The organism is uncultured Xanthomarina sp. (assembly GCF_963971605.1).
Taxonomy (GTDB): domain Bacteria; phylum Bacteroidota; class Bacteroidia; order Flavobacteriales; family Flavobacteriaceae; genus Xanthomarina; species Xanthomarina gelatinilytica.
Window position 1 is genome coordinate 1 of record NZ_CAXATZ010000010.1, and the last position, 84,219, is coordinate 84,219.

An 84,219-nucleotide genomic window follows, 5' to 3' on the forward strand; every position below is an offset into this window, starting at 1 on the left:
CTGGCTTTGAGTTGTGCTTTAATACACAAACCCAAAGTATTGTTTCTGGATGAACCTACAACTGGTGTGGATCCCGTTTCCAGAAAAGAATTTTGGGACATGTTAAAACGCTTGCAGCAAAAAAACATTACCATATTGGTGTCTACACCATACATGGATGAAGCTGCCTTGTGCGATAGAATAGCTTTGATTCAAGATGGACAGATATTACAAATCGACACACCAGAGGCTATTGTAAAACAATATCCTAAAACCATTTATAATGTAAGTGCCAACAACATGTATCAATTAATTAACAGTTTAAAGGCCTATCAATATCAACATAGTGTGTATCCTTTTGGAGAATTTGTGCATTACACAGATGTACGAAATGATTTTAAAATCAACGATTTAAAAATGTATTTGGAAGCTGAAAAACTTTTAAATATTAAAATAGTAAAAACCCAGGCTACCATAGAAGACAGTTTTATGGAATTGGCAAAATAACCAAACAGAACCTGCAAGCTTTCAAAAACCTAGTAGGGTTACAACAATGAAAAAAACCAACGTCATACAAGCAGAAGACTTAACCAAAATGTTTGGCGATTTTAAAGCTGTAAACGGCATTACTTTCGAAGTTAAAAAAGGAGAGATTTTTGGTTTCCTTGGTGCCAATGGTGCCGGAAAAACCACTGCCATGAAAATGCTTATTGGTATTTCCATTCCAACTTCTGGAAAAGCACACGTAGCCGGTTTTGATGTGTTTACACAAGCTGAAGACATTAAAAAGAACATTGGTTACATGAGTCAGAAATTTGCGTTATACGACGATTTAACGGTTAAAGAAAACATTAGCTTTTTTGGTGGCATTTATGGGTTAACAAAAGCTAGAATTAAAGAAAAAACCAAGGAACTTATTGAAGATTTGGGTTTGCAAGAGGTATCCAATCAATTGGTTGGATCCTTACCTTTGGGTTGGAAACAAAAAATATCCTTTTCCGTGGCTTTGTTGCACGAACCTAAAATTGTGTTTTTAGATGAGCCAACAGGTGGCGTGGATCCCATTACCAGAAGACAGTTTTGGGAAATGATCTACAAAGCAGCCCATGATGGCACAACCATTTTTGTTACCACACATTATATGGATGAAGCCGAGTATTGCGATAGGGTTTCCATTATGGTAAATGGAAAAATAGAAGCTTTAAATACCCCAAAAAAATTAAAAGAACAATTTCAGGTTGATAATATGAACGATGTGTTTCTAAAATTAGCTAGAGGATGAAACGTTTTGTAGGCTTCATAAAAAAAGAATTTTACCATATTTTTAGGGATACACGCTCGTTGTTTATCCTATTTGGCATGCCCATCGTTCAAATTTTACTGTTTGGTTTTGCCATCACCAACGAAATCAACAATGTGGACATAGCCATTCTAGATCATTCCAAAGATGCTACAACCAAAGAAATCATTAATAAAATTTCGGCTTCAAAATATTTTAGCATCAAGCAAATATTGGAACGTGAAACAGATATAGAAGCTGTTTTTAAAAAGGGAAAAGTAAAAGCTGTATTGAACTTTGAAACAGATTTTGGCAAGAACCTTATCAAAGACCATCAGGCAACGGTTCAAATCATTACAGATGCCACAGACCCAAATACAGCCAATACCATTAGCAATTATATAAATTCCATTTTACAGAATTATCAACAGGAGCAAAATAAGGCCATCCATATTGATTATGTGATTGTGCCAGAACCACGAATGGTTTACAATCCAGAATTAAAAAGCGTGTATATGTTTGTACCTGGAGTTATGACCATTATTTTAATGTTGGTTTCAGCCATGATGACCTCTATTTCAATCACCAGGGAAAAAGAACTTGGAACCATGGAAATTTTATTGGTATCTCCCATAAAACCTTTTCAGGTAATTATTGGCAAGGTATTCCCATATATTTTTCTGTCTGTAATAAATGCTGTAGTTATAGTTTTATTAAGCATCTTCATCTTTAAAATGCCAGTACAAGGGAGTTTGTTTTTATTGGCGCTGGAAAGTGTGCTCTTTATTATTTCGGCATTGGCTTTGGGGATTTTAATCTCAACCATATCTGCAACGCAGCAAACAGCAATGATGATTTCGTTAATGGGACTCATGCTTCCTGTTATCTTATTATCTGGTTTCATTTTTCCAATATCCAGTATGCCATTGCCACTTCAGGTTTTAAGCAACATTATTCCGGCCAAATGGTTTATCATCATATTAAAAGGAATTATGTTAAAAGGTGTTGGATTGGAATTTATATGGAAGGAAACCTTGATTTTACTTGGAATGACCATCCTGTTTATAGGATTGAGCGTAAAGAAATATAAAATTAGGTTGGAGTAATTATAGACTAGAGAACTTTATCCTGCACAGGTTTTTTAAAATCTTGTAGGTTTCAGGAATTAAAAAAGAAGTTTCCACTTTGTGGAAAATATATGAAAACAATAAGATACATTATACAGAAGGAGTTTAAGCAAATCTTTAGAAATAAAGGCATGTTACCTATTATTTTTGTGTTACCACTACTCCAACTCATCATATTGTCCAATGCAGCAACCTTTGAAGTTAAAAACATCAAATTTGCCTATATAGACAATGACCATAGCGCGTCTTCCAGGGCTTTGATAGATAAATTTGAAGCATCCACCTATTTTGATGTACTTACTGTATTTCCATCAGAAACTCAAGCAAGTTCTGCTATGCTGAAAGGAGAGGTGGATGTTTTCCTGGAAATCCCATCACATTTTGAACGCGATTTACAAAAAAACAAAACAGCAAGTTTAGGGGTTACCCTCAATGCCATTGATGGAGCTGCAGCTGGTGTTGAAAACGTATATGTTACACAAATCGTACAGAGTTACAACAAACAAATTAAAACAGATTTAATGCAGGTTTCAGATGCTCAAATCCAACCTGTAACCATTACCAGCATTCCACTGTTTTGGTATAATGAAACCCTTAACTACAAAACGTTTATGGTTCCCGGAATTTTAGTGTTACTGGTTACCATGATTACTTTGTTCCTTTCTGGAATGAATATCGTAAGAGAGAAAGAAATTGGCACTTTAGAGCAGATAAATGTTACTCCTATCAAGAAAAGTCAGTTTATCGTAGGAAAACTTTTTCCATTTTGGGTAATTGGAATGGGATTGTTGACCATAGGTTTAATTATTGCAAAACTTATTTTTAATGTTCCCATGATTGGGGATTTGTTGCTCATGTATTTTTATACTTCCATTTATATTTTAGTGATACTTGGTATGGGCTTGTTTATCTCCAATTTTACAGATACACAACAACAAGCCATGTTCATTGCTTGGTTCTTTACGGTTATTTTTATTTTAATGAGTGGTTTGTTCACACCTATTGAAAGCATGCCAGGATGGGCACAAACCCTAACGGAATTCAATCCTATCAAGTATTTTGTTGAAGTGATGCGTATGGTTATGCTAAAAGGTTCTGGGTTTGTGGACATACTTCCCCAACTTGTTAAAACCCTTGTTTATGCAATTATAATGAATGGCCTGGCTGTTTGGAGCTATAAAAAAACCACTTAAACTTACTATCATGAAACGCCAAAAAAACTATAAACTTGCAACAGACGAATCCTTGTTTGTAAGAGGGCCTTTATCGCGATTCAAAGAACTGACCTTTGCTTTTAAGGTGTTTTTCAATTTTATAAATGCTTTTAGAAAAATGCACTTTATTGGGCCTTGTGTTACCGTTTTTGGTTCTGCACGATTTACCAAAGAATCTGAACATTATAAACATGCTGAAAAAATTGGGGCAGAATTGTCCAAACTGGGATTTACTGTGATGACAGGTGGTGGTCCTGGCATTATGGAAGCTGCAAATAAAGGTGCTTTTGAAGCTGGCGGTTATTCGGTTGGTTGCAATATCATTTTACCCTTTGAGCAAAAACCAAATCCGTATCTTCATAAATGGATAAATATTCCTTACTTCTTTATACGTAAAGTTATATTGGTAAAGTATTCTTATGCTTTTGTAATCATGCCTGGGGGAATTGGTACATTAGATGAGCTTTTTGAGGCGTTAACCCTAATCCAAACCAAAGTTATTCAAAATTTCCCTGTGGTTATTTTCGATTCAGAATTTCACAAGGAATTATGTGAACACATTGAATTAATGGCAAAAAATGAGAGCATCAGCCCTGAAGATATGGAGTTGTTGTTTGTTACGGATTCTGTTACTGAAGTGATAACACATATTGAATCTCACGCCATTAAAAAATTTGGGTTGATCAACCAAAAGGACAGACCAAAATGGTGGTTGGGAGAACGTAAAACAAAAACATAACTTTTATGAAAAAAAACATGAATACAGTTTCTATGCTAAGCGCCATCATATTGCTCATATTTGCTTTACTTACATTGTTCATGAGCAGTTCGGTTATTTTCGATTGGTTTAATATAAGAGCCAAAGAAGGCAATTATGTGCTTTTTATTGTTTGGATCAATTTTATTTGTAGCTTTTTATATCTCTTGGCTGTTTACGGATTTGTTAAAAGTAAAACATGGACCTTTTATGTGTTGCTATCAGCTTTGGTCCTTTTAATACTTGGGTTTGTGGTTTTACTGTTTCACATTAAAAATGGAGGCATTTATGAAACAAAAACCATAACTGCAATGCTATTTAGAATGATGTTCACCCTTGCCTTTTCATTAATAGCTTTTTGTATATTCATTAAAACGCCATGGAGAAAGCAATTACCATAAGCTTGGTTTTATTGATAACACCACATGCTATTACTAAACCGAAGAGGTTTTCATCACTGGATCCCTATGATTAATCTTGTGATATCATGACAGAGATTTTAAGATTTTAAAAACAGTACCTTATGGAAAGACAAATTTTTATTCAAAAAAGCAATGGTGAAACAGAGCTGTTTAAATTTGAAAAATTACGCCAATCGCTGCTCTCTTCTGGAGCAAACAAAGACACCGTTGATACCATAGTGGCGAAAATACAAAAGGAGGTCTATGATGGCATGTCGTCCAACAGCATCTATAAAAAAGCCTTTGCATTATTAAAAAAATACAATAAAATATCTGCTTCCCGATACAGTTTAAAGCGTGCCATTTTCGATTTGGGACCTACAGGTTACCCTTTTGAGAGGCTGGTAGGAGCTTTGCTAAAGGAAAAAGGCTTTCAAACCCAAGTGAGCGTGATTTTAAATGGGGAATGTGTTACCCATGAGATAGATGTTTTGGCAGAAAAAGAGGGCTTTGTGTATGCCATAGAATGTAAATTTCATTCAGATCCCAAAGGCAGCAGTAACGTAAAAGTACCTTTGTACATAAATTCCAGGTTTCTGGACATACAAAAGCAATGGAACAGCAATCCAAATAACAAGACCCACTTAAAACAAGGTTGGTTGGTTACCAACACCAGGTTTACCGAAGATGCCATAAACTATGGCAGGTGCATTGGGTTGACTTTGTTAAGTTGGGACTATCCTAAAAACAATGGCTTAAAAGCGAATATAGATAGCTTGGCACTTTACCCTGTAACAGCTTTAACAACCTTGACCAAGAAGGAAAAGCATCTGTTAATGGACGAAAACATAATTTTAGTAAAAGAATTAAAACACGGAAAAAAAACCATGCAAAAAATTGGGATTTCAGAGCTTAGAATGCAACGTGTTTTAAAAGAAGTTGAAAAGCTATGCCATTTATAATTAAAAAATCCCATCAAAAAATAAATTGATGGGATTTATACATGCAAATTGTAATTCTGTTTATTCCACTAGTTTCACTCGAACGGCATTCATGCCTTTCATGCCCTTTTCAAGCTCAAAAGAAACTTTATCGTTTTCTTGTATATCATCTATCAAACCACTGACGTGACAGAAGTATTTTTCTTGATTTTCTGAATCCAAAATAAACCCAAATCCCTTAGAGTTATCAAAAAACGAAACTTTACCTTGTCTTACAGGATCAAAAGCTTCAACTTCGCTGTCGTCGCGCTTTGGGATGGACACCTCAATACTTTCGGCATCTACTTTTACTTTCATGGATGGGTCTGGAGGAGTATCGGTTAAGTTCCCATTGTAATCCACATAAGCAAACTGGATACCTTCGTTCCTTCCTTCTTCTTTTTCAAGTTTACGGGCTTCCATTTTTTTACGCTTATCTTCACGTTTTTTTAAACGCTTTTTTTCTTTTTCACTTTTATTAAATGTTTGTTGTGATTTTGCCATTCGTTGTTTTAAAAATTAATTGATAATGTATTGCATAAGAAGAAGTTAAAATACTAAACGAATGTTTCGATAAGAACCATGTAAATTATTAAAGAACCTAAAGATATGATATGTAATACCTGTGTTATGCTATTAGGTATATCTTCTCTAACTCCTACAAAGATAAGGCTTTCATTTTAATTTATTTAAAGAATGGCCTGTCTTTTTTGGAAGCCTCAAAATATTCTCTCTGTTCATAGTAAAGCTACGCTGTGGTATAGAAACATTTTATTGTAGCTTTCCTGTAAATTTAAGCGCCAGATTTAATTAAGCAGAAGTTTTTTGGTCTCTGATGTACTTTCAGTCATTATTTTAACCAAATACAACCCAGAGCTTAATTTATTTAATGGTACGTAATTGGTACCAAAACTTAATTTTTGGCTATGAATCAATTGTCCTTTAATGGAGTATAACTCGAAAGTGGCGTTTTTGGTTTTAATGGAAACAGTAACTTGTTCTGTGGCTGGATTTGGAAACATTTGAAAAGTAAATTCATTTGCTTCATAAACCGATAATGCTTCACAATCCGATTCGTTCTCCACAAATGCACTTACATCGTCTATGATCCAATTATCGAGAAAGCTTGCTTCGGCATCATCCACATAAATACAACTTAAATTGTTGTTTTGTGACATTACAAATTCTGAAATATGGCTATTATTGCCATTTCTAAAATCGACCATGGATAAGTTATTGCCTTCACATTTTATCCATCGTAAATAGGAATTGTTTGAAATGTCCAAGGAAACTAAATTATTGAATCTGGCATAAAACAACAATAATCCTGGAGCATTGGAGAGGTCTATTTCACTGATATTGTTATCACTAATAAACAATCTTTTTAAATCGGTATTGGTAACAATATCCAAGTTGGTAAGATTGTTGTTTCTACAGTCCAAATAGCTAAGTTCTGTATTTGGTGCAATAGGTAAGTTGTTTAAATTGTTGTTACTGCAAGACAGTGTTTTTAAATTAAAATTTTGTGATACATCCAGTTCATCCAATGCATTAAAATCCACATGTAAATATTTTAATTGTGAATTGTTTAAAAGATCCAAAGTTTCTAATTGATTTGCATAACATCCTAAAAACTCCAAACTTGAATTGCCTGACACATCCAAAGCAGTTAAATTGTTTAAGCTAACCGATAATTCTTCCAAACTAAAATTAGCAGAAACATCTATGGCAGTTAATTGGTTTGCACTTATTTGTACTTTATGTAATTTGGTATTCTGACTTAAATCTATGGAATTGATATTATTGTCATTGGCATTGAGTTCTTCCAAGTGGCTATTTTGGGAAATATTCAAGCTACTTAAAAGGTTGTAAGAACAATTTAATTTTTTCAAACTTGTAAACGCTTCAATACCTGATAAATCCTGAATATACTGATTGCTTACGTTTAGATAGTAAACACCTACTGCATCGCTATTCAAGATAGTTCCATTTAGGCCATTGGTATCTATGTTCAGGTTAATCAAGGCCTGTTCAAAATTCGTATCTGGAACAGCTGTTGTAGCTTGGGCAAAGCTATTAACCTGACCAAAAAATAAAAGTAAGATAAAAGATGGTATAACCTGTTTGTATATGCCTTTAATGGTAGGTTGCATATTTTAGTGTTTAGTTTTTAATATTGGTTGCTTACATAATTATGATATAAAGGTATTACAATAATAAAATGAGCAGTCATTTTATCGTTATGATTTAAATTTTTCCGATAACTTACTGTTTTTTACTTCTATAAGTATTTTTTTAAGCTAAAATCCCATTCGTTAAAAACATTTTAAAAATGCTGTAATTTATCTTTGGTATTGTATTTTTGCCAATTAAAATAATAAGCATATGTTTTCTTTATTAAACATTTTTAGACTAGTGGCGCTTTTAGAAGGGATTTCCTATATATTATTGTTGTTTATAGCAGTGCCAATTAAATATTTTGGCAACGATCCACAATATGTAAAAATGCTGGGCATGCCACATGGACTATTGTTTGTGGCCTATATTATTTTGGCCATTGTTTTAGGTTCAAAATTAAAATGGAAATCTAAATCTTTGTTGTTTGTTTTGGCAGCATCCATAATACCTTTTGGAACTTTTTATATAGATAAAGTTTATTTAAAACAAGTATCCTAATGAACGAATTGCAATGTTTTTTTTACGATTATTTTGTTTCGCTTCAGGTTTCTGAAACAGCAGCAAAGTATCTAAACATGCTATGTTTGGTACTTATTTTGGCTGTTGTTATTTACATTACAGATTATATTGCACGCAGGATATTGGTAAATGCGTTCACTAAATTCTCAGCTAAATCCAAAACCAATTTCGACGACTTATTGGTGAACCATAAAGCACCAAGGAACATTGCTCATATAGTTCCCTTAATTATTACCATTAAGATTTTTCCTGTTGTATTTTACGATTTTCCACATTTTGAAAGCTATATAGTAACCATTTTAAAGGTTTATGGAGTATTCTTAACCATTTGGATCATTAAAAGTCTTTTAAAAACCTTTGAATCCTATTTTAAAACCTTACCACGATTAAAGGATAAACCCATAGACAGTTACATACAGGTAGCCATGTTGTTTGTATGGATTATAGGTATTGCTTCCTGTCTTGCCATTTTAATAGATCTGTCCTTTATCAAGTTTTTTACAACTCTTGGTGCTGCATCTGCTGTTTTATTGTTAATCTTTAAAGACACCATTCTGGGTTTTGTAGCCAGTATTCAGCTATCCATAAACGATTCGGTTAGAATTGGGGATTGGATTACCATGGAAAAGTTTGGTGCAGATGGAGATGTTATTGAAATTAACCTGTCTACCATTCAGGTTCAAAATTTCGATATGACCATTACACACATTCCTACCTATGCTATTTTAACAGATTCCTTTAAAAACTGGAGAGGCATGCAATCTTCTGGAGGAAGACGTATTAAACGTGCGTTGGTTTTAAAAGCGAAAAGTGTACACTATTTAAAGGATGAACAAATAGAAGCGCTTAAAAAAATAGAGTTGATTTCTGATTATTTAACCCAGAGACAAAAAGACATTACAAGTTATAATGACACTCACAATGTAGATAAATCCACCTTGATAAACGGGAGAAACATGACCAATTTAGGAGTGTTTAGAAAGTATTTGTTAAGTTACATTCAAAATCATTCAGCCATTAACAAAGACATGTCCATCATGGTTAGGCAATTGGAGCCTACACCTCATGGGTTGCCTTTGGAAATTTATGCTTTTAGTAGCGATAAACGTTGGGAAAACTACGAGTACATCATGTCTGATATTTTTGATCATGCCATTTCTGCTGTGCCGTATTTTGAATTGGAGCTATTTGAATACCCAACCGATTTCCCAAAGTTCACTACGTAGTTTTTTTCAACCTGTCTTTAACATATTCCAACCTCTTTTTTCCATGAGGTGTTGGTTTGCCTTCTTCATCTAGATTTACCATCACAATATTATCTACTGTTAAAATGGTTTCTCGGGTCATTTTGTTTCGTGCCTCACAATTTAATGTAATGGATGTTTTTCCAAATTTCACAACGCTCATTCCCAATTCAACAATATCCCCTTGTTTTGCAGAGCTATTGAAGTTAATTTCAGAAATATACTTTGTCACAATTTTAGAATTTTCCAATTGAATGTTTGTGTATAAAGCAGCTTCTTCGTCTATCCAAGCCAACAAACGGCCACCAAACAAAGTGCCGTTTGGGTTTAAATCTTCGGGTTTTACCCATTTTCTTGTATGGAATCTCATATTAAATCTGTTTTTTAGGGTCTTTCAAAGATACCTAATAATAGCATGATAACTGCAAAAAGGACATTATTTACTTCTATGTGCATATGCTTTTTCTCTATTTGTTAATAACCCTGTTAATATTGAAAATGGGTTCCATGAAATTTCCATGTCAATATTTATAAATTTAAGAAAACTTATAAAATGAACAGATCTACAGACCTATTAGAGTGTCGTCCTCAAATCTCTTCAGCTTTGTTTTCAAATTCCATGAGCGATGACGAGCGTTTTCAAAACGCTACTTTAAGACCCATAATAAAACTTCAAGGAGATTTATTTGTTGAAGTTTTTAAAAATTATGTCAACAAGCATAAAAATGTATTTTTTGGTTTATCGGTTGAAAAGCAAATAGATTACATAGAAAATGCCATCCAAAAAGACATGAAATTCCGAAACTCCTTAAAAGGGATGGTTATTGGGCAGTTTACGGTTGAGGAATATCGGTTTTACATTACCAATTCTTCAGCTTTAAACAAACGTATGATGCATTTGGTTAAAGAAAAATTAATTAGCAATATTCAAGTTTTTCATCCTATCTTTGTATAAGATATGAAGGTAAAAGAACAATTATTACAAGCTTGTTACAGCTATGTAAACAAGCGTATTGCTAGTTATAAAGACGAAATAGAAACCATAAAGGAATCTATTGAGAGCAATGACAAAGCAAATGATGAAGGTGACGATTCTGGCAACGGAAAACTGTTTAATGATTTAGAGTTGAATTTGCAGTATTTAAACGATGCCAAAAAAATGCTGGACACCTTAAATGTAATCAACCCAAAAACAATGAATACCAATGTGGTTTTAGGAAGTTTGGTAAAATCCACCTCCAATCATTTTTTTATTGCCATAAGTATGGGCAAAATTGAACTTGATGATGCAGACTACTTTAGTATTTCTCTAGGTTCTCCCATTGGGCAACTGCTTAAAAACAAAGTTGTGGGAGATGTTATTGTTTTTAACAACAATACGTTTACCATTACAGATATTAAATAAGCAATTCGCCATTTAAGTTGGTTGTAAGCACGTCACTCATATAATCAAAATAAGGTCTTACCGCTTTAAAGGATGTATTGACCTCTTCAAGGAACGTTGAAGAAAGCACTTCTTGGTCTGTGAACTTTTTAGTGAAAATATATTGTTTTTTACGAATCAAATCTATTGCAGGATGGTCTTTATCAAAATTCCTTGGAGCTGTTTTCAATTCATCTCCCACAAGATCTCCCCAAACATTTTTAAACGATTTATTTGAAATTATCTGTCTTATTTCCGTATCGTCCATCTCAAATTCCTTCCTAATCCTAAGCAAGTCCGCTTTATTGGGTTCCCAAAAACCAGTAGCAATAAACGATTGATTGTTGGGAGCCAAATGCAAATAGTAACCACCTCTCAATTCTGGTTTTCTTCTGTGGAACGAACCTCCAAAATGAGTTTTGTAAGGTTGTTTGTTTTTAGAAAAGCGCACATCTCTATAAATTCTAAATAATTTAAGTTTATCTATGTCGTCGTGGGTTCTCAAGGCATCCAACACCAAGTTATAAAAGGCTTTGGTTTGCTTTTCAACTTGTTTGAATTCCTGTTTATGTGCATGAAACCAATCGCGATTGTTGTTTTTCTCGAGTTTGATTAAAAAACTGAACAAGTCTTCAAAAATAATGGGCTTCATGCTTTGATGTATTTTAAGTTAAAGGTACAAAAAAGTCCTGCTATATTGCAGGACTTTTCTTTAGTGTTTTAAAAAGTATTATCTGGTCATTTTAAATACTTTCTTAACAATGGTATTGCTATCAGCATCGTAATACTCAACTATAAAATTGTTGTTGGCATCAAAATACCCAATACCATTATAGTCTTTAGAGCTGAACACATAGTTATTGGCTCTGCTGGTACTCATTCCATGACCATATTTCATTCCTGCATCTGCTCCTACTTCCGATACGATAAATCCGTTATCAATTCTTTTAAAGATATAGTTATCGTCGTTATAGGTGTAATAAACAGACTTGGTTTTGGAATCGTAAAAGGGATCCATGTCGTTGTCCACCTCAATGGTTTGTGTCACTTTTGAAGGAGAATTCACAACATCTTGATTTACTTTGTGTTTATCACTTTCAGCCAATTTAATTTGTTGTTCTTCCCGTGTTGTAACTTTTACTTTTTTCTCTACCACTTCCCTTCCATCATCTACTGTAACGGTTTTGGTTGTGGTTTCTTCAGATACATTTGTAGGCTTTTCCTGTGCAAAAAACACAGTAGGCACTAGAAATGCAGCTATATATATTAAATGTTTCATTTTCTTAAGGTTTTAAAGGTTACTAAATCTTTACTGGACTTGGGTTTAGTTGCCATCTACTGCATCTTCAACTTCGTCTGCAGCGTCTTCAATGCCGTCGCCAACATCTTCTGCAGCTTCTTCAACATCATCTCCTACTTCGTCCATTGTTTCTTCAATTTGTTCGTCTGCTTTTTTTTCGTCTCTACAACTGGTAAACACGGTTGCAAATGAAAATAAAAGGGCAAATATCAATAAGATTCTTTTCATGTTTATAAATTTTATGGTTATACTTAAAAACTTGATTATCAAATTTCTATATACAAATATGATATAAAATATGCATTTGAATTAGCTTTAAAGAAAAACATCTTAACTCAAATAACACATTTTAAGTTTTTTGAAGTGGTTTAAGAGGCTTCCATAACATTTTCCTTAAGGGTATCTGTGGATTCCTTACTCCAAGCATCCAACATCCAACTGGATTTTTCAAGTTCGCGAATGTAAGCTCCAATCAAATCTATGGTACCTTCATCGGTTACTGCATCTGCTTTTTCTATAACCAAATTCATTTGTTTTAAAAGTGTTTTATGATCGTTTATAATATCCAAAACCATTTCTTTATCAGTTTGTAGAGCAGAGGCTTCTTTAATGGAGGAAACTTTAAGATAATCGCTATACTTGCTCATAGGATGGTATCTTAAGGTAAGAATGCGTTCTGCAATTTCATCAATCTTCACTCTTGCATCTGTATAAAGTTCTTCAAACTTATTGTGTAAATCGAAGAAATTTTTACCCAAAATATTCCAATGATTACTTCTTAATTTTTGATAGTATAAATGGTAATCTGCCAGTAGGTTGTTTAGTTCCATTACTACTGGTAATAATTTTTCGTCTTGCATGTTTAAATAGCTCATGTGTTATATTTTTTTGGTTCACTATATAAACTATGGATTAGAAGCACATTACCAAGTTGTTTAACAAGGTTTAACGGATTTAAGTTTTAATTAACTTAAATTATGTTAAAGAAATTTTGAAGTGTTAAAATTATTAGGGATTCCAGAGGTGCGATGTAGCTTATTGAAATTCGATGTCGTTTAAAATCAAACCGGAAGCTGGAGCAATATAATCCATAACTTCGGTGCTTTCTGGTTTTAAAGTTGCTTTTATATATTCTAAAGAAATATCGCCTCTACCAAGTTTTATTAAAGCTCCCATCATGAGCCTAATTTGATTTCTCATAAAACCTTGTCCCCTAACACGCAACATGTAAGATGTTTCCGGAAAGAAATTGGCAGTAAACAAGGTATTTTCAACAATTTCGCAAGTAAGGATCTCTCTATCGTATATACCATTATTGGTTGCTTTATAACAATAGGTTTTGAAATTATGACAACCCTCGAACAATTTGGCACCTTGTTTCATAAGTTCAACATCCAACTCTTCCAGAATGGTTGTCATGATTGGGGCACAAAATGGATGGTATTTTCCTCCATGGGCAAACACATATAGATATTCTTTAATTTTGGCATGATTGATAATATTAAAATTTTCATCTACTTCCCGTACCGAAAGAGCCCGAATATCTTGTGGTAAATTATGGTTAAACAAAGCCAAAAAACCTTTCAAATCTTCTAAGGGTTCAAAAACAAACAGCTCAAAAGCAGCTTCCTGCGCCGAAACCATGGCGTCTGTTCTTCCAGATCCCAAAGTTTTAAAACGTTTGCCCTCAAAAATAAAATTTAAGGTCCTGTCTATCATTAAATGAACCGTTTTAATTTTTGGCTGTTTTTGCCAACCATGAAAACGGTACCCTAAATATTGAACTTTTATTAAGTAATAATATTTTTTATTGAACACGGCTTTGCTTGATTTGATTGTCGAAAATAATCCATTTTAAACAACTGCCAAATTTTTTATACCTTGTAATTCTATTAACCACTAATTCAAACCAATTTATGACAGACATTTCAACAAACAAACCACCATTATGGTTTTGGATAGTAAGTATTGTTGCTTTAATCTGGAACCTTATGGGTGTTATGGCTTACCTAGGACAAGCCTACATGACAGATGCTGACCTGGCAGCCTTACCAGAAACCGAACAAGCGCTATATGCCAATGTGCCTGCATGGGTTACTGCTGCTTTTGCCATTGCTGTATTTGGAGGTGCATTGGCATCCATCACCTTGCTACTGAGAAAAAAAATAGCTAAAACCCTTTTTATTATTTCTTTAATTGGAATCGTGGTACAAATGAGCTATAACTTATTTATGAGCGACGTTATGGAAGTATATGGTCCTGGAGGTATGATCATGCCAATAATGGTACTTATTATTGGAGTGTACCTAATTATGTTTTCCAACAAAAGTATTACCAGAAACTGGATTTCCTAATGCAACATGAAATTTTCACAAAGGCATTGGATCATTCTAATGCCTTTGTTTCAATTTGTTTATCACATCTTGTAATTGAAATCCCTTGGCCTGCAATAAAATTAGATAATGAAACAGTAAATCGGCACTTTCGTTTAAAAACAAATTATCATTGATATCTTTAGCTTCTATCACGACTTCTATTGCCTCCTCTCCTACTTTTTGGGCTATTTTATTGATACCTTTATCAAATAAGGAAGCTACATAAGAATCCTCAGGCTTCCCATTTTCTTTTCTGTGTTTGATTATATCTTCAAGTTGAGAAATAAACCCGAAGGACTCTGTGTTTTTTTCTTGCCAACAGGTATCTGTTCCCTTATGACAGGTAGGTCCAGAGGGGTTCACCTTTACAAGTAAAGCATCATTGTCACAATCCAACAGCATGCTCACTAAGTTCAAATAATTTCCACTTTCTTCCCCTTTGGTCCATAAACGCTGTTTGCTCCTGCTATAAAAGGTCACTTTTCCCAACTTATTGGTTTTGTTTATAGCCTCTTGATTCATAAATCCCAACATCAACACCTTGTTGGTGGAAGCATCTTGAACAATGGCTGGGACCAAGCCATCTTTATATTTATCAAAATCAATTTTCATGTCTATATTCTGTAAAGCTGAAATATGTTGTCTCCCAATAAGACTGAATATCTTAAAGGGCACTAAAGTCTTACTTCAATATTGTTTTTTTTCAATTCTTTTTTTAAATCTAAAATATCTATTTCACCAAAATGAAATACACTGGCAGCCAAAGCTGCATCTGCTTTTCCTTTTTGAAAGGCATCAATAAAATGTTGAGGGTTTCCTGCTCCACCAGATGCTATGATGGGAATATTCAATTCTTCGGAAAGTTTTTTTAAAGCGTTATTGGCAAAGCCTTTTTTGGTTCCATCGTTGTTCATGGAGGTGAACAAGATTTCACCTGCACCTCTATTTTCTGCTTCTTTTGCCCAATGGAACAAATTCCATTTGGTAGGAATACGTCCTCCAGCAAGATGAACCATCCATTGTCCATCAATTAGTTTTGCATCTATTGCAACTACAATACATTGACTGCCAAATTTAGCAGCTAATTCGTTGATTAAATCTGGACGCTTTATTACCGAGGAGTTCAATGATACTTTATCGGCTCCACATTTTAATAGCTTAGCCACATCATCAATGGAAGTAATGCCTCCACCAACAGTAAAAGGAATATTAATTTGTTCGGCTACTTGTAATACCAGTTCAAAAATGGTTTTTCTGCCTTCCACTGTTGCAGAAATATCAAGAAACACAAGTTCATCGGCACCATTTTCTGCATACAATTTCGCTAAGGCCACTGGGTCTCCAGCATCTTTTAAATCAATAAAATTGACACCTTTAACTGTTCGTCCATTTTTAATATCCAAACACGGAATAATTCTTTTTGTAAGCATTTTAAACGTGGGTTTCTAAATCTTTAAGTCTGATTTTTCCTTCGTAGAGGGCTTTCCCGATGATAACTGCTTCACAACCAATATCTTCCAATAAATTAATGTCTTCTATACAGGAAACTCCTCCAGAAGCTATTAGTTTTATGGCTTGACCGTTACTATTGGAACAGGAATTAATAATGTTTTTATATAAATCTATAGAAGGTCCTTCCAACATGCCATCTTTGGATATATCTGTACAAATAACATATTGGATGCTTTTTTTCTGATAGTTTTTAATAAAAGGAATTACTTCCAAAGTACTTTCTTCTTGCCAACCACTGATGGCTATTTTTTCATTTTTACAATCTGCCCCAAGAATAATTTTTGTGCCTCCATATTTTTCCAGCCAACCCTCGAAAGTTTTGGAATCGTTAACAGCAATACTTCCTCCTGTAATCTGTTTTGCTCCAGAATTAAAGGCTATATGTAAATCTTCATTGGCTCTAATACCTCCTCCAAAATCTATTTTTAAGTTGGTTTTGGATGCAATTTGCTCCAAAACCTTATAATTGACGATATGTTGAGCTTTAGCTCCATCCAAATCCACTAAGTGCAAGTATTCTATGCCTGCAGCTTCAAACTGTTTGGCCACTTCCAAAGGGTTTTCGTTATATATTTTTTTGGTGTCGTAATCCCCTTTTGTGAGTCTTACGCACTTTCCATCTATAATATCAATTGCTGGTATGATTCTCATATTATAATTCAATAAAATTCTTTAATATTTTTTCTCCTGCGAGACTGCTTTTTTCTGGGTGGAATTGGACACCATAAAAATTGTTTTTTTGCAATGCTGAAGCATAAACCAAACTGTATTGCGTTAAAGCAATGGCATCTTTGCAATTTTCAGCATAATAACTATGTACAAGATACATATATTCATTTTCAGAAATACCATTAAAAAGCTTAGATTTTAAATTAGTTATGGTATTCCAGCCCATTTGTGGCACTTTTACTTGATTTGAAAAGCGTTTTATGGAAACATCAAAAACGCCCAACCCTTTGGTATTGCCTTCTTCGGTGTGGTTACATAATAATTGCATGCCCAAACAAATGCCTAAAACAGGTTGCTTAAGCTGAGGCAGCAACAGATCCAAACCTTTTTTCTTAAGCATATTCATGGCACTACTGGCTTCTCCAACACCTGGAAATATAATTTTGTCTGCTGTTAAAATTTCGGTTGGTTTATTGGAAAGCAATGCCTCTACACCTAACCGTTTTAACGCAAATTGTATGCTTTTAATGTTTCCTGCGCCATAATCAATTATTACGAGTTTTAAAGTTTTTTTGTTCATTTACTTTTTCTTTTGCTTGAAATTTGTTGTTACAAATTCCAAAAATTCTAAAGACATCTTCCAAAAATCAGCCTTTTGGAATTTACCATATTTTTTATAGGATATTACAAAACACCTTTTGTTGAAGGCAAAATCATTTTATTTACATCTCTTTTTACAGCCATTTTTATAGCTTTTGCAAAAGCTTTGAAAATAGCTTCTATTTTATGATGCTCGTTTGTCCCTTCTGCTTTGATGTTTAGGTTGCATTTAGCTCCATCTGTAAAAGACTTAAAAAAGTGCATAAACATTTCTGTTGGCATATGGCCTATCATTTCACGTTTAAATTGCGCTTCCCAAACCAACCAATTTCTACCTCCAAAATCTATAGCTACTTGTGCCAAACAGTCGTCCATGGGCAGACAGAAACCATATCGTTCCATCCCTAATTTATTCCCTAAAGCTTTTTCAAACAAGTTGCCCAGCGCAATAGCAGTATCTTCTATGGTATGGTGTTCATCCACTTCCAAATCTCCTGATACCTGAATGTTTAAATCCAATTGACCATGTTTTGCAATTTGGTCTAGCATGTGATCAAAAAAAGGAATCCCTGTTTGAATATTGCTTTGTCCCGTACCATCAAGGTTCAATGCCATTTTAATTTGAGTCTCCTGCGTAGTTCGCTCTAAATATCCAGTACGATCCCTTGTTTTTAAAAATGTATATATTTGTTCCCAACTATTGGTTTCCAGAGCTATATTCGCATTTAAATCTTCTTGGTTTACCGAGATTTCATTAGTTCCAAGATAAGTTTCATCGTTGATAAATATCCCTTTGCAACCTAAATTTTTAGCAAGTTCCATATCTGTCAATCGGTCTCCAATTACAAAAGAATTTGCCAAATCATATTCCGATGTAATATAGGAAGTCAACATTCCCGTATTTGGTTTTCTTGTTGACGCATTGTCTTTCGCAAAAGTTCTATCGATACATTGTTCTTTAAAGATGATGCCTTCAGCCTGAAAGGTTTTAATGATGAAATCATGGACTGGCCAAAAGGTGTTTTCTGGAAATGCCTCTGTACCCAGACCATCTTGATTGGTAACCATCACCAATTCAAAATCCAATTCCTTGGCAATTTTACTTAAATACTGAAATATATTTGGGTAAAAATCCAATTTGTCAAAAGCATCTATCTGCTCATCTTTGGTTTCTTTTATAAGGGTTCCATCCCTATCTATAAAAAGTACTTTTTTCATTGTAAGTCTTTTAAGGTGTTAATTAAATTTTGGTTTTCTTTTGGTGTGCCAACGGTCAATCGTAAACAATTTTCACATCCAAATTGAGTGCTTCTATTTCTTACAACTATGCCCTTCTCAACCAATTGTTTGTATCGCATTTGGGCATCATCCATTTTTACTAATAAAAAATTAGCCTGAGACGGATGGACCTTTGAAATGAATTGTATGGTCTTTAATGTTGAAGTTAAAAGTGCTCTCTCAGATTTAATCAGCTCTATTTCAGAAGCAATTTCAGTTAGGTTTTTCAGTCTTTTTAAAGCTGCTGATTGCGTCAAGGTATTTATGTTGTAAGGTGGTTTGATGTTATTTAATATGGACACAATATCTTTTGAAGCATAGCAAATTCCCAATCTAATTCCTGCCAAACCAAAGGCTTTGGAAAATGTTTGAGTGATTACCAGGTTGGGAAATTCCTCCAGTCTTTGCAACCAGCTTTTTTGTTCAGAAAAATCAATATAAGCTTCATCCAAAACCACGATTCCCTGAAATGCCCTTAGCAACCTTTCCATGTCCAATGGATTAAAACTGTTACCTGTTGGGTTGTTTGGAGAACACAAAAACAAGACCTTTGCATTGCTTATCTTGAGAATCTTGGATACTTGAAGGTTAAAAGAGGCTGTTAAAGGCACTTCAACAACTTCCAACGCATTTATGTTTGCCAACACTTGATACATGCCATAAGTTGGAGGTAAAGTAATGACTTTGTCTTTGTTGGGTTCACAAAAAGCTCTCAAAATCAAATCCAATGCTTCATCACTACCATTTCCCAAAAGAATGTTTTCTGGAGCCACTTGCTTAATTTTTGAAAGTTCTGCTTTTAGAAGTTCTTGTTTTGGATCTGGATAACGGTTCATACCATTGTTAAAAGGGTTTTCATTGGCATCCAAAAATACCATCTCACCATTAATTTGCTGATACTCATCCCTTGCAGAAGTATAGGGTTTTAAGGCTTTTATGTTGTCTCTAACTAAATTTAAAATATTCATGATATGTCCTTTAATCTTATGGAAACAGCATTTTTATGAGCTTGCAAGCCTTCGGCCTCAGCCATTAATTCAATGGCTGGCCCAATATTTTTCAAGCCTTGTTTTGAGATGTTCTGAAACGTGATACTTTTTGTAAAGCTATCTAAATTCACTCCTGAATACACATTACTGAATCCGTTTGTTGGTAAGGTATGGTTGGTACCAGAGGCATAATCTCCTGCACTTTCGGGTGTGTAATTACCAATAAAAACCGAGCCTGCATTAAGAATATTGTCAACAAAGTAATCATTGTTTTTTGTAGCAATAATCAAATGCTCTGGCGCATAGGCATTAATTAAATCCAATGCATCGGTCTCTTGCTGCATATATATAAATTTGGAATTGGATATGGCTTTTTCCGCAATCGCTTTTCTTGGCAAGTCCAAAAGTTGCTTGGATATTTCGTTTTGTACTCTTTTAATGAATGCTTCGGAAGAGGAAACCAAAACAACCTGACTATCCACTCCATGTTCTGCCTGACTTAACAAATCGGATGCCACATAAGCTGCCTGAGCCGATTGATCTGCCACCACAAGCAGTTCACTTGGTCCAGCAGGCATATCTATTGCAACACCATATTTTGTGGCCAACTGTTTGGCAACGGTTACAAACTGGTTGCCTGGTCCAAATATCTTAAATATTCGAGGCATGGTTTTGGTTCCAAAGGTCATGCCTGCAATAGCCTGAATGCCACCTACTTTATAGATTTTATCAATGCCACAAAGTTTTGCTGTATATAAAATTTCATTGGCAACCTTACCTTCTTTATTTGGAGGTGTGCACAGCACAATGTCCTTACATCCTGCTATTGTTGCAGGAATAGCCAACATTAAAACCGTGGAAAACAATGGAGCGGTACCTCCAGGAATGTACAAGCCTATCTTTTCTATTGGTCTTTTTTCCTGCCAACAAACCACACCTGGAGTGGTTTCAACTTCCAATTTATCGGTTTTTTGCGCTTGGTGAAATTTCTCAATATTGGATTTTGCAAGTTTGATGGCTCTTTTCAGTTCCTCTGAAACCAAATTGGAAGCCAATTCCATTTCTTCTTCAGTTACCATGTTGCATTGCTGTGAAGCACCATCAAAAAGTTCGGTGTATTTTTTTATGGCTGCATCTCCATGACGCTTAACATCATCAAAAATCTGATTGACGGTAAGCTCTATGTTTTCCATGTTTTGTGTGGGTCTTTTTAAAATTGAAGCCCAAATTTTTCTATTTGGATTTATTATTGTTTTCATATTAAATTACCATATTTTCTATAGGACAAACCAAAATACCTTCAGCTCCTTGAGCCTTTAGTTTGTCTATAATTTGCCAAAAATCATTTTTATTAATTACTGAATGTAAGGAGCTCCATCCTGCTTCTGCCAAAGGCAAAATGGTTGGACTTTTCATTCCTGGAAGGATTTCAATGATGTCTGGAATCTTATTGTTAGGTGCATTTAAAAGCACATATTTGTTTTGTCTTCCTTTTAAAACAGATTGAAACCGAAATTTTAACTTGTTTAAAATATTTTTACTTTTATTGGAAATCAATGGAGATTCTGCCAAAACAGCTTCAGACTGTAAAAGCACATCAACTTCCTTTAAATTGTTTTTAAATAAGGTGCTGCCACTGGAAACAATGTCCACAATGGCATCTGCAAGACCAATATTTGGCGCAATTTCAACAGAACCATTAATGATATGCAGATTGGCTTTAATTTGATTTTTGTTTAAAAAAGCTTGAACCGTATTGGGATATGAAGTTGCAATACGCTTGCCTTGCAAATCCTTTAAGGATTTAAACTGGATGTTTTTGGGAACGGCCCAAGACAGCCTACATGAGGAAAACCCTAATTTTTCAATAATTGGAATGTCTTGTCCCTTTTCAATCAACACATTTTCACCTATAATGGCTGCATCTACAATGCCATCCCTTAAATACTGAGGGATATCGCCATTGCGCAAATAAAACACTTCTAAGGGAAAATTTTTAGCTGAGGCTTTTAATTGGTCTCTGCCATTGTCTATGGAAATCCCAACATCTTTCAGGATTTTCATGGAGTCGTCGTGTAAACGACCCGATTTTTGAACTGCAATTTTTAATTTACTCATAATTATTCCCAACTAAATGGGCATTTGTTTAATTAGTAATCTAATTGTTTGAGTAAACCTTTTTGGGAAGACATTTTCAATGTCATGAAAAACAAAACCCGTTTGATTTACTCAAACGGGTTTTTTTAAATATCTTGATTTTATTCAATACATTTTCAGCTCGCTTGAGTGCCAGAATGAAAATGATGATGATGTAATTGAATAAATGTCATGTTTCTTTTTTTGTGAATACAAAGATTGTAAATAAAAATTTACAAATCCTAAACAAATTGAAAATTTTTATTGATTTCCAAGTATAATAGGCATTCCAGAGTCTCCTGAACCAATTACAATAACTTTACTGTTAGTAGATTCTGATAGTTTAATGGTGGCTTCAATACCTTTATCCTGTAAAATTTTATCGGTTAAAGAGGCGCTTAAAATTCTATTGGCATCTGCTTTACCTTGGGCTTCAATAATTTGTTTTTCTGCTTCTTTGGCTGCCGTAACCAATCTAAATTCGTATTCCAACGACTCTTGTTCCTGTTTTAATTTACGCTCAATGGCATCTTTTATAGTTGGAGGCAAAGTAACATCGCGAACCAAAACTTCATTTAATTGAATGTATTGATCTTCCACAATTTTTTTGGTTTCCTCAAAAATTTCTTGTTGTATGGCATCACGTTTGCTGGAATATAATTGTTCTGGTGTATAACGACCTACAACACTTCTGGCTGCTGAACGTATGGCTGGCAATAAAACACGTTCTTTATACATTTCACTTTTTTCTTGGTGCAGTTTTCCCAAATTTGCATAATCTGGTTGAAACCATACAGAAGCTTCCAGTTTAATATCCAGACCATTGGAGGACAGCACATTCATTTTTTCCAAAATCTCTTGCTGGCGCACTTCATAAACAAAAACCTTGTTCCAAGGCGCTACAATATGAAAGCCTTCTCCTAAGGGAGCTTCGTCTGTAACAACTCCTCCCCCAAATGTTTTATAGAGCACACCTGCTTCTCCAGACCCGATGGTTATGGCAGATTTAGCAAGTACAATAATTAAAACAATAGCAATAATAATAGTTGGCAAAGCCACTTTAGGTAATTTTTCCATATATCAATTAAAATTTAAATTAATCCGTTATATTTTCTAATAAACCATTCGGCCGAAAGGCTCAAAACAATCAATATCAGAAGATATTTCCAATCTATCAAAGGTACAACATTTTTATGGCTCTTTTGGATTGCTTTATATCTTTCGTCATTTAATAAGTCAGATATCAACTCATTGCTATTGGCAACAAAATAGCTCTTGCCATTGCTGTTGTTTGCAATTTGATGAAGTTTATAATGGTTTGCATTTAAGAATTGTTGCTCAATGTTGTAATCCAAGATTTTAAAAGTACCTGACTTGGATATTTTTTCGTTGGTGGCACTTACCACAAACTCGTACTCTGAAGCAGGTAAATTGCTTAAATCCACTAGATAATAGTTATTTTTTAAGATGAATGGAAACGTTTTACTTTCTTCTGATATTTTATCTGTAACTTTAATTGAAAGTGATTCTTTAGAATCAAACTCATAATTTTTATTGAAAAATTGCGCTTTAATCAATACACTGGAGTTTCCTTCATAAAAAGAGTTATAATCTAAACTGAGTCTGGTTTTTCTTTCTGTGGATGCCAGATACTGAACAAGTTTTCCAATAAAATTATCAAAATTGTTGAAAGATTTATCCATTAAATAACTTTGGGCACGCCATTGCCAGATGTTTTCACCAAACAATATGGCTTCCTTTCTTCCTTGATGTTCTAAAGTTGCCAGTAAGCTTTCTTGTGTGGTAATATTTCCAACTTTTTTAAACAAAACAGTTTGGAAAGGGACTTTAAACTGTGGTTCCCCAAAACTGGATTTTAGAGGTGGAAACGATTCAAATTCCAAATCTTCTACAATAAAGTTTGAAAACCCTGTGTTTAAAACAGCTTGATAATTTTCAGTTTGGTTTGTGATTTCAAGAGCAACATTCAAATTCAAACTGTTAAGATATCTCCAATTGGTTTTGGTTCCTGAAATTAAAAAATAATTATTGTTTGAATTCTTTAAAAAATCAAAAACCTGATTAAAGTTATTGTTTGGCTGATACAATATAACCAATTGAAATTCATTGCTTTTTAAAATATATTCTTTCGGGTTTAATATATTGACCTGGCGCTGTTCGTTGGCTTCTATGCTCTTTTTTAACGCACCTAAATCTGGATGCAAAATATCTGAAACTATGGCCACATTTGTTTTTTGGTCTATTATTTCAACAGCAAATTCCTTTTGGTTGTTTACTTTGTTTTTCTCGTTTTCAAGAGGTTCCAAAACTGCTGTATAGCTTTGTACACCCACTTGATTTGCCGGTAAGTAAAAGTTTAAGATTTTGGAATTGTTTTCCTTTGAAAAACTTACTGTTTCGGAATACATTATGGCAGCACCTTTTTGTACTATAAAATTGGTGTTCAATGCAGCTTCACCATGATATACCAAAATCACTTCCACAGGAAATTTATTTTTTAAATAGGCATACTTATTGACATTTAACTGCTGAATCTTTAAATCTGAATATACAGTTGAATCACCCAAAACGACCGAGTAAATGGGCTGTTTATATTTTTGAGCCGAAAAAACATAATCGTTACCAATGGTTTGGTTCCCATCTGTGATTAAAACTGTTGGCGAGATGCTTTGCTTATATATTTGATTGAATTCCTTGAACACCACATCCAGGTTGGATTGCTTTTGTTTAAAGTTTATAGAATCCGTTAAGCTTACTTGATCACCAAAAGCATACACTTTCACATCAAATTTTTCTTGCACTTGAGGATGGGATATTATTTTATCCAACAAATTCAAGGCATTGTCATCTTGTTTTAAATAAGTTATGGAACTGGAATTATCTACAGCTAAAACCAGGTTTGGTTTTTCAAGATATACATTTTGGCTTTCAAATTTTGGGTTGATGAGCAATACCAACAACGAAAAAACAGAAACAAACCTCAATGCAGCGAGAACCATTTGTCTGTTGGACCATTGTTTCACCTTATATTTATACTGAAAAAGCGCTACAAGTAGCGCTATGATTCCAGATAAAATAATATATATAATTGTTTCTGTTTGCATGTATATTACGTTAGCATACCACCATCCACGTGAATGGTTTGTCCTGTAATGTAAGAACTCATATCGCTAGCAAGGAACACACACACATTGGCAATATCTTCAGGGGTTCCTCCACGTTTTAATGGGATACCATCTCTCCACCCTTTTATGGTTGCTTCGTCTAATTTGGCTGTCATTTCGGTTTCTATAAATCCGGGAGCGATCACGTTGCTTCTTATGTTTCTGGAACCCAATTCCAAAGCCACAGACTTAGAGAATCCAATAATTCCAGCTTTTGAGGCTGCATAGTTGGTTTGACCAGCATTTCCTTTAACACCAACCACAGAACTCATGTTAATGATAGAGCCACTGCGTTGTTTTAACATGGTACGTTGTACAGCTTTTGTCATGTTAAACACAGATTTTAAATTGACTTCAATCACTTTATCAAAGTCTTCTTCTGTGATACGCATTAAAAGGTTATCCTTTGTAATCCCAGCATTATTAACCAAAATATCTATGGTGCCAAATTCTGCCACCACAGCATCTGCCAATTCCTGAGCTTCCTTAAAGTCCGCAGCATTGCTTTTATAGCCTTTGGCTTTAATACCAAGCGCATTCAATTCGTTTTCAAGTTCGTTGGCAGCTTCTACAGATGAACTGTATGTAAAAGCCACATTGGCACCTTGTTGAGCAAAAACTTGAGCAATCCCTTTACCTATTCCACGACTTGCTCCAGTAATTATGGCTGTTTTTCCTTCTAATAATTTCATTCTAAATAATTTTTGGCTACGAATCCGTTTGTTTTAAACAAGAAACACTAATGTTTATTTAGGTTGATTCGTTTGGTTGATTTCTATTTTCAAATATAACGATAAGAAGTTATAAGAAATAAAAAACCTCATAAAATTAAGATGAATTTATGAGGTTTTATGATGCATTATAAGGATATTATCCTAAAACTTCCTTTACTTTTTTTCCTATTTCGGCTGGAGAATCTACCACATGAATCCCACAAGCTCTCATAATTTTCTTTTTTGCTTGCGCTGTATCGTCACTTCCACCAACAATGGCACCAGCATGACCCATGGTTCTACCTGCAGGAGCAGTTTCACCGGCTATAAATCCTACAATAGGTTTTTTACTTCCACTCGCTTTGTACCAATTGGCAGCATCGGCTTCCAACTGTCCTCCAATTTCACCAATCATCACAACTGCTTCAGTTTCTGGGTCGTTAATCAATAATTCAACAGCTTCTTTGGTTGTGGTTCCAATAATAGGGTCTCCACCAATTCCAATAGCAGTTGTTATACCCAAACCTTGTTTTACCACTTGGTCTGCTGCTTCGTAGGTTAAAGTACCTGATTTAGAAACAATTCCTACTTTTCCTTTTTTGAAAACAAATCCTGGCATGATACCTACTTTGGCCTCTCCTGGAGTAATCACTCCTGGACAGTTAGGGCCAATTAACCTGCAATCTCTATTTTTAATATAGTTGGCAGCTTTTATCATATCCCCAACAGGAATTCCTTCTGTAATGGTAATAATAACTTTTATTCCAGCATCGGCAGCTTCCATGATGGCATCTGCAGCAAAAGCTGGTGGCACAAAAATAATTGTGGTATCTGCACCTGCTTGTTCTACAGCATCCTGAACTGTATTGAAAACTGGCCTGTCCAGATGGGTTTGCCCACCTTTTCCTGGAGTTACACCACCTACCACATTGGTTCCATATTCAATCATTTGTCCTGCATGAAATGTTCCTTCGCTTCCTGTGAAACCCTGTACTATTATTTTTGAATTTTTATTAACTAAAACGCTCATTATTGATTAATTTTTTATGTTTTTTAAACGTTGCAAAAGTATGTTTTTAAGTGCAATTTATAAAGTGTTTTAAACTTTAATTTCTGAAAAAGAATTGGACTGTATGGCTTTATCGTTAGTCAGCTGACTCATTTGATATCCTCTATAGAGCTTATTGTCCTTTACTTCCCAAATACTTATGTAATGTGCCAAAGGGGTTTCTTCGTCATCATTTTCAATGGTTCTGGCATAAACAGTATGTCTTGACGTTACATATGAACCTTCTTCCAAAAGATGACTGACCTCGTATCGCAAAGACACGTAACTGTTGTTGATGTTCTTAAAAAAATCCAAAATGTCTTTATACTTTAAAATCTTAAAATCTTTACTGCTGTTCCAATGCAGTTCACAATCTTTATGATAAAACTGCTCGACAAGATCTAAATTGTTTACAATATCGGACTCATAAAACTGGATTAACAACTCTTTAGGGCTCATTTATTTTATTTTTAGTTTTTCCAAAATTTCAGGTATCATTCTAATGGATGCAATTTCTTTATATTTGGACCTAAAGTCATCTGCAGGCGTTCCAAAATAGCTTTTGTTTCCTTCCAGGGATTTACTGACACCAGATTGTGCCGAAATAACTGCTTTTTTTCCAATGGTAATGCCACTGGTTATTCCTACTTGACCCCAAATGGTCACTTCGTCTTCAACAACTACACAACCAGCAATACCAACTTGAGAGGCTATCAAGCACTTTTTGCCAATAACCGTATCGTGACCCACTTGAATTTGATTGTCCAATTTAGAACCTTCACCAATAATGGTGTCGCCTGTTACCCCTTTATCTATGGTACACAAGGCTCCAATATCCACATGGTCTTTTATAATTACCCGACCACCAGATTTTAATTGGTCGAAACCTTCTGGTCTGTTTTTATAGTAAAAAGCACTGGCTCCCAAAACCGTTCCAGCATGTATGGTTACATGGTTCCCAATAACAGCATCGTTATAAATACTAACATTGGAATGAATGAGGCAATGGTCTCCAATGGTTACATTATTTCCTATAAAACAATTGGGTTGAATAATGGTGTTTTTCCCAATTTTAGCTGAAGGGGAAATGGAAGCGCTTGAGGATACAAAAGGTTTAAAATGTTGTGTTAATTTGTTGAAATCCCTAAACGGATCATCGCTAATAAGTAAGGCTTTACCTTCTGGGCAAGTGACTTCTTTATTGATTAGTACAATAGTAGCAGCAGATTCCAAGGCCTTATCGTAATACTTGGGATGATCTACAAAAACAATATCTCCAGCTTCAACCACATGTATTTCATTCATCCCCAAAACAGGGAAATTTTCGTCACCAACAAATTGACACTCGAGAAGGTCTGATATTTGCTTTAAAGTATGTGGTTTTGGGAATTTCATAAATATGTTTAAATATATATAGCAAAGTAGTTAAGGAAAGACATTGTGGTTTTTAAAAATTCCCACAACGCAAAACGAAATACTGCAATTAGTCCTTAATGCGTTCTTTATAAGTTCCTTTTTCTGTTTCAATTTTAATTTTGTCTCCTTCGTTTATAAATAAAGGGACATTTACTTCGGCTCCTGTTTCCACAGTAGCAGGTTTTGTAGCATTTGTAGCAGTATTCCCTTTAACACCAGGTTCTGTATGGGTTACTTCAAGAATAACACTAGCAGGCATTTCAACAGATAATGGCATGTTATCTTCTGTGTTGATGATAACCGTAACCACTTCGCCTTCTTTCATTAAATCCGGTCTGTCCAAAGCTGCTTCCAGCAAACGAATTTGTGTGTAATCTTCGGTATTCATGAAATGATAAAATTCCCCATCGTTATACAAGAACTGAAACTTGTGTGTTTCCACACGTACATCTTCTAGTTTATGTCCAGCCGAAAAGGTGTTTTCCAATACTTTCCCAGTTGTAACGCTTTTTAATTTGGTTCTAACAAAAGCTGGTCCTTTACCTGGTTTTACGTGTAAAAATTCTATGATTTTATAAATATCGTTATTATACCTGATGCATAATCCGTTTCTAATATCGCTTGTTGTTGCCATTTATTCTTTATCGTTTGTTGTTTGTTGTTTGTTGTTTGTTAAGATATTTTTTATTTAAGTTTTATTTGAAATCAATTAGATTTAAAATAACCTTTCATGATACCACGATGGGAATTCTTGATAAATTGCAAGATTTCATCCCTTTCTGGAGTTGCTTCCATTTCTGCCTCAATAATCTCTGAGGCTTGGGTATTGTTGTAGTTTTTTTGATATAAGATTCTATAGATGTCTTGTACTTCCCTAATTTTTTCGGTTGAAAAACCTCTTCTTCTCAAGCCAACAGAATTGATTCCTACATAAGACAGAGGTTCACGGGCTGCTTTTACAAATGGAGGGACATCTTTTCTTACCAATGAACCACCAGTAACAAAAGCATGGTTTCCAATGGAACAAAACTGATGAACAGCAGTCATACCTGCCAACACCACATAGTCTCCCACAGTAATGTGTCCTGCCAATGTACTGTTGTTAGAAAAAATACAGTTGTTACCAACAATACAATCGTGTGCAATATGGCAATAAGCCATGATAAGACAATTGTTACCAATTACGGTTTTCATTTTATCTGTGGTACCTCTATTGATAGTTACACATTCCCTTATGGTTACATTATCCCCTATAATAGTAAGCGTGTCTTCATCATTGAATTTTAAATCCTGTGGTACAGCAGAAATAACAGCTCCTGGAAAAATATTGCAATTTTTGCCAATTCGAGCCCCTTCCATGATGGTAACGTTGCTCCCAATCCATGTTCCTTCTCCAATGATAACATTGTTATGGATGGTAGTAAAAGGATCTATAACAACATTTTTTGCTATTTTGGCTCCTGGATGCACATAAGCTAGTGGTTGATTCATTTTATATTAAGTTTTATTACTTACTTTTATTTTACTTTTGAAATTTGAGCCATTAGCTCGGCTTCTGCACATAATTTCCCATTGGCGTAAGCATAGCCTTGCATGTGGCAAATACCACGACGGATTGGGGAAATTAAATCGCATTTAAAAATTAAGGTATCTCCAGGAACTACTTTTTGTTTAAATTTCACATTGTCTATTTTCATGAAGAAAGTCAAGTAATTTTCTGGGTCTGGAACAGTACTTAGCACAAGGATACCTCCTGTTTGGGCCATGGCTTCCACAATTAAAACCCCAGGCATTACAGGAGCTCCAGGGAAATGGCCAGCGAAGAACGGCTCGTTCATGGTTACGTTTTTCATTCCAATAACATGACTGTCGGACAATTCAAAAATTTTGTCAATCAACAAAAAAGGCTGTCTATGAGGCAGCATGCTCATTATTTGATTCACGTCCATTAATGGCTCTTGGTTTAAATCTATTTTTGGAACATGGTTGCGTCTTTCGTTCTTAATAAGTTTAGACATTTTTTTTGCAAACTGTGTGTTTACAAAATGTCCTGGTTTGTTTGCTATCACCTTTCCTCTTAAACGCACACCAATTAGAGCCAAATCTCCAACTACGTCCAACAATTTATGTCTTGCAGCCTCGTTGGGATAATGCAAGGTTAAATTATCCAAAATGCCATTTGGTTTAACTGCAATGGCATCTTTTTTAAAAGCTACCTTTAACTTTTCTATGGTATTTGGTGAAATCTCTTTGTCTACATAAACTATGGCGTTGTTTAAATCGCCTCCCTTTATCAAACCATGTTCCAGCAGCATTTCCAGTTCATGTAAAAAACTAAAGGTTCTGGAAGATGCGATCTCCTCTTTAAAATCTGAAATATTCTTAAGGGTGGCATTTTGTGTTCCCAAAACTTTTGTGCCAAAATCCACCATGGTGGTTACCTGATATTCGTTGGAAGGCATCACTAGAATTTCACTTCCAGATTCTTCATCTGTATAAGAAATAACATCGGTTACAACATATTCTTCCCTAAATGCATCTTGTTCTACAACGCCGGATTTTTCTAAAACTTCAACAAAATATTTTGAAGATCCATCCATTATTGGTGGTTCGGAAGCATTTAGTTCAATTATAACATTGTCCAGATCCAATCCAACCAAAGCAGCCAATACATGCTCCGATGTTTGAATGGTAACGCCATTTTTCTCCAAACAGGTACCTCTTTGGGTATTGGTGACGTAATTTGCATTTGCTTCAATAACAGGTGTCCCCTCCAAATCAATACGCTTAAATGCAAATCCTGTGTTTACAGGAGCTGGTTTAAAAGTTAAGGTCACATTTTTTCCTGTATGTAGGCCAACACCATTTAAAGACACCTCGTCCTTTATGGTTTTTTGTTTAACTTCTGTATTAATTATTCCCATCTACTTTTTTTTCTAAATCGGTTATATTTTTAACAATTTTCGGTAAGTTCTTAAAATACACATAGGATTTGTTCCAGTCCCCATAGCTAAAAGCTGGAGACCCTTGCAAGGTTTCGTTGTCCTTGATACTTCTACCTATTCCGGATTGTGCTTGAATTTTAACATTATTACCTATGGTAATATGTCCTGCAAAGCCAACCTGCCCTCCTATTTGACAATTCTCGCCAATCTTGGTGGAACCTGCTATTCCTGTTTGGGCAGCTATAACTGTATTCTTGCCAATTTCAACATTATGGGCAATTTGAATTTGGTTATCCAGTTTAACACCTCTTCGTATAATGGTAGAACCCAATGTAGCCCTATCTATTGTAGTAGCTGCTCCAATATCTACAAAATCCTCTATAATAACGTTTCCTGTTTGTGGAACCTTATTATATTCCCCTTTTTCATTTGGAACAAAACCAAAACCATCTGCACCAATGATAACCCCTGAGTTAATGACACAATTGTTGCCAATGGAAGTTTCGGAATAAATTTTTACTCCTGCAAAAACAACCGTATCGTTACCTATAACCACATTATCTCCAATGTAACAATTTGGGAAAATTTTTACGTTGTTGCCAATTTTTACATTCTCGCCTATATAAGTAAAGGCACCAACATAAATTTGAGACCCATAAGTAGCAGAGTCTGAAATAAACGAAGGATTTTCTATCCCTTGTTTGTTAAGCTTTACCATATTATAATATTCCAACAACTTAGAAAATGACTTATAGGCATCTTCAACCTTTATAAGCGTGGTTTCTAAATGGTTTTCCGGAACAAAGGTTTTATTAACTATGGTAATGGATGCTTTTGTAGAATATATATAGGATTGATATTTAGGATTAGCCAAAAAGGTTAATGACCCTTTGGTCCCTTCTTCTATTTTGGAAAGTTTAGAAACTTCAACATCTGGATTGCCTACAATGTCTCCTTCTAATATTCCTGCTATTTGTTGTGCTGTAAATTTCATTCCAGCAAAAATAGGAAAAAAGTGCTAAAGTTTTTCTTTAGGATAACAGATATAATATTTTGTGACTGTTTTTGAGAGTGCTTTTAAGTTCAATTGGTCTGAAGCCTTAATAATATCCTGTATTTTACCGTTTTTATACAATATATTAATATGTTGCTTTTTAATTTGATAAGCTTGATTTGAAATCTCACCAGTAAACACAAAATAATTCGCTTCTTCGTTACTAATACCATAAGTCTCCATGAGCTTTTGAGCATGAACTTGAAGTTTTTCCTTTTTTATTTTTTTATTTTTGAGCTTCACTTTAAGCAAATCGCGATTAATGAGCATGTCGCAAAGGTTTTTTAGAACAAAGTCCTCATGAAACTGCCATTCTTTCATGACTGCAATAATATCGTAATCGTCCAATCTGGCAAACACGTCTAGCGTTTCCCTGTTAAAATTCTCACTGGTTATTTCCTGTTTTAAAAAGAATTGCAAGGCAGCACTTGCTTTCAAATCCACTCCCAAACTGGTTAGTTCCTTAGCTCGTTTTAACACCCTAATCAACAATTGTTCTGCTGCCAAACTTGTTTTGTGCAAATACACTTGCCAGTACATAAGTCTTCTTGCTACCAGAAACTTTTCTACGCTATAAATGCCTTTTTCTTCAACTACCAATTCATTGTCCACAACATTAAGCATGGTAATTAAACGCTCACTATTAATGTTTCCTTCAGCAACACCTGTATAAAAACTATCCCGTTTTAAATAATCGGCTCGGTCCATGTCCAGTTGTCCCGAAATTAACTGGCAAAGAAACTTTCTTGGGTGTTCGCCTTTAAAAATCTGTATGGCCAGCGTTAAACTTAAGTTAAAATCTTTATTGAGCTGCTCCATAAAAAGCAGTGAAATCTCCTCATGGGAAACCCCATTTACTATGCTATGTTCCATGGCATGGGAAAAAGGACCATGACCAATATCATGTAATAAAATAGCTACATAAAGGGCCTGTTCCTCATCGGCAGAGATGTCAATCCCCTTAAATCGCAACACATTAACAGCTTTTTGCATTAAGTGCATACAACCCAAGGCATGATGAAATCTGGTATGGTGTGCCCCTGGATATACTAAATAAGACATGCCCATTTGCGAAATACGTCTTAAGCGTTGAAAGTATTTATGTTCAATTAAATCGAAAATTAACGAATTTGGAATGGTAATAAATCCGTAAATTGGGTCGTTAAATATTTTAAGTTTGTTTTGCACAATTAGGCTTAATCTTTGATATTAAAAATTTAAACAAATATACATGAACCATATAAATATTCTTTGGGTTGACGATGAAATTGATTTGCTAAAACCCCATATCCTTTTTCTTGAAAAGAAAAACTACCAAGTTACCACCTGCCAAAGTGGTACAGAAGCTCTTGAGATTTTAGACGACAAAAATTTTGACATTGTGTTTCTAGACGAAAACATGCCAGGATTAACAGGTCTGGAAACCTTAAATGAAATCAAGGAAAAACGAGATACGCTTCCTGTAGTGATGATTACCAAAAGTGAAGAGGAATATATTATGGAAGAAGCCATTGGCAACAAAATTGCCGATTACCTTATAAAACCGGTAAATCCGAATCAAATTTTACTGAGCATCAAGAAAAATTTAGATCATTCCCGATTGGTGTCAGAAAAAACCACATCCAATTACCAGCAGGAATTTAGAAAAATTGCCATGGACCTAAGCATGGTAAACACCTTTGAGGAATGGGCCAATTTATATCAAAAACTTATTTATTGGGAACTTCAACTAGAAAATATTGAAGATGCTGGTATGTTTGAAATTTTGGAATCTCAAAAAAGCGAAGCCAACACCCAATTTGGGAAATTTATAGACAAGCACTACCCAAGCTGGTTTGAACCACATACAGAAGCTCCAACCTTATCGCATACCTTATTTAAAAACAAAATTGTCCCAGAATTAAGCAAGGAACAGCCTACCCTTTTAGTAGTTATTGATAATTTAAGGTATGACCAATGGAAAGCTTTTGAGCCCATAGTGAACAATTATTATAAAAAAGTGACAGAATCCCCTTTTTATAGTATCCTGCCATCTGCAACCCAATACGCAAGGAATGCCATATTTTCCGGATTGATGCCTAGCGATATGGAAAAACTGCATCCAGATTTATGGAAGAACGACACAGACGAAGGAGGCAAAAACCTGCATGAGGACGAATTTTTAAAAGCTCAATTAAAACGCTTAGGTTTATCTCACCTAAAGACCGAATATCATAAAATTACCAATTTAAAAACCGGAAAAAAACTGGTTGACAACTTTAAATCCTTAAAAGATAACGATTTAACTGTGGTAGTTTATAATTTTGTAGACATGCTTTCCCATTCCAAAACCGAAATGGATGTGGTTAAAGAACTGGCTTCAAACGACAAGGCCTATCGTTCGTTAACACAAAGTTGGTTTAAAAACTCCCCGCTTTTGGAAATGATTCAGCAAGCCCAACAACTAGGTTTCAAGCTGATATTAACCACAGATCATGGAACCATAAACGTAAAAAACCCTTCAAAAGTAATTGGAGATAAAGACACCAGTTTAAATTTACGTTATAAAACCGGTCGTAGCTTGACTTATGAAGATAAGGACGTATTGGTTGCCAAAGACCCAAAAAGCATTCACTTGCCGTCTATAACCATGAGCAGTTCGTTTATTTTTGCAAAAGGGGATTTGTTTTTTGCTTATCCAAACAACTATAATCATTATGTAAGCTACTACAGAAACACCTATCAACATGGTGGTGTTTCTTTGGAAGAAATGATTATACCTTTTGTGGTGTTGAGCCCGAAATAAATCTGTGTAATGCAAAAAAATCCGTTGAAATACACAAATTATTAGTTTTTCTAAATTTTTATCCCTATCATTGTATGCAAAAATCAAACAATTTGAATGTTGATTATCGTATTGATGAGTTACAAACTGTTGCCAATCAACTCCTAAAAAACCTAAAAAGTAAAACCATTTTGCTTTACGGAAACATGGGAGTTGGCAAAACAACCTTAATAAAAGCGCTTGTTAAAGCCTTGGGAAGCATGGATGATGTTAGTAGCCCAACCTATTCCATAGTGAATGAATACGAATTAAAAGATGATAGCATATATCATTTTGACTTATATAGAATAAAAGATCTTGATGAAGCCTACAATTTTGGCCTGGAAGATTATTTGAATTCTACCCGCTGGCTCATTATTGAATGGCCAGAATTGATTGAAGATATAATAACCGATGATTTTGATTGTGTAACATTAACAATGAATGACAATCACACTCGAAATCTCATTTTAAAATAATTGTTTAACGAGCTAAAAAACCAAACAACCACCAAAATCTACCAAAAAAAGGTTCCGATTACGGAAAAACCGTAACGAAAAAATGAAAAAAACGTGTTTTTAACATAATTTTAACATTTAAGCCTTTTAGCGTACTAAGTTCTCATATACATTTGGAGTATTAATTAATTAAATCCCTTAAGATTATGAAAACTAAAAAGTATGTAATTGCAATTGCAATTTTCGGTGGCATGTTGTTCACAGCTCAAGCAGCTAATTTATTCCAAGCAAATGAAGACGCGCCAAAAGTTGAAAAGAAAGATATTCGAGTTCCAAAAAACGGATAAAAAAAGCTTAATCATAGGTAGTATTGTAGCTACAATTTTGGCTATTACACCATACCTATTTTATTTGTATGAAAGTGTTCCAAGCACAAAAGTTTGGAACACTTTTTTATTTACTTATGATAGCAGAGGTTATGATAACGCAAATATTGTAATGTGGTTAGTTACAGGTAAAGCAATACCTCTATTATTGTTAATTCTTTGGTTTTTTACTTGCAGACATTGGTGGTATCATGTTTTACTAGTGCCAATTGCAATGTACCTCTATCAAATGATAAGTATATTTAATGAAGATTTGTCTTATGTAGATCAGTTTCAACTGATGCATTTGTTACCAATCATGGCTGTAGTAATCCCTTCTATTTATCTTATTCGGGCGAAAATGTTTGATAAGCTCAATACAGCCAACAAATCGTTGGAAGAGTTAGAGCAAGAGTTTATGATGAAACCAAAAAACATGTGGGAGAAAATAAAGCAGTATTTTTAAATTCCTATTTAACCATTCAAAAATTTATTCGTAATTTGACTCCTTATATAATGTGTGTCAACTATGTCTAAAGCTTTATCGCCATTTACCAAGCAACAATTACTTCCTCAAGAAGAAAAACTGGAAATTTTTAGTCGTAAGGGCAATCTATTTATTGGTATTCCCAAAGAAACAGCTTATCAGGAAAAACGGGTGTGTTTAACACCAGATGCTGTTTCGGCATTGGTTAACAACGGACACAGGGTATTATTGGAATCTGGTGCAGGTATTGGCGCCCATTTTACCGACAAGGAATACAGCGAAGCTGGAGCCGAAATCACCAAAGATACTGCCAAAGTATATGCCTGTCCCATGATTTTAAAGGTGGAACCTCCTACCCTTGAGCAAATAAACCTGATCAATCCGCAAACTATACTTATCTCTGCAGTCCAATTAAAAACCCAAACAAAAAAATATTTTGAAACGTTGGCTGCAAAACGAATCACAGCCTTGGCATTCGAGTTTATTAGGGACGAAACTGGCGCTTTTCCTGCTGTACGCTCGTTAAGCGAAATTGCCGGAACAGCTTCCGTACTTATTGCTTCAGAACTATTAAGCAATGTTAACGATGGAAATGGGCTCATGTTTGGCAATGTATGTGGTGTTCCTCCTATTGAAGTGGTTATTCTAGGCGCTGGAACGGTTGGGGAATTTGCTGCCAGAAGTGCTATTGGACTTGGAGCCAATGTTAAGGTTTTTGATAATTCCATTACCAAATTAAGACGTATACAGGTAAATTTAGGCAAGACCTTATTTACATCCACCTTACAACCAAAAAATTTAAGTAAAGCTTTAAAACGTTGCGATGTGGTAATTGCTGCTGTTAGAGGCAAAAACAGGTCGCCCATTTTGGTTACGGAATCCATGGTGGCCAACATGAAAAATGGTTCGGTTGTTATAGATGTCAGCATTGATATGGGAGGTTGTTTTGAAACCAGTGAAGTAACCTCACACAAAACACCAACCTTTACCAAACATGGCGTTATTCATTATTGTGTACCAAATATTCCTGCTCGATATTCCAGAACAGCTTCAATTTCAATAAGTAACATTTTTACGCCTTATCTTTTGAAAATTGCCGAGGATGGTGGCCTGGAAAATTCTTTGCGTTTTGACAGAGGTTTAAAGAATGGATTGTATTTTTACCACGGAATTTTAACCAGCAAACCTGTTGGGGAATGGTTCGATTTAAAACATAGCGATATCAATTTGCTTATTTTTTAAATTCCCAATAACAGCAAACCATTTTAATTCCTTGAAATTTTTAAGATAACATACATGAAATTACTACATCGAGTTGGGTATTATTTAGGTGGATTTGCCCTTGGATTGATTGTGCTGGCCTTTTTTTTAAATGGCAAAAAAGTGTCTTGCGATTATGGCCCTGAAGCCAGGGTTTTAAAAAACATCAATTTAAAACAGATTCAATATTCTGAAATCATTGAGTCTGCCATTTCCAATAAAAAAATAGATTCCGTAGCCATTAGGGACATTTTAAAGCATGGTGACATAGATTTTTCCAAAAGCGACACCAGAAAGAAACCTTGTGGTATTTATGCTGTTGAAGGAAACATAAATAAAACCGAAGTTTTGTTAACGGTTGAAAACTGCGACAGTATCGCTACCATAAAAACCATTGATTGGCCATAAAAAAAGCCTGAAAAATAAATTTCAGGCTCTGCTATTAAAAATTGATTGAATTTTCCCTAATTCAAAACGATCCGTTTGGTTACCGAACCATTATTTTCTGTTTGAAAAGACAACAAATAAACGCCTTCTGGCAAATGTGACAAATTCAAACTTTTCTCGTTAGAAACCATTTCTTCTGTTCTAATGGTTCTTCCAAGCATATCGTATAATTGTATAGATTTTACAGCAATGTTTCCATTTAATTTAATGTGAACCATTCCATCTCTAGATGGGTTTGGATACACCTTAATATTGTTGGAAGCAACAGCTTCATTTTCTTCTATACCCAAGGTTGCTGGAGCTTCTACCACAAAAGATGGTGGATGAGCTTCCGTAAATTGGTTATTCCAGTTACTGGCAAACATCACTTTACTTCCATCCCTATTGGGAACAGCATGAGCTTGATGCGCATAGCCTGTATTTTCATTGGTATGATGATAAGCAAATCTTTGGATCATGTCTGAACCATCCAATTTAATTGCAAATACCTCTTTTCTTCCAACAGTTTGACAGCAGCCTTCGTTTACATATGCCCAACCTGGTCTAGAGGTGTTTCTGCAACTAATATGCCCATTCCAAACACCATAATCTGAGGTATAATGAAATAGAGGTGTTTGAACTCCATCAGAAAGTCTAATCATTTTCATATAATAGTCGTTGCCTCTTGTTACAGGGTCACCAAAAGTTACATATACATCATTTCCGTTGGCGTCAATACCTAAATCACCATGTTTGGTGTAATCGTCTAAATGTCTTCTGTTTGTAAGATCTATATTGAACACTTTCATACCTTGATCGTCTGCACTTCCATCGGCTAAATAGCAAGACACGGCATATTGTCCAGACTGACTAACAGAAAACCAACCAATGGCAGCAGTTCCAATATTTCGGGTGGCCACAACCACATCGTTTTCAACATCATATACAATTAAAGTACGGTTACTTCCATTTCTTCCAATAAGACCTACATATTTATCGTCTATGGACATGTTTCCTTTTGAACCTCCATATTCAATTACCGAGTAATCACTAAATGTACGTATGGTCTGTCTGTTGTTTGTGGTAACATCGTAACTCACAAATCTATTTCCAGAGATGCCATACATGATGTTAGGCTCGGAATAAGACCAAGTGGCTGAACTAGGGATTCCAGCCCAATATAAAAACTCATAAGTGTCTGCATCTAAAATGGCAGCTGGATAGCCTGCCAACTTAATTAAAGAACCATCAGAATTCCATGGTTCATCAAGTGAATAGTGATGTCTTACATTAAAGTCTGTTGTGCCAAAAACAGCAGCATCACTGATTCTAGTTAATTTATTACCAAATTCATTGGTGGTTTCCTGCAGATATCCTGGTTTAGGACCTGTAGGGGTTTGATAGGATTCGTATTGCACATTATTTAATTGAACCGTTTCTGGGTAGGTTTGGGCCGTTATAATGATGCTGAAAAATAAAAAATAAATAAAAAATACTCTTTGAAAACCCTCACGATGTGAGAATTTTCCAACATATAAATGTTTCATACTTAGGGGTTTTGCTATTAATCTTTTGCTAATCTATTAAAATACAGTTCATATTTAGGTCAAAAAAATTATAAATTCGATAAAATACATCATTTTTGTAAGTATAATATTACTTTAAATGTATTTTGTAGTATTTATGTTACTTTTTAACGGTTCGTCGATCGACAAACTGCATGTTAATAAACATCAGGTTTATATACGCAGGGAATCTGGTTTTGGATTATATAAAAAATTAAAAGTAATTAACAGGTTATGAACAATTTATAGAACTTCATACTTCTCCTACAAGAACCATTTTGTGCATTTTAAATTGTAAAATGGTTATTTCATCTAAATAGTTCAAGAGAAATATTTTTAGAATAAAAAATTACATATTTTTAAAGTCTCTTTAAAAGCTATTAATCTATATTTTTTGCAGCCTAACAATTTTTTAAATTGAAACAATCTATTGCTTTTGTAGTGCCCTGTTTAAATGCTGGTGGAGCCCAACGCGTGGTTAGCTCACTGGCCAACTTACTTGTTGATGAATATCAGGTGCATATAATTGCCTTATATCCTTGTGAGCCTTTTTACAGATTGGACAAGCGTATTAAAATAGCTACTTGCCAAGATACTTATCTGCTTGAGCCAACCTTGTTACAGTCGATAAAAAACAATTACCTGTTGGTTAGGAACCTTGCAAAAAACTTAAAAAAATTACAAATAGATATAGCCATAGGTTTTTTGCCTGCTACAAACGTCTATACCATCTTGGCTTGTAAAATGGCCAAAATACCAAGTATAATAAGCGAAAGGGCCAATCCGGAATTTAACCGAATCAACAAAGTCTGGCACACAATCAGAAAGCTTGTTTACCCTTATGCGCATTGCTTGGTGGTTCAAACAGAAGGCACAAAAAATTATTTTAAACACTATGTGAATTCTAAAATCCAGATAATTAAAAACCCCAACAATACAGAACTTTTGGATAAACGCGATGTCAATACTCCAAAAGAAAACATCATTCTTAATGTAGGCAGGTTAATAGACCTTAAAAACCAAGATTTGTTAATTCGTGCTTTTTCCAATATAAAAAATACTGACTGGAAAGTGGTTCTGCTTGGGGATGGCGATAATTTTGAAAGTTACAAACAGCTTATTTCCAATTTAGGGATGCAGGATCAAATACTGTTGGCTGGAAACATTAAAAACATTTCGGAATATTATAACAAAGCAAAAATATTTGCTTTTACTTCCAAACACGAAGGGTTCCCAAATGTTATTATTGAAGCCATGTCCTATGGTTTGGCATGTATTTCAACCAATTGTCCCTATGGACCATCCGAAATCATCCAACATAAAGTGAATGGAATGTTAATACCTGTTGGCGATCAACAAGCTCTGGAAGAAAATCTTTCAAGATTAATGAATGACACCAAGCTACAAGCCAAATTCAGTGAAAACGCCAAAGAATCGGTTGAGGCATACTCACCTACAGAAATAGCCTCGCAATGGCGTAAACTTATCCATAAACTCATTAGCAATAATTAAGTCTTCTTTTGAAATATAAAAAACATATCAGCTCTTTATTTCATAACCTTAGAAAAAACCCTATGGTCATGAATATTGTTGCAGTTGCAGCTGTAACCTTAATTGTGAAAGGCTTTGGTTTTTATAAAGAAGTGGTCGTTGCAAGCAATTTTGGACTCTCTGAGCTTTTGGATACATTTTTAATAGCCTCTTTGGTTCCAGGATTTATATATCAGGTGTTTTTAAGCGCATTTAAGTCGGTTTTTATTCCCAATTATATTATGGAACAAAAAACAGGCAGATCCATAGCATCTTTTCAAGCCACTAGTTTTATTGTAACCATTTCCACCACCTTCTTTTTTATGCTTCTTGCGTATTTGTTTACCAATACTTTTTTGGAACTGTTTTTTCCTAACCATACAGAAGCCTATTATCATCTAATTAAAGTTCAGTTTTTTTTCTTGCTTCCCTGTATTTTGTTTTGGGGGCTTTCCTCTTTGTTAAGTGGTTTGCTGAATATTCACGATGAGTTTAAATATTCTACTATTTACCCTGTGTTTACTTCAATTTCCATCTTGATTTTATTGCTTTTTTTTAAAGATGTCTTTCAAGAGAAAGTGCTTGCCATAGGCATGTTAATAGGTAGTATTCTTGAGTTTACATTTTTGGCCTTAATTGCCAAGTCCAAAAAAATCATTCAAATAAGCAAACCGGATTTTAAGACCGATGGCACAAAACTAATGTTCAATCAATTACCCGCAAAAGTAAGTTCTGGGTTTTTGTCTGGTTTGATCCCAATTACAGATCAATATTTTGCTGCACAATTGGTAGTGGGCTCCATTGCAGCTTTAAATTACGCCTTAAAAATACCTGCTTTTTTTACTGCCATAGCTGTTTTGGCGTTATCCAGGGTGTTATTGCCCCATTTTTCCAAATTAATAGCCAATAACAAACACGAAGCGTCTAAGCAGTTAAACAGGATGTTGAAATTTGTGTTTATTTCACTTGTGCTTGTCATTATTCCCATCATTGTTTTTTCTGAAAACATTGTATCCTTTATTTTTGAAAGAAACGAGTTTACCTCCCAAGATTCCTTATTGGTTTCAGAATTACAGATTTTCCTGCTAATAGGTGCACCATTTTATATATGCGACAATATAATTGTGCAATTTTTAACCAGCTTGAACAAAAATGCCTTTATGGCTTATGTGTCTTTTGGAAGCATGTTGTTAAATATTATTTTGGATTATATTTTTTTAAAACTATATGGCATTTATGGAATTGTACTTTGTACCACTACTCTATATATTGTAAGAAGTTTGGTGCTTTTTTCCTATGCCAACAAACAAAAGAAGTATTATTGATAGTATGAGACATTTTTTTAATAAGTATCTTGTTCCATTATGTTTAAAAATATGTGTAACCTGTTTTTTATAAGTGCATTATGAATTTGAAAGCGTTGGTACCAACATACAAACCCTTGGAAAAGGCTTCTAGCTTCGACTATAAATTTACTGTTTTCACACCAGTTTATAATCGTTCAGAAACCATTCATCGTGTGTTTGAGTCGCTTGAAAAACAAACATTCAAAGATTTTGAATTGATAATCATCAATGATGGTTCCTTGGATAATTCCCATGAAGTCATTCAAGAATTGATGGGTCCTTCCAATTTAAATATACGTTATATAAACAATGCCGTTAACCGTCATAAAATGGCTTGTCTTATGGAAGCAGTTGCCATTGCCAAAGGAGAGTTTTTTCTTCCATTGGACTCTGATGATGCTTGTGTTGAAAATGCCCTTGAAGTGTTTATTGAAAGGTACAACAGCATTCCTGAGGATAAACGACAAAAAATAAGTGGCGTAACTTGTTTGTGCGCAGATCAAGATGGACATTTGGTAGGCGAAAAATTTAAGGAAAGTCCGATGTATAGCTCTACGTTTGAAAACAGACTTAAAAACGAAAGCCTTAAGGAAAAATGGGGTTTTACCAAAACAGATATTTTAAGAAGCATTTATGTACATCCTGAGAATTTTTCCAAAGGCTGCATTCCTGAAGGTATATTATGGAATCTAATTTCAAAAGAAGGTTTTAAGATCATGTACACAAACGATGTCCTTAGAACCTACTATTTAGACACTTCCAACAGGGTCTCCATAGAAAAGCATGAAAACAATGCGTTAGGAATGGCTATTTTTTCATTATGCTTGCTAAATTGGTTTTACGAAGATTATTTTTGGAAAAACCCAAAGGTTTTTCTAAAAAGGATATTCACCCTTTTACGTTCAGCCAATTATTTAAATTATAAAAAACAGGATTACACCAAAGCGCTAAACAATTTCAGTTTAAGAATTATATTTACCATAGGTTGGCCATTTAAAAAATTAACCACTGTTATTTAAGCTGCAACTTAAATTAAAGAATGAAAATATTAAAATACATATTACTCTCCATCACCTTACTTAACTTTGTATCCTTTAGCGCGATTGCTTTTGGCTCAGGAGTTGGAAGTGTGGTGAGTGCCATGTTTTTTATTTTAATTTTGTTCTATTACTTTGTAAGCCCAAAACCAAAATTGGTTACTTCCTTCATTGTTTTGGGCCTTGCCTATCATTTAATTGCAGGTATAAATTATTCTGGTGAAATAAGGGATTTTTATCTGGATGCATTAAAATATTTCATATTTATAATTGGAATTGTGTATTTGGCAAAAGATACCACGCATACCGAATTGGGCTTATTTGCCTTTATTGGGTCCATGAGCATTTTGGTAAACGCAGTAGCTTTTTCCACTCTTTATGGTAGGTATGGAGGTTTTTATATAAACCCAAACAATGCTGGAATAATTTGTTTGATTGCCTTCTCCTTAACGTTTAACATTAAAAACACCATTTTAAAATTAGGCCTACAACTACTTATAGTCACAGCAGGAATCATGACACTATCCAGGTATTTCATTTTATTACTGGTACTTATTAATGTGATAGCAATTATATCCAACAAAAAAAACAGTGTTAGTTTGGTGGCTGGAAGTATCGCCATAGTGATAGTTTTAACCGTTTCTTCCATTTTTAATCTGAATGCCGTAAGGTTTTCTGCTTTTCAAAGTTTGTTTGGTGGTGATCAAATTGAAACAAAAACCATTACAGAAAATTCCAGAAACGAAACTTGGGCTTTATATACCGATGTTATTTTGGACAATCCAGTATTTGGTGTAGGCTACAATGCACTACACGGCAAAAAAAACAAACATATTGATGTAGGTGTGGGAGTTCACAACACTTATTTAATGGCTATTGGAGAATCAGGAATCATCCCCTTTATGTTATTCATCATTATTTATTTATCGCTTATGTTTAGAAGCTTTAAACACCTTTACACCAATCCCGAATATGCCTGTATTGCTACCATATTGGCTACATATTTATTGGTATCCCATAATTATTTTGATAATTTCTTGGTACTGTTTACCTCTATTTGGCTTTATCAAAGAGTAAAATACAGTCCAGAAAACCAAACCCTTAACACTTTAAACCCTTAAACAATATGTGTGGAATTTACGGCTCTACAATACCTTACAATAACGCTCAGATCAATGAAAAACTGGAACGCTCTAATTTTAGAGGTCCAGACAAATTGAAGTTTGATTATTTTGGGGACAAAAACCAAGTCATTTTTGGCCATAACAGGTTGGCTATTATAGATTTGGACGAACGTTCCAACCAACCTTTCACCTATCAGGGAAACATTCACCTGGTTTTTAATGGTGAAATCTATAATTTTCAAGAAATCAAAAAGGTTTTGATAACCAAGGGCTACACCTTTAATACAACCAGTGACACTGAAGTTATTTGTGCTGCTTATTTGGAATATGGGGAAGACTGTGTCAGCCATTTTAACGGCATGTTTGCCTTTGTTATTTTCGACCAGGTAAAAAACCTTTTTTTTGGAGCTAGGGACAGGTTGGGACAAAAACCTTTTTATTATTATCACAATGGGAAAGATTTTGAATTTGCCAGTCAACTATCGGTTGTACAACTTTACAATCAAAATTTAAGTGTTTCAAAAAAAGCCATCTCTTTGTACTTGGCTTGGGGAGTGATTCCTGATCCTTATTCCATATTTAATGAAATTAAAAAACTTCGCGCAGGACATTCGTTTGTATTCGATTTAAACACTCACACCTTTACAGAAAAAACCTATTGGGATATTGACTATAAAGGGGAAAAAGCATATAAAGGTACGTTTGAAGAAGCTGCTAATGAATTGGACCACACCTTGAAAGACGCTGTTAAACTTCGTTTGTTTGCCGATGTTCCTGTTGGAATTTTCCTTTCAGGTGGTGTGGATTCCTCTGTGGTGGCAGCGTTGGCAACCAAAAGCACCAACAGTAAGGTAAAAACGTTTTCGGTGAAATTTAATGAAAAAGGATTTGACGAAAGCCTTTATGCACAACAGGTGGCAGATCATTTACAAACAGACCACCATGTGATAGAATGCAATTACGAGGAAGGCAAAAGCCTGATAAAAAACTTTTGCCATTTTTATGATGAACCGTTTTCAGATTCGTCTGCCATCCCTTCCATGCTCTTGGCAAAACATACAAGAGAAAAAGTTACCGTTGCGCTTTCTGGGGATGCAGGAGACGAAAGTTTTATTGGCTACCACAGATACAACTGGATTAGAAAAGGTCAGAAAATAAATATGTTACCTTTGTTTTTCAGAAAATTTTGCGCTTCTATTTTAAACCTATCCTCTAATTATAGGCTTAAAATAATAGCCAAGGCACTAACCTATAAAAACACAGATGATGTGTATTTGGCATCTATGACCAATCTAGATTTTTCATGGATTAAAACCGATGTCGATGTTTACGATTTAGAAGAAATAAAATACCTGAAACACAAAAAGAAGAATTTATTTGAACGCATTTCGGATTTCGATTTGAAAACCTATCTCATTTGGGATATAAACACTAAAGTAGACAGAGCAACCATGGCATTTTCCTTAGAAGCCAGAGCTCCTTTACTGGATTACAGAGTGGTGGAATTTGCAAGATCCTTACCTACTTCCTTTAAATTTAAAGGGAAAAACCAAAAACGTATTTTAAAGGAAGTTCTTTATAAATATGTGCCCAAGCATATTTTTGACAGACCAAAATCTGGGTTTTCCATGCCTTTTGCCGAATGGTTTAAAACAGATTTAAAAGACTTTGTACTTACTGAGTTAAGTGATGAGAACCTTAATAAAATACCTTGTATTGAACCTGAGACTATTAGCACATACATTAAACAACACATGAATGGCAGCTGGAACCGGTTTACCATTATTTGGCAAGTATTGGTGTTAAAACAATGGTTGGACAATAATGGAAAAGGCTACGAAGTAAAATGAGATCCAAAAAAATAAATATTGTTTTTGTAATCCCTTCCCTTGCTGCAGGAGGAGCCGAACGCATATTGTCTTTTGTGGCTCAAAATGTAAACAAAGAGCTTTTTAAAACCACGCTCTTGGTTACTGGTTACCAAAAAGACACAGTATATCATTTAACAGACCTGGAGATTGTTTACCTAAACAAACCAAGGGTTTTAAAATCGTTTTTCAGTATTTTTTCGTATTTAAAAAAGAACAAACCAGATGTGGTTGTAAGCTCCATAGTGCATTTAAATGTGTTAATAGCCTTTATGTCGCCATTTTTCAGGAATACCAAATTTGTGGCTCGTGAAGCCAATGTGCTGAGTGTTTTAAACAAATACAACCCTTCCTCCTCCATATTCTTTTCAAAACGCGTGATCAATCTGGCTTACAAACTGGTGGATTGTATTATTTGCCAATCAAAAGACATGCAACAAGATATGGTAACCTATTTTCATGTTAAAAAAAGCAAAACGGTCCTCATTAACAATCCCATTACAAACAATTTCAATTTAAAAACCAGAACAAAAAGTGAGCAAGACACCATTAGGTTTATTACCATTGGGAGGCTAAGCAAAGAAAAAGGCCATTTAAGGATTGTTAAAGCTCTTTCGCAAGTTAATTTCCCTTTTAAATATACCATTATTGGCAATGGCAAAGAAAAAGAAACCATCTTTGAGAGCATAAAACAATATGGATTTATGGACAAGATTGAATATGTTACATTCACCAAGGAAGTGGATACCTATTTAGCAAAAAGCGATTTATTTTTGCAAGGTTCTTTTGTAGAAGGGTTTCCAAATGTGCTTATTGAAAGCTGTGTTGTTGGCACACCTATTTTGGCTTTTAGGGCACCAGGTGGTTTGGATGAAATTATTGAAATTGGAGAAAATGGCTATATTGCAGAAACAACCGAAGAATTTATCAAATATTTAAACAACATAAACAAGAGTTATGATTTTAATCCTGAAACCGTTAGCCAAGTAGTAAAACAGCGTTTTAGCAAGGATAAAATTATTTCTAAATACGAAAGTTTATTTCTAAATTTGGTCAACTCAAACTAAATGACAAACAAAAAAAAGATTGCTTTATTTGTTCCTGCAATAGGATTTGGTGGAGCTGAAAAAGTTGTTAGCCTGCTTACTTTCGAATTGCCAAAATATTTCGATGTCACCTTGATATTGCTTTACGATGTTAAAAAACTTCCCATCTCAAACGATGTGAAAGTTATTTTGCTCTCCAAGGAAGGTGAAACATTCAAAACCTCGCGCATCAGTCATTTTACAGACTATTTCAAATTTATTTTTCAATACACAAAAGTTTTGAAAGCCGAAAAAATTGATGTGGTTGTTTCGTTTATGCTTCGTCAAAATATCATGACAGGATTTGCAAAAATGTTCAACCCTCATTTAAAATCCATTATCAGTGAAAGGTGCTTTCCCTCTAAACGTTACAAAAACACCAAGCTGACTTCGCTTATCACCAAAACCATGATTCCTTTGTTTTATAATAGGAACGACAAACTTTTTTCAAATTCTATTTATATAAATGAAGATTTAAAAAAGCACTTTAATGTTAACATTGACACAAGTGTTATTTACAATCCAACTGTTTTAAACAAGGAAAAATTACACATAGACAACCACAATCACTTAACAGAAACCTTTAAAGTAGTTACTGTTGGACGTTTAATTCCGGTAAAAAACCAGAAACACATCCTAAAGAGTTTAAGTATTCTATCCAAAAACATTCACTTGGATATTTATGGAGATGGCGACCTGCTCGAGGAATTAAAGCAATTGACTACAGATTTAAACATGCAGAACCATGTTGATTTTAAAGGTAATGTGCTTAATGTGCATTCAGAAATTATAGATAGCCACTGTTTTGTGTTAAGCTCTTCGACCGAAGGTTTTCCAAACGTACTTCTTGAGGCCATGTCTGTTGGCTTACCAGTAATAGCAACTAACTGCATGTCTGGACCCTTGGAACTGTTAAATGAGAACGAACCTGTAACTATTGAAAAAGGAGGGTTTTACAAAGCCAAATATGGTTTATTGGTAAATGTAGATGATGTAGAAGGTTTGGCCGAAGCTATCAAATATTTTCAGGAAAACAACGAACAAAGAATGGTTTATGGTGGTTTGGGCTATTCACGTTCCAAAGATTATGGGATTGATAAAATTGGATTACAACTAAAAACACTTATTGACAGTGTTTGATAAATCATAATAATACAAGAAAACAGATACTTAAGTAAGTATCAAAAACTTGAACTGATTATAATTCTATGGCAAAAAAAATCTGTTTAGTAGGTGGCGAGGATGTACATAAAAGGATTCTTTTGTCCAGCTATTTAATGGATGCCGGTTTTCAAGTAACCATAGTTGGAACAAGTGACCATAAGTTCCCTAAATCTGTTAACTATATATCCTACAACCTAAACAGGAGCTTCTCTCCTATTGCAGATTACAAAACAATTGTATGGCTTAAACGGTTTTTTAAGGATAATGCGTTCGATTTAATTCATACGTTTGATACCAAGCCAGCATTCTTGGTGCCATTATCGCAATTAAAAACCAATACACCTATAACCAGGACAGTCACAGGCTTGGGCACCATTTTCATGTCCCAAAGCCTATTTAGCCATATTTTAAGAAAGGTTTATATCCTGCTTCACACCTTGGTAAAAAACAGAATAACCAATACCATTTTTCAAAACGAAGACGATAAGGACCTGTATTTAAAACACAACTTGATCTCAAACTCCAATTACAGTTTAATATTAAGCAGCGGCATTGAATTAAAGCAAATAACCCAAAAAGCCAAACGGAACAACAATCCCTTCACCTTTATTTGTGTTGCCAGATTGGTTTATGAAAAAGGCATTATCAATCTATTGGAAGCAGCCAGGATATGCCGTGACAAAGGCCACGATTTCAAATACTTATTGGTTGGTCCTTTAGAAGAAAATTCCAAAAAACTAAACAAAGATATCCTCCTGCAATATTCAGATATCGTAGATGTATTGGGTTCCAGAAACGATGTTTTGAATTTACTTGAATCATCTGATGCTTTTGTGTTACCTACCTTTAGAGAAGGGTTTTCCAGGGTTTTACTGGAAGCAGCTGCAGTTGGTTTACCCATAATTTCAACAAATGTTACAGGTGTGAGGGATTTTACCAGACATGGCAAAGAAGCGCTTTTGGTTGAGCCAAAAAATTCGCAAGCTTTGGCTGAAGCCATGATTAACATAGCCACAAACAAGGAATTAGCCGATAAATTAGTCGAAAATGCCTTAAAACACGTTAAAGAGTTTAGTCTTGAAAATGTATCTAAACAATATATAACTATATTTAACACAGCTATTAATCATAATTAAAATCATGAAAATTCCATTTTCACCTCCATACATTAACCAAGATGTCATTCAGGAAGTTAACAGTGCTTTAGAGTCTGGTTGGATAACCACTGGGCCTAAAGTAAAATTATTGGAAGAATTGGTTTGCGAATACACTTTGGCACCAAATACCCTTTGTGTCAATTCGGCCACTTCTGGGCTTATGCTGGCCTTAAAATGGTACGGAATTGGCTCTGGAGACGAAGTCATCATTCCTGCATATACCTATGCTGCAACTGCTTTGGCTGTGATACATGTAGGAGCAACTCCTGTAATGGTTGATGTTGAGGCCGATTTTAATATTTCGATCCATAACATGGAAAAAGCCATTACAAGCAAAACCAAAGCAGTAATTCCAGTAGATATAGCTGGTTGGCCATGTGATTACGAAGCCATTGATGCCCTTGTAAAAAACAAAAAAGATTTGTTTAAACCTTCCTCTGAAAACCAGGAAAAACTAGGCAGGATTTTAGTGATATCGGATTCTGCACACTCCATTGGAGCTACATACAACAACCAATATTTAGGAGCCATTACAGATATTACCGTATTTTCATTTCATGCTGTAAAAAACGTTACCACTGCCGAAGGTGGAGCTGTTTGCATTAATTTACCAAAACCATTTAATAACCAGGAAGAATACAACTACCTGCGTTGTTTTTCTTTAAACGGCCAGACCAAAGATGCTTTTACCAAATCGAAAGCTGGTGGCTGGAGATACGATATTATCTACCCTGGATTAAAAATAAATATGCCAGATATTTTGGCTGCCATTGGTGTTGCCCAATTGCCGGAATATTTTGAAAAAACCCTGGATAAACGCGTGGAGATCTATGAGTACTATCACAAGTTTTTTCAAGCTAAAGCATGGGCTGTCTTGCCTCCTTACAAAAGTGAAACCAAAACATCTTCCTGTCATTTGTATGCTTTGCGAATAAAAGATATATCAGAAGCAACCAGAGATGCCATTATTGAAGAGATTTCAAAAAATGGAGTGGCTGTTAATGTGCACTTTCAACCGTTACCTTTACTAACACTGTTTAAGAACATGGGCTATGATATAATTGCTTTTCCCATGGCTTTTAATAATTACAAGCGTGAGATCTCGCTGCCTATCTATCCGCAACTTACCCAAAAAGAACTTGAATATATAGTAAACACAGTAACTAAGGCTGTTGAATCTAAAATATGATAAAACGCATTTTTGATATCATTTTTTCTTTTTTGGGTTTAATTTTATTACTACCTTTATTACTCCTTATAGCATTACTAATTAAACTGGAATCCAAAGGCTCGCTTTTCTATTTACAAACAAGAGTTGGCAAGCATAATAAAGATTTCAAAATATTTAAATTTAGAACCATGTTTGTTGGCTCTGACCAAAAAGGGTTGTTAACTCTTGGAGACAGAGATCCACGAATAACCAAAACAGGTTTTTTTTTAAGAAAATATAAATTAGACGAACTTCCCCAACTAATTAATGTTTTTATTGGCAACATGAGCTTTGTTGGCCCAAGACCAGAAGTGCGCAAATACGTAAATTATTATTCTCAAGAAGATTTAATAATTTTAAGCGTGAAACCTGGAATTACAGACTACGCTTCCATAGTTTACAGAAACGAAGCAGAACTGTTAAAAGGCGTCAACAATCCAGAACAGTTTTATATTGAAACCATCATGCCGGAAAAAATAAAATGGAACAAGAAATATATTAATAGCCACAATCTGTTAACAGATTTTAAAATTATTTTTAAAACGATTCAAATTATTATTTCATGAGGGAAGTTTCTAATGGTTATTTTGTTATTTCTTTGGATTTTGAGTTGCATTGGGGCATTTTCGATAAAAGATGTGTGGCAGAATACAAAGAAAACCTGGAGAACGTTAAGTTGGTCATTCCCAAATTATTGGAGCTTGCAGAAAAACATGATATAAAACTAACTTTTGCCACTGTAGGCTTGTTATTTGCAAAAAACAAAGCAGAACTCCTAAACAACAACCCTAAATTGCTTCCTGGCTATTCCAAGCCAAGGTTTAGTCCATACAATCAATTAGACACCATAGGAAATTCAGAATTGGATGATGAATTCCATTACGCATCCAGTTTAATAGATTCAATAATAGAAACCAATAAACATGAAATTGGCACTCATACCTATTCGCATTACTACTGCTTGGAAGATGGCCAGACCATAGATCAATTTGAAGCCGATTTGATTGCAGCCATAGCTTGTGCTGCCAAAAAAGGCATTAGCATAAAAAGTATTGTGTTCCCCAGAAACCAAGTAAACAAAGCGTATTTGGAAGTTTGCTCCAAACATGGCATTACCTCCTTTAGAGGAATAGAAAAGCATAGGATTTATAATACCGAAGATAGAAATCTCAACAAAAAGCAATCCATTAGAGCGCTTCGACTCATAGATTCTTATGTAAACATTACAGGTTACAATACTTATCCCATTAATAATTTAAACACCATAAAAGGTATTACAAACATACCGTCAAGTAGTTTTTTAAGACCTTATAGCAAAAGCCTAAGCGCTTTAGAGCCTTTAAAAATAGCTCGTGTTAAGAAGGCCATGACACATGCAGCCAAGCATAATGAATTGTTTCACCTTTGGTGGCATCCACATAATTTTGGTAAACATATGGATGAAAATTTTAAAGGTTTAGAGGTTATTTTAAAACACTACAAACACTTAAACAATAAGTTTAGGTTTAAAAACGTAACTATGGAAGAATTAGTTAGTTTGGTTTAAATTCTATTTGAAATTTATTTGTGTTTCCAACCACCAAATAATTTACCAAATCCTTCTCTCTTTTGGTGTAAATCTTAATATTGGAAATAGGTTCCGGATTTCTATAGAGCAAATCTAATATGGTTCTATTTAAAAAATTCAAATTTTTGTCTTCCATATCAACTTGCCTTAATTCATTTAAATCAATGGTCGTGTCCAAAGGCTTGATGGACACTTCCGGATCTGCCTTTAAATTGGGTTTTGCCGAGTTTTTAAATTGGTACTTTAGTTTCTTAAACAACAAGTTTACGTTTTTGTCCCTTAAGTATTGCTTTAACCTAAAATAAAGAGCCAATAAAGAAGCTGTCAACCTGCATTTTATATTTGAAGCATCATACAGGATATGACAATCATAACCATACTCTTCATTGGTCCATTTAGTTTTATATTCATACTCTCCCTTGGAAAAATCCAATATTTGTATGTTGTTGTCAAAACACCATTCTATAAGCTTTCCTAGCTCTATATGTCCAATGTTAAACTTGTAGTAATCTGGATTGAAGGCTTTTACAGAGCCTATCATTTTATTTCCTTCAATAAATGCCAAAGACATGGAAATTGGCTTATTGTCTACATTCACACAAATTAAAAGCGCCTTTCCTTTTTGAATCATTGGAAATATCAATTCATGGTAAAAATTCCATTTTGCAATGATGTTGGTGTCAATCTTCAAGTCCTTATGTCTTTCTACTATTAATTTTTTAAAATAAGTCAAGGCCTCGTCACATGCTTCTTTAGAGGTATCTTTATAATATATTTTATAAGATACCGAAAAGCAGTTTTCAAATTTTCGCAACGTGCTTCGATGCTTGTTCCTGCTTTTGGCGCTCATTACAGAAGCCATGTAGTCTTCCAAACTGTTGAACCCTTTAAAATTGGCAAGGAAGCCTTTGTACTGCCTTATTTTATAGCTTTTTAAGCGACCAACATCGCTGGGAAATTTATTGGTGTTTGCAAATTCAGGTACATCATAAACCAAAAAGGTTTTGTTTTGATAATCGGTTGCTGCTTCATTTATATCGTAGGTTATTCCGTTGGTAGCATTTTTTCCAACATTAACATAATAAGGAAGAAACGCATGTTTTATAAACTTAACGTTTGGAATAAAATTGAAAGCGTAAGGCTGTTTTCCCTTAGCAAAATGCTTAAGCCATAACTCTTGATATAGATGTGATGTAAAGGGATTACGACTCATTTTTAGCAACTTTTAATGTGTATTTTTCACCAAAGGCATAATAGGTTTCTTCTTGATTTTCATTGAAATATAATTCAATCGATTGTGCTTTTTGAGGATTCATGTATAAAAAATCATAAATAGCACGTCTCACCGATAAGAATTCCGGACTTTCTATATCCAATTTCTGCAAATGTGCTTTTTGAGGCTTGCCATCCCCTATTTTTTCAACATGGAAGGGCTCTATAACAACAGGTTCCGGCTTGTTGTCGCCAAACAATTTGTATTTAAGCTTATGATAAATTTTGTTGTAATTTTTTTCCCTGAAAACGCGTTTAAAATTAAAATAAAACGCCACAAAATTGGCAATAAAAACACTTAATATGGATTTTGAGTCGTACAATAGATGATAATGAGTTTGGTAGGTGTCACTACTCCATCTTTTTTTATATTCAAAATCCCCTTGGGTGTAATCAAAAATTTTAATGTTGTTTTCAAAACTCCACTCCAGCATTTTCAAAATAGTTGTATGACCTATATTGTATCTATAAAAATCTATGTCAAAAACAGTTAAGGCTTCAATTAGTGTATCACCAAAATGATAACTAAACGTAACGCCAATGGGTTTTTTATCGCAATAAATCACAAACAAAGAAGCCGTTTTCTCATTTATCATGTTGTAAGCCAATTCGGTGTAATAATTCCATACCACAGGATTTAGCTCACCACATGGTTCGTTTTTATTGGCATAACGTTTTTCAAAAAGATGATAAAACTCCTGAAACACATTCTTAAATTGTTCTTGGGAAATATCCCCAAAATACATCACATAATCCACGTTAAAACTTGCCTCCAATCTCTTAATGTTCCGTTTAAGTTTAGAACGTGTATTGGACTTGTATATGGATCTTAAATAATCATCTAAACTCTCGTAATTAGAAACCCTGGTTATATAACCTTCATATTGAAATATTTTTTTTAACCTTAAAGAACCATATGGTTTAAAGGTTGGTAAGTTAAAATACGTAGGAATATCCCTTATCAAAAAAACCTTATTCTTGTAATCTTTCTCTTTTTGGGTTGAAATTTCATAATCGAACCCATTGGTTAATTTTACGCCTACATTTATGTAGTATGGCAAAAATTTATGTTTCACAAAACTGACCCTATCAATGAAACGAAAAGAAATCCCTTTTTCATTTTTATTAAAATGTTTTGTCCATATATCAATAAAAGATTTTGAATTAAACGGATTTAATGTCATTATGCAATTGGATAGTTTTAAAAACTAAAATAAAAATTTAGGTAGAATAAGTGGATAAATACCTCATATTTTAGATGTATGAAATAAAAACTATTATGAACGGTTCACTTTTAAAACATACTATCGTTTTTTTTGTATATTAGTCCTTTCAGGAATAGCCCTGAAAATTTTAATATTTTAATGACATTCTTCCCTTTTTTTAATTTTTAGCATGTTTAAAAGCATTAAGTTTGCTCTTAAACCAAATAGTTTCATTAATTAATACAAACGATTAAATACCATTTTATTCAGATTAAAGAAACGCATTAATTTAAATAAAATCTAAAAACGTAAAAATTAGTTATTTATCGTATTTATTTGATGATTGCTGTTGAAACGTAGATATTTACTATGGCTAAAAATGTATCTGATTTGAATTCCAAAATATGGTTATCTGCACCACATATGAGTGGTCATGAAGAAAAATTCATCAAGGAAGCATTTAACACAAACTGGATTGCGCCTTTAGGACCAAATGTAAATGGGTTTGAAAAGGATTTGGAAACCTATTTGGGCAACAACGTGCATGTTGCAGCTTTAACAACAGGAACAGCTGCCATACATATGGCTTTATTGCTATTGAACGTAACAACCAACGACGAGGTAATATGCCAAACAAAAACATTTGCAGCCTCGGTTAACCCAGTAACCTATTTAGGTGCAAAACCGGTTTTTGTTGACAGTGAAAAAGACACGTGGAACATGTGTCCAGATTTATTGGAGCAAGCCATTAAAAATAGAATAAACCAAGGAAACAAACCAAAAGCCATAATTGTTATAAACCTTTATGGCATGCCACATAAAGTGAAAGAAATAAAAAACATATCAAACACATACCATATCCCTATTATTGAAGATAGCGCCGAAGCCTTGGGCAGCAGCTACTTTAATGGTAAATGTGGTACTTTTGGCGACTTGTCCGTTTTGTCTTTCAATGGAAATAAAATCATTACAACGTCTGGTGGTGGCGCATTGGTTTCAAAACACATTCACACAAAGGAAAAGGCCATTTTTTTAGCAACCCAAGCCAAAGAAGCCGGTTTGGAATACACACATAAAACGGTAGGATACAACTATAGAATGTCCAACATTTTGGCTGGCATTGGCAGAGGTCAAATGGAAGTTTTGGAAACATATGTGAGGTTAAGAAGGAAAAATCATCAATATTATTTAGAACACTTAAACGACATTAAAGACATACGTTTTTTAAAAGAACCCGAAGGGTTTTTCTCCAACAGGTGGTTAAGCTGCATCCAGCTAAGTTCCCAAAGCATGAGAGATCAGCTACTTATGTTGTTGCAAAAACATGACATAGAAGCCAGGCCTTCATGGAAACCTATGCACTTGCAACCTGTTTTTAGGGACTATCCCTCTTATTTAAATGGGGTTTCAGAGCATATTTACAAAACAGTATTGTGCTTGCCTAGTGGCTCTAATTTAACTACAAAAGAACGAAACAGAATTGTTACAACAATAAGATCTTATTTTGGATAGATATATAAACATATTAAGAAAACTTTCAAACCAATACGCATCTAAGTGGTTGGTCTTGCTTTTTGATTTATGTGTTGTTGCATTTACCTTTTTCCTTGCCTATATCATTCGTTATAATTTTGAAATTGATTTTGATTTCAATCTATTTTTAAAACAAATACCTTTTGTTTTAATAGCAGCCTTGATCAGTTTCCTAATAGTAAACTCACATAAGGGTGTTGTTAGGTTTACAGGAGTTAAGGATGTGATTAACCTGATTATAGGAATAAACATCCTGGCAACCATTTTAATAGTGACCACCTTTTTAAGTAGAGAATATCAATTTGATGTTGTTTTTGATATTCCTGGTTCAATAATTTACATTCATTTATTATTGAATATCTTCTTTTTGGTTGGTTCTAAATTTTTTGTAAAATCCCTTTACAGAAGCATCGTAACAGATTTTGAAGAACAAAAATCGGTGTTGATTTATGGTGCAGGAACTTCAGGCATGATTACCTATGATGCTGTAACAAACGATCCAAAAAGCAACATTAAAGTAGTAGGGTTTATTGATGACAACGACAGCAAAGCTGGCAAAAAAATAAACCTTTTAAATGTTTACGAACCCGAAAAAATCACCAAGGAGTTTATTGATAAAAACGGGATAGACGAGGTTATTATTTCCATACAAAGCATCGACTCCAACAGGCTTTTACAAATTACCAGCAATCTATTTGCACTTAACTTAAAGGTTAAAATTGTACCAGCTGTAAAAAACTGGATTGATGGCGATTTAAGCATTGGGCAAATTAAAGATATTAACCTGGAAGATTTGCTTGGCAGGGAACCAATAAACATAGACAATCCTATGCTTATTGAAGAATACAACAATAAAGTCATTATTGTTACAGGTGCTGCTGGATCTATTGGTAGCGAATTGGTAAGGAAGTTAACCCGTTATAGTTTTAAAAAATTAATTCTTGTTGACAATTCCGAATCCCCATTATACGATTTGCAACAGGAACTACACAGAAATGGCATTGAAAATATTGTGTCCATAATTGCAGATATTAGAAACCAAATAAGACTTGAGAATATTTTCAATGAATACAAACCAGACATTATTTTTCATGCTGCTGCCTACAAACATGTGCCTTTAATGGAACAAAACCCTTACGAAGCTGTAAGTGTTAATGTAAGAGGTACCAAAAATGTTATTAATTTATCAGTAAAATATGGTGTTGATAAATTTATTTTAATCTCTACAGACAAAGCTGTTAACCCAACAAATGTTATGGGAGCCACCAAGCGCATAGCAGAAATGATTGTCTGTTGCCAAAATACAGTTGCTGCTGGCAAAACCAAGTTCATTATTACCAGATTTGGCAATGTTTTAGGTTCCAATGGCTCTGTAATCCCATTATTTAAAAAACAAATTGAAAGTGGTGGCCCTTTAACTGTTACGCATAAGGACATTATTAGGTATTTCATGACCATTCCAGAAGCCTCACAATTGGTATTGGAAGCTGCTGCCATGGGATTGGGTCAGGAAATTTTTGTGTTTGATATGGGTAAACCCGTTAGAATATTTGATTTGGCCGTAAACATGATCACGCTCTCAGGCTTTAGATATCCAGAAGACATTAATATTAAAATTACGGGCTTAAGACCAGGTGAAAAGATATTTGAAGAATTGTTGGTAGATGGCGAAAACACCAAACCTACCTATAATGAAAAAATTATGATAGCCAAGTGCAGACCAATAAATATTGAAGAAATTAAAAATACCATTGATGAATTATGTAAATTAGGACCTCAAACCCAAAACATTGAAATTGTTTCCAAAATAAAGGACATTGTTACAGAGTATAACCCAAACAATACCAAATACGACCTATTAAACAAAATAACCAATAGTTAAAAAACTTTAAGTATGAAAGTAAGACTTAAAAGACTCATTCTTCAACATTCAGTGGCATTTATTGTGCTAATTGCTTTTTCATCTTGCACTACAAGTAAGGAGATTATTTACTTTCAAGATGAACCTCTTAGTAGTTCAAAAACTTTCAATATTACTCCAGAAATTACTTACAAGCCAAACGATAAATTAACCATAAATGTTTCTGCCATAGATCCCGAAACAGTGAGACCATTTAATCTCCCACTAATAACCAATAGTTACGATGCCATTAACCCACAAGGAACCACAACCTTTCAAACATATATAGTTGACGAACAAGGACTTATAGAGTTTCCCGTTTTAGGCACTATAAAAATTGGCGACTTGACAAGAAAGCAAGCAACCAAGTTGCTAACTGAAAAAATTTCTGAATATGTTAAAGACCCAATCGTTAATATTAGACTAACCAATTTTACAGTTACCGTTTTAGGGGAAGTTAACAGTCCAGGCACCTATACGGTTGAAAAAGAACAAATGTCGCTTTTGGAAGCAATTGGATTAGCCGGAGATTTAACCATACATGGCATTAGGGAAAATGTGTTTTTAATAAGGGAACAAGATGGCGTTAAACGGTTTACAAAGTTTGATTTAACTTCCATAAATGTTGTAAACCACCCCAACTATTATATTCAACAAAACGATGTTATATACGTGGAACCAAATCCCGCCAGAATACGCTCTGCATCTTATAACCAAAATTATGTATTGATTATTTCTGCCGTTGGCACTTTAGCCACTATTGCTGCCATCCTTGTTAAATAACCATAGTTAATGAGCACAAAAAACATGAACCAAAATATTGATTTTAAAGAAGTTATAACACCTTATTTACATAAGTGGAAATTTATTGTTTTGTGTGTTATAGTTGCCATATCTTTTGCCTTAGTTTATTTACGTTATGCAGATTATGAATATCAGGCAAATGCAAAAATCAAAATCAAAGAGACAGAAGCCAACAAAACACTGCCTGAAATCTCTCAATTACAAAATTATGGCTTGTTTAAAACCGAAAACAACAACGTACTGGACGAAATTGAAGTCATTAAATCCAGGATTATTATTGAACAAGCAGTCAAAGACTTAAAATTCAATATTCAATATTTTGTTGAAGGTCGCATTAAAGCAACCGAAGAATACAAAAATCCACCTCTCAATATCAATTTCAGTGCGCCAGATTCCATCATCCATACCATTGACACGACGTTCAATATTAAAATTCAATCTGCCACCAATTTTCTTCTAAAAGGAATCAATTTTTCAGAAAAACTTAATTTTAAAAACAATGAAGATGTCGATTTAGATGATGAAGGCACTGTGTATGCCTTTGGAGAAAGCATCCCAACGAGTTTTGGCGCCATTACCATAACGCCTAGAATTGGCGAATCGGCTACCAAAATTGGCTCAAACATTAAAATAAAAATAAATCCTCTTGCTACTGTTGTATCAAAATACAAAAGCAACTTGATTATTGGACATCAAGAAATGTCCAGCATCATTACTTTAACCATTAATGATAATGTCCAGGAAAAAGCCAGTCTGTTCTTGGATAAATTAATTGAAAAGTACAATGAAGATGTACAAAACGATAAACAAATGGTTGTTGATGCCACTTCTGAATTTATTAACAACAGGTTGGAAATTGTATCTGAAGAATTGGGCAGTGTGGATTCCAATGCCGAAACCATTCAAAAAACCAACAAACTTACAGATTTGGCCACACAATCCAATATCTATTTGGAAAGTGAAAGACAGAATGAAGATAGATTGGTTGAAACTGCCATGCAGATTCAGCTTATAGACTATATGAACCAACATATAGACAAAGATATAGACAACAAAGAACTACTTCCTGCCAATATTGGGATTGCCGACAATTCTGTGGAACAATTAACGCAGCAGTACAACAATCTGGTATTGGAAAAAAACAGGCTCTTAAAAAATTCCAGCGAAAAAAACCCTACAGTTGTAAACTTAACAAATCAAATCAATCAATTAAGGACCAACTTAAGTCAGAGTTTAAATAACATCAAGCATACCAACGAAATGAATTACAATTCGTTGGTGGCCGAAAACCAAAGAATAAGTTCCAAAATTTATTCAGCTCCAAAAAAACAAAGACAATTCAGGGATATAAAAAGACAACAGGACATCAAAGAAGGATTGTATTTATATCTTTTGGAGAAACGCGAAGAAGCTGCCATTACTCACGGTGTTTCCTCACCAAATGCTAAAATTGTAGATAAATCCTATGCTTCTTCCAAACCTGTTGCACCTAAACAATCGGTTATTATTCTAGCTGCTTTAATTCTAGGTTTTGGTATTCCTGTGGCCCTTATTTATCTTTTGAATTTACTGGATGATAAAGTTCACAACATCAACGATGTTAAAAAACAAGTTACCATTCCTTTTATTGGTGACATTCCAAAGTCCAAAAAAACCCAAAAGCTAATCTCAAAAGTAGATTACACTCCAAAAGCTGAGGCATTTAGAATGGTTAGAACCAATTTGGAATTCATGCTCCAAAATATTGAAAATAGAGCTAAAGTTATATTTGTCACTTCCACTACCAGCAAAGAAGGCAAATCCCATACAGCAACCAATTTAGCTTTGTCTTTATCTTTTTCAGAAAAAAAAGTTTTACTTGTAGAAACAGATATTCGTGTTCCAAAAGCAACAAACTATCTAGCGGTTGATAACGATTTTGGACTGACAAATTTTATTGGCAACCATAAAATAGAACCTCAGGGAATTATTTTCAAGCACAAGGATAATGAATATTTTGATGTTATTCCTTCTGGAACCATCCCTCCTAATCCTGCTGAATTACTAATGAGCAATCGTGTAAAGGAATTATTTGATTACGCTTCCGAAAAGTATGAATACATTATTGTAGATACAGCAGCTATTGGTTTGGTAACAGACACCTTGTTAATTAGCAAATATGCCGATTTATTTATTTTTGTTGCAAAAGCCAATTATATAACCAAAAAACAATTGGAGCTGGCACAACGTATGTACACAGAAAACAGGTTGCCTAACATGACCATTTTGCTTAACAATGTAGATCATAAAAAAGGTTATGGTTATGGGTATGGCTATGGCAATCATCCAAAGAAAAAGAAATGGTGGAAATTTGCCTAAAACCCTTAGCTTTTTCTTCTGGCTTTTTCTTTTGTCAACAACATAAGCTCTCTTCCTGTTTGTCCTGCCACAGAAGTGTTTTCTTCTGCCCTACGTATTAAATAAGGAAGCACATCTTTAACTGGCCCAAAAGGTACATATTTAGCTACATTATAACCAAGATGAGCCAAATTAAAGCTAATATGGTCACTCATGCCATAAAGTTGCCCAAACCACACGCGATTGTCGTTTTTGGCAATGCCCTTTTCCTTCATTAAATCTAAGATAAGATAGCTACTGGCTTCATTATGTGTTCCTGCAAAAAGTGAAATGGTATCCAAGTGGTCCAAAATAAATTTTGCGGCTGCATTAAAGTTTTCATCTGTTGCAGCCTTACTTTCACAAATAGGTGTTGGATATCCTTTTTTAATGGCACGTTCGTTTTCTTTTTCCATATAAGCACCACGAACAATTTTATAACCTAAGTAATAACCATTGGCTTTGGCATGTTCCAATTGCGCTTTAACAAAAGCCATCCTGTCATGTCTGTACATTTGTAAAGTATTGTAAACAATAGGTTTTTCGGTGTTGTATTTCTGCATCATGTTTGTCACCAAATCATCAACGGCTTGTTGCATCCAGCTTTCTTCGGCATCAATTAACAGTTCCACATCCTTTTCCTTGGCCAATTTACAGACCCTGTCATATCTCTCCTCTATTCTATTCCATTGCTCCTGTTCATCGGCTGTAAAAAGCTGTCCTTCACTTTTCTTTTCGTACAAGTAAGGTTTGCCAAAACCTGTTGGTTTAAACACAGCTATAGGCATGGCTTCTTTGTTTTGTGAAAATTCAATGATCTCCAAAGTTTTTTGCATCGCAGAATCAAAAAAAGACTCCACTTCTTTTCCTTCAACCGAAAAATCCAGTACAGAGCTTACACCTTTTTCGTACATAGCATCAATAACAGGTAAACAATCTTTTTCGTTTACACCTCCACAAAAATGGTCGAAAACCGTTGCTCTTATAACACTATCAACCGGAAGGTTTGCTTTTATGGCAAAATTGGTAAGAGTCTTACCTACCTTTACCAAGGGCTCGTAAGAAATCATTTTAAACAATAAAAAAGCTCTGTTAAGTTCTGAATTGCTTTTTAACGAAAAAGCGATTTCAGTATTGTCGAAAAGTTGTTTTGTAGACATGTTGCAAAATTATTTGCAAATATAATTATAGTATTCTTACGTTTTTAAAAAAAAATGATATAATTTTCACCCATTATTTTTCTAAAAAACCTCATGAATTCCATTAACACATCCAATTACCCAATTCATTTTAAAACAAGCAGTTACACCGAATTAAACACGCATTTAAAAACGGCGAATTATTCCAAAATTTTTGTTTTGGTAGACCAAAACACACATGAATTTTGCTTGCCTTATTTTTTAAGCAATCTGGAAACAGACTTGGAGGTTGAAATTATTGAAATTGAAGCTGGGGAAATCCACAAAAACATAGAAACCTGTTCAGGGGTTTGGAATGTGCTATCGGAACTGGAAGCAGATAGAAAAAGCTTATTGATTAATTTGGGAGGTGGTGTAATCACAGACCTTGGAGGTTTTGTTGCTTCTACTTTTAAACGTGGTATGGCCTATATTCAAGTGCCAACTACCCTATTGTCCATGGTCGATGCTTCCATTGGAGGCAAAACCGGAGTGGATCTGGGACATTTAAAAAATCAAATTGGCGTAATAAATACCGGAGAAATGGTTTTAATAGACATCAATTATCTAAACACCTTACCAGAAAACCAAATGCGCTCTGGACTGGCCGAAATGCTCAAACATGGTTTAATTTACAGTGAAGATTATTGGAATAAATTCACAGCCTTGGAAAAGCTTAGTTTGGACGATTTGGATGTCTTGATTCATGAATCCATTGACATTAAAAATCAAATTGTGGAAAAAGACCCATTGGAACACCATGTAAGAAAAACACTTAATTACGGTCACACGCTTGGGCATGCCATTGAATCCTATTATTTAAGCCAGCCCGACAAAACAGCTTTCCTTCATGGCGAAGCTATAGCCATTGGGATGATATTGGCCAGTTTTATTTCCACAAAACTAACTGGTTTTTCAACCGAAACCTGCCAACACATAAAAGACACTATTGTGGACGTTTTTGGACAACCAAAAATTTCAGGCAAAGACATACAGCCCATAATCGATTTGTTGAAATTCGATAAAAAAAACGAACATGGAAAAATCAATTTTGTGCTTTTGGAGGCCATTGGAAAACCCAAAATAAACTGCCAAGTGGAAAATAACTTGATTTTTGATGCTTTTAATTTTTACAATTCTTAAAATTCAATTCAAATTATTTGTAACTTTATAAAAATTGCTAGAGAAAATTAGTACAGATTTTTTATTAATTTTTAAACCCTTTAGTAATGAAAAGAGTTATTGTTGATTTTAAAAAACTGACTCCAAAGCTTCTAAAATTACTAACCGATAAGTTTCCAGATGGTTATGACGACGACGACGTAATTACCTTTGAAAACCACAAAAATGAAATTATAGAAGCTGTTGAAGTACGTACAAAAGACACTATTTACCTAGTAAAGGTAAGCAGCAAGCTACACTACACCATGACCAATTTTGAAAGCATTGAAGAAGTGGAGGTAGACGATCTTGGCCACATAGTTATTAACGATGATATTAAAGCAGAAACCTTTAAAGACGAAGAGGAATAGTTATAAGTAACGTGATTTTATTACTTGACAATGGTGTTTTTCATGACCAATTGTTACAAACCCAACAGCCCTAACAGACATATTAGCGCCACTCGCCTTTCCTATTTGCAAAAACATATCTTTACTAAAGCTTTTAAACAAACAAATGGTGGCTTGCCTTACGGTTTGGTACTCTTCCAACAAATCTTCTTTCGTTCTCTTGTTGGCATGCGCTGTAACAGCATACTGGTTTTCCTCAAAACCTGGCAACACAGTTTCATCCTGTCTTGCAAAACGCAAAGCCCTATAGGCAAAAATACGCTCAGTATCTATTATATGTTGTAGGATATCCTTAACAGTCCATTTTCCGTCTTGATAACGATATTCCAACTTGTCGTTGGGAATAGACTCAAAAAACGACAAAGTTTCCTTAAAACTGGCAGTTAATCCAGAAATCAAGTCTTTTTTGCCTGCCAACTTAATATAATTTGCATAAAATTGGACGTATTCCGTTTCAGGTAAATCAGTTACATACAGCATGATACATACAAAATAAAAAACCTCTTTTAAGTAAAAGAGGTCTTAAAGATACTTATAATTTTAACTACATATCATTAAAAATAGAGTGCATTAAACGCTTTTTGTCGTTTAAGCTTTCTTCCAAAGAAATCATGGTCTCTGTTCTGTAAACCCCTTCAATATCGTCAAGCATGAAAATAATATCTTTGGCATGCTCAGTGTTTTTAGCCCTTATTTTACAGAAAATGTTAAATTTTCCTGTAGTAATGTGAGCAACAGTTACAAAAGGGATTTCGTTAATACGTTCCAAAACAAATTTGGTTTGAGATGTATTTTGAAGAAAAATTCCAACATAAGCAATGAAAGAATACCCTAATTTTTTGTAGTCCAAAGTCAAGGAAGAGCCTTTAATGATACCTGCATCCTCCATTTTCTTGACCCTTACATGAATAGTTCCTGCTGAAATTGACAGATTTTTAGCAATATCAGTAAAAGGAACCCTTGTATTTTCAATTAACATATCTAGTATTTGATGATCTATTTCATCCAACTTAAATTTTGCCATTTTATATGTTTTATTAAATAAAAGGCAAAAATAACATATTATTATTTGATTTTATCTATCAAAATCAAAGATTATGTAAGTTTTATTGAATATTTAACACTGTCAATAATAACATATTCTACTTCAAGACCTTCAGTGATATTCAAACCATTTTCCAAAACTAATTCAAAGCCTTCGGCTGAAAGTTCCCTATGTCCAAAATAAGTGCTTAAATCCCCTATTTTTTCAACTTTGGCTACAAACTCTATCGTGTTGTTTTTTAAAATTTCTTGATATTGAATGGCAACATCCACCACTTGTGCTTCAGGATGCTTGATTATTTTGGCCTGTCTAATAAGAACATCAAAATGATTTTTAAAATTTTCAGGGATATTTAAGTAAGGTTCAAATCCTTCTCCTGTAATTCTAGTCGCTGAAATATAGTATATGCTATACAAAATGGCCTGAAACATATAAAACCTAGTGATTTCACGTTGATAATCGTTTTCAAAATGACCAGCTTCAAACAAAATGGTAGGGCAATTCAGGGTTTGGAAGGTGTCTCCTACGCAATTATCGTTATACGTATCGTCATATCTGCCAATTTGATTGGGAATTTGTTCCTGCAACACCTTATTGGTAGCGGCAATTACCTCCATGGCAATTTTGCGAGTCTCCGTTATGGAACAAGCCTGGTCCTGAGCAGGTGACAAAAAAGATAAAGTAGCCGAATTGGCTGTGTTTCCTGCACCAAATATGGTGCGTTGTCCATGCAAATTAAAGCAATAATCTGGTTTAAAAGTTTGGAACAGGTCCCTTAAAACCCGACTTTCAGGCTGTGAAAGATTCTTGGCGTCTCTATTTAAATCCACGTTGTTTGCATTGTGTCTTGTATATAATTTGGAACCATCTGGATTCAACATAGGTACCAAAAACATAGTACATGTCTCTAAGATATGCTTTATAATACTATTGGAGCCATCATTAAAAACATTACAGATATCAAAAACTGCTTTTGTGGTTGTACTTTCATTGCCATGCATTTGGGACCACATCAAAATCTTTTTTGGACCTGTTCCAATTTTTATTACATGAATAGGTTTACCCAAAACCGAATGCCCAATCACATCAACTTGAAATGACATTTTTAAATTTTCAATTAATGGAGTTATATGCTCCAGATGGATATATCGATTTTCAAGAGAGGATTCTTTGTGCAAATCGAATAAGCTTTTTAATAAGGAGGAAGTCATTTAAAATGGTTTGCTACAAATGTAAACAAATAACAATTTACAAATGTAAACAGTAAAAATATCCTTTTTTGTTTACAATGGTTAACATGAAATAGTTTAAAGATGTGGTTTGTTTACAGAAAAATCATAAAAACACACTAACTATTCTGTTATAATTTTAGTTATATGTATTTCAGTTGATTAAGTTATTTTATATAAAGTATTACATGATGTGATTTATGTTAAATTTTAAATATATTTAGTGACCTATCTGTTTAATTGTTACATTTGTAAATACAAAACCACCTACTTATAGTTTACAATGATAAACAACGAAGAATTCTCAAAAAGGCTTCAAAAAGTCATGGATTATTACAACGAAAGTGCCTCTTCTTTCGCTGAAAAAATTGGTGTACAACGTTCCAGTATTTCACACATACTTTCCGGTAGAAATAAACCGAGTTTGGATTTTGTGTTGAAAGTGCTCTCCTCTTTCCCAGAAGTTGAACTCTATTGGTTGTTAAATGGAAAAGGACAATTTCCTGTTGAAGAAAAATTGCAAGCTGAAATCCCTTTTGGAAATAATGTAAAGGAAACAAGATCCCAACCTGTTGTTTCAGAAATAAAGCAAACCGAAAAAAACACTTCCAAAGAAAAAACCATAGAACGTATTGTGATTTTTTATTCGGATGGAAGCTTTAAAAGTTTTGAAGAGTTTTAAGCCATAAAAAAAGCCTGAATTAAAATTCAGGCTTTTGTATAACTTTGTTATTATAAAAAAAATTATTTTAAAAATCGGCTGTGCCAACTATCGCTGGCAGGAACTTCCCAATTTTCATTAAATTCTGCAATATTCACAACCAAGTTGTTAAATACTATGGTGTTTTTGGACACAGCCCTATCCTTGGCCATTTGTTTAAAATCTGTCAAGGTTTTATAAGCAATAAAATCCCCTTGCTTATAAGAAACGTTCATTTTGTCCAACAAATCTACTTGATACTCTTTTTCCAATTGTTGAATAAAATGTACTGAGGCATCAATAGAACAACCTGTGGCTGTTCCATGCTGTTGATTTAAAGCAATGACAATAAAACGCTTATAAACAATTTTATAACCAGCTTGCAAATCGCTACCATGAGCTGTCCAGTTTTCAAGGAAAACATCCAGCTTTGCCTCTATTTCTTTAAGCTCTTGATCTGTAAAAGAACGGTTGCACTGATATATCCATACTTTGGATTCTTGGGGTAAGGTGTTAAAATCTACTAACATGTTTTTTCTTTTCAGAGGGATTTTTAAATCAATTCTAAATATTTAATAACTTTTTTTAAAACATAACGTTTTTCGCTCAAATCGAAATATTCCTCTTCTTTGTAGAAAATCCTGAAATTCTTTTTATAATTTGATTTATTGAGAAGGGAATAATCTTCAAATTGTTCAGACACAATAAATATATGTTCTTTATTGAACTCATCTGTTACCATTATATAGGACACAGCATCATTGTTTAATGACACCAATTTTGCTTCCATGTTAAGATCTTCAAGATTTTTTGGTGCAGGTGGAGGAGGCACATCGTTAAATCCATCTTCTTCCATGTATGAGCCTGCCATTGCCATAATTATTTTTGGACATTCATTCATCATCTTGTAAGCAATGTCTTCTCCCAGCTTTATCAAGGTGCTTTCATCATTAAAAGACAAATTAAAAAATGTATCTACATCTGCTTTATGATTGCCATAGCTCTCTAAAATGCACAATCCTAATTCCAATTCTAATGTATCTGAATTTACATTGGAAAAATCTACATTTTTAGCATTAATACAATTACAGGTTTCCTGTGCCATTGTATGTAATAGTTCGTCCTTTGAGAGTTGCTGAGCAATGGACAGGTTGGTTGATATTACAACGAATAGGAAAGCGATTTTTTTTAACATGGTAAGTTCATGGCTTTAATTTTATAGATTTTGGGAATTGGCAATTAATTCGGCAATATCCATCACTTGAACACTGTCTTCTTTTTCTTTGGCTTTTACGCCATCAGTCATCATGGTATTGCAATAAGGGCAACCTGTAGCAATAATATTTGGGTTGGTTTCAATGGCATCCTCAGTTCTCAAAACATTAATGTCCTTATCTCCTTTTTCGGGTTCTTTAAACATTTGTGCACCGCCTGCTCCACAGCATAAGGCTGAATTTCGGCTGCGTTTCATTTCTACCAAATCCACACCCAAAGACCTTAACAGGTTTCTTGGAGCTTCGTAAACATCATTTGCCCTACCTAAATAACAAGGGTCATGAAACGTGATGCGTTTGCCACTTAACTGGTTGGAGCCTTCAATAGTTAAACGTCCAGATTTTATCAGTTCATTTATAAACTCCGTATGGTGTTGCACCTGGTAATTTCCTCCTAGCTCCGGATATTCATTTTTTAAGGTATTGTAGGAATGAGGACAGGCAGTAACAATACGCTTTATTTCGTAAGCATTTAAAACCTCAATGTTGGTAACGGCTTGCATTTGAAACAAAAATTCGTTTCCGGCACGTTTTGCCACATCTCCTGTAGAACTTTCCTCGGTTCCCAATACGGCAAAATCTACATTAGCCTTGTTAAGGATTTTCACGAAAGCTTTGGTTATTTTTTTTGCTCTATCGTCGTAACTACCAGCAGCTCCAACCCAAAAAAGAATTTCTGGTTGTCTGCCTTCTGCCATACATTGTGCCATGGTAGGCACTTTTAATTGTTCGCTCATGTTGTTAATGCTTTAATTTTTTAAAATTTATGCTTTGCTGTTTGCTAACAAGCAGTTGCAAAAATTTATGACTCATGATGACCATCATCAAAAACCTGAATGGTCACTTTTTTATCCACTAAATCTGTAAACTTACCTTTATATCTGGTTGCTTTTACCAAGTGGTTGTCTATCCAATGGTAATTTCCGCCTCTTGGTTTTCCCATAAGCAAACTATGGAATTTAAAACCGTGTTTGTTCAACCAGTTTGTGGTCACTTCTCTATGATCTTCTGTTCTTGAAGTGAAAAAACAAATTAAATGTCCTTCGTCATACCATTTGTTACAGGTTGCCAGTGCATCTGGATAGGGTTTACAAGTTGCCATTCGTTCAGGTTCCTCATTAGGAATATCGTCTGTAATGGTCCCATCTATATCAATTAAATAATTTTTAACGTCTTTTGGCAAAATTGGACTGACTTTTTCTCCTGCTTCAACTTTTTCATGTAATAGTTTATCTGCGTCTTCTCTTTTCATGCTCAACTTCCTGCAAAGGCAGGATTATTTTTTAATTATTTTGGCTTTTAATAGTTTACTTTGGATATGACACTTATTAACGATTAAATAAATTGAAAAAATTTAGACTTTTTAAAGCCATCCGAATTCATTAATTCATTACAACGTATTTGTTATAGATTCACTGTTTTTTAAACAAGGTTCCTGCAAACGCAGAGGAATTCGTTATTCGTCCTTCCAATTCAATCTATCCATTTGGTTGTAAGGCCAAGGCGCTCCATTGTTTTCAATATTTGTCATCATATTGTTAAGTTCCACTGGAGCAGCACTTTGTTCCATTACCAAATAACGTCTCATATCAATGATAATAGATAAAGGGTCTATACTTACTGGACAAGCTTCCACACAAGCGTTGCAAGTGGTACAAGCCCAAAGTTCTTCGGCAGTTATGTAATCTCCCAAAAGTTGTTTCCCATCGTCTTTGAATTTGCCATTGTTTGCGTCTATATTCTTACCAACTTCCTCCAAACGATCCCTAGTGTCCATCATGATTTTTCTAGGGGACAGTTTTTTTCCTGTTAAATTGGCAGGACACTCACTGGTACATCGTCCACATTCTGTACATGTGTAAGCATTTAATAACTGAACCCAAGATAGGTCCTGGACATCGCTTGCCCCAAATTTTGCAGGCATTTCGGCGTCGGCTCCTTCTGGTGGTGCAGCAAATGGATCGACATTTGGATCCATCATCATTTTAACTTCTTTTGTAACCGATTCCAGGTTGTTTAATTGTCCTTTAGGTTTAACTTTTCCATAATAAGTGTTTGGGAAAGCCAAAAGAATGTGTAAGTGCTTGGAATAGTATAAATAATTTAAAAAGACCAATATCCCTAAAATATGCAACCACCAGGCTGCTCGTTCTATGGTATGAATGGTTGGCTCTGACAAACCACTGAACCAAGGCGCTATATATTGACTGACCACATTTCCGGAATTCATTAATTGAAAATGAATATCTGTAGCATTCATAACCAAAAACAAGGTCATTAATACCATTTCGAAATACAAAATATAATTGGCATCGTTTTTTGGCCAACTGGTCATTTCACTTTTCCAGAAACGTTGAATTTTAATGATGTTTCTTCTAATCCAGAATACGATAACAGAAATTAAAACCAAAACTGCCAAAATTTCGAAAGTACCTATTAAAACTCCATAAAGCTCTTGGTAATAAGAGAATATTCGCCAAGTCCCGAATAGTCCATCGATAACAATTTCCAACAATTCAATATTGATGATAATGAAACCAACATATACAATAACGTGTAGGAATCCAGCAATGGGTCTTTTAACCATTTTACTTTGTCCCAAGGCGATTCTTGCCATGTTTTTCCAGCGTTGGCTTTTATTATCACTTACATCTACAGCTTGTCCTAACTTGATGTTTCTAATAAGTTTTTTAACATTTCTGGCAAAAAACCCTAGTCCAGCAATAAGTGCTATAGCAAATAATATGTTTGGAAGGTAATTCATAATAAGATTAGGTTAGTTATTGTCTTTCGTCTTCTGGCTTTACGTATTCTTCTTTATTTTTTCCTCCAAAAACAGATACATTAACATAGCGTTTTGGATTTAACTTTACATCCTGAAGCAATTCGCTTAATTGTTGTGATGCCACTTCCAAATTGTGGTAAAGTTTGTCGTCTTTTAGCAATTTCCCTAAGGTTCCCTCACCATTTTCCATATCTGCCAAAAGGGCATTCACTTGTAGCAAAGTGGTATCAAGACTTGAAATGGTTTTGGAAATTTCAACATCCTTTAAATCGTTTGATAACACTGCCAAGTCTTTACTAATTGAGTTAAAGTTACTGATAACTTGTGTTAAACTGTCTTGGTTTTTGGCAATCAAGGAGTTAAAGGAACCAGAGAGGTTTTTAAAAGAAGTTAAGGTTAAATTAAGCTCTTTAATAGCGTGTTTAAGACCTTCTTTAGAATCGTCTTCCACTAAACCGTTGATACTTACCAAAAGGGAATCGGCAGATTTTAAAGTGTCGTCCAAGCCTTCACTTAGACCAGAAAAATTTTCGGAGAGGTTTTTAATAAGACCAGGTTCCACTTCAGACTGCAAGAAATCGCCATCTTCGGCAATTTGGTCGTCATCAGCAGGAATAATGGCAAGTCCGTTGCCATCCAAGAGACCTAAAGGATAGAGTCTCATTTTACTGTTTTTAGAGAATTTCAATTCGTCATCAACTGTAAAAGACACTCTGGTTTTACCAGTTTCAACAATGTATGTTATCTTGTTGATTTTACCAACATTATTCCCTTTAATAGTAACAGGAGAGGCTGTTGTTAAACCATTATAATCAAATTCGGTATAGTAAGCGTCGGAAACATTGAATAAATTTTTACCTTTTAAATAATTAAAGCCAAAAATAAAGAACAGAATTCCAAATATGACCAAAATAGCCGTTTTAACTTCTCTAGATAGTTTCAAATTGTATAAATTTAGTTACCTAACAAAATTAGAAATAAAATTATAAAGAATGGCTCTAATTTGCAGTTGATTTTAGTGCTTCTTCCAAAGGTATTTGTTTTCCATCTTTGTATGCCACAATAAAACTAGAGACATATCCTCTGGATTTTGCATAATTCTGGAATTCTTTGATCTTGGTATAGTTTGAGGTATAACCATAAAAGTATTTGTATAAGCCATTTATTTTATCCCTTGTTACATCTTCCAGTCCTTTAAAGTTGTATGGTTTCAATTCAATTTCTTTTGAACTGGCTGCTATTTGGACTTTAAATACCACATTTTTAAAAATTTCATCAGGTTCAGTACTTAATGTTTCTTCTGTTTGGGTTTCCTGATAAACAAAATCGTCCACATTTTGGTATATGGCATTTTTATAATCCAAGATGGCTTTTTCAATGGCAGTAGCCATATCTTTTTGTCCTTTATTGGAGTTTAAATAAGCTCCTTCAGCTTTATTGGTAATAAAGCCTGTTTCCACCAAAACACTAGGCATGATTGTTTGATGCAAGACGATAAATCCAGCCTGTTTAACACCTCTATTCTTACGTTTTAAGACATTTGTAAATTTATCCTGTATTAAACTGGCCAATAAAATGCTTTGATCTAAATACTCTTCTTGCATGAGTGTTAAACCGATGAAGGAACCTGGGGAATTTGGGTCGAAACCTTCATAGTTTTTCTCGTAATCGTCTTCCAAATAAATTACCTCGTTTTCTGCTTTGGCCACATTAAAATTGGTATCGTTTCTATGAATTCCCAGAACATAGGTTTCAGAGCCATAGGCTTGTGTATGGTGTGCATTGCAATGAATGGATACAAACAAATCCGCTTTGGCCTCATTGGCAATTTTACCTCTTTTAAACAAATCCACAAAAACATCTTTTGTTCTGGTGTAAACCACTTTAATATCTGGATTTTTTTCCAATTCTTTTCCTACTTCCAAGGCAATTTTAAGGGCAATATCCTTTTCCTTATAACCTTCTTTAGATGGTTTCCCTGGGTCTTTACCTCCATGACCAGCGTCTAAAACCACCACAAACTTATTTGAGTTATCTTGTGCAAGCAAGGAATTGCTGAAATTTGACAAAACAAACAAAGCAGATAAAAAAAGTAATATCAATTTCGATTTCATAAAATAATATCTATTGTTTTTTATAATTATCAACATGTCACACAAAGCATTGTACGTTTTAAACTTTTAAAGATGCAGCTTAAGTGTTTCATATAATAATAACAGCTATAGAGCGAGTTTATTACCCAATTTAATTAAGTAAAAGTTTATTTTCGAATTTTTGTGAATATTAAATTAATCACAAAAAATATATGTAATTTTGGCAATTCAAAAACCGAGCCATACTTTTACAAAAATACATTTAAAAGCGTTGCGTACAAACAACTTTTACATACTTTTTGCCTTAAGTTTTACAGTGTTTATCAACACTTTTGGCTTCGCTCAAGATATTCCAAAATCTGGAGGTACAGTCTCACCAGAAAAAGTCGAGGATACCGTTTCTGTAAATTTAAACACCTTAGAAAAACTAGAGGTTTCCGAAGTTGGTCAGGATTCCACCTTACAAGATTCTGTAAAGCCAAAACCAGAACTCTTAAGCGCCACAGTTACCTATAAGGCCAAAGACTACACCTCATTTAACATGAAGGAGCAAAAGCTTTATTTATATAATGAAGCTGAAGTATATTTTGAGGACATGGAACTGAAAGCTGGAATTATTGTTATAGATTACAATAAAAAAGAAGTATATGCTGGACGCATTAAGGATTCTGCAGGTGTTTACTCACAACGACCTTCTTTTAAACAAGGAGACAATTTGGTTGAACCAGATTCCATAAGATTTAATTACGATACTGAAAAAGCCTTGATTTTTAAATCGAAAACAGAACAACAAGGCATGCAGATATATGCGCCAATCACCAAAAAAGAAAACGATTCCGTTATCTTTTTATATAAAGGTCGTTTTACCACATCCAAAGACATAGAAAACCCAGAATATTATTTTCAAGCCAATAAAATTAAATTGGTACCAGGAAAAAAAATTGTAGTAGGTCTTACCAACATGGTTGTGGCAGATGTACCAACACCTATTGGGTTGCCTTTTGGTTTTTTCCCTTTAACAAAAAAACAAACCTCTGGAGTTTTAATCCCTAGTTTTGGTGAGCAAAGCAGTCGTGGTTATTTCTTGCAGAATGGTGGTTATTATTTTGCAATTAGCGATTATATAGACTTAGCTGTTTTAGGGGATTATTACACCAATGGCAGTTATGGGTTACGTTTTGAAAGCAACTATGCCTTACGTTATAAATTTACGGGGAATTTAGGTTTTAGGTACGAAAACCTCATCAATAGTGAACGTGGATTTCCAGACTATTCCAAAACTTCCATATACAATATTAGGTGGTCTCACACCCAAGATGGAAAATCCAGTCCCAATTCCAGATTTTCAGCATCTGTAAACCTTGGAAGCAGCAAGTATTATCAAGAGTCCATAAATCAAGTTAACTCACCAAGTTTTCTTAACAACACCATGGCTTCCTCCATTTCTTATTCCAAAACTTTTCAAGGGGAACCACAGGTAAACTTAAGTGTTGCTGCCACACATTCACAAAACACCAATACAGAAAGCATTAACATGACACTGCCTACCCTTCAGGCAAGTGTAAGTAGAATTTATCCGTTTGAGCCAAAAGTAGGATCCAAAAAAGGAATTATAGAAAACATCAACTTTCAATATAACATTAGGGCAGAAAACAGGATCCAAACCACAGATTCGCTTTTCTTTAAGAAAGAAATGTGGGACGATGCCCAAAACGGCATAAACCATAGCATTCCTCTTACAACCAATTTTAAAGTTTTTAAATATTTAAGTCTGAGTGCTGGCACAAACTATAGCGAAACCTGGACCTTTAAAACAGTGGATAAATATTACGACCAAACCACGAGGGAGGTTATTACCAATGAAAACAATGGGTTTGCTTCCTATAGAACCTATAATTTCAATGCTAGTTTGGGTACCACACTTTATGGAATGTTCAACTTTGAGAAGGAAGGTGAAGATAGAAAAATAAAAAAGCTAAGGCATATTATGAGACCTTCCATTAGCTATACCATCAATCCTTCTTTTGATCAGTATTATGATACTTACGAAGTAATAAGTGCAGATGGTTTAACATCGGAACAAGTTGAATACTCCAAATTTGAAGGTTCTGTCTTTGGAGCTCCAAATAAAAATTATTCCAATACTGTTGGATTTGCATTGGGAAACAATATAGAAATGAAGGTTCGCGACAAAGATTCCACGCAAACAGAACCTAGAAAAATCAAAATATTGGACAACCTAAATTTCAGTACAGGCTATGATATTGCTGCAGACTCTTTAAACTGGAGTCCAATGAGGATTTCTGGAAGTACACAACTGCTTAAAGATAAAATGTCTGTGAATTTTGGAGCTACCCTAAATCCATATGCATTGGACAACAATAACAATCTTGTGGATATGTGGAATATTGATAATGGAGGTAGTTTGTTTAGGCTAACAAGTGCCAATGTTACCATGAATTATACCCTTTCAAACTCTACCTTTTCTGGAGGTGAAACACAAGAAAGCTACGAAGAAACCTTAAGAAGTGGTGGTCGAGCAGACGATATGTTTGGACGCTCCTTAGATTACGAAAACCCTAGCTTCTATGAAGATGACGATGAGGAAAACCAAACACCAAGCGATTTATATACCACTGTGATCCCTTGGAGCTTACGCCTAGCTTATGCCGTGAACTACTCCAATTCCAGAAGAGAAAATGAAATTTCATCACATTCCTTAATGTTTTCTGGTGATGTTGAAATATCTCCTCGTTGGAAAGTTGGAGCCTCCTCCGGTTACGATTTTAAAAACAATGGCTTTACTTATACCTCTTTACGATTTGAAAGGGATTTATTGAGTTGGAGAATGAGTTTTAACTGGATCCCTTTTAGTGATAGAGCCTCTTGGAATTTCTTTATTGGCATAAAATCCAATCTGCTTAAAGATCTTAAATACGATAAAAGAAGACAACCAGATAAGCAATTATAATTTTAAAACACACATAGGTCATGAAAAAAATAATAAATACATCTCACGCACCTGCTCCCATAGGACCGTACAATCAAGCTGTTTTAGTAAACAATATCTTATACACATCTGGACAAATAGCCTTAAACCCTATAACCATGGAATTGGTTTTAGACGATATAAAAACGGAAACCAAACAGGTTATGGAAAACTTAAAAGCTGTTTTAAAAGCTGCTGACATGACTTTTGAAAATGTTTTTAAAACCACTATTTTTATTAGCGACATGCACAATTTTTCTAAAATAAACGAGGTGTATGCAACTTATTTCAATGAAGCTACTGCTCCAGCTCGTGAAACTGTAGAAGTTGCCAACTTACCAAAATTTGTAAATGTAGAAATTAGCATGATGGCTTGTAAATAAGCTTAAGCTACTTTTCAAAAAAGTAATTAAAGTAGATGCTTTTTTTCTCTTGTCTGGACAATTTATTAAAGTTATTTCAAAAAACTTTAACTTTTAGCCAACTATACTGTCTATATCCAAAACTGTAAATAAACTCTATAGCTTTTTTATGCGTGCGTTTTATAAATATATGTCTCAGGCTTTCATATAATTATTCGGAAATTAGAAGGTTTTATAAAACACCATTTTTCCATTAACATAAATACCTTTTGGTAGTTGATTTCTAAACTTATTAAACTTTTCTATTAGCTTAAGTTTTGAAATAGTCTTAATTAAAAAGTTATGAATGTTATTTATTTTTAGCACTCCATGAACTTCATATTCATTGTTAGTAGATAACCAATAGGAATATCTTTTAATTTCATTTTTATAACCAAATTCAATTATATAATTATAAAGTCCTTCAATTTTTAGATTATTGTCTTCTATATTATTTGAAGCATTTAAATATCTCAATTCTTCAAAATTAATTTGATTTAATAGTTTTTTGGCTTGTTTAGAAGACAGTTTGCTTTCTTCATAAACATAATCCACGTATTCATTTTCAAAATTATAATGAGCTATAAAATTAATGATACAGCCTAGATATATATTTTCGTCTTTTTTATATAATTCAACAACCTGACTGTTTGACCAGATTCGAATACCTTGAATTGCATCCAATTTTCCAAAACTATCCAAATTAATAGCTTTCTGAATTGAATCAATATTATTAATTAGATATGATTCAACTTCACTTTGAGAAAACGCATAAGTTGAAAAAAAACAAAATACTAGTATTATTTTTTTCATTATTGTATGGGATTTTTTTTAAGTAATAATACTAATTAGATTTATTCTTTAAGCAAACTCTCTTGAAACAGCTTATAAATCCTTAAATACTCATCTGTCCAGCTACTTGGTTCTACAAAACCATGTCGTTCTATTGGATATATGGCCATTTCCCAGTTTTCTTTTCCCAATTCAATTAAACGTTGCGATAAACGAACCATATCCTGAAAGTGTACATTATCGTCTATCATGCCATGCAGTATCAATAAATCGCCTTGCAAACCTTCGGCAAAATAAATAGGTGAACTTCTTTTGTATGCTAAACTATCAGTTACTGGAGTGTTTAAAATTCTTGCTGTATACCCATGATTATAGGCTGCCCAATCCCCTACAGAACGAATAGCAGCTCCAGCTTTAAAGGTTTCAGCTTCATTAAACATGGCCATAAGTGTTATAAAGCCACCATAAGAACCACCATAAATACCAATTTTATCAGCATCAATGCCATAATTCTTAATTAAATATTCAGCTCCATCTACTTGGTCAGATAGATCCTTTCCTCCCATATGTCTGTAAATCCCTGTTCGCCAATCCCTTCCGTAGCCTGCACTTCCACGATAATCTATATCCAACACAGTATAACCATTATCAACCAATAAATTGTGGAACATATATTCACGATAATAACTGCTCCACCATTTATGGGCATTTTGCAAATATCCTGCTCCATGCACAAAAATAACAGCTGCTTTGTTTTTAACCTCAGTTTTTGGCTGGTACAATCTAGCATGGACTTGTGCTCCATCGTCTGCTTTAAAGCTAATGATTTCTGGGTCTTTCCATGGATAGTCGTTAAAAACTTTAGTTGTAGAATAGGTAATCTGTTTAGGAGAAGTTGCTTTTGATGCAAACAACGGATTTGCCTTTACATATAGTTCTGTTGGCTTGTTTGTATAGGAATACAAGATTGCCATTTGCTTTTCGTCTGGGGACAGAACAACCTCATTGTTACCTATGCGCTCTGTTAATGCTGTAATTGTACCTCCTTGAATTGGCATACTGTAAAATTGACGATCTCCAGGGTGATTTTTATTGGCAGTAAAATACCAACGTTTTTGATCCTTTGAAATCTGTGGGTTATATATTTCAAAAGAACCTGCTGTAAGTGCTTTTTCTTTTTTAGAATTCACATTCAAAGTATATAAATGCGAATAGCCTGTTTTTTCAGATTGATACCAAATAGATTTATTATCTGGCATCCAACCTAAAACGCCTCCTCCGTAACCTCCAATTCCAGGACCAGCAATCCAAGCTTCGTCATGCTGATGATTTAGGTTTTCTATAGTGCCATCTTCAACGTTCAATAAAACAATCCAACGGTCTTTATAATCGTTGGCAATAATATCCAAAACGGCATAATTACCATCTGGACTCCAAGTAGGTCCGGAAATATAACCAATTCGGTTATCGTTTTTATATGGTTTATCAGGATACTCCTTGGTGTATTCTGGAATATAATCCAAACCATCTAGGTTATCCAAAACAACAGGATAGTTATTCTTGTTTGCAATATCATAAACAAACATACTATATTCAGTAGGCTCATCCCCTACTTTAGAACGCGTGTTTTCATTTTCGGTATAACCAGATTCCGTTACGTAATGAGGCATGATGGTTTTTTTGTTTTCTGGCTTTTTTGCAGTTACGTAAGTCACATACTTACCATCTGGACTCATTTTTTGGTTTATTACAGATTTTCCGTCAAGCACAATCTTTAAAGGTTTTTTAGTGTCAAAACGGGTCATCAAGCTATCGTGCTTATCAGATTTTTCTTTACGTGTTCTTAAAACCTCAAATAATTCCAACTGATCTTTTTCTAACCAAATGTCTTTCTCACTCTTAGGTTTTTCAGTCTTCTCCTTATTAACAAAGTTTGTGACTTGGGTTGTTGTTCCTGTTTCCAAATCCCAGGTGTAGATATTTTTTTCATTAACATATGCTATTTTGTTATCGTTATCTGTAAAATGGGCCTGACTTTCGTAATCCATTGTTTGTGTTACCTGTAGGGTTTTATTGGATGAAACATCAACCAAAAAAACATCTCCATGTTTTGTGTAAACTTTCTTTGTTTTGTCAGTGTTGAAAATAAAATCAAAAGACGCTAATGCATACTCTGTTTCAAAATCTACTTTAGAAAATTTATCGTTTTTTAGATGATACAAATAAAGCGAGTCGCTTAATGCTGCTTCCGGATTCCAATCAAAATAGATCTTGTCACTATTATTGGACCAATTAACATGAGATGGTAAATGTCCCACAAATCCATCTCCTTGCATGATTTCTGGAATGGTAAGCTTTGAAAGATTGTTTTTTTGAGCTTGGCTAGTGACATACATAAAACATAAAATCACATAAAACAGCAAGTTATTAAACTTCATAATATAGAGGGTCTAGAAAATATTTAGGAAACGAAGTTACTCTTTCTAAAATGAAATTCAAACCAAAAACATCTATTCAGTAATTTAGTTTCTATAAACATATTGTTAATAAATGAGTTTTTAAATTTTACTTTTTCAAAGGAGTTTTTTCCAAGAACTTGTATTTTTGAAAGTAACCAAACCCATTGACAAGATGCGCATAGAACAAGACATTAAATTAGGTTTTAAAGATGTGATGATAAGACCCAAACGTTCCACTTTAAAAAGTAGGTCTCAAGTAAATCTGGAACGGAATTTCACTTTCTTAAACAGTCAGTTACCTTGGCATGGCATCCCAATCATGGCAGCCAACATGGACACTGTTGGTACGTTTGAAATGGCTAGGGCATTAAGTAAACATAAGTTGTTTACTGCCATACATAAGCATTATTCCATTCCGGAATGGAAAGAGTTTTTAAAAAATGCTCCTGAGCAAATTGAAGATTATATTGCCATAAGCACAGGAACTGGAAAACAGGATTCCGAAAAATTAGCCACTATTTTTAAATTGCATCCTCACTTAAAATTTATATGTATTGATGTGGCCAATGGTTACTCTGAACATTTTGTAAATTTTGTGAAGAAAACCAGGGAACAATATCCAAAAAAAAACATAATTGCGGGAAATGTGGTTACAGGGGAAATGGTAGAAGAACTCTTGTTGTCTGGAGCAGACATTATTAAAGTAGGCATTGGTCCTGGTTCCGTATGTACCACACGAGTAAAAACAGGTGTTGGTTATCCGCAACTTTCCGCCATTATAGAATGTGCTGATGCCGCTCATGGATTGGGAGGCCAAATAATTAGCGATGGAGGTTGTACAACTCCTGGAGATGTGGCGAAAGCCTTTGGTGCTGGAGCCGATTTTGTGATGCTTGGAGGCATGTTGGCTGGACATCAGGAAAGTGGTGGAGAAACTATTGAAAGACATGGCACAAAGTACAAACAGTTTTATGGAATGAGCTCTGCAACAGCCATGGACAAACACGTTGGTGGCGTAGCAGAATATAGAGCCAGTGAAGGCAAAACCGTTGAAGTACCATACAAAGGCGAGGTAGAAACCACACTTCAGGACATTTTAGGAGGCTTGCGGAGCACCTGTACTTATGTTGGTGCCCAACGATTAAAAGAACTGACCAAAAGAACCACTTTTATTCGGGTTGCGGAACAGGAAAACAGGGTTTATACAGAATAAATTTACAAACCTTTCATTAATAACTCAGCTGTGGCAGGATTGGTTGCTAAAGGGACATCATGCACATCACAAAGACGCATGAGCATGAGCACATCTGGTTCATGAGGATGTTTTTCCAAGGGATCCCTAAAAAACAAAACCATGTTGCATTTGCCTTCAGCTACCCTTGCAGCAATTTGCGCATCTCCACCCAAAGGGCCTGAAAGTAGTCTTAAAACTTCAAAGCCTGCCTTTTTAACCTTTTTTCCAGTTGTTCCAGTTGAAACCAGGGAAATATTTTTTTGAAGCAGAATCTCTTTATGTTCATTTAAAAACTGAACCATCTCAGCTTTTTTTCCATCGTGAGCTATAATTGCTATTTCCATGAATGTAATTGATTTATATGATAAGTTACCAGTCCTTCTATGGGACGTTTAACAATATTTCCAACTTTATAGTTGAATTCTTCGGCAATTTCAAAAATTTCTTCTTTAGACAGGAAAGCTATGGAACCAGCAAAGTGTACTGGAACTGTTTTTATTTCTTCGGAAAATTGCAAAACCATGTTTTTAGAAAACGTACGAAGCCCTTGTTTAATGAGGTTTTTTATATATGTCGAATCCTTATGCGAAAACATGAATTCAGCAAAAGAAGCCAAATAAGCGTTTGGGTTTGGTTGTTTGTATAAATTGAATTTAATGGTATCTGCTTCTACATCATAGGCTTGTGAAAAAGCTGTTTTTAACGAATTTGGCATATGATGAAAATAATAATCACGAAGTAACTGTCTGCCATAATAATTTCCGGCTGCATCGTCCATAATGGTATAACCCAAGGACTCTACCCGTTGGTGCAGGTTCTTACCATCAAAATAGCTACAGTTGGAACCTGTTCCCAAAATACACACAACTGCAGCTTCATTTTCATGATTTATGCTTGCCCTTACTGCTGCCAACGTGTCTTCTTGGACTTCTACTTTTGCTTGAGTAAAAATGGATTCCAACACCTGCTTAAGCAAGTGTTTTGGCTTGTCTGTCCCACAACCTGCACCATAAAAAAATATATGGGTTACTTCAGATTTATGGAATATTAAGTTAGCATTGGAAAGAATGACATCTTGAAGTTCTTTTTCATTTAAAATGGCAGGATTGAGTCCTTTGGTTTGAATTTTATCCAAAAGCCGATGTCCTTTAGAATCCACAGACATCCAATCTGCTTTTGTAGAACCACTGTCAACAATTAATATCATGAGTTAAAAATATAAAAATTCCACATACTATTAATTAAAACAGCATATGGAATTTAAAAAGTTAATACGTTTATAACGAATGAACAAGTTCTGACAATTCCACTAGTTTTACCGAATAAGCATATTCGTTGTCATACCAGGCTACCAGTTTGAAAAATTTTGAGTTTAATTCAATGGCTGCATCTGCATCAAAGACACAAATTCTTGTTTCACCCACGAAATCCTGAGACACCACTTTTTCTTCGGTATAACCCAGAATCCCTTTCATTTCGTATTCTGAAGCTTTTTTAAAAGCTGCTTTAATTTCATCGAGAGAGGTTTCTTTCTGGGTTCTCACGGTTAAATCGACAACAGACACATCTGCCGTTGGCACTCTAAACGCCATGCCTGTTAATTTTCCATCTAATTTTGGGATGACTTTTCCAACAGCTTTAGCTGCTCCTGTGGATGCAGGTATGATATTGACCAAAGCGCTTCTTCCTGAACGAAAATCTTTTCTGGATGGGCTATCTACTGTAAATTGTGATGCTGTTGTGGCATGAATGGTTGTCATAAGGGCTTCTTCTATACCAAAATTGTCATCCATGACTTTAGCCATAGGAGCCAAACAGTTTGTGGTACAAGAGGCGTTGGATACAATGATGTTTGAAGCCTTGATGTCTTTATGGTTTACACCCATAACAAACATAGGGATGTCTTTACTTGGAGCAGACACCACAACTTTTTTTGCTCCAGCTTCAATGTGATAATGAGCCGTTTCCAAAGTCTTGAAAACACCAGTACAATCTGCAATTACGTCTGCCTGAACCTCGTTCCATTTAAGGTTTCTTGGGTCCTTTTCTGAAGTGACCCTAATGGTTTTTCCATTTACTATTAATTGTCCATCTTTTATATCAATGGTTCCATCAAATCTGCCATGTACAGAGTCGTATTTCAACAAATAGGCCAAATGATCAACTTCCAATAAATCGTTGATACCTACAACTTCAATATTCTGTTTTAATGCTGCTCTAAATACGAGTCTTCCTATTCTTCCGAAACCGTTAATTCCTAATTTTAATTTTGACATTCTTATATGATTATTTATTCTTTGTTATTATTAATTCTTATCATTTTGAAATCCTAAGTGGTCATGATATCTGATACACGAAGCAATTCCATATTTATTTCCGACTTTCCTTTAACGGCCTTATCCAAGGATGTTAGCTCCATTTTATTGTCCAAGATTCCAACCATATAATTGGTTTTTCCTTCCAATAAGGATTCTACTGCTTTTACTCCCATCCTACTGGCAAGCACACGATCAAAACAAGATGGTGAGCCACCACGTTGCATGTGACCCAGTACAGAAACACGAACATCGTACTCTGGCATGTTTTCATCAATATAGTCTTTCAGT

86 protein-coding genes are annotated in these 84,219 nt (G+C 34.4%); 39 read left to right on the plus strand and 47 right to left on the minus strand.

Annotated elements, in window-relative coordinates; genetic code table 11:
• From AACY93_RS05625 to AACY93_RS05655, 7 genes are all read left to right on the plus strand, one after another.
• Positions 1-486, plus strand: a 486-nt coding sequence (locus AACY93_RS05625; RefSeq protein ID WP_339611400.1) for an AAA family ATPase, incomplete at its 5' end; no start/stop codon positions are given.
• Positions 487-532: 46 nt separating this feature from the next.
• The gene (locus AACY93_RS05630; RefSeq protein WP_286854133.1) at positions 533-1,261 is read left to right on the plus strand and encodes an ABC transporter ATP-binding protein; all 729 of its coding nucleotides are present in this window, start codon (positions 533-535) and stop codon (positions 1,259-1,261) included.
• Positions 1,258-2,364 carry an ABC transporter permease gene (locus AACY93_RS05635; RefSeq protein WP_339611402.1) on the plus strand — a complete coding sequence of 369 codons (1,107 nt, stop codon included), beginning with the start codon at positions 1,258-1,260 and terminating at the stop codon, positions 2,362-2,364. The genes AACY93_RS05630 and AACY93_RS05635 overlap by 4 nt, the downstream gene beginning before the upstream one ends.
• Before the next feature lie 92 nt (positions 2,365-2,456).
• On the plus strand, positions 2,457-3,578 hold the full coding sequence (locus AACY93_RS05640) for an ABC transporter permease (RefSeq protein ID WP_339611404.1): 1,122 nt from the start codon (positions 2,457-2,459) through the stop codon (positions 3,576-3,578).
• A gap of 10 nt (positions 3,579-3,588) precedes the next feature.
• On the plus strand, positions 3,589-4,338 hold the full coding sequence (locus AACY93_RS05645; protein WP_339611406.1) for a TIGR00730 family Rossman fold protein: 750 nt from the start codon (positions 3,589-3,591) through the stop codon (positions 4,336-4,338).
• A 17-nt stretch (positions 4,339-4,355) separates the two neighbouring features.
• Positions 4,356-4,757: a hypothetical protein gene (locus tag AACY93_RS05650; protein WP_339611408.1), complete on the plus strand. Its 402-nt coding sequence runs from the start codon at positions 4,356-4,358 to the stop codon at positions 4,755-4,757.
• Positions 4,758-4,879: 122 nt separating this feature from the next.
• Positions 4,880-5,719: a restriction endonuclease gene (locus AACY93_RS05655; RefSeq protein ID WP_286854121.1), complete on the plus strand. Its 840-nt coding sequence runs from the start codon at positions 4,880-4,882 to the stop codon at positions 5,717-5,719.
• 60 nt (positions 5,720-5,779) lie between these two features.
• On the opposite strand, the gene AACY93_RS05660 is transcribed toward AACY93_RS05655, so the two are convergent.
• Entirely contained in the window at positions 5,780-6,241 is a 462-nt protein-coding gene (locus tag AACY93_RS05660) for a cold shock domain-containing protein (protein WP_286854120.1), read from the minus strand.
• Between the two features lie 302 nt (positions 6,242-6,543).
• Positions 6,544-7,890, minus strand: a complete 1,347-nt coding sequence (locus tag AACY93_RS05665) for a T9SS type A sorting domain-containing protein (protein WP_286854118.1) — start codon at positions 7,888-7,890, stop codon at positions 6,544-6,546.
• A 232-nt stretch (positions 7,891-8,122) separates the two neighbouring features.
• Between AACY93_RS05665 and AACY93_RS05670 the strand changes: the two genes are divergently transcribed.
• A complete protein-coding gene (locus AACY93_RS05670) occupies positions 8,123-8,413 on the plus strand; it encodes a DUF3817 domain-containing protein (RefSeq protein ID WP_007649211.1) in 291 nt (96 codons plus the stop codon).
• Entirely contained in the window at positions 8,413-9,660 is a 1,248-nt protein-coding gene (locus AACY93_RS05675; RefSeq protein WP_287005616.1) for a mechanosensitive ion channel domain-containing protein, read from the plus strand. The genes AACY93_RS05670 and AACY93_RS05675 overlap by 1 nt, the downstream gene beginning before the upstream one ends.
• Here AACY93_RS05675 and AACY93_RS05680 read toward each other — a convergent pair.
• A complete protein-coding gene (locus tag AACY93_RS05680; RefSeq protein ID WP_007649215.1) occupies positions 9,653-10,048 on the minus strand; it encodes a hotdog domain-containing protein in 396 nt (131 codons plus the stop codon). The two genes, AACY93_RS05675 and AACY93_RS05680, sit on opposite strands and share 8 nt — an antisense overlap.
• A 183-nt stretch (positions 10,049-10,231) precedes the next feature.
• On the opposite strand from AACY93_RS05680, the gene AACY93_RS05685 reads away from it, so the two are divergent.
• The gene (locus AACY93_RS05685) at positions 10,232-10,633 is read left to right on the plus strand and encodes a glyoxalase (protein WP_339611413.1); all 402 of its coding nucleotides are present in this window, start codon (positions 10,232-10,234) and stop codon (positions 10,631-10,633) included.
• A gap of 3 nt (positions 10,634-10,636) precedes the next feature.
• Positions 10,637-11,083, plus strand: a complete 447-nt coding sequence (locus tag AACY93_RS05690; RefSeq protein WP_287005615.1) for a transcription elongation factor — start codon at positions 10,637-10,639, stop codon at positions 11,081-11,083.
• On the opposite strand, the gene AACY93_RS05695 is transcribed toward AACY93_RS05690, so the two are convergent.
• The 5 genes from AACY93_RS05695 to AACY93_RS05715 all read right to left on the minus strand — a co-directional run bounded on the left by AACY93_RS05695 (position 11,076) and on the right by AACY93_RS05715 (position 14,219).
• On the minus strand, positions 11,076-11,753 hold the full coding sequence (locus tag AACY93_RS05695; protein ID WP_287005614.1) for a DUF2461 domain-containing protein: 678 nt from the start codon (positions 11,751-11,753) through the stop codon (positions 11,076-11,078). The genes AACY93_RS05690 and AACY93_RS05695 overlap by 8 nt on opposite strands.
• Before the next feature lie 78 nt (positions 11,754-11,831).
• On the minus strand, positions 11,832-12,380 hold the full coding sequence (locus tag AACY93_RS05700) for a hypothetical protein (protein ID WP_287005612.1): 549 nt from the start codon (positions 12,378-12,380) through the stop codon (positions 11,832-11,834).
• Between the two features lie 45 nt (positions 12,381-12,425).
• Positions 12,426-12,629, minus strand: a complete 204-nt coding sequence (locus AACY93_RS05705; RefSeq protein ID WP_287005610.1) for a hypothetical protein — start codon at positions 12,627-12,629, stop codon at positions 12,426-12,428.
• Between the two features lie 140 nt (positions 12,630-12,769).
• Entirely contained in the window at positions 12,770-13,276 is a 507-nt protein-coding gene (locus AACY93_RS05710; RefSeq protein ID WP_287005609.1) for a DNA starvation/stationary phase protection protein, read from the minus strand.
• Between the two features lie 160 nt (positions 13,277-13,436).
• Positions 13,437-14,219 (minus strand): tRNA pseudouridine(38-40) synthase TruA, encoded by a 783-nt coding sequence (locus tag AACY93_RS05715; RefSeq protein ID WP_287005607.1) that lies wholly within the window; start codon positions 14,217-14,219, stop codon positions 13,437-13,439.
• Positions 14,220-14,317: 98 nt separating this feature from the next.
• Between AACY93_RS05715 and AACY93_RS05720 the strand changes: the two genes are divergently transcribed.
• Entirely contained in the window at positions 14,318-14,755 is a 438-nt protein-coding gene (locus tag AACY93_RS05720) for a hypothetical protein (protein WP_007649230.1), read from the plus strand.
• A gap of 36 nt (positions 14,756-14,791) precedes the next feature.
• Here AACY93_RS05720 and hisIE read toward each other — a convergent pair whose 3' ends face one another.
• The 19 genes from hisIE to AACY93_RS05815 form a co-directional block, all read right to left on the minus strand.
• A complete protein-coding gene (gene hisIE, locus AACY93_RS05725; protein ID WP_040491812.1) occupies positions 14,792-15,388 on the minus strand; it encodes a bifunctional phosphoribosyl-AMP cyclohydrolase/phosphoribosyl-ATP diphosphatase HisIE in 597 nt (198 codons plus the stop codon).
• A gap of 62 nt (positions 15,389-15,450) precedes the next feature.
• Positions 15,451-16,206 carry an imidazole glycerol phosphate synthase subunit HisF gene (hisF, locus tag AACY93_RS05730; protein WP_007649232.1) on the minus strand — a complete coding sequence of 252 codons (756 nt, stop codon included), beginning with the start codon at positions 16,204-16,206 and terminating at the stop codon, positions 15,451-15,453.
• A gap of 1 nt (position 16,207) precedes the next feature.
• Positions 16,208-16,939 carry a 1-(5-phosphoribosyl)-5-[(5-phosphoribosylamino)methylideneamino]imidazole-4-carboxamide isomerase gene (gene hisA / locus AACY93_RS05735; protein WP_007649233.1) on the minus strand — a complete coding sequence of 244 codons (732 nt, stop codon included), beginning with the start codon at positions 16,937-16,939 and terminating at the stop codon, positions 16,208-16,210.
• 1 nt (position 16,940) lies between these two features.
• The gene (hisH, locus tag AACY93_RS05740; protein ID WP_007649234.1) at positions 16,941-17,537 is read right to left on the minus strand and encodes an imidazole glycerol phosphate synthase subunit HisH; all 597 of its coding nucleotides are present in this window, start codon (positions 17,535-17,537) and stop codon (positions 16,941-16,943) included.
• 104 nt (positions 17,538-17,641) lie between these two features.
• On the minus strand, positions 17,642-18,775 hold the full coding sequence (gene hisB, locus AACY93_RS05745; RefSeq protein ID WP_286854091.1) for a bifunctional histidinol-phosphatase/imidazoleglycerol-phosphate dehydratase HisB: 1,134 nt from the start codon (positions 18,773-18,775) through the stop codon (positions 17,642-17,644).
• On the minus strand, positions 18,772-19,803 hold the full coding sequence (gene hisC, locus AACY93_RS05750; protein ID WP_286854089.1) for a histidinol-phosphate transaminase: 1,032 nt from the start codon (positions 19,801-19,803) through the stop codon (positions 18,772-18,774). Before hisC ends, hisB begins: the two co-directional genes overlap by 4 nt.
• Positions 19,800-21,083, minus strand: coding sequence for a histidinol dehydrogenase (gene hisD, locus AACY93_RS05755; protein WP_286854087.1), 1,284 nt, complete (start codon positions 21,081-21,083; stop codon positions 19,800-19,802). Before hisD ends, hisC begins: the two co-directional genes overlap by 4 nt.
• Before the next feature lies 1 nt (position 21,084).
• Positions 21,085-21,942 (minus strand): ATP phosphoribosyltransferase, encoded by an 858-nt coding sequence (hisG, locus tag AACY93_RS05760; protein WP_286854085.1) that lies wholly within the window; start codon positions 21,940-21,942, stop codon positions 21,085-21,087.
• Between the two features lie 279 nt (positions 21,943-22,221).
• On the minus strand, positions 22,222-23,037 hold the full coding sequence (locus AACY93_RS05765; protein WP_007649243.1) for a prohibitin family protein: 816 nt from the start codon (positions 23,035-23,037) through the stop codon (positions 22,222-22,224).
• A gap of 14 nt (positions 23,038-23,051) precedes the next feature.
• Positions 23,052-25,085 carry a VWA domain-containing protein gene (locus AACY93_RS05770; protein ID WP_286854082.1) on the minus strand — a complete coding sequence of 678 codons (2,034 nt, stop codon included), beginning with the start codon at positions 25,083-25,085 and terminating at the stop codon, positions 23,052-23,054.
• Between the two features lie 5 nt (positions 25,086-25,090).
• Positions 25,091-25,837, minus strand: a complete 747-nt coding sequence (gene fabG / locus AACY93_RS05775; RefSeq protein WP_286854080.1) for a 3-oxoacyl-[acyl-carrier-protein] reductase — start codon at positions 25,835-25,837, stop codon at positions 25,091-25,093.
• 178 nt (positions 25,838-26,015) lie between these two features.
• Positions 26,016-26,888: a succinate--CoA ligase subunit alpha gene (sucD, locus tag AACY93_RS05780; RefSeq protein WP_007649247.1), complete on the minus strand. Its 873-nt coding sequence runs from the start codon at positions 26,886-26,888 to the stop codon at positions 26,016-26,018.
• Positions 26,889-26,957: 69 nt separating this feature from the next.
• Positions 26,958-27,365 carry a nuclear transport factor 2 family protein gene (locus tag AACY93_RS05785; RefSeq protein ID WP_007649248.1) on the minus strand — a complete coding sequence of 136 codons (408 nt, stop codon included), beginning with the start codon at positions 27,363-27,365 and terminating at the stop codon, positions 26,958-26,960.
• Positions 27,366-28,301: a UDP-3-O-(3-hydroxymyristoyl)glucosamine N-acyltransferase gene (locus tag AACY93_RS05790; protein ID WP_286854077.1), complete on the minus strand. Its 936-nt coding sequence runs from the start codon at positions 28,299-28,301 to the stop codon at positions 27,366-27,368. It lies immediately after the preceding gene.
• 88 nt (positions 28,302-28,389) lie between these two features.
• Complete coding sequence (gene efp / locus AACY93_RS05795) at positions 28,390-28,956, minus strand: elongation factor P (RefSeq protein WP_286854075.1); 567 nt, start codon at positions 28,954-28,956, stop codon at positions 28,390-28,392.
• A 71-nt stretch (positions 28,957-29,027) separates the two neighbouring features.
• On the minus strand, positions 29,028-29,813 hold the full coding sequence (gene lpxA / locus AACY93_RS05800; RefSeq protein WP_007649251.1) for an acyl-ACP--UDP-N-acetylglucosamine O-acyltransferase: 786 nt from the start codon (positions 29,811-29,813) through the stop codon (positions 29,028-29,030).
• A gap of 26 nt (positions 29,814-29,839) precedes the next feature.
• Positions 29,840-31,246 (minus strand): bifunctional UDP-3-O-[3-hydroxymyristoyl] N-acetylglucosamine deacetylase/3-hydroxyacyl-ACP dehydratase, encoded by a 1,407-nt coding sequence (locus AACY93_RS05805; RefSeq protein ID WP_007649252.1) that lies wholly within the window; start codon positions 31,244-31,246, stop codon positions 29,840-29,842.
• Entirely contained in the window at positions 31,233-32,261 is a 1,029-nt protein-coding gene (gene lpxD / locus AACY93_RS05810) for a UDP-3-O-(3-hydroxymyristoyl)glucosamine N-acyltransferase (RefSeq protein ID WP_007649253.1), read from the minus strand. The genes AACY93_RS05805 and lpxD overlap by 14 nt, the downstream gene beginning before the upstream one ends.
• Before the next feature lie 24 nt (positions 32,262-32,285).
• Positions 32,286-33,509: an HD domain-containing protein gene (locus AACY93_RS05815; RefSeq protein WP_286854071.1), complete on the minus strand. Its 1,224-nt coding sequence runs from the start codon at positions 33,507-33,509 to the stop codon at positions 32,286-32,288.
• Positions 33,510-33,552: 43 nt separating this feature from the next.
• On the opposite strand from AACY93_RS05815, the gene AACY93_RS05820 reads away from it, so the two are divergent.
• From AACY93_RS05820 to AACY93_RS05845, 6 genes are all read left to right on the plus strand, one after another.
• Complete coding sequence (locus tag AACY93_RS05820; RefSeq protein WP_286854068.1) at positions 33,553-35,106, plus strand: PglZ domain-containing protein; 1,554 nt, start codon at positions 33,553-33,555, stop codon at positions 35,104-35,106.
• Positions 35,107-35,180: 74 nt separating this feature from the next.
• Complete coding sequence (tsaE, locus tag AACY93_RS05825; protein ID WP_287005600.1) at positions 35,181-35,603, plus strand: tRNA (adenosine(37)-N6)-threonylcarbamoyltransferase complex ATPase subunit type 1 TsaE; 423 nt, start codon at positions 35,181-35,183, stop codon at positions 35,601-35,603.
• A gap of 185 nt (positions 35,604-35,788) precedes the next feature.
• Positions 35,789-35,929, plus strand: a complete 141-nt coding sequence (locus tag AACY93_RS05830) for a hypothetical protein (RefSeq protein WP_286854064.1) — start codon at positions 35,789-35,791, stop codon at positions 35,927-35,929.
• 268 nt (positions 35,930-36,197) lie between these two features.
• Positions 36,198-36,413, plus strand: coding sequence for a hypothetical protein (locus tag AACY93_RS05835; protein WP_286854062.1), 216 nt, complete (start codon positions 36,198-36,200; stop codon positions 36,411-36,413).
• Positions 36,414-36,476: 63 nt separating this feature from the next.
• On the plus strand, positions 36,477-37,676 hold the full coding sequence (locus AACY93_RS05840) for an alanine dehydrogenase (RefSeq protein ID WP_007649277.1): 1,200 nt from the start codon (positions 36,477-36,479) through the stop codon (positions 37,674-37,676).
• A 54-nt stretch (positions 37,677-37,730) separates the two neighbouring features.
• The gene (locus tag AACY93_RS05845) at positions 37,731-38,102 is read left to right on the plus strand and encodes a DUF4258 domain-containing protein (RefSeq protein ID WP_007649279.1); all 372 of its coding nucleotides are present in this window, start codon (positions 37,731-37,733) and stop codon (positions 38,100-38,102) included.
• A gap of 56 nt (positions 38,103-38,158) precedes the next feature.
• Here AACY93_RS05845 and AACY93_RS05850 read toward each other — a convergent pair whose 3' ends face one another.
• Positions 38,159-39,667: a T9SS type A sorting domain-containing protein gene (locus AACY93_RS05850; protein ID WP_286854058.1), complete on the minus strand. Its 1,509-nt coding sequence runs from the start codon at positions 39,665-39,667 to the stop codon at positions 38,159-38,161.
• 435 nt (positions 39,668-40,102) lie between these two features.
• On the opposite strand from AACY93_RS05850, the gene AACY93_RS05855 reads away from it, so the two are divergent.
• The 11 genes from AACY93_RS05855 (at position 40,103) to AACY93_RS05905 (ending at position 52,752) form a co-directional block, all read left to right on the plus strand.
• The gene (locus AACY93_RS05855) at positions 40,103-41,197 is read left to right on the plus strand and encodes a glycosyltransferase family 4 protein (protein ID WP_286854056.1); all 1,095 of its coding nucleotides are present in this window, start codon (positions 40,103-40,105) and stop codon (positions 41,195-41,197) included.
• Positions 41,198-41,265: 68 nt separating this feature from the next.
• Entirely contained in the window at positions 41,266-42,540 is a 1,275-nt protein-coding gene (locus AACY93_RS05860; RefSeq protein ID WP_286854054.1) for a lipid II flippase MurJ, read from the plus strand.
• Positions 42,541-42,620: 80 nt separating this feature from the next.
• Complete coding sequence (locus AACY93_RS05865) at positions 42,621-43,580, plus strand: glycosyltransferase family 2 protein (protein ID WP_286854052.1); 960 nt, start codon at positions 42,621-42,623, stop codon at positions 43,578-43,580.
• A 20-nt stretch (positions 43,581-43,600) separates the two neighbouring features.
• Positions 43,601-44,719 carry an O-antigen ligase family protein gene (locus AACY93_RS05870; RefSeq protein WP_286854050.1) on the plus strand — a complete coding sequence of 373 codons (1,119 nt, stop codon included), beginning with the start codon at positions 43,601-43,603 and terminating at the stop codon, positions 44,717-44,719.
• A 5-nt stretch (positions 44,720-44,724) separates the two neighbouring features.
• Positions 44,725-46,572, plus strand: a complete 1,848-nt coding sequence (gene asnB / locus AACY93_RS05875) for an asparagine synthase (glutamine-hydrolyzing) (protein ID WP_286854048.1) — start codon at positions 44,725-44,727, stop codon at positions 46,570-46,572.
• Positions 46,569-47,657, plus strand: a complete 1,089-nt coding sequence (locus AACY93_RS05880) for a glycosyltransferase (RefSeq protein ID WP_286854046.1) — start codon at positions 46,569-46,571, stop codon at positions 47,655-47,657. The genes asnB and AACY93_RS05880 overlap by 4 nt, the downstream gene beginning before the upstream one ends.
• Entirely contained in the window at positions 47,658-48,815 is a 1,158-nt protein-coding gene (locus AACY93_RS05885; protein ID WP_286854043.1) for a glycosyltransferase, read from the plus strand. It abuts the gene before it with no gap.
• A 68-nt stretch (positions 48,816-48,883) separates the two neighbouring features.
• Positions 48,884-49,975 (plus strand): glycosyltransferase family 4 protein, encoded by a 1,092-nt coding sequence (locus AACY93_RS05890; RefSeq protein ID WP_007649293.1) that lies wholly within the window; start codon positions 48,884-48,886, stop codon positions 49,973-49,975.
• Between the two features lie 4 nt (positions 49,976-49,979).
• Positions 49,980-51,185, plus strand: a complete 1,206-nt coding sequence (locus tag AACY93_RS05895) for a DegT/DnrJ/EryC1/StrS aminotransferase family protein (RefSeq protein ID WP_286854040.1) — start codon at positions 49,980-49,982, stop codon at positions 51,183-51,185.
• Positions 51,182-51,772, plus strand: a complete 591-nt coding sequence (locus AACY93_RS05900) for a sugar transferase (RefSeq protein WP_007649295.1) — start codon at positions 51,182-51,184, stop codon at positions 51,770-51,772. Before AACY93_RS05895 ends, AACY93_RS05900 begins: the two co-directional genes overlap by 4 nt.
• Positions 51,769-52,752, plus strand: coding sequence for a polysaccharide deacetylase family protein (locus AACY93_RS05905; RefSeq protein WP_286854038.1), 984 nt, complete (start codon positions 51,769-51,771; stop codon positions 52,750-52,752). The genes AACY93_RS05900 and AACY93_RS05905 overlap by 4 nt, the downstream gene beginning before the upstream one ends.
• Here AACY93_RS05905 and AACY93_RS05910 read toward each other — a convergent pair.
• Entirely contained in the window at positions 52,739-53,986 is a 1,248-nt protein-coding gene (locus AACY93_RS05910; protein WP_286854036.1) for a GNAT family N-acetyltransferase, read from the minus strand. The two genes, AACY93_RS05905 and AACY93_RS05910, sit on opposite strands and share 14 nt — an antisense overlap.
• On the minus strand, positions 53,976-55,106 hold the full coding sequence (locus AACY93_RS05915) for a GNAT family N-acetyltransferase (protein ID WP_286854035.1): 1,131 nt from the start codon (positions 55,104-55,106) through the stop codon (positions 53,976-53,978). Before AACY93_RS05915 ends, AACY93_RS05910 begins: the two co-directional genes overlap by 11 nt.
• A 513-nt stretch (positions 55,107-55,619) precedes the next feature.
• Here AACY93_RS05915 and AACY93_RS05920 point away from each other — a divergent pair.
• Genes AACY93_RS05920 through AACY93_RS05935 form a run of 4 tightly spaced genes read left to right on the plus strand, consistent with a single transcriptional unit; the run spans position 55,620 to position 61,845 of the window.
• Positions 55,620-56,762, plus strand: coding sequence for a DegT/DnrJ/EryC1/StrS family aminotransferase (locus AACY93_RS05920; protein WP_286854032.1), 1,143 nt, complete (start codon positions 55,620-55,622; stop codon positions 56,760-56,762).
• On the plus strand, positions 56,755-58,665 hold the full coding sequence (locus AACY93_RS05925; RefSeq protein WP_286854030.1) for a nucleoside-diphosphate sugar epimerase/dehydratase: 1,911 nt from the start codon (positions 56,755-56,757) through the stop codon (positions 58,663-58,665). The genes AACY93_RS05920 and AACY93_RS05925 overlap by 8 nt, the downstream gene beginning before the upstream one ends.
• 12 nt (positions 58,666-58,677) lie before the next feature.
• Positions 58,678-59,466 (plus strand): polysaccharide biosynthesis/export family protein, encoded by a 789-nt coding sequence (locus AACY93_RS05930; RefSeq protein ID WP_286854028.1) that lies wholly within the window; start codon positions 58,678-58,680, stop codon positions 59,464-59,466.
• 9 nt (positions 59,467-59,475) lie between these two features.
• Positions 59,476-61,845, plus strand: a complete 2,370-nt coding sequence (locus tag AACY93_RS05935; protein WP_286854026.1) for a tyrosine-protein kinase family protein — start codon at positions 59,476-59,478, stop codon at positions 61,843-61,845.
• A gap of 5 nt (positions 61,846-61,850) precedes the next feature.
• On the opposite strand, the gene AACY93_RS05940 is transcribed toward AACY93_RS05935, so the two are convergent.
• Positions 61,851-63,023: a proline dehydrogenase family protein gene (locus AACY93_RS05940; RefSeq protein WP_007649305.1), complete on the minus strand. Its 1,173-nt coding sequence runs from the start codon at positions 63,021-63,023 to the stop codon at positions 61,851-61,853.
• Positions 63,024-63,116: 93 nt separating this feature from the next.
• On the opposite strand from AACY93_RS05940, the gene aroB reads away from it, so the two are divergent.
• Together aroB and AACY93_RS05950 are read left to right on the plus strand one after the other, a co-directional pair.
• Positions 63,117-64,184, plus strand: a complete 1,068-nt coding sequence (aroB, locus tag AACY93_RS05945) for a 3-dehydroquinate synthase (RefSeq protein ID WP_007649313.1) — start codon at positions 63,117-63,119, stop codon at positions 64,182-64,184.
• Positions 64,185-64,270: 86 nt separating this feature from the next.
• The gene (locus tag AACY93_RS05950; protein ID WP_286854023.1) at positions 64,271-64,573 is read left to right on the plus strand and encodes a hypothetical protein; all 303 of its coding nucleotides are present in this window, start codon (positions 64,271-64,273) and stop codon (positions 64,571-64,573) included.
• On the opposite strand, the gene AACY93_RS05955 is transcribed toward AACY93_RS05950, so the two are convergent.
• From AACY93_RS05955 to AACY93_RS05965, 3 genes are all read right to left on the minus strand, one after another.
• A complete protein-coding gene (locus tag AACY93_RS05955) occupies positions 64,574-65,092 on the minus strand; it encodes a DinB family protein (RefSeq protein WP_286854020.1) in 519 nt (172 codons plus the stop codon).
• Positions 65,093-65,156: 64 nt separating this feature from the next.
• Positions 65,157-65,636 carry a winged helix-turn-helix transcriptional regulator gene (locus tag AACY93_RS05960; protein ID WP_007649318.1) on the minus strand — a complete coding sequence of 160 codons (480 nt, stop codon included), beginning with the start codon at positions 65,634-65,636 and terminating at the stop codon, positions 65,157-65,159.
• 71 nt (positions 65,637-65,707) lie between these two features.
• Positions 65,708-66,868 carry a M14 family zinc carboxypeptidase gene (locus AACY93_RS05965; RefSeq protein ID WP_286854016.1) on the minus strand — a complete coding sequence of 387 codons (1,161 nt, stop codon included), beginning with the start codon at positions 66,866-66,868 and terminating at the stop codon, positions 65,708-65,710.
• 301 nt (positions 66,869-67,169) lie between these two features.
• Between AACY93_RS05965 and AACY93_RS05970 the strand changes: the two genes are divergently transcribed.
• The gene (locus tag AACY93_RS05970) at positions 67,170-67,568 is read left to right on the plus strand and encodes a helix-turn-helix transcriptional regulator (protein ID WP_007649320.1); all 399 of its coding nucleotides are present in this window, start codon (positions 67,170-67,172) and stop codon (positions 67,566-67,568) included.
• A 62-nt stretch (positions 67,569-67,630) separates the two neighbouring features.
• Here the strand turns inward: AACY93_RS05970 and AACY93_RS05975 are convergent, their stop codons facing one another.
• From AACY93_RS05975 to AACY93_RS06005, 7 genes are all read right to left on the minus strand, one after another.
• On the minus strand, positions 67,631-68,116 hold the full coding sequence (locus AACY93_RS05975) for an ABC transporter ATPase (protein WP_286854015.1): 486 nt from the start codon (positions 68,114-68,116) through the stop codon (positions 67,631-67,633).
• A 23-nt stretch (positions 68,117-68,139) separates the two neighbouring features.
• Positions 68,140-68,781 (minus strand): hypothetical protein, encoded by a 642-nt coding sequence (locus AACY93_RS05980; protein WP_286854013.1) that lies wholly within the window; start codon positions 68,779-68,781, stop codon positions 68,140-68,142.
• Positions 68,782-68,802: 21 nt separating this feature from the next.
• Entirely contained in the window at positions 68,803-69,597 is a 795-nt protein-coding gene (locus AACY93_RS05985; RefSeq protein WP_286854011.1) for a (Fe-S)-binding protein, read from the minus strand.
• A gap of 65 nt (positions 69,598-69,662) precedes the next feature.
• Positions 69,663-70,112, minus strand: a complete 450-nt coding sequence (locus tag AACY93_RS05990; RefSeq protein WP_007649330.1) for a hypothetical protein — start codon at positions 70,110-70,112, stop codon at positions 69,663-69,665.
• 204 nt (positions 70,113-70,316) lie between these two features.
• On the minus strand, positions 70,317-71,624 hold the full coding sequence (locus AACY93_RS05995) for a 4Fe-4S dicluster domain-containing protein (RefSeq protein ID WP_286854008.1): 1,308 nt from the start codon (positions 71,622-71,624) through the stop codon (positions 70,317-70,319).
• A gap of 16 nt (positions 71,625-71,640) precedes the next feature.
• Complete coding sequence (locus AACY93_RS06000; RefSeq protein ID WP_286854005.1) at positions 71,641-72,588, minus strand: MlaD family protein; 948 nt, start codon at positions 72,586-72,588, stop codon at positions 71,641-71,643.
• Positions 72,589-72,643: 55 nt separating this feature from the next.
• Positions 72,644-73,759, minus strand: coding sequence for an N-acetylmuramoyl-L-alanine amidase (locus AACY93_RS06005; protein ID WP_286854002.1), 1,116 nt, complete (start codon positions 73,757-73,759; stop codon positions 72,644-72,646).
• A 199-nt stretch (positions 73,760-73,958) separates the two neighbouring features.
• Between AACY93_RS06005 and AACY93_RS06010 the strand changes: the two genes are divergently transcribed.
• Together AACY93_RS06010 and AACY93_RS06015 are read left to right on the plus strand one after the other, a co-directional pair.
• On the plus strand, positions 73,959-76,709 hold the full coding sequence (locus AACY93_RS06010; protein ID WP_286853999.1) for a putative LPS assembly protein LptD: 2,751 nt from the start codon (positions 73,959-73,961) through the stop codon (positions 76,707-76,709).
• 20 nt (positions 76,710-76,729) lie between these two features.
• Entirely contained in the window at positions 76,730-77,110 is a 381-nt protein-coding gene (locus tag AACY93_RS06015; protein ID WP_286853996.1) for a Rid family detoxifying hydrolase, read from the plus strand.
• Positions 77,111-77,311: 201 nt separating this feature from the next.
• Here the strand turns inward: AACY93_RS06015 and AACY93_RS06020 are convergent, their stop codons facing one another.
• Both AACY93_RS06020 and AACY93_RS06025 read right to left on the minus strand, forming a co-directional pair.
• Positions 77,312-77,941 carry a hypothetical protein gene (locus AACY93_RS06020; protein WP_286853995.1) on the minus strand — a complete coding sequence of 210 codons (630 nt, stop codon included), beginning with the start codon at positions 77,939-77,941 and terminating at the stop codon, positions 77,312-77,314.
• A 41-nt stretch (positions 77,942-77,982) separates the two neighbouring features.
• Positions 77,983-80,358: a prolyl oligopeptidase family serine peptidase gene (locus AACY93_RS06025; protein ID WP_286853994.1), complete on the minus strand. Its 2,376-nt coding sequence runs from the start codon at positions 80,356-80,358 to the stop codon at positions 77,983-77,985.
• A 193-nt stretch (positions 80,359-80,551) separates the two neighbouring features.
• On the opposite strand from AACY93_RS06025, the gene AACY93_RS06030 reads away from it, so the two are divergent.
• Positions 80,552-81,592 (plus strand): GMP reductase, encoded by a 1,041-nt coding sequence (locus AACY93_RS06030; protein WP_286853992.1) that lies wholly within the window; start codon positions 80,552-80,554, stop codon positions 81,590-81,592.
• Positions 81,593-81,594: 2 nt separating this feature from the next.
• Here AACY93_RS06030 and AACY93_RS06035 read toward each other — a convergent pair whose 3' ends face one another.
• From AACY93_RS06035 to AACY93_RS06050, 4 genes are all read right to left on the minus strand, one after another.
• Positions 81,595-81,957 (minus strand): methylglyoxal synthase, encoded by a 363-nt coding sequence (locus AACY93_RS06035; protein WP_007649347.1) that lies wholly within the window; start codon positions 81,955-81,957, stop codon positions 81,595-81,597.
• On the minus strand, positions 81,948-82,820 hold the full coding sequence (locus tag AACY93_RS06040) for an N-acetylglucosamine kinase (protein ID WP_339611443.1): 873 nt from the start codon (positions 82,818-82,820) through the stop codon (positions 81,948-81,950). Before AACY93_RS06040 ends, AACY93_RS06035 begins: the two co-directional genes overlap by 10 nt.
• Positions 82,821-82,890: 70 nt before the next feature.
• The gene (gene gap, locus AACY93_RS06045; protein ID WP_339611445.1) at positions 82,891-83,889 is read right to left on the minus strand and encodes a type I glyceraldehyde-3-phosphate dehydrogenase; all 999 of its coding nucleotides are present in this window, start codon (positions 83,887-83,889) and stop codon (positions 82,891-82,893) included.
• Between the two features lie 53 nt (positions 83,890-83,942).
• The coding region (locus AACY93_RS06050) for a 6-phosphofructokinase (protein ID WP_339611447.1) at positions 83,943-84,219 on the minus strand (277 nt) is incomplete at its 5' end.

What these genes read in the sequence shown, in the direction of transcription:
- hisA (WP_007649233.1), bottom strand. Translation starts at nt 16,939, where the DNA reads ATGAGAATCATACCAGCAATTGATATTATAGATGGAAAGTGCGTAAGA.
- AACY93_RS05895 (WP_286854040.1), top strand. Translation starts at nt 49,980, where the DNA reads ATGAAAATTCCATTTTCACCTCCATACATTAACCAAGATGTCATTCAG.
- AACY93_RS06005 (WP_286854002.1), bottom strand. Translation starts at nt 73,759, where the DNA reads ATGAAATCGAAATTGATATTACTTTTTTTATCTGCTTTGTTTGTTTTG.
- AACY93_RS05640 (WP_339611404.1), top strand. Translation starts at nt 2,457, where the DNA reads ATGAAAACAATAAGATACATTATACAGAAGGAGTTTAAGCAAATCTTT.
- AACY93_RS05865 (WP_286854052.1), top strand. Translation starts at nt 42,621, where the DNA reads ATGAATTTGAAAGCGTTGGTACCAACATACAAACCCTTGGAAAAGGCT.
- hisB (WP_286854091.1), bottom strand. Translation starts at nt 18,775, where the DNA reads ATGAAAAAAGTACTTTTTATAGATAGGGATGGAACCCTTATAAAAGAA.
- AACY93_RS05645 (WP_339611406.1), top strand. Translation starts at nt 3,589, where the DNA reads ATGAAACGCCAAAAAAACTATAAACTTGCAACAGACGAATCCTTGTTT.
- AACY93_RS05860 (WP_286854054.1), top strand. Translation starts at nt 41,266, where the DNA reads ATGAATATTGTTGCAGTTGCAGCTGTAACCTTAATTGTGAAAGGCTTT.
- hisH (WP_007649234.1), bottom strand. Translation starts at nt 17,537, where the DNA reads ATGAACAAAAAAACTTTAAAACTCGTAATAATTGATTATGGCGCAGGA.
- tsaE (WP_287005600.1), top strand. Translation starts at nt 35,181, where the DNA reads ATGCAAAAATCAAACAATTTGAATGTTGATTATCGTATTGATGAGTTA.
- AACY93_RS05710 (WP_287005609.1), bottom strand. Translation starts at nt 13,276, where the DNA reads ATGAGCTATTTAAACATGCAAGACGAAAAATTATTACCAGTAGTAATG.
- AACY93_RS05665 (WP_286854118.1), bottom strand. Translation starts at nt 7,890, where the DNA reads ATGCAACCTACCATTAAAGGCATATACAAACAGGTTATACCATCTTTT.
- AACY93_RS05660 (WP_286854120.1), bottom strand. Translation starts at nt 6,241, where the DNA reads ATGGCAAAATCACAACAAACATTTAATAAAAGTGAAAAAGAAAAAAAG.
- hisIE (WP_040491812.1), bottom strand. Translation starts at nt 15,388, where the DNA reads ATGAAAATTGATTTTGATAAATATAAAGATGGCTTGGTCCCAGCCATT.
- lpxD (WP_007649253.1), bottom strand. Translation starts at nt 32,261, where the DNA reads ATGAAATTTACAGCACAACAAATAGCAGGAATATTAGAAGGAGACATT.
- AACY93_RS05940 (WP_007649305.1), bottom strand. Translation starts at nt 63,023, where the DNA reads ATGTCTACAAAACAACTTTTCGACAATACTGAAATCGCTTTTTCGTTA.
- AACY93_RS05985 (WP_286854011.1), bottom strand. Translation starts at nt 69,597, where the DNA reads ATGAGCGAACAATTAAAAGTGCCTACCATGGCACAATGTATGGCAGAA.
- AACY93_RS05635 (WP_339611402.1), top strand. Translation starts at nt 1,258, where the DNA reads ATGAAACGTTTTGTAGGCTTCATAAAAAAAGAATTTTACCATATTTTT.
- AACY93_RS05700 (WP_287005612.1), bottom strand. Translation starts at nt 12,380, where the DNA reads ATGAAACATTTAATATATATAGCTGCATTTCTAGTGCCTACTGTGTTT.
- AACY93_RS05820 (WP_286854068.1), top strand. Translation starts at nt 33,553, where the DNA reads ATGAACCATATAAATATTCTTTGGGTTGACGATGAAATTGATTTGCTA.
- AACY93_RS05870 (WP_286854050.1), top strand. Translation starts at nt 43,601, where the DNA reads ATGAAAATATTAAAATACATATTACTCTCCATCACCTTACTTAACTTT.
- lpxA (WP_007649251.1), bottom strand. Translation starts at nt 29,813, where the DNA reads ATGAATCAACCACTAGCTTATGTGCATCCAGGAGCCAAAATAGCAAAA.
- AACY93_RS05720 (WP_007649230.1), top strand. Translation starts at nt 14,318, where the DNA reads ATGACAGACATTTCAACAAACAAACCACCATTATGGTTTTGGATAGTA.
- AACY93_RS05930 (WP_286854028.1), top strand. Translation starts at nt 58,678, where the DNA reads ATGAAAGTAAGACTTAAAAGACTCATTCTTCAACATTCAGTGGCATTT.
- hisD (WP_286854087.1), bottom strand. Translation starts at nt 21,083, where the DNA reads ATGAAAACAATAATAAATCCAAATAGAAAAATTTGGGCTTCAATTTTA.
- hisC (WP_286854089.1), bottom strand. Translation starts at nt 19,803, where the DNA reads ATGAATATTTTAAATTTAGTTAGAGACAACATAAAAGCCTTAAAACCC.
- AACY93_RS05950 (WP_286854023.1), top strand. Translation starts at nt 64,271, where the DNA reads ATGAAAAGAGTTATTGTTGATTTTAAAAAACTGACTCCAAAGCTTCTA.
- AACY93_RS05885 (WP_286854043.1), top strand. Translation starts at nt 47,658, where the DNA reads ATGACAAACAAAAAAAAGATTGCTTTATTTGTTCCTGCAATAGGATTT.
- AACY93_RS05630 (WP_286854133.1), top strand. Translation starts at nt 533, where the DNA reads ATGAAAAAAACCAACGTCATACAAGCAGAAGACTTAACCAAAATGTTT.
- AACY93_RS05695 (WP_287005614.1), bottom strand. Translation starts at nt 11,753, where the DNA reads ATGAAGCCCATTATTTTTGAAGACTTGTTCAGTTTTTTAATCAAACTC.
- AACY93_RS06035 (WP_007649347.1), bottom strand. Translation starts at nt 81,957, where the DNA reads ATGGAAATAGCAATTATAGCTCACGATGGAAAAAAAGCTGAGATGGTT.
- AACY93_RS05850 (WP_286854058.1), bottom strand. Translation starts at nt 39,667, where the DNA reads ATGAAACATTTATATGTTGGAAAATTCTCACATCGTGAGGGTTTTCAA.
- AACY93_RS05975 (WP_286854015.1), bottom strand. Translation starts at nt 68,116, where the DNA reads ATGTTAGTAGATTTTAACACCTTACCCCAAGAATCCAAAGTATGGATA.
- AACY93_RS05970 (WP_007649320.1), top strand. Translation starts at nt 67,170, where the DNA reads ATGATAAACAACGAAGAATTCTCAAAAAGGCTTCAAAAAGTCATGGAT.
- hisG (WP_286854085.1), bottom strand. Translation starts at nt 21,942, where the DNA reads ATGAGTAAATTAAAAATTGCAGTTCAAAAATCGGGTCGTTTACACGAC.
- AACY93_RS05905 (WP_286854038.1), top strand. Translation starts at nt 51,769, where the DNA reads ATGAGGGAAGTTTCTAATGGTTATTTTGTTATTTCTTTGGATTTTGAG.
- AACY93_RS05685 (WP_339611413.1), top strand. Translation starts at nt 10,232, where the DNA reads ATGAACAGATCTACAGACCTATTAGAGTGTCGTCCTCAAATCTCTTCA.
- AACY93_RS06030 (WP_286853992.1), top strand. Translation starts at nt 80,552, where the DNA reads ATGCGCATAGAACAAGACATTAAATTAGGTTTTAAAGATGTGATGATA.
- AACY93_RS05900 (WP_007649295.1), top strand. Translation starts at nt 51,182, where the DNA reads ATGATAAAACGCATTTTTGATATCATTTTTTCTTTTTTGGGTTTAATT.
- AACY93_RS06025 (WP_286853994.1), bottom strand. Translation starts at nt 80,358, where the DNA reads ATGAAGTTTAATAACTTGCTGTTTTATGTGATTTTATGTTTTATGTAT.
- asnB (WP_286854048.1), top strand. Translation starts at nt 44,725, where the DNA reads ATGTGTGGAATTTACGGCTCTACAATACCTTACAATAACGCTCAGATC.
- AACY93_RS05935 (WP_286854026.1), top strand. Translation starts at nt 59,476, where the DNA reads ATGAGCACAAAAAACATGAACCAAAATATTGATTTTAAAGAAGTTATA.
- AACY93_RS05880 (WP_286854046.1), top strand. Translation starts at nt 46,569, where the DNA reads ATGAGATCCAAAAAAATAAATATTGTTTTTGTAATCCCTTCCCTTGCT.
- AACY93_RS05965 (WP_286854016.1), bottom strand. Translation starts at nt 66,868, where the DNA reads ATGACTTCCTCCTTATTAAAAAGCTTATTCGATTTGCACAAAGAATCC.
- AACY93_RS05765 (WP_007649243.1), bottom strand. Translation starts at nt 23,037, where the DNA reads ATGGAAAAATTACCTAAAGTGGCTTTGCCAACTATTATTATTGCTATT.
- AACY93_RS05955 (WP_286854020.1), bottom strand. Translation starts at nt 65,092, where the DNA reads ATGCTGTATGTAACTGATTTACCTGAAACGGAATACGTCCAATTTTAT.
- AACY93_RS05675 (WP_287005616.1), top strand. Translation starts at nt 8,413, where the DNA reads ATGAACGAATTGCAATGTTTTTTTTACGATTATTTTGTTTCGCTTCAG.
- AACY93_RS06015 (WP_286853996.1), top strand. Translation starts at nt 76,730, where the DNA reads ATGAAAAAAATAATAAATACATCTCACGCACCTGCTCCCATAGGACCG.
- AACY93_RS05835 (WP_286854062.1), top strand. Translation starts at nt 36,198, where the DNA reads ATGATAAGTATATTTAATGAAGATTTGTCTTATGTAGATCAGTTTCAA.
- AACY93_RS05910 (WP_286854036.1), bottom strand. Translation starts at nt 53,986, where the DNA reads ATGAGTCGTAATCCCTTTACATCACATCTATATCAAGAGTTATGGCTT.
- AACY93_RS05830 (WP_286854064.1), top strand. Translation starts at nt 35,789, where the DNA reads ATGAAAACTAAAAAGTATGTAATTGCAATTGCAATTTTCGGTGGCATG.
- AACY93_RS05960 (WP_007649318.1), bottom strand. Translation starts at nt 65,636, where the DNA reads ATGGCAAAATTTAAGTTGGATGAAATAGATCATCAAATACTAGATATG.
- AACY93_RS05840 (WP_007649277.1), top strand. Translation starts at nt 36,477, where the DNA reads ATGTCTAAAGCTTTATCGCCATTTACCAAGCAACAATTACTTCCTCAA.
- AACY93_RS05690 (WP_287005615.1), top strand. Translation starts at nt 10,637, where the DNA reads ATGAAGGTAAAAGAACAATTATTACAAGCTTGTTACAGCTATGTAAAC.
- AACY93_RS06040 (WP_339611443.1), bottom strand. Translation starts at nt 82,820, where the DNA reads ATGATATTAATTGTTGACAGTGGTTCTACAAAAGCAGATTGGATGTCT.
- aroB (WP_007649313.1), top strand. Translation starts at nt 63,117, where the DNA reads ATGAATTCCATTAACACATCCAATTACCCAATTCATTTTAAAACAAGC.
- AACY93_RS06020 (WP_286853995.1), bottom strand. Translation starts at nt 77,941, where the DNA reads ATGAAAAAAATAATACTAGTATTTTGTTTTTTTTCAACTTATGCGTTT.
- AACY93_RS05890 (WP_007649293.1), top strand. Translation starts at nt 48,884, where the DNA reads ATGGCAAAAAAAATCTGTTTAGTAGGTGGCGAGGATGTACATAAAAGG.
- AACY93_RS05805 (WP_007649252.1), bottom strand. Translation starts at nt 31,246, where the DNA reads ATGGGAATAATTAATACAGAAGTTAAACAAAAAACCATAAAGGACGAG.
- AACY93_RS05670 (WP_007649211.1), top strand. Translation starts at nt 8,123, where the DNA reads ATGTTTTCTTTATTAAACATTTTTAGACTAGTGGCGCTTTTAGAAGGG.
- AACY93_RS05680 (WP_007649215.1), bottom strand. Translation starts at nt 10,048, where the DNA reads ATGAGATTCCATACAAGAAAATGGGTAAAACCCGAAGATTTAAACCCA.
- fabG (WP_286854080.1), bottom strand. Translation starts at nt 25,837, where the DNA reads ATGAAATTATTAGAAGGAAAAACAGCCATAATTACTGGAGCAAGTCGT.
- sucD (WP_007649247.1), bottom strand. Translation starts at nt 26,888, where the DNA reads ATGAGCGTTTTAGTTAATAAAAATTCAAAAATAATAGTACAGGGTTTC.
- hisF (WP_007649232.1), bottom strand. Translation starts at nt 16,206, where the DNA reads ATGCTTACAAAAAGAATTATTCCGTGTTTGGATATTAAAAATGGACGA.
- gap (WP_339611445.1), bottom strand. Translation starts at nt 83,889, where the DNA reads ATGTCAAAATTAAAATTAGGAATTAACGGTTTCGGAAGAATAGGAAGA.
- AACY93_RS05770 (WP_286854082.1), bottom strand. Translation starts at nt 25,085, where the DNA reads ATGCAAACAGAAACAATTATATATATTATTTTATCTGGAATCATAGCG.
- AACY93_RS05790 (WP_286854077.1), bottom strand. Translation starts at nt 28,301, where the DNA reads ATGAAATTCCCAAAACCACATACTTTAAAGCAAATATCAGACCTTCTC.
- AACY93_RS05705 (WP_287005610.1), bottom strand. Translation starts at nt 12,629, where the DNA reads ATGAAAAGAATCTTATTGATATTTGCCCTTTTATTTTCATTTGCAACC.
- AACY93_RS05650 (WP_339611408.1), top strand. Translation starts at nt 4,356, where the DNA reads ATGAATACAGTTTCTATGCTAAGCGCCATCATATTGCTCATATTTGCT.
- AACY93_RS05995 (WP_286854008.1), bottom strand. Translation starts at nt 71,624, where the DNA reads ATGAATTACCTTCCAAACATATTATTTGCTATAGCACTTATTGCTGGA.
- AACY93_RS05655 (WP_286854121.1), top strand. Translation starts at nt 4,880, where the DNA reads ATGGAAAGACAAATTTTTATTCAAAAAAGCAATGGTGAAACAGAGCTG.
- AACY93_RS05980 (WP_286854013.1), bottom strand. Translation starts at nt 68,781, where the DNA reads ATGTTAAAAAAAATCGCTTTCCTATTCGTTGTAATATCAACCAACCTG.
- efp (WP_286854075.1), bottom strand. Translation starts at nt 28,956, where the DNA reads ATGGCAACAACAAGCGATATTAGAAACGGATTATGCATCAGGTATAAT.
- AACY93_RS05785 (WP_007649248.1), bottom strand. Translation starts at nt 27,365, where the DNA reads ATGAGCCCTAAAGAGTTGTTAATCCAGTTTTATGAGTCCGATATTGTA.
- AACY93_RS05845 (WP_007649279.1), top strand. Translation starts at nt 37,731, where the DNA reads ATGAAATTACTACATCGAGTTGGGTATTATTTAGGTGGATTTGCCCTT.
- AACY93_RS05990 (WP_007649330.1), bottom strand. Translation starts at nt 70,112, where the DNA reads ATGAAAAGAGAAGACGCAGATAAACTATTACATGAAAAAGTTGAAGCA.
- AACY93_RS05920 (WP_286854032.1), top strand. Translation starts at nt 55,620, where the DNA reads ATGGCTAAAAATGTATCTGATTTGAATTCCAAAATATGGTTATCTGCA.